The sequence below is a fragment of the Mesorhizobium sp. CA16 genome (assembly GCF_020165175.1).
Taxonomy (GTDB): Bacteria; Pseudomonadota; Alphaproteobacteria; order Rhizobiales; family Rhizobiaceae; genus Mesorhizobium.
Genome location: NZ_JAIUHP010000003.1, coordinates 1 through 107,114, shown reverse-complemented (window position 1 = coordinate 107,114; position 107,114 = coordinate 1). Strand labels below are relative to the sequence as shown.

Here is a 107,114-nt window from a genome sequence, read left to right as displayed (position 1 = left end):
GCAGCACGCTCTGGCTTTCGGCGCCGCCGCCCCAATAGGAGACGACGTTTTCCTTGAAGGCGGCGATCTTGTCATGCGCGCGCTTCAGGTCGAGCGGATAGAGCGAGGCGGGTGCCACACCGTCGGCCAGCAGTGCCGCTTCCCAGCTCGACACGCCCCATTTGTAGAGCGAGCGCTTGCCGGGGAATTTCTTGACGTCGAAGAAGTCGGCCATTCCGGTCGGCGCGTTGGAGCCGAATTTTTGTGAGTCGTAGGCGATCACATAGGAGAAGAAGTAGGTCGAGGCGGCATATTCCCAGCCGAAGCCCGGCCGCATCTTGCTCTTGTCGACGACCTTGTAGTCGATCGGCTCGAGCATGCCCTGGCCGCCGAGCGTGATGGCCGAGAACGGATCGACGTCGACCAGGTCCCAGGTCGGCGCGCCGCTCTTGTACTGCGCGGCGATAGCACCTTCGGTCGGGCCGGAGCCGTCCATCTTGACCGGGATGCCTGTTTCCTTGGTGAAGGCCTGGCCGTAAGCGGCATCGTAAGCCGTTATGGCGTCGCCGCCCCAGTTCACCAGCACCAGCCCTTTGGTCTCGGCTTGAGCGCCGGTCGAGCGCAAAAGCATCGGCGTGCCGGCGAGCACGAGGCCCGCAAGCTGCGCGAACTGCCGGCGCGATATCTCGCCGCGCTTGGTCCGCTCGGCGAGGGATTCGATCGTCTGTTTCTTGGTTTCGTTCGTCATGTCAGTTCCCCTTGTTGTCGTTGATTTTGAACCGGAAGCCGGGCGGCGAATTAAGGCCGCGGCGGCGCTCTCTATTGTCCTCCGTCCGGAAGGAGGAAACCCTTTTCCGCCGGCCAGGTCAGCCAGACGGAATTGCCTTTGCTCAGCGCCGCGGCTGCGACCTCGTTCGGCACCGATACGGTGACCTTGGCGCCCTGGCGCGTGGTGAGGTCGAGCTTGGTCGCGGCACCGAGATAAGTCGAGGCGACGGCCGTCGCCGCGATGCCGTTTTGGTTGGCGAACGCTTCCGGCGCGATCGACATGTCCTCGGGGCGGATGGCGAGGATGGCGTCGCCTTTGATCGCCTCGGCCTTGCAGCGCATGTTGACCGCGCGGTCTTCGCAGAGCCCGGTCGCGCCATTGTCGGCGGGGCGCACGCCCTTCACCGGCAGCATGTTGATCTCGCCCAGGAACTCGGCGACGAAGCGGTTGGTAGGCCGGTTATAGACCTCGTCAGGCCTGCCGACCTGCAACAGCTTGCCGTGGTTGAAGATGGCGACGCGCGACGACAGCGCCAGCGCCTCGCTCTGGTCGTGCGTAACGAAGACGAAGGTGGTGCCGGTCTCCTGGTGCAGCCGCTTCATCTCGGCCTGCATCTGGCCGCGCAGGCTCTTGTCCAGCGCCGAGAACGGCTCGTCGAGCAAGAGCACGCCCGGCTCGAACACCAGTGCGCGGGCCAGCGCCACACGCTGCTGCTGGCCGCCGGAAAGCTGCGCCGGCAGCTTCTTCTGATGGCCTTTCAGTCCGACGCGTTCGATCATCTCGCCGACACGGCTTTTGATCTCTGCGGCGGATTTCTTGCGCACCTTGAGCGGGAAGGCGATGTTCTGTTCCACGCTCATATGCGGGAACAAAGCATAGCCCTGGAACACCATGCCGGCGGCGCGTTGCTCGGCCGGCCGGTTGGTGATGTCGACACCGTCGCTGAAAAGCTTGCCTTCGCTCGGCTGCACGAAGCCGGCGAGGATCATCAGGAAGGTGGTCTTGCCGGAACCGGATGGTCCGAGCAGCGTCAGGAATTCGCCGCGGCCGATATCGAGCGTCAGATTATCCAGCGCCCGGAACGAGCCGAAGCTCTTGCCGATCCCGTTCGCCTTGATCTCTGCGGCCCGGCCGGGTTGCTGCATCCTGCCTCTATCCTCACCGTCAAGCCAAATCGTAGGCACGGCTGCGGCTCACCGCAACCGAATAGTTTTCGCCTGATCGGCAAATTTGATTCACGCGTGGTGCGGAGCGGCGACGCGGCAGCGCCGATCTCAATACTTAGCCAGGCTGCTCTCCGACAGCTTCGCCCTCAGCCAGTCGCCGAAGGCATTGAGCACCGGGTGCCCCGCCTTGGCGTGCTCGAAGACCAGAAAATAGGAGCGCGGCGACGGGACGGTCGCCTCGAACGGCTTGACCAGCCGGCCTTCGCTCAGCGCCTGGCGGCCGGTCAGCTCGTCGCCGAGCGCAATCCCCTGGCCGGCGATTGCCGCCGAAAAGACCAGATTCATATCGGAAAAGAAGATGCCGCCTTCGGTATCGGGATTTTCCACCTTGGACAGCGCCAGCCAGCGCGCCCAGTCCTCGGTGTCGGAAAGATGCAGGAGGTTGGCGCGCAGCACGTCGGCGGGTTTGGAAAAACCGCCGACCTTGTTGAGCAGTCTCGGGCTGCAAAGCGGCGTGAAGGAGACCTCGCACAGCAGTTCCACCGCCCGGTTCGGCCAGTTGCCGACGCCGAAGGCGATGAAGGCGTCGGCATCCGGATTGCTGACATCGTCGAGCCGCCGCGGCGTGAGCACCGAGAGCGTCACGTCCGGGTACATCTGCTGGAACTCGCCGATATGCGTGCACAAAAACATTGAGGCGAAGCCCGGCGGGCAGGAGATAGCGAAGGAGCCGCCGACGCCGGCGCCGCTGTTCTGAGTCCTCGCATCGCCAAGCACGGTCAGCGCCTTTCGGACGTCGGCCGCGTAGCGCTGGCCGCGCGGCGTCAGCGCCACGCCCTTGCCGATGCGCTGCAGGAGATCGAAGCCGAGGTCGCGCTCGAGCAGCCGCAACTGATGCGAGACGGCGCTGCGGGTGAGGTGGAGTTCGTCGGCGGCGCGCCAGACGCTGCCGTGACGGGCGAAGCTGTCGAGGGCGCGCAGCGCCTGCGTGGATGGTATTCGCAAGAGGCCTCAGGTGAACCGAATTTGCACGAGCCGGGAAAACATATCACTTTTTGATGCGCGGCTTCACTGCTTTCTTTTAGGCATGGACAAACCGGTGACGACCTCGGCGCAAGAAACCGCTTTAGCCTGCATCGACAGCATCCAGCCGCTGCTCTCGGCCTGGACGCGCACCATCTTCGACTTTGGCGAAACCGCCTGGCGCGAGTACCAGTCGGCGGCCTGGTATGTGGATCGGCTGAAGCGCGAAGGCTTTTCGATCGAGGAAGGCTCGGGCGGCATGCCCACTGCCTTCTGCGCCCATTGGACGAATGGCGACGGCCCCGTGATCGGCATGTATGGCGAATACGACGCCGTGCCCGGCAATTGCCAGGACGCAGCGACGGTGAAACGCGCGCGGCCGGGCCTTGGGCAGGAGGCGGGTGGCCATACCGATCCGCATTCGGGCCTCGGCATCGGCAGCCTCGGCGGGCTTTTGGCCACCAAGGCGGCGATGCTGGAACACGGCATCAAGGGCACGCTGCGCTTCACCGGCGAGCCGGCCGAGAAGGTGAGGGGGTCGAAACCGATCCATGCGGCCAAAGGCTATTATGACGGCCTTGCCGGCATGATCTCCTTCCATCCCTTCTACATGCTGCCGCTCTGCAACACCGCGCGCTGGGATACGCATTGCGGCGCCGCCTATTCGATGATCTACCGCTTCGTCTGCGACGAGCCGGAAAATTGGGTTCGCGCCAGCGACGCAGCACCCATCCCGCAAGCGCATTCGGCGGTCCGGGCGCCCGGCGCCAACGACGCGCTGATGATGATGTACATGGCGTCCAAGGCGCTGCGCGATTCCATGCTGACGCATCAGGGCGGCTGGTCGATCAGCGAGGCAATCCTGACCGCGGGGCAGGCGACCGCTGACAACCTTCCGGCCGGCCTTGCCGAGATCCAGTACATGATCCGCGTGCCGACCATTGCCATGGCCGAGCAGGTGACTGCCGTTCTCGACCGCAACGCGCAAGCCGCGGCAAATATGAGCGGCTGCCGCCATGAGCGCCGCTGGGTGTCGAAGTCGCGCCCGGGATTGGCCAATCACGCCATGGCCGGCATCACCTATCAGGCGCTTTCGACCGTGGGTGCGCCGCGCTGGAACGAAGAGGCGAGGGCGATCGCCCGCGAGGTCCAGGTCAATGCCGGCGGCGAGGCGACGGAGAACCCGTTCATCGACGAATTGGAGCGGCTGATTTCGCCGCAGGACGCCGAGGCGATCCTGCGCCGCGACCTGCCGCCATCGCAGGTGAACTCCACATCTGACGATTACACCGACATGAGCTGGCATGCGCCGACATCGCGCTTCTATGTCGCCCGTCCGGCGCTGCGCGCGGCCAAGGGCCATGCTTATCCGGCCTGGGTGATGAACGCGCTGGGCGGCATTCCGGCGACCATCGACCCGATGGTCACCTGCGCCGCGAAGACGGTTGCGCTCACCGCCCTGCGCTTGCTCGAGGACAAGACCGCGCGCGACGCCGCGATGGACGAATTCGTCAAGCGAACCGGCGGCGGCGTCGGCGGCTCGAACTGGATCGCGCCGCTCTGCGACTACGAACCGCCGATCAACTTCCGCTGGCCCGAATATGTCACCACGCCGCGCGGGCGCGACTGGTGGATCCCGGCCGCCTCCATCTCATGACACGAAACAAACCATCCCGAGGAGAACACCATGACCGTCCATGACCGCATCGTCGCCGAGCCGTTCTCGCTGCAGCGCCGCAACCCCAATGGCGGCACCAAGCCGCTGACCGCCTGGGGCTTCGCCAACGAGACTGATGTGCTGACCGACGTGCTGCTCGGCTCGCCGAACTTCCTGCGTCACCTGTCGACCAGCTCGCTGTCGCGCAAGCATCTGCGCGAGGCGCCTTGCAACATCCAGATCGCGCAGGCGCAGCACAAGGACCTTGTCGCGGCCTATGAGCATTTCGGCGTCAACATCCACTGGCACGAGCCGACGCCGGAACTGCCGATGCAGGTCTATTCGCGCGATTCCAGCGTGATGACTCCTTACGGCGCCTTCATCACCGCCATGGCCAATTGGTGGCGGCGCGGCGAGAACTATGCGGCCATCCGCACGTATGAGAAGCTCGGCATCCCGATCTACGACATGGTGACCGCCGGCACCTTCGAGGGCGGCGATTTCAACGTAATCGAGGAGGGCGTGGTGCTGATCGGCTGCGGCGGCGCCCGCACGCAGGAAGAAGGCGCGCGTCAGGTGCAGGCCTGGTTCGACAAGGAAGGCTGGGAGACGCGGCTCGCCTTCATCGACGAATATTACGTCCATATCGACCTGATGGTGGTGCCGATTGCCGAGAAGCTCACCGCCGTCTGCCTCGCCTGCACCGAGCCCGGCATTGTCGACTGGCTGAAGGGAAAGGGCCACGAGATCATCGACGTGCCCTTCCAGGACACGATGGCGCTCGGCTGCAACTTCATGTCGCTCGGCAAGGACAGGGTGATCGCGCCGACGTCGAGCAAGACGCTGATCGGCCAGCTGAAGGCGCGCGGCTTTGAGGTCGCCGCTGTCGACATGAGCGAAATCTCCAAGACCGGCGGCGGCATTCACTGCATGGCGCAGGCGCTGAAGCGCGTGCCGGCGTAACGGATTTCGAAGCTCCGAAATTCCAGAAGGGGAACGCCTACGCCCTGGCCGGTCGGGCCAGGGAGATATTTCTTTTGCAGTCCCGGCTTGTCAGGAGACTTCGTCATATCCGTTCCGATCATCCTGGCCCTACGCTAGGCTCCGGCCAGCCGAAACAGGATTGCCGCAACGATGATCGTCCAGGCCTGCATCAACGGCGCCCGAGCCGCTGGCTTCCACCCCGCATTGCCGCTCGATCCCGAGGCGATGGCGCGCGACGCCGCCGCCTCGATCGCGGCGGGCGCAGCCGAGCTGCACGTGCACGCGCGCAGCGCCGATGGTCGGGAGAGCCTGGCGCCGCAGGCGATGGACAGCACGGTCGCAGCACTCCGCCGCGCCTGTCCAGGCACGCTGATCGGCGTCTCCACCGGCGCCTGGATCGAGAAGGACGATTTGCGCACGCTGGTTGCCATTTCCGGCTGGCGCGAGCTGCCCGATTATGCCTCGGTCAATCTCAGCGAGACGGCGGCGCCCGTCGTCATGGAAAGCCTGCGCCAGCGCGGCATCGCCATCGAAGCCGGGCTCGCTTCCATTGCCGACGCCGAGCGTCTCGTCGGTCTCGACCATGGCGGGCGGGTGCTGCGCGTGTTGGTCGAGATTTCCGAGCAGGCGCTGGATGAAGCCTTTGCCGTGGCAGATGGCATCGAGACTGTGCTGGAACGCGCCGACATCCGCCGCTCCATCCTGCTGCACGGCGAGAACGCCACGGTTTGGCCATTCGTGGAAAGGGCGGCCGCGCGGAAGTTGTCGACGCGGGTCGGGCTGGAGGACGGCAAGGAATTGCCGGATGGAAGCGTGGCGGACGGCAACGCCGCGTTGGTGGCTGCGGCGGTGGCGATTTACCGCGCTCGGTGATCTTGTTCCTCGCCTCCACGAAGTGGGGGAGAGGTGGCTCGGCGAAGCCGAGACGGAGAGGGGGAGCGCCCTACGGAGACCCCCTCTCCGTCCGCTTCGCGGACACCTCTCCCCCGCCTTTGGCGGGGGCGAGGAAAGCGCTACTGCGTATCCGCGATGGCCCTCAACTCGGCGCGCTTCTCATCCGACACAACGGCAAGATCCAGCACCTTCTGCAGACCCGCCGCGTGGCGGAAGGTCGGCTCGGTCTGCGCGCCGCTCTTCACCGCCTCGACAAAGCGCTGGTAGTTGGTCGGGACGGTGCCGGCGTCGAGCTCTTCCCATTTGGCGTTCTCGACATTGTCGCCGACGCAGGCCTTGAGCATCGAGCCGTCGAGATTGTGCACCACCTCGATCCCGCCCTTGTCGCCATGGATGCGCAGGCGCAACTCGTTGATGTGGCCGGTGGCCCAGCGGCTGGCATGCACCACGCCGAAGGCGCCGTTGGCGAAGTCGAGCGTCATGGCGAAACTGTCGTTGGCGTCGAGCTGGTACTCGCCGATGCGGTTGCCTGGCGCCTTGTCGAAGGCGCGCAGCCTGCAGAAGACATGGTCGATATCGAGCGCCGCGCCATAGCTGGCGAAATCGAGGATGTGGATGCCGACATCGCCGAGCACGCCGTTCGAGCCGTGGCCGCGCGACAGCCGCCACAGCCATTTCGGATCGGTGCGCCAGTCGCCCCAGAATTTCGACACCAGCCAGCTCTGCAGGTAGGACGCCTCGACATGGCGCACCGTGCCGATCTCGCCGGCCTGCACCATCCGGCGCGCCTTCTGCAACGCGGCGACGTTGCGATAGGTGAGGTTGACCATGTTGACGATGCCGGCGGATTCTGCGGCATCGGCCATTTCGCTAGCTTTGCGGAAATTTTCCGCCAGCGGCTTCTCGCACAGTACCGGCTTGCCGGCGGCGACCAGCGCCATGGTGGTCGGATGATGGATGCGGTCGGGCGTGACATTGGCGACCGCGTCGAAATCGCCCCAGTCGAGCGCCGCCTCCAGCGAGGTGAAGCGCTTCGGGATCTTGTAGGCGTCGGCATATTCGCCGACGCGGGCCGCATCGACATCGACGGCGCCGACGATCTCGACGCCCTCGATCGCGCCGAAGCGGCGGGCATGTTCCTGCGCCATCCAGCCGGTGCCGAGTATCAAAAGCCGCATTTTTTGTCCCTTTGAGCGATTTGGTTCGATTCAATAACGGGGGGAGAATGTGACCCGGGCGCTGTTTTGGCGCAATCCCAAACGAAGCGGAGAGGCGCTTTTTAGCGGAAGCCGGCCTCGCCATGCGCATGCAGCCTGGGCCCGCGCTCCTCGATCGGCTCCAGCGCCTTTTCCACCGGCACGTTCGGCGCGTCGAGGATGGCGGGCTTCGCCCCTTGCGGGTTGTGCGCCCACTTCACCGCATTGCGCAGCACCTTCTGCACGGTGGCGTCGTGATAGGACGGATAGGTTTCGTGTCCGGGGCGGAAGTAGAAGACATTGCCGGCGCCGCGCCGGTAGGTCAGGCCCGAGCGGAACACCTCGCCGCCCTGGAACCAGGAGATGAAGACGGTTTCCAGCGGCTCGGGCACGGCGAACTGCTCGCCATACATCTCCTCGTGCTCGAGCTCGAAGAACTCGCCGACGCCTTCGGCGATGGGGTGGCTGGGGCTCGTCACCCAGAGCCGCTCGCGCTCGCCGGCCTCGCGCCATTTCAAAGTGCAGGGCGTACCCATCAGCCGTTTGAAGATTTTCGAGAAATGGCCGGAATGGAGGATAATCAGCCCCATGCCTTGGAAGACGCGCTTCGCAACGCGTTCGACCACTTCGTCGGCCACCGCGCCATGGTCCTTGTGGCCCCACCAGACCAGCACGTCGGTTTCCGCGAGGCGGGATTCCGGCAGGCCGTGCTCCGGCTGCTCCAGCGTCGCGGTCGAGGCTGATATGCCTGCGTCGGTGTTCAACGCCGTGGCAATGGTCGCGTGCATGCCTTCCGGATAGATCGAGGCCACCACCTCATTGGTCCGCTCATGGATGTTCTCGCCCCAGACGACAGCGCGAATTGTCATGGATTGCCTCGTGAGTGATTGGGAGCCGCCCCGCGCCATAGATAGCGCCTTCGCCCGGCATTGGAAGCGGTTTTCGCAATGCGGTGAATGCCGGCGGAGTCATCATCCTGTGGTCTGCGCCGCCACGCTCCTTGCTTCGCGCTGGATGATGAGTTCGCGAGGCCGATTGGCAAGCTTCCCTTCCCGTGCGCAATATTGGCCATGGGCGAAGTGCTTGTAGGCGCAGCGATCTTTGCTTGTCTGGCCGGGGCCTCGCTGGTCAGCCTGATGGTGCACGAGCGTTTCCCTGCTCACCACCTTCAGGACGACACCAGCGCAGTGGTGCGGCTTGCCGCGAACCTGTTCGTGGTGATGTCGTCGCTTATGCTCGGCCTGATGATCAATTCAGCCAAGAACACATTCGAGGCCATCAACGGCAACGTCCACACCTTCGCCACCGATCTCATCCTGCTTGATCGTACGCTTCGACGTTACGGACCGGAAGCGGACAGCGCCCGGCAATCGCTGACCGCATACGTCCAGCGCGTCGTCGACACCTCTGCCGCCGACAGCGACACGACCGTCGTCCCGAACAGGCTGGCGGAACTGCTGCTCAATCAGGTCGGCGACATTCTGGCGGGATTGACGCCGGCGGATGCCAGGCAGACCGCCGCACAACAGGCCGCGACACAGCAACTGCAGAAGCTGATCGAGCAGCGCTGGATACTGGCCGAACAGTCCGAGGGCGCCATACCCGCGCCGCTGATCGTTCTGCTCGTCGCCTGGCTGACGCTGATCTTCGCCAGCTTCGGCTTCCGGGCGCCGCGCAACGGCACCATCGTCTTCACCTGCCTCGTTTCCGGGGCGCTGGCCGCCGCGGCGATCTATCTGATCGTCGACATGGACAGCCCGTTCTCAGGCCCGATCCAGGTCTCGCCGGCGCCCCTGCAACGGGCGCTGGCTGAACTGACGACGCAATGAGTTTACCGGCCGGGCTGGCCGAGCAATTCGACCAGCAGTCTCGCCGCTGCCTTGGCGCCGTCGGTGCGGATCATGCCGGCGATAGTGCTCGCGCGGGCGCCGGCCGCCAGCGCCGTCTCCAGCGCCGCCGACAGCGACTGCGCCGTCGGCACCTGGCCGTCATGCGCGGCCCCGATGCCCAGCTCGGCCGCCCGTCTTGCCCAATAGGGCTGGTCTCCGATCTGCGGCACGATCACCTGCGGCGCTCCCGCCCGTGCGGCGGCGACGGTCGTGCCGGCGCCGCCGTGATGGATGACGGCGGCGACGCGGCCGAACAGCGCCTGCTGGTTGACCTCGCCGACGGCAAAGCAGTCGTCGCGATCGTCGACGGGGCCCAACTCTGCCCAGCCATGCGCGAGCACCGTACGGAGGCCCTTGGCGCGGATCGCCTCGATGGCGGCGGGGCCGGCTTCGCTCGCGACCGATATGGAACCGAAGCCGACATAGACCGGCCGCGGGCCGGCATCGAGGAAGGCTTTGAGCCGGTCGGGGAGGGGCCGCTCGTCCGGCAGGATGAAGGCGCCGGTCTGCACGGCGTCGATCAGGTCCGAGCCTGGCCAAGGTCCCAGCGTCGGGTCGCAGGCGAGCAGGACGGGATTGCCGTAGACATAGTCCCGGACATTTTCCATCGGGGGCAGTCCGAGCGATGCGCGATGGCCGTTGATCGCCTCGCCGAAGAGGGCGTTCTTGGTCCGGATGTCCAGCTCCCACAGCAGCCGGTTGTCGGTCACGCCGGCCGGCAGCGGATGGCCCGGATATTCATGCGGCCGGTTGTGCGGCGATGGCAGCCAGATAGGGCAGAACGTGCCCAACATGTAGCGCATGCCGCACTGCTCCGCGACCAGCCGCGCGGCGGCGCAGGACGGGAAGAGGCCGAACGCCACCACCGCATCGCAGCCTTCGGCGGCCGCGCTCAGCGCCTCATATTGCCTGGCGACGATCTCGGCCGCCTGGCCGGAAATGAGCCGGGCCCGGTCTTCGGGCGAGGCCGATCGCGACCGATTGACCATTTCCTTCGCCCATTCGCGCACCGGCGCGAAGGCCGGTGCCAGCGGCACGCCGGCGCGGGCCAGAAGGGCGGCAAACTCCTCGTCGCCCGGTGCGCTGACCCTGGCCTCGACGCCATGCGCCTGCAAAGCCGCGCCCAACGCCGCCAAAGGCTCGACGTCGCCGCGCGAGCCGTAAGTCGATAACAAGATACGCATTCCATGCTCCGTGTCGTTTTTCGGAGCAGCGTTGATACGCCATGGCCGGGGGCTTGCCGCAAGCCCGGGCTGCGCCATATCTACCTTCTGGGAAGGGTCGTTGCTGCGTCCTCGGTCGCGTCGCTATTCGAAGCGGCGACGACATACCAAGCATCCGCGCGGATCAGCGCGAAGCCCTTCGGATCGGCAAGTGGGGATCGGCCAGTGCCGGCGACAAGCTCGCCGGCCGGATAAGGTTTAACCTTGGCGGCCTTCCTGGGCGACCCGGGTGGGGGAGCTTGTGAGGCGCGGGACGACAACGAGACGCTTGATCTTGCCGTTTTTGTAGGCGGCAAGGAAGCGGTGATAGTCCTTGAAGACGACGCAGCCATTGGATTCCGCACGGCCGCCGCGCAGCATATAGGTGTGCGCAAGCAGGCCGTTGCGGCCGTATTTGTTGTTGCCGCTGGTCGGCGTGAGCCTGATTGCCTCGACCCCGTGAAAGCGCGACTCGCGCATCGACAGATTGTAGGTGTCGGGCGGCGTCGGGCCGACATTCTTGCGGTTGACGAAGCGCGGCTGGTCGACCATCGAGCCCAGCCCTGAATGCGCTTCCAGTTTCGAGCCGTCGGGCATGTAAACGGTCCTCGCCGAAATATCGTAGACGGCAACGCCATTGCCCGTCGTGGGTCCATTGAAAAGGTTGCGGAACGCGCTGCCGAGTCCGCCGCGCTCCGGCGTGTCCGGCTTGGCATAGGCGAGCATCTCGGACGCCTGCGCCTTGCGCTTGCCTGGCTTGGAGTCGGTCACGAGCGGTTTCGAGTCTGTCACGCCCGGCAGGGCCTGGTCGCCGTTCCTCGGCGAGACCGCCGTCGGCGCGCTTTGCGCGGTATCGGCAGCGGCCGGCCGCGGCTTGGCCTTGGCAACCGGCGGCTTCGGGGCTTCGGGCTTCTGCGTCCTGGCGGCGTTTTCTTCGGGTGCTTCGGTGGCGCGTTCGAGCGTGGCGCGCGGGCGAAGGCCGGGCACGGCAATGGTGTCGGGCAGATCATCCTGCGGCGGCAGCGAGGCGACCTGATACGTGCCGTCCTTGCCGTTGTCCGGTTTGGCGGCGACATCGGGCGCGTCGGCGTTTTCGAGCGCGACGGCGGTCGGAAGGTCGGCCGTGTCCTCCGGCGCTATGTTGGCAAGCGCCAGCGCCAAGTCGGAAGCGCCGGCGATTTCGGCCGGCCGCGAACCGAAGCGGGCTTCCGCCGGGGCTCCCGGCAGCGCGCCGCCGAAGCGGCTCGCCGTAGGCAGGCTGGCCAGCAGGAACGGCGCCTTCTCGGCGCGGGCAAAGGCATCGGCAAGCTTTTGCGGCGAAAGCGCGGCGCGCTTTACAACGCCGTCGAAGCGGTCGACGGCCCCGGCGGCCGAAGCCGCCACGACGTTTTCATGCGCGACGCTATCCGGCGCCGGCAGCTTGAGGCGCGCCGTCTTGCCGGCGTGGCCTTCTTTCTTCAATTTTTCAGGAGTTTGGCCGTCATGCCTGAAGCTTGTCGCGAGGCTGAAGCAGCCGGAGTCGCAGCCGCCGGTGAGCGAGCCTGCCTTGTAGCCGCCATTGACGGCAAGGTGCGGCGCCCAGGCGTTGGCGATCTGCCGGCGCTGGTCGCCAAGCGCGATGTTGCGCGGCGAAAGCAGGCCTTGCGGCAATCCGTTGGAAGCGGCGGTCAGCGAGGCGCTCACCGAATGGAGCCCCGCCAAGGTCGCGGCGGACCACAGCACGAGGGCGGCGCCGACAGCAGGCACCACGACCCAACGATGACCAGACTTTTGCGAAGTTACCCCCCCATGAGGAGCGTCACCCCGGTTCTTCAAACGCAAAAACGCCATACGACCACTCTCAATCGGCATGCCGGTTTGCGGACCTGGCACCCGTCACGATCACAGTTCGCTGGTGCCCCCTGCACCTTCACGCGTCTGTTGCCGATTGATTCAAAAGATGGACAAAGTTGGTTAACCAATCCCTCCACCAATCGCCGATTTGGCGACGGTCCATACGAAAAAAGAGCCCTCCATGATCTATGCCACGGTAAAAATGCTCTTCCTCACCCGCTTTGCTGCCCGTTTTTCCGGCCTCTGTCAAGAAAACGTGAAGGCTGGAACCGCAGCATCTCCAGCCGGCTAGAGGCCGATTGGGGTCAAAATGCGACGATCTGAAGAATTGCGGAACAAGCCAGTCGCAGAACCTTTGGACCAGGTTTTGGGGAGTGCCGGCGGCCGGCGCTGTCTCCTTGTTGCGGGGATCGCCCTAAACAGCCACCCGCTGACTGCAGCGACAAAGCCGAAACGTCAGCGCCGTTCGTCAGGGCTGTCGGCGACACCGACATGGTGGCGATAGACCATCTCCCAGCCCTTCCATCCGGTGAACAGAAGAATGAGGACCACGAGCAGGGACAGTATTAGACCGATCGGAATGACCGCAGCTTCGCCATGAACATAGCGCGAATACCAGTTGTAGAGCTCGATCAGGACGACAATCACATTGCCGCCGGCGTGAAGCCATGCATCCCGAAGATTGCGGACCTGGTCATCGCCCAGCACATCAGTCAGGCCGGCAACAGCGGCCAGGGCCGCCATGATCAGACCGGCCCCGAGAAGCCACAGCGAGCCTGTCACCCAACCGGGATTGCCCGTTCGCCAGAAGATCAGGTCGCAGACCAAGGTGGCGACGAAAAACGCGATGGGAAAGGGGATCAGCATCGGGTGGATCGGATGGCCGCCGATGCTTGCCGTGCTGCGCGGATAGTGGGTCATGGCGACGCCTCCAAGCTAGCTGGGCCGACTGACCCTGCCCAACGGAGCTGGCCAGCCGCGACAGAGAACATGAAACCCCGGCGGCGGTGGAATGTTCCATTGCGCGCCGCCGCTCGCAGCGCCGCGCCGACGCCTTTGCGCCGATGAACCGCGAAGCTCGGCTGTTTGTCGGCAGAAGCTTTTGGGTGCTCGGTTCGGTCCCCAATGTAGCCGACCGACGGTCCGGTCTTCATCAGCGAACGTCGATGACGACCATCAGACCGCCGCCGCCCTTCTCCTCGGCATTGTTATTCGTGGTGTGATGCGGGATGTGGCAGTGAATCAGCCACTTGCCCGGACGCCTCGCTGTCCAGACGACATCATATCGCTGGCCCGGGCCGACGTTGACCGTATCGGCAAGGAAACGTGCGGCGACGGGAATCGTCTCGCCGTCGCGGGCGACCACTTCGAACGGGCCGCCATGGATGTGCATCGGGTGTATGAAGCCGTTGTTGGTGCCGATGAAGCGGACCTTTAGCGTCTCGCCGACCTTCATATGGATCGTATCTGTCGACGGATAGGCTTTGCCGTTGATGGTGAAGAAGTTCGGTATGCCGCCGTCCATCGGCATCGATGGATAGGTCAGGCCTTCGCGGACCAGCCATTCCTGCAGCTCGATGATGTAATCGTGGTCGGCGGCGACCTCGTCGGCGGGATTGGCGGGATCGATGATCAGCGCGCCATAGAGGCCGAGTGCCTGGGTGCGGTCGGGCTTGGCGTGCGGATGATAGAAGTATGTGCCGTGCTGGGTGGCGGTAAACTCGTAGGAATAGGTCTGCCCGGGCTTGATCGGCGCCTGGGTGATCTCGGCTGGCCCGTCCATCTGATTGGGCAGGATCAGGCCATGCCAGTGCACCGTTGTTTCCTCCGGCAAGGCGTTGGTGACGTTGATGCGCACCCGGTCGCCCTGACGGATATGGATGCGCGGGCCCGGAATCTGACCGTTATAGGCATAGGCGTCGACCGTCACGTCCGGCAGGATGTGCCAGCGGATCACCGACGGCCTGAGATCGAACACCTTCACGCCGTTTTCCATGCGGAACGGCAGGTCTTGGTCGCCCTTCGCAGCCAGACCGTAAGACGCGCTCACCAGCCGAGGATCGGCCGCCGCCATGTCGCGCATTGTATCGGCCGGCGTGTCACGGTCCATGATCATGCCCTGAGGCATGATCACTCCGCCGACGTCGCGGGCCGAGAGCCTGAGATTCAGCCAATTCGCAGGCGCCGCCATGCCGATCGCCAGGGCCAGAGCGGAAACCGTACCGAGCGCCGCGATTTGCGGTGTGGTCGCGTCGGAGCGCATGTGATGGCCGGCGGCGCGCTGTTCGCCTGCCGGTTCGTGGCCCTGCCGGGCATGGCCGTGCCCGCTCGCTTCGGCCGGTTGCGGGCGCTCGGTCATCAGCCCGTGCTTGAGGCCGCGCGCGACCAGCCAGACATTGGCGGGATAGGCCAGCGTGAAGCCGGCGATGACGCCCAGCGACATCACGCCCCAGAACAGAAGTTCGGTGGGCTCCATGGCGCGCATGTCGCGGCCCATCATCAGGAAGCTCATGACCGGCGCCATGCCGGCCATCATGAAGTTCATGGAGATGAACTCGGGCAGGAAGCTCTTCTTCACATTTTCCCAATAGCTGCCGCCCATCATCGATTTCATGAACAGCGATTGGAAGATGAACAGGCCGAAGGCAAAGCCGGCGAGATATTCGACGATGAGGTCAAGCCACATCGGCAGGCCGAGCGTGGCGGTGACGACCGCGGCAAGGATGATCCCGGTGGCGTCGCCGGCGACACAGTGGATGGTCGAGCCGACGCCCTGCTTCCAAAGAGGCTTTGTGAAGGCCTCATGCTCGCCGGGGCGCGGTTCCTTGTCGGCCAGCACATAAAGCAGCAGGCCGAGCGGGCCCATATAGAGCGTCACCAGGATGAAGCCCCATTTCATCACCACCGGCTCGGGATTGTTGCGGTATTGGTCGAACCCGACATAGAGCGTCGAAGCGGCCGCGAGCACGAACCAGGCAACGAGGAAATAATCGATCGGTTGGATGAGCATGATGTGGCCTCTGCTCGATGAAACGGCTGGTTGCATCCCCGCGGATGAACGCGGCCGGGGGCCACTACGATCCATCTTGCGGAATTTGCAGCTCCAAGCCTTCGATCGAGCTTGACCTTCCAGCAACTGGAACCCTTAGCGTCGGCGGCGAGGCCTGCGGCGGGCTCTCAATCGAGATCGAGGAGCGAAAAATGCATCGACGCGGTTTTCTGGCGGCAAGCCTGGCGACGGTTCTGGCGAGCCCGCGCGCGCTGGCGCAGATGAAGATGGACGACATGTCGAACATGCCCGGTATGGACCATGCCGGCCATGACATGGGCGCGATGGGTCAAGGCCCCGTGGCGCTGCCCCAAAACCAGCCCTTGCGCGAATTGCCGCTGCTGGCGAATGAAGCGGCCGGGCCCGGCCTGTTTAAGGCGAGGCTGACAGCAGAGTCGGCCACGGCGCGCTTTGCCGCCGACCGGGACACGCCAATTCTTGCTTACAACGGGATCAGCCCAGGACCGCTGATCGAGACCCAGGAGGGCGACCGCGTCGAGATCACCTTCGCGAACCGGATCGAGGGCGAGCCAAGCACCATCCACTGGCATGGCATGCCGGTGCCGGCGGACCAAGATGGCAATCCGATGGACCCGGTGGCGGCGGGCGCCGACCGTGTCTACGCCTTCGAACTGCCCGAAGGCTCGGCCGGCTCCTACTGGTATCATCCGCATCCGCATGGTCGGACGGCCGAGCAGGTTTATCGCGGCCTTGCCGGTGCGTTCGTCGTCAAGGCCAAGGCCGATCCGATCCCGGCCGCCTATGGAGACACCACGCTCTTCCTAACCGACCTTCGCCTCGCCGCCGACGGTTCAATGCCCGAAAACACCATGACCGACATGATGAACGGCCGCGTCGGCGATCACGTGCTGGTCAACGGCCAGAAGAATCCGCGGCTCGCCGTGGCAATGGGCACGAAACGGCGCTTGCGGCTCTACAATGCCACCAATGCGCGCTTCCTGAGGCTTGCTTTCGTCAACGCGGCAATGACGCTGATCGGCAGCGACGGCGGCCTGCTTGAGGCGCCGGTGGCGGCCGACGAGATCCTGCTCAGCCCGGCCGAGCGCGTCGAGCTGGTCGTCGCTTTCGACAAGCCGGGGACAGCAATCCTCACCACGCTCGACTACGACCGCGGCTGGATGGGGCCGGGCCGGCCGGACGACAAGGGGCTCGCCCTGCTGACGGCCGACGTCTCGGACACGCAGGCCGAGCCGATGCCGCCGCTGCCCGAGCGGCTGCGGCCGATCGCGCGATTTGGCCAACCGACGGTTAGCCGCCGTCTCGTCTTCACCGAGACCATGGCGATGAAGCGCACCGGTATGGAGATGGGTTTTCTGATCAACGGCATGGCGTTCGACATGGGGCGCGTCGATATCGTCGCCAGAGCCGGTGACACCGAGCTCTGGGAGATCGTCAACCAGGCCGACATGGACCATCCTTTCCATCTCCACGGCACGCAGTTCCAGCTCATCGAGCGCGAGCGCGACGGCAAGGTCTCGAAGCCGCCCTATCTGGCGTGGAAGGACACGGTCAACGTGGCGCGCGGGGAGACGGTGCGGCTCGTCACGCGCCAGGAGCGGCCAGGGACGCGCATGTATCACTGCCACATCCTCGAGCATGAGCAGCTGGGTATGATGGGCGTCGTCGACGTGCAGGCATGAAGTCTGGCATCGTTTGCGCGGCGGCAATGCTGGCCCTCGCCGTGTTGCCGGTAGCCGCACCGTCGCTGGCTCGGGACCCGGACAACGCGATCGTTACGACGCGCCAGACCGCGATGAAGGAGATGGCGGCCGCAGCCAAGGCGATCGCCGAGATGTTCGACGGCAAGCGCGCCTATGGACGGGCGGCCTTCAAGGCAGCGGCGGGCACACTCAGCGCCCGCACCGGCGGTGCTCTGATTGCAGAATTCCCCCGGGGCACAGTTGGCGCGCCGTCGGCCGCCAAACCGGAGATCGACCAGGCCCGGCCGGAGTTCGAGGCGCTCGCCCGCCATATCGGCCGGCTTGCCAATGCGCTCGCCGCCAAGGCCGGGAACGCGCCCGCCGAGATTACTGCCGACATGCGAATGACGGGACCGCCCGTAGACGGCGGCAGCCTGCTTGGCAAGCGCCCGGGCCTCGCCGAGGCAGATCCGGCAAAAATGCCGGTGGAGCATCTCCTGCACCTCATTCTGCAGGACTGCACGAGCTGCCATTCGAAGTTCCGGCGGACAGTCGAATGAGGCCGGACGCGTTCAGTTGCAAGACCTGTGGCCAGGCGGCGAGGGGTTCGGCGGTAGTCGGCTTGCCCCAAAAGAAGTCACCCTTGCCGCACGCGGGGCGCCTCGGTGCGGCCCAGGACAGTCAACCCGATCTCACTGGCCCCGGAGCCGCGCGAAATCGTCGAGGATTGCTGGGCGCTCGCCCCAGCTTGGTCGGGCCTTGGTGCTCGCCAGTCATTCACTTGCTGCCTTGCTGTACTGCCCCGGGCACGATCAGAGCGCCCTGGTCAGGTCCCGAAAATTTGAAGCCGATAAAAAACAGGACGATGATGAGAACGCAGATTGCCAGCACCGTGACGAGGGTCCTTCTCGGGTTTTCGGCTGGCGGTCTGTCTTCCATGGCAATTCGCCTCGGACTCTAAACTCGGCGACAATGCCGGGGTTCCCAACGCCGCGCCGACCAACGGACTGGCCGAACCACGTCAGGACGCGGCTTTTAGCGGAATGTTCCTAACCAATACGGTGCGGGCCTGCGCTTCCGAATTCCCAGCATCATACTTGCGTCTGTGCTAATATATAACGATTACGCACTTTCGTGCGTAGCCAACATATTGGGAGGATGCGATGAAAACCATGAATCGCAGGTCTGCAATTGCTCTCAGCATGACGGCCGCCGCGGTCACGCCCTTTTTCACCCTGATGGCATCCGCAAAGACCAAGAAATACGGTCCGAAGGATGGCAAGGAGATAGCGCCCGGCATCAGAGTGGTTGAGGTAGGCACCGGCAATTCCGACATTCCCGCCTACAAGAGCATTTCAATTGTCGACGTTGTCTTCCAGCCCGGAGCGCACGCGCCCGCAATGGTGATGGACAACGACATGGTATGCACGATTACGTCGGGCGCTTTCACGATCAAGAAAAAGGACAAGGAATTCAAGCTCAAGGAAGGCGACATGTACACCTGTTCCAAGGGCAAGACCGACGAGGCGACGAATACAAGCAAGGAGGTGGGCGTGCATCGCATCGCCGTCTTGATACCTGCCTAGGAGGCCGGCATCCGGCCGGACTATCGGTTGCCACGCCAGTCCAGCCGAGGCTTGGGAAAATTCGCGCGGAAGACGATGCGCGAGGCGCGCCTTAGCCGAACCAGGGACCAACCTCGTCTTGCCGCTGAGTTGTGCGCCCAAGGTCAGTGCTTGCGAGACATTGCGGAGCGCCGCCTCCATCAAGGCGGCGCCGGCGGGGCCAAGGGCCAGCCGGGCGATGACCGCGGCGACATGGACGCATTGTGAACAATCCTCTCCAGGCCGCCGTAGCGTCTGCCGGCGGCTTGGCGCCGCCTCGCGATACTGAGAGAGGCGGCTCCGAGTCCGCCAGGGGCATCACAAAAATGACGCGCTCTCACCGCTATATGCTAGGCTGGATGCGCTAAAGCAGGGTTCATCATTATGGATGCCAGCGAATTGCAGGGCATAGGCGATACGCTGATGCGCGTCGTCACCCCCGATATGAAACCGAAAGACCTGCTCAAGGCGGTGCGAAAACTGCACCCGGACGCCAAGAAGAGGGATATTGCCCGCGCGGCCTTCCACGCCATTATCGCCAACGCCGACCAGGATCCCGGCAAGTCGCGCAACCTTCAGGCCTTCGCGCTTGCCGAGCGTACCCAGCAATCGGAATAAATTGCCGCGAATTGTAGTTTTGGGCTTGCCGGAAATTTAATAAGCAATCTCTAATTTAATGGCTCAGCCGGCAGCTGGAGCCCAATTCAAGGAAAAGTGTGTCACGGTTTTCCGTCCGGAATTACCCTAGCCCCAACCGGTAATGAGCCCATGACCAAGAACCTCGGCAATGCCAAACCCAGCGCTCCTGCCAAGGAGATGAACCCCTCGCTGTTCGGCAAGGCCGCGCCGGCATTGTTTCCGCTGCTCGTCGCGGCGCTTGGCTATCTCATCGGCCGGCATTTCTTCGGCTTTTGACGCGGCGGCGTTCGGCACACTATTCCAGTCGGTCCAAGCGCAATTGTCGTCTCGACCATCCTCCTTGCAGCTTTGGTCCTAGGGCCTAGGTCGTTCTTGTCCTTGGCCGGGCCCAAGCGCATGCTGGTGGCAGCCGGCGGCCTCGCAAACTCCGGTCAGGCCCGGCCGCCGAACCCAGTATCACCCCCCCAAAGGCTGCCGGGCCGCCGCCTGCGGCGAATTCTTCCGCGCTCGCCCACGGCCAACTGCCGCACTGCCTAAATCTGCAGTACCGCTCGGACACCTTCGAATTCCGTTACTGCATCGTCTCGCAGACCGAACGCCATGTCGAAGTCGAACTCGGCTGCACCTAGGCGCAAGGGCATGCCTTCGCCCGCCATGCTCGCTTTTATTCGTGAAACGTCGCAAATATGTCGAATAACGGCGGGTGCTCTTGCACTAAAGAATAATAAGCCACGCTTTTCGGCAATTCCAGGCGCGCTAGATTGTATTGTGGACAGGAGATAGGCAGTTCTTCGAATGAAGAGCAGGAGCTGTATATGGTAACAAGCGAGCCAGACAGTGTCCGCGTAAAAACCGTTAATGGCCAATGGATCGTGCGCGTCGTCGACGGCGGCAGGCTGAAGCAGCAAGTGTTCGACATTCACGCGCAGGCCGAGATCTTCGCCGAGGAGGAGCGGCTGCGACTGGGGCTGCCGGGCGAGCCGCCTGCCGAAGAGCCGGTCGGACCGCTCCCACACGGGCGGGCTCGTTGACGGGCGAGGGGTAGCCGGACCACGCCAATCGCTGAGGTCGGAACAGACCTATCCCTGGTGCTCGGCTCTGAGCCTCTCTTTCATCCGTTCAAGCGCCGGCGGACCGCCGGCCGCCAGATCGTTGGCGACCCGGGCCAACTTATCGTCGGCCTTGCGGTATTTGCTGCCCCAGGCGCCGAGCGTTGCCAGAACCGGCAAAAGGTCGATGCCGGCCTCGGTCAGCCGGTAGATCGCCTTCAGACCGTGGCTCGGGTCGTCGCTGCGGGTGAGGATGCCTTCGTCGACCAGCGTCTGCAGCCGCTCGGCCAGCGTGCGCGACGAGATGCCTTCGTCGGATTGCAGGAACTCGCGAAAGTGCCTTTTCCCGGCGAAGGCCAGGTCGCGAATGATGAGCAGCGTCCAGCGGTCGCCGAGCAGTTCGAGCGAGAGGCTGATCGGGCAGCCGGATCGTTCCTTGGTCGACATCAGTATGGTTCCATTTTTAAATCACTTTACTATTGACATCGTTCTTGCCTTGCGTCAAATGGTTCCAGAAGTAAATCATTTGACGAGAGGAGATCGATATGAACCGGCAAGTCAATCGTACGATGGTGGTCGTCGGCGCAACCAGCGAAGTGGGCGCCGAGGTCTCGGCCAGACTGACCGGCGCAGGGCACAAGGTGCGCGGCATCGCCCGTAGCCTCGGCGTCGCACTCGACGATCAGGCGGCGCTCGACGCTGCCTTCTCGGGTGCCGACAGCGCTTACGTGATGATCCCCTTCGATGTCACCGCGCCCGATCTGCATCACTTTGAGGACGAGGTCGGCGCACGGCTGGCATCCTCCATCGCGAAGGCGGGCCTGCGCCGGATCGTGCTGCTCAGCGGCCTCAATGCCCATCTCAGAATGGGTACCTCGCTTGGCGCCGCGCTGATGGAAAAGCGGCTTGCCGCGCTGGGCCTGGAGGAACTCGTCTATCTGCGCGCCTCCTTCTTCATGGAGAATTTCATCAAGGGCATGGGCTTCGTCGAGCAGGCGGCGTCCGGCGTCTTCGCCTCGCCCTTCCGCGGCGACCTGCCTATGCCGCTGATTGCCGCCAAGGACGTTGGCGAACGCGCCGCCGCTCTATTGAATGCCGAACACTTTCCGATCCAGCGTGTTGTCGAATTGCACGGCGGCGGCTCCTACACGTTCGAACAGGCCACCGAGATCCTGGGCAGGGCGATCGGCAAGGAGGTCGCCTACCATGAAGTGCCGTTCGCCGATGCGCGGGCCGGTATGGTCGCCAATGGCATATCGGCGAGTTTTGCCGATGCGCTGGGCGAGACGGCGGCAAGCTTCAACAGAGGCGAGCGCTGGGCGCTGGAAGCACCCTCAGCCGAAAATGCCACCCCGACCAGCTTCGAAGCCTGGGCGCAGGCTTTCGCCCGCTCGCCCGCCGCGGCGCGAGTCGTCACAGGCAGCAATTCCTGACCAGGGAGACCGGACATGAGAAAGCTCATCCTGCAGATGCAGATATCGGTCGACGGTTTTGTCGGCGCCGACGAGGACCGTCGCTGGCAACTCTGGGAGTGGGGCGACGACAGCGCCTGGGACGAGGAGCTTAAACGGGACTTCAACGCCGTTTTCACGACCATCGATACCATCCTGTTGAGCCGCAAGATGGCTGAGGAAGGCTATCTGACCCATTGGGGCAACGCGGCGAGGAAATATCCGAAGGACCGCTTCTTTGCCTTCGCCCAGCGCATCGTCGAGGCCGAAAAGGTGGTGGCGAGCGATAAGCTCGGGGCCTCGCGCTGGGAACGAACGCGGGTCGTAAGCGGCGACTTGCTGCGTGAGGTCAACGCGCTGAAGCAAGGCGAGGGCGGCGACATCGCCGTGTTCGGCGGCGCCGGCTTCGCCTCGGCGCTGATCGCCGCCGGCCTTGTCGACGAGTTCCAGCTCTTCATCAATCCGGCCGTTCTGGGCAGCGGCCGCCGCATCTTCGACAAGGGCGGCTTTGGCAGGCTGAGGCTCCTCGGCTCCAGGCCCTATGCCAGCGGCATGGTGGTGAGCCGCTACGCGCCGGCGAGGTGAGAAGGCAATCGATGGGAGATCGCTCTGCCTGAATCAATCTGGCAGCGGCTTCCTAACTACCTGTCTGGCCTGCCTTTCTCGGATGGCTTGGCAACCGCCCCCGCTGACCAGCCGCAGCTGCACGCCTGGCGTGATGGACCGCTGCCAAGCGGCGCGGCCGTTACCCACGGCGGCAAACCAGCGGGCTTCGCACGATGTCAGGCCGATAAGCACCCGGCCGGCATATTCGGCCGGCGCGCCATTGGCCGCATCGAGCACCGTCCAGCTGCTGCCAGGCGGCTCCTGCACCGGGACGAACCTCATCGGAGACTCCATCTGTGAAGAGATGGGCAATATAGCAGGCGCGACTTGGCGTTCCTATGACGTGGTTCACATTGGCACACATTTACGGTGGATAGCGCCGCTGCGGCTGCAAGCCACCAATCTCCTTGGCTGCTTGCCCTACTGCCCCGCTTGGTCGGCGTCGGTCAGCGTGCCGAGGAAGGCGACGATGTCGTCGATCTCGGCATCGGTCAGCGCCGGCTTGTCGCCGGGCTTTTTGCCGTTGAAGGGCGGGTCCGTGTTGAGGTTTCCCCAGTAAGCCTTTGGCAGATCGTCGAATTTGTCGACCGTTCCGTCCGCCTTCTTCGGATACCAGCGCCCAGGATCCGTATCGCGGCTGGCGTAGAAGGCGACCGCGTCGCGCAGCGTGTGGAAATAGCCGTTGTGGAAGAAGCTTTTCCGCAAGGCAACGTTGCGCAGCGTCGGTGTCTTGAACAGGCCGCAATATTCGACGCGGTCCTTGAGATCGGTGCGCAGCGGACCGCACAGGCCGAGATCGACATAATTGGGATCGGCATTGGCGGGGATCGCCGGGTTGCGCGGCACGGCAATCGCGATCAGGCCGTAATCGGTGAATTGCGGCGGCTCGCCGTCATTGGCCGGTTCGCTGAGATGACAGCTCGCGCAATTGCCCTTCGCTGCGTCCTCGAACAGCATGCGACCGCGCAATTCCTGCGCGGAAAGCTGCGCCTTGCCGGCGAGGAAGGCGTCGTAGCGGCTGGAATAGGGATAGAAATCGGCGCTGCTCTGCTCGAAGGTGCCGAGCGCTTCCACAGCGGCGTCGAAGGCGTCTTGCGGATGGTCGAAGACATCGGCGCCGAAGGCCGCCTTGAAGGCGCCGGCATAAGGCGCGTTGCGCAGGCTGGCGACCACCTGGGCCGCGTCCTTATTGCCCATCTCGAAGGACGACAGCAGCGGGATTCTTGCCTGGTCCTTGCCGTGGTCGGCGCGGCCGTCCCAGGTCAGCCCCCCGGTCGGGCCACTGTCGACGCTTTCGTCGCCTTCGTCCTCGGAGTCGTAGAAGTGCTCGGTGAAGGCGGGCGCCGCCTGCAGGTAGCGCAGTGACGGCACGGCGCGAACGCCGGGCTGGTCAAGATTGGCTCCGCCCATTTCGACCGGTGCCGCCGAGGCCGGCCCGAAAGCGTGGTTGGGATCATGGCAGGAGGAGCAGGCCTGCTTGCCCGAGGCCGAGAGCGACGGATCAAAGAACATCTGTCGCCCCAGCGCCGTCAGCGCCTCTGCGCGGGCGAAGGCTTCCTGCCGCGTCATCGGGCCGGGATGGACACCGGATGGCTCCTCGGTGTTGGCGGGCGCGGTGGAGGCGACGATCGTGGCCGCTGCAATGGCGATCGCGTGATTTTTCCGACGTCCCATCGTCTTCGGCGATATCCCTGATTTCTTCGCCCGGTTTCTTTGGCGGCGTAAGGATCGAGTGCAACGGATTGATGACCGGTCTTCTCGCTCACGAAACCGTGTTCGGCCGGGGCCGAACTGTCACAAAGGTGACAAGGCGTCGAAGTAGCTGGGCATTGATGCAGTTGCGTTCCTGCATTGCCGTCCTCCAGCCATTCCCAAGCCACGAGGCATTTTCCAATGATCCGGTCCTTTCTCTCCCTTTGCCTCGCCTCCACGGCGCTGGCATCGCTCTCTGCTGCTGCCCAAGCGGCGCCTGCCGGTTACGACAAGATCGACACCGTCGTCGTCATCTACGCCGAGAACCGCAGCTTCGATAATCTCTATGGCGGCTTCCCCGGCGCCAACGGCTTGGCCAACGTTTCGCCTGAACAGGCGCGCCAGCTCGACCGCGACGGCAAGCCGCTTTCCGAACTGCCGCCGGCCTGGGGCGGACTGACCGGCAAGGGCGTCACGCCGGCGGTGACGGAGGCGCAGAGCGCGCATCTGCGCAACGCGACATTCGCCATCGACGATCCCAAGGGCTTCAACGAGAATACCGGCGTCATCACCCATGATCTGTGGCATCGTTTCTATCAGGAGCAGATGCAGATCGACGGCGGCCGGAACGACAAGTTCGTTGCCTGGGCCGATTCCGGCGCGCTGGTGATGGGCCATTATGACGGCTCGATCCTGCCGATGTGGGCGATCGCCAAAAAATACGTGCTGGCGGACAATTTCTTCCAGGGCGCCTTCGGCGGCTCCTTCCTCAACCATTTCATGCTGGCCTGCGCCTGCGTGCCTTACTATCCAAATGCCGACACCAGCCCAGTGAAGGCCCAGATTGCCGTCGTCGAGCCGGATGGCGTGACGCTGAAACCGGCCGACAATTCGCCGCCCTCGGCGCTGGGCGGCGTGCCGAAATTCACCAATGACGGCGCCATCACGCCCGACTTCTACGCCGTCAACACCATGCAGCCGCCTTACCAGCCAAGCGCCAACAAGCCGGCCGAGGGTGGCGACAAGGCGCTGGCCGATCCGGCGCAGCCGACCACGCTGCCGCCGCAGCACGAGATCACCATCGGCGATCTGCTGTCGCTCAAGGGCATTTCCTGGGCGTGGTATTCGGGTGCCTGGCAGGCGGCGCTCGACGGCAAGAACGCGACGCCCGTGCCGAACTTCCAGTTCCACCACCAGCCCTTCAACTATTTCGCGGCTTATGCGCCGGGCACGGCCGCGCGGGCCGAGCACCTCAAGGACGGCGGGCTCGGCGGCACTGAGTTCATCAAGGCGATCGATGACGGCAAGCTGCCGGCGGTCTCTTTCTACAAGCCGCAGGGCAACCTCAACGAACATGCCGGCTATGCCGACGTGACCTCCGGCGACCAGCACCTGGCCGACCTCGTCGCGCATCTGGAGAAGAGCCCGCAATGGGCGCATATGCTGGTGGTCGTCACCTATGACGAGAATGGCGGCTTCTGGGATCATGTCGCGCCGCCCAAGGCCGATCGCTGGGGCCCGGGCAACCGCATCCCGGCCTTCATCATCTCGCCCTATGCGAAGATGGGGATGGTCGATCACACGCAGTACGACACGACCTCGATCCTGCGTTTCATCACCGCCCGCTACGACCTGCCTGTGCTGCCCGGCATCGTCGCCCGCGACAAGGCGCTGCGCAACCACGACCAGCCGCCGATGGGCGATCTGACGGCAGCGCTCGATCTGACGAAGTAACCTCTCAGAACCCGGGTTCCTCGCCCCCGCCAGAGGCGGGGAAGAGGTGTCCGCAAAAGTGGACGGCGAGGGGGCTTCGCAGGGCGCTCCCCTCTCCGTCTCGGCTTCGCCGAGCCACCTCTTCCCCATTTCATGGGGCGAGGAAACGCCAATCGCCCAAGGCCTGCCTCGGCGATTGCCTCAGTGAATTCCCGTCCGCTATCAATGGCCTCCAAACCGGAGGGACACGATGGCAGACTTGAAGATCAGAACCCGCAATGCCGGCGCGCTCGCCGTCCTGCCGCCGGGCGGGCTGCCGGTGATCACGACGCCGACCGGTGGCACGGTCGATGTGGTCACGCAGGTCAGCGCGCCCGGCTTCAGCCCGCTCGACCTGCTCCATGCCTCTTTGGCCGCCTGCATGGTGCTCAGCGCCCGCATCGCCGCCACCCGCCTCGGCGTCGCCGACCGGCTCGGCGAGGTGAGGGCGGATGTCAGCGGCGAGAAGGCGACGGACGAGCCCTCACGGGTCGAGACATTCATCGTCAAACTGGGGATCGCCGGCGACCTCGATGACGCGACGAAAGAGCGAATCCTGGCGGACGCGGAAAACATCTGCACCGTCTCCAACACGCTGCGCGGCGCGCCGGCGCTTCGTTCCACGCTGGGGTGAGCGCAATGGCGTATCTTTCGCCGATCGACTACGCGACCGCCTCGGACGACATCCGCGCCGAGCACGACCGCGAGCTCGCGCTGCGCGGCCGCATGACCAACACGAAGCGCATCCTGCTCCACTCGCCGGCCGCCCACCGCATCTACGCCGAATGGTTCACGCTGCGCGACCTTCTCAAGCCCACACTCGACGACCGCGCCATCTGGCTGTTGTCGAAAGCGATGGCCGAGACCATGCGCGCCGAGATTCCCGTGACGTTCTTTCGCCGCGCATTGATCGAGAACGGGCTCGACCCCGAAGCGATCGAACCGACCGCCGACGAGACGCTGCTGATCTCCTTCGGCATGGCAATCGCCGCCGATGCCAATGCCGTCCCGGCAGAAACCTGGGCCGCACTCAAGGCGCGCTACGACGAGACGCTGCTCGTCAACCTCACCGCCTTCGCCGGCATCATGGTGGCGACCTGCGTGTTCACCAATGCGGTGAAGGTGGAACTGGATCCAGAGCTGGAGATGTATCGGAGGCAGTGAGGCGCGACTTCTCCTTCTCCCACAAGGGAGAAGGGAAAGCCGGCGCCCACCCCCGCAGGAATCGGGTGGCCGATGCTCATCCTTCGCTCCACTTTGACATCAAGCGAAGGAGCCAACCCATGACCATCCATTCCCTCAACACCAAACGCGCCAGCCGCTCCGCCGAATCCCGCGTCGCAGCACAAGATTGGCGCGCGCTGGTCTCTGACCTCAATGCCCATGGCTGCGCCGTCCTGCCCGGCATGCTGTCGGCGGAAGAATGCGCCGATATCGCCGCGCTCTACCCGCATGAAGAGCATTTCCGCAGCCATGTCGTGATGGCGCGCCACGGCTTCGGCAAGGGCGAATATCGGTATTTCAAATATCCGCTGCCGGACCTGATCGAGGGCCTGCGCACCGCGCTCTACCCGCGCCTCGCCCCCGTTGCCAATGACTGGAACGAGAAGATGGGCGTTGCCCAGCGCTATCCGGCCGAGCACGCCGCCTTCCTGAAACGCTGCCACGACGAGGGCCAGGTGAAGCCGACGCCGCTTCTGCTGCAATACGGCCTCGGCGACTTCAACTGCCTGCACCAGGACCTCTACGGCGAGCTTGCCTTTCCGCTGCAGGTGGCGATCCTGCTGTCCGAGCCCGGCGAGGATTTCACCGGCGGCGAATTCGTGCTCACCGAGCAGCGCCCGCGCATGCAAAGCCGCGCCGAGGTGGTGCCGCTCAAGCGCGGCGCTGCGGTAATCTTCGCCGTGCACAACCGGCCGGTGGAGGGCACGCGAGGTTACTATCGCGTCAACCTGCGCCACGGCGTTAGCCGCCTGCGCTCGGGCAGGCGACATACGCTCGGCATCATCTTCCATGACGCGAGGTGACACTCCCCGAGGCGGCTTTTTTCTACGCTCCCGGCCGCCGATAACGGATCGATTTCGCCCTGCCCAGCGCGTCCATCGTCTCCTCGACGCTGAGGAGGACGGTGGTCTCGCAGGAGCTGAGCGCCCCTCCGGCACCGATGGCGAGCACGACGGACGCCATCGAAACATTGTCCGGCGCCTCCCACAGGTTCCAGCCGTCGTGCTCGCCGAACGCGTACCAGAACCCGTGCAGCTTTCCGCCCACCGATTCTATGTATGAGCTGGCTGCCTTGCGGCGATCTTCGGGGTTTTCGATCATTCGCGCCCATGTCTCGGGCGTGTAGCTGAAGCGCGTCAGGTACATGGCCATGGTTGATCTCCCTTGCCAGAGCCCATCAAGTGGTTGGCTCCAGCACTAAGCGCTCGATCTGTCGGCGACGCGAATCAATTTTACCTCGGCTGGTTCTGCCTCAAAGGGAATAGGCCGAGCGCGGCATGCGGCGCTTCTGCCTCTTTCCCTCGTGCCCGCATTCGCGTAATGCCCCGGGCAAATCCCCGCCACGTCAGCGAAGTTTCCCGGACTGTCCCATGATCCGTCTCGAAAATATCGGCAAGCAGAACGGCCGACAGATCGTCTTCATCGAAGCTTCGGCCGCCTTGCAGAAGGGCGAGAAGATCGGGCTTGTCGGCCCGAACGGCGCCGGCAAGACGACCCTGTTCCGCATGATCATTGGCCAGGAGCAGCCCGATGAAGGTCAGGTCTCGGTCGATCGCGGCGTCACCATCGGCTATTTCAGCCAGGATGTCGGCGATATGGGCGGCTTGAGCGCCGTCGCCGAGGTCATGGAGGGCGCCGGACCGGTTAGCGCGGTCGCTGCCGAGATGCGCGAGCTTGAGCACGCCATGGGCGATCCCGACCGCGCCGACGACATGGATCAGATCATCGAGCGCTACGGCGAGTTGCAGCACCGCTTCGAGGAGCTTGACGGCTATGCGCTCGACGGCCGCGCGCGCGAGGTGCTGGACGGCCTCGGCTTCAGTCAGGAGATGATGGACGGCGACGTCTCAAAACTCTCCGGCGGCTGGAAGATGCGCGTGGCACTCGCCCGCATCCTGTTGATGCGGCCCGACGTCATGCTGCTCGACGAGCCGTCGAACCATCTCGACCTCGAAAGCCTGATCTGGCTGGAGAAATTCCTCAAGGATTATGACGGCGCGCTGCTGATGACCTCGCACGACCGCGAGTTCATGAACCGTATCGTCACCAAGATCATCGAGATCGACGCCGGTGCGCTCACCTCCTATTCCGGCAATTACGAATTCTACCAGGAGCAGCGCGCGCTGGCCGACAAGCAACTGCAGGCGCAGTTCGAGCGCCAGCAGGCGATGCTGGCCAAGGAGATTGCCTTCATCGAACGTTTCAAGGCGCGTGCTTCCCATGCGGCCCAGGTGCAGAGCCGGGTGAAGAAGCTCGACAAGATCGACCGTGTCGAACCGCCGAAGCGCCGCCAGACGGTGACATTCGAATTCCAGCCGGCGCCGCGCTGCGGCGAGGACGTGGCGACGCTGAAGGGCATCCACAAGGCCTATGGCAGCCGCAATATCTATTCGGGCCTCGACTTCCAGATCCGCCGCCGCGAGCGCTGGTGCGTGATGGGCGTCAACGGCGCCGGCAAGTCGACGCTTCTGAAGCTGGTCGCCGGCGCCTCCCAGCCGGACGAGGGCTCCGTCGCGCGCGGCCCGAGCGTCAAGATGGGCTATTTCGCCCAGCACGCCATGGAACTGCTCGATGGCGAGCGCACCGTCTTCCAGACGCTGGAGGACTCGTTTCCGCAGGCCGGCCAGGCGCCGCTCAGGGCTTTGGCCGGCTGCTTCGGTTTTTCCGGCGACGAGATCGAAAAGAAGTGCCGCGTGCTTTCCGGAGGCGAGAAGGCCCGGCTGGTGATGGCGCTGATGCTGTTCGATCCGCCAAACCTGCTGGTGCTCGACGAGCCGACCAACCACCTCGACATAACCACCAAGCAGATGCTGATCGAGGCGCTGTCGCAATATGAAGGCACGATGCTGTTCGTCTCGCACGACCGCCATTTCCTGGCGGCGCTGTCGAACCGCGTGCTCGAGCTGACGCCCGACGGCGTCCACACCTATGGCGGCGGCTACACCGAATATGTCGCCCGCACCGGCCAGGAAGCGCCGGGATTGAGGGGGTAGGGCGAGACCCTACGCAATTGGCGGCGGCGCATTCCCCCTGTCGGGCGAGCGTCGGCGCTTACCCCCTCGTCAGCCCGCGATCGATCAGCCGCGCAAGCCGCGCCGAGAACGCCTTGGCGTCGGCCGGCTTGTCGCCGTCGAGCACACGTGCCTCGTCGTAAAGCAGATGCGCGGCGTCTTCCTTGAACGCCTTCTCGTCGTCGCCGAGCTTTGCCAGCGCCGCCACGCGCTCGTGGCGCGGGTTGATCTCGAGAATTGGCTTGGCCGCCTTGTCGAGCCGGCCGGCGGCGTTGAGCAGGCGCTCGAACTGGCGGTCCGGGCCATGCTCCGGCGCGACAAGGCACACGGCGCTTTCGGTCAGCCGGTCCGAGGACTTCACGTCCGAAACCTCCTCGCCAAGCGTCGTTTTCACGAAAGCCAGGAAGGCGGCGATATCCGACGATGTCTCCGCGTCGGGCTTCGTCGCATCTTCGGGCAGCGCAATATCGGCGAGCTCGGCCGCGCCCTGCGTCACCGACTTGAACGGCTTGCCGTCGAATTCCGGCGCCATCGTCACCCAGAAGCTGTCGACGGGATCGGTGAGGAGCAGCACCTCGATGCCGCGTGCGCGAAAACCTTCGAGCTGCGGCGAGGCTTCGAGCCGGGCGCGATCGTCACCGGCCATGAAGAAGATCGCTTTCTGTCCTTCCTTCATCGCTGCGACATAGTCGGCAAGGCTGCGCCAGCCTTCGCCTGAGGTCGTCGAACGGAAGCGGGCAAGCTTCAGCAGCTGCTCCCGTCGCTCGTAATCCTCATAGAGACCTTCCTTGAGGACGACGCCGAAATTTTCCCAGATTTTGGCGTAGGCTTCGGCATCGTTTTCGGCCGTCTTGGCGAGGTCGCCGAGAACGCGGTTGGTCACGCCCTTGCGGATCGCTGCGAGCAACGGGCTTTGCTGGATCATCTCGCGCGAGACATTGAGCGGCAGGTCGGCGGAATCGACCAGGCCGCGCACGAAGCGCAGGTAGCGCGGCAGCAGATCGGCTTCGTCGGTGATGAAGACGCGCCGCACATAGAGCTTCATGCGGCCCTTGCGGTCCTGGTCGAACAGGTCGAACGGCCGCGAGCCCGGCACGAAGGCGAGTACGCTGTATTCCTGCCGGCCCTCGGCGCGGAAATGGATGGTCGAGGCTGGCTCGTCATACTGGCCGGCGATGCTGCGGTAGAAGTCGGTATATTCCTCCGGCTTGATCTCGCTCTTTTGCCGCACCCAAAGCGCCGTGCCGTCGGCGATGTCGCGCGGTTCGGCGCCGGGCTTTTCGACAAATGTGATTGGCACCGGCACATGCCCGGACTGCGACTTCGCCAAGCCCTCGAGCCGATAGGGCGTGGTGTAGGACGAGGCGTCCTCCATCAGATGCAGCACCACGCGCGTGCCGCGCTTGGGTGCTGCCTCGAGCGGCGCCGGCGCGATCTCGTAGGTGCCCTTGCCGTCGGACGACCAGCGGAAGGCCTCGTCGCTGCCGGCCTGGCGGCTGATGACGTCGACCCGGTCTGCGACCATGAAGGCCGAATAAAACCCGACGCCGAACTGGCCGATGAGCTGCGTGTCTTCCGCCGCCTTGCCGGCTTCGACGCGCTCCATGAAGGCGCGGGTGCCGGAGCGCGCGATCGTGCCCAGCGCCTCCGCCATCTCGTCGCGGCTCATGCCGATGCCGTTGTCCTCGACCGAAAGCTCCTTGTTGTCCGGATTGGCGGCAATCGTGATGCGTGGCTTGGCATCGGCGCCCAGAAGCTCTGGCCGGCTCACCGCCTCGAAGCGCAGCCTCTCGCAGGCATCCGCCGCGTTGGAGATCAGCTCGCGCAGGAAAACGTCTCGGTCCGAATAGACCGAGTGCACCATCATATGCAGCAGCCGCGAGACGTCCGCCTCGAATGTCCTGGTTTCCTTCGCCTTGGTGTCCGTCGTCATTCAAAATTCCTGGGTTCGGTTATTTTGTCCGTCGCGCCAGCACGCGCCGGTTTCAAATCTTCAGCCATTGTTGCTTGTGGACGCGCGCCCTGCCAGCGCTGCGGGCGCCAGCGAAACCATGTCCGGCGCCAGGATATCGTGGCGGCGGGCGAAGGCAACAAGGGTTGTCCGCACCATTTCCGCGTCGATCTCGCCGGCAATGCCGGCTCTGCAGGCGTTGAGCGCCATCGCATATGCGCTGCTCCTGCTCGCAGCCGGCCAATCCTGCAGCAGGGCATAGGCTTCCATCATGGTCTCGAGCCGGACCGGCAACCCCATTCCGACAAGGATGGTGACAGGGTCTTCAAAGCGGTCGTGGCTCATGGTCAGAACCCTCATTCGGGTGGGTGCTCATGGCGCCCGGGCGAAGGCCGGTCGTCCCGGCCAGCACATGTCGACGCGGGTAGGGCGGTTGCAGGACGATGCCGTGCGGCCGCGGCTGGCCTATGCCGTTGAACGCCTGCACAACCACCGGGCCCGCCGGCGTGTGCGTCGCTGAATTCTGCCGGTTAAGGCGCGGCGGGGGCAGCGCCTTGTGTGCCTTGGCGAGGGCCTCGATCCAGGCGGCGACCGCCAGCGGCACCGGCGCGCGCCCCTCGAGCCAGCGTGTCACGTCGTTTCTGGGCCAGCCAAGTTCCTCGGCGACGTCGGCAGCTTCCCATCGCAAGATTCTCAGGCATTCGCGCAATCGTCCTGCAATCATGGCAATCCTCGTCCGTTCGCAGTCACATGGGCCCCGCCTTGGAGGCGGGGCCCGATTTTGCTAGCCGCCCCCGGATGTTTCGGTGGCCGACACGTGCTGTGCGGCAAGAAACATCAGCGTTGAGGCGACGGTCCGCCGGTTCCACCCGGCGGATTCGGCCGTGTCGAGCAAGCCTGCCAGCAGCGGCTTCAATGCGCTTCGGCATTCGGCTTCATAAGCGAGGAATTCGCTTGCCGGGCGCGTCGGCGCCGGAACCGAGCCATTGCCGCTCATCATATCCATAATGGCCTCCCATCGTGCATTTCGAAACGCCCGCTCCCGTTGCCGGAAGCGGGCTCCCGTCGGCGTCTCAGAAGTCCATGCCGGCGCCAGCCGGCATGGCCGGAGCGGCCTCCTTCTTCGGCTTCTCGGCCACCATGGCCTCGGTGGTGACGAGCAGTCCGGCAACCGAGGCCGCATCCTGCAGCGCGGTGCGCACGACCTTGGCGGGATCGATGACGCCCTGTTTGTAGAGGTCGCCATATTCGCCGGTCTGGGCGTTCCAGCCATAGGCGAATTCGGTCTTCTCGCGCAGCTTGCCGACGATGATCGAACCTTCCGACCCGCTGTTCTCGGCGATCTGGCGCGCCGGAGCCTCGATCGCGCGCCGCACGATATCGACGCCGTATCTCTGGTCCGGGTTGTCGACGGCGACTGTGTCGAGCGCCTTGGCCGCCCTGAGCAGGGCAACGCCGCCGCCGGGCAGGATACCTTCCTCGACCGCCGCGCGCGTGGCGTGCAGCGCGTCGTCGACGCGGTCCTTCTTCTCCTTGACCTCCACTTCCGTCGCGCCGCCGACGCGGATCACGGCAACGCCGCCGGCGAGCTTGGCCAGCCGCTCCTGCAGCTTCTCGCGATCATAGTCGGAGGTGGTCTCCTCGATCTGCGCCTTGATTTGCGTGATGCGGCCCTGGATCTCCTCCTTCTTGCCGGCACCATCGACGATGGTGGTGTTCTCCTTCTCGATCGCGACCTTCTTGGCGCGGCCGAGCATCTCCAGCGTGACGTTCTCCAGCTTGATGCCGAGATCCTCGCTAATGGCCGTGCCGCCGGTCAGGATGGCGATGTCCTCCAGCATGGCCTTGCGGCGGTCACCGAAGCCCGGAGCCTTGACGGCGGCGACCTTAAGCCCGCCGCGCAGCTTGTTGACGACGAGCGTGGCCAGAGCCTCGCCCTCGACATCCTCGGCGATGATCAGGAGCGGCTTGCCGGACTGGACCACGGCTTCGAGCACGGGAAGCAGGGCCTGAAGATTGCTGAGCTTCTTCTCGTGGATCAGCACATAGGGCTCTTCGAGCTCGACGCGCATCTTGTCCTGATTGGTGATGAAATAGGGCGAGAGATAGCCGCGATCGAACTGCATGCCTTCCACGACTTCCAGCTCGGTCTCGGCCGTCTTGGCTTCCTCGACGGTGATGACGCCTTCGTTGCCGACTTTTTCCATAGCCTCGGCCAGGAAGCGGCCGATCTCGGCATCGCCATTGGCCGAGATGGTGCCGACCTGTGCGATCTCGTCGTTGCTGGTGATCTTGCGGGCGTTGACCTTGAGTTCGGCGACGACAGCATCCACCGCCTTGTCGATACCGCGTTTCAGATCCATCGGGTTCATGCCCGAGGCAACGGCCTTAGCCCCTTCGCGAACGATCGCCTGGGCAAGCACGGTGGCAGTGGTGGTGCCGTCGCCGGCGATGTCGCTGGTCTTCGAAGCGACTTCGCGGACCATCTGGGCGCCCATGTTCTCGAACTTGTCCTCGAGCTCGATCTCCTTGGCGACGGTGACGCCGTCCTTGGTGATGCGCGGCGCGCCGAACGACTTGTCGATGACGACGTTGCGACCCTTCGGACCGAGCGTCACCTTCACCGCGTCGGCGAGGATGTTGACGCCGCGCAGCATGCGCTCGCGGGCGTCGGAATGGAATTTGACTTCCTTGGCAGCCATTGGATCACTCCTTGTTTAGGCAGCTTTCATTGACTGGGTTGCGGTTCTATCGAAGCCCCGGTCAGGCGGCTTTCTTCAGCGTCGCGGCCTGCTCGATCACGCCCATCACATCGCTTTCCTTCATGATGAGCAGATCCTCGCCGTTGAGCTTGATCTCGGTGCCGGACCACTTGCCGAACAAAATGCGGTCGCCGACCTTCACGTCGAGGGGCACGAGCTTGCCGCTCTCGTCGCGGGCCCCCGGGCCGACGGCGATGACTTCGCCTTCCTGCGGCTTTTCCTTGGCAGTGTCGGGGATGATGATACCGCCGGCCGTCTTCTCTTCGGCCTCGATGCGGCGCACGAGCACGCGGTCATGCAATGGACGGAACGTCATATCGTTCTCCTTCAGGACAAACAGATTGCGAGCAGTTCCTCCGCTCCGGACCGGCAGGACCGGAGCGGGGCTCGCGCGACCCTTTCGGCATCGCGCGCATGTCGAGCTAATTTTGCCTTCATCTACTTTCAAGGGGGTACCGCAAATTTTTTGGCACTCTCGACCGTTGAGTGCTAGCGCGCTGAAAACATGCGGTAAATTGGCCCGCTCCGATAACGAAGAGGCTTGAATTCGCGATTGAGTTGAACAAGATTATCGGTGCCCGGCAGCGCCGGGACCGCTGAGAAATTGGAACCCGAAGCAAGGAGTTTTTGGAGACGGAGGACAGAAATGGACCGACAGACGCTTTCGCCGATCATTCCTTCCCTAGCTCCCGAACTATCAGACCTTTCGCTCGACCGGCTGCTGTCGCCGGCCAGGCATTTTCAGCACCCGCGGGATGTGCTGGAGGACGGCTCGCTCGATATATGGGAAAAGCGGGCGATCCTTTCGTCCTGGGCGTCCGATGCTTGCGCCGTAGAATCGATGCCGGCGCTGCGCCAGCCGCCGGGCACCGAGCGGCCGGTCTCCTTCGACGACATCATGGATGCGCTGCGCCGGCTTGATGCGCTGGCTCCGCCGCCCAGCGGCCCTGCCGATGACGACCACCGGCAGGTGGTCGACCGGCTGAGCGCGTGAAGGCCCGAAGGCGATGGCGGTCAGCAGGGAATTCCGCTTGCAGATGAATGGCTATGGCTTGGCCACTGCCGAGATCCATTATCATCTGCCCGACCATCCCAGCCTGCTCCAGCTTTACGTCTGGCAGGACTATGATCTTGCCCCGGATTTCCCGGCGCTGAGGGGCTTTCTGGGCTTTTGGCAGCGCGAGCTGGCTGGCGCCTTGCATTCTGTCCGTGTCGCTCACCATCGACTCATCAGGGCGTCGGAATGGCGGGCCGTCGACGGGATCATCGCGATCCATTGAAGATCAGCTCCCCGAGGCGGTCGTGGTTGTGCGGCCGCCTCCAACTCATGATTTGCCTGCCTGCATGCAGACGAAGGGACTGACTTTCACGACCTGAAGGCTGCTTCGAAGCGGGCCTTGACGTGCCCGTGTTGAATTCCCAGATCGATTACGCCGGTGCTTGAGAGAGACCGGCAAGGTCAAGGGGCGCCGCTTCCTTGGCGCCCCTCGTATCTATGTTGCTCAATGGAGGATGTAGCTATGAGAACCACGTTTGACTTCAGTCCCCTGTTCCGGTCGAGCATCGGCTTCGATCGAATGCTGAACGCGCTCGAGACGGCGAGCCGGATCGAGACCGTCGACAATTGGCCACCCTACGACATCGCCAAGACTTCGGAAGACGACTACCGCATCAGTATGGCGGTGGCTGGGTTCTCGCAGGACGAACTGGCCATTACCCAGGAGCAGAACATGCTCATGGTCTCTGGCCAGAAAGCCGGCGAGGACAAGGGTGAGTACCTGCATCGTGGCATCGCCGGCCGTGCATTCCAGCGCCGCTTCGAGCTTGCCGACCACGTCAAGGTCGTTGGCGCCAGCTTGGTCAATGGGCTGCTGACGATCGATCTGAAGCGCGAAATTCCAGAAGAGATGAAACCGCGGCGGATCGAGATCGCGGCCGACAAGGCAACGCTCAAAGGCACGACAAAGAAGATCGAAGGCGAGAAGCACGCCGCCTGAGGGCTTCTGTGAGCGCATCCGCGCTACGCGCCGGGCACTGCGCGGCGCGTAGGAGCTTTTCGAGCCGATGAACAGAAAGGAGCAAACCATGAGTGTCCGTGATCTGATCCCCTGGGGCCGGAGCAACGGCAACCAGCTTCCAAGCATATTCCGCGACGGTGAGCGCGATCCGTTCCTGTCGCTGCATCGCGAGGTGAACCGCCTGTTTGACGACGTTTTCCGCGGCTTCGACAGTCGGTTGCCGTCACTTGGCGGTGTCTCCGCCCTCGGCGCCGGTTGGCCGAGCGTCGAGATCTCCAACGGCGAGAAGGAGATCAAGGTGATGGCCGAGGTGCCTGGCCTCGAACAGAAAGACATCGAGGTCCTGCTCGACGACGGCGTGCTGACGCTGAGAGGCGAGAAGCGCTCCGAGACGGAGGACAAGGATAGGCAGTTCTCCGAGCGCTATTACGGCCGCTTCGAGCGCCGCATCCCGGTCGGCTACGAGGTCAAGGAAGACGAGGTGGATGCCCGCTTCAAGAACGGCGTGCTGACCGTCACCTTGCCGAAGAGCGAGAAGGCGCAGTCGCAGGTCAAGCGCATCGACATCAAGAGTTGATGCACCGACGCGGGAGGTCGGCCCATCCGCCTCCCGCGTCGACTCCCATAGAGCCACGGCAACCGGATGCTCGCGCAAGCAACTCCACTCGATCGATCATGGGCGGCCGAGGAAGAGAAAATTTATACGGCGGGAGCTTCTTTTTTCCGTCCAGAAGTCTTCGCATCGCTCATCTGAATGATGACAAGCAGCTCGCTGTCTTTCCCTTCTGCTGCGCATGCTTTCAGCACCTATCCGGAGAGAAAGCTAACATATGTTAGGAACGGGAGAGGGGCTCACCTAGCGCGGATCCGCATCAGATTGGGACCGGCGATAACCTTAATTTTGGTTTCCTTTGCACAGGCTTCCCGAACGGAAGGTAACGCGATAGATTAGTAATTCGTTAAGTACGCCCGGGGGCGAGCGTAAAAGATGTGTCGTCGAGCGTAAGGGATGTGCCGTGATGAATTTCAAGTCTCTGATCAAGCGGGCCGAGGACGTCGATAAGGAATTTCAGGAACTCCAATCGGATCTGGCGGAGGCGTTCGAGGACGTTCTCAAAGATGACGAACAGCCGCCGTCGGAAGACGACGCCGTCGCCGGTCGGGAACTGGTTGCAAGCGACGAGAATCCGCCGGCCGAAGAGCCGTCCGACGCAACGGCATCGCGGCTGACACCGCATACCCAGACGCGGCTGGCCGCCCTGGAGGCCGTCACCGGGCTTTTCCGGGACGGGCAGGGCCATCTGCAGGAGATCGAGGCAAAGCTGGCGGAGATCGCCACTGCGCATCATATGACGCGCGAAGTCCTCAACGTCTTCCATCGCGACGTGTTGCGCTCCAACGAGCTGGAGCTGGCAAACCTCGCTCTCACCGCCGAACACAAGACATTGTCGGAACAATTGCTTGACGCCGCCCGCCGGCAGCGCGAACGCGACGGCGCGGCCGAAGCGTGGCAGCAGCGCGAGGCGAGCCTCGTCCAGGACCGGGAGCAGCTGCGCTCGGCGCTTGCGGCGGTGCGCCTGGAGCTGGTGGAGATGGGCAATGAGACCGCCAGGCGCGAGACGGAGTTCGGCGAGATCGTCAAAGCCCTGACGGCCAAGACCGTCGAAGTCGACAGGCGCGGCGCCGAGAACAAGCTGCTGCGCGAAAAGCAGGTCGGCCTTTCGGTCGATCTGGAGCAGGCGCAAAAGCGCGAGGCGGAGGCCCGGCACAAGTTCGACGAGTTCGCGGCAACCCACGCCAGCGAAACCGCCCATATCGCCGAGCTGATGGCTCAAATCGGCAACCACGAAAAGGAAGAAACCCGGCTGCAGAAAGCGCTCGAGGCAGCGCAGGCCAGGCTTGCCGAAACAATCGAGGCGGCGCGGATCGCCGAGAGCGACAGCACCGCCGAATTGGCACGCAGCCACGCGGAAATGCGCGGTTTGCGTGCCGAGATCCAGGAACTGCAGTCGCGTCTGGACAAGGTCTCGACCGACAATGGCGAAGCCACGGACGAGATCACCAGGCTAAAGGCGCAGCTGAACGACGCCGTCACCGAACGCCAGATTGCGGAGAAAAGGCTCGCCGTTCTCAAGGACGAGAGCGAAGCCGACAAGAAGAACCTGTCCGAGGTCAGCACCAATTTCTCACGGCTTTCGCTGCAGCAGGCGTCGGAGCAGATCCAGCTCGATATCCAGAAGCAGGAATGCGAGGATTTGCGCGCCGAAGTCGAAGCGCTCAACGCCCGCATCCGGGAATTGCTGCCTTATGAGCGCCTGCATCGGGTGACCGACGCAAGGTCGCGCATGGATGCCGCGCCTCAAACCAACGGGATCATCGCGGAAGCGGCGCGCCCCGTCGCGCGGCGCGTTTCTCGGCGCAACATGCGGGCGAACGGAGGCTGAGGGTTTCGAGCGGCTCGGCTTCGACAGCGCCGGCCCGCTCTATCTCTATGGTTTGAAACCGCTCCACTTCGAGAGCCGCTGCGCTTTCCTGGAATTGCCCTGGCGGACTATTTCCCAGCCATGTCGTCGGCAAGGTCCTGCGCCTGCTTGAACAGCGCCGGGAAGGACGGGTCGCCAGGCAGGCGCTGGGCCATGCAGGCGCGGTAGTCGGCGTCGCCCTTTTCCCAGGCGGCGTTGGCGGGATCGGAGACCTGCGGATCGTCCTGGTCCGAACCCTGGTCGGCCTGCTGGGCTTTCTGCGCGGCGGCGTCGGCGGCTGCCCAGATTGAATCGCAGGCCGCGATCTTCGGCACGGCGGGCGAGGCGGGTGCCTCGGCAATCAGCACGCGGTCGCCTTTGACGACCGCCACGACGACGTGCTGATCGTAGATCGGTCCGACATCCTGGGTCCAGCCGCCGAGCCGCGCGACCACCGCATCGGCGCCGTCGGGCTCCTTCAACGAAAAGTCGAGCGTGCCCGAGAATGCCGCGTCGCTGCCGATGGCCTGGGTGTAGAAACTGTCGAGCTTCAACGCCGCGCCGATGTCGGCGGGCAGCTTGAAATCCGCTTCCGCTTCGGACGATTTGGACTTGAGCCAGCGCTCGGTCAACCCGCGCGTCGAGGCGACGATGCTTGGGCCGTCGTCGCTCTGCGCATATCGCAGCCCGTCCAGCATGCCGTAGCCGATATCGGAAGCGTTGAGGCTTTGAACATTGATGGTACCGGTCGCCGGAAAGCCTTTGACGGAGAGCGGACCGAGGATGGCGGCGAGGCGCTGCTGGAGGTCGGCCAGCGCCTTCTCGTTCTGGGCATCGATAGTTTCGATCGCCGTATTGGCGCTTTCCTGCGCGGTGATATCGGCGATCGCCTTGTCGCGCGCGGCGATATAATCATCTTCCGGCGAAGCGGCATATGCCGCGTTGCCCGCCAGCGCAATGAGAAGCGTCAAGACCAACCGCATGCTGCAACCCCAAATCAGCGATCAAAGCCCTTGGGAGCCATCGCCCGACTTGGCGGCTTTTGCGTGGCGGAAATCATGGAGAGCCAAATCTTTATTCCGGCTTGCGTTTCTCCACCTCGGCCTTCCTCAGCAAGAACCGCTGGATCTTGCCGCTCGGTGTCTTCGGCAGTTCGCTGACGAACTCGACCTCGCGCGGATAGGAATGCGCAGACAGCCGCTTCTTCACATGCTGGGCGAGTTCCTCGGCTAGCGCCTCGCTGCCCTTGAAGGCGGGCGCCAGCACTACGAACGCCTTGACGATCTCCGTGCGCTGCGGATCGGGCACGCCGACGACGGCCGCCTCGTTGACCGCCGGATGCTCGATCAGCGCGCTTTCGACATCGAACGGTCCGATGCGGTAGCCGGACGAGGTGATGACATCGTCGGCCCGCCCGATGAAGGAGACGGAGCCGTCCGTCTCATATTCCACCGTGTCGCCGGTGCGGTAGTAGCCGCCCGCGATCGCCGGCGTTTCCGCCTGGTGGTAGCCGTCGAACCAGCGCAGCGGCGAGTTGGCGATATCGACCGCCAGCACGCCGGGTTGGTTGGGGCCGAGTTCGTTGCCTGCCTCGTCCAGCACCACCATGCGGTAGCCGGGCATGGCAAAGCCGGCCGAGCCGGCGCGAACCGTATGCGCCAGACCATGATGGTTGTTGACCATCATGCCGTTCTCGGTCTGGCCGTAATGATCGTGGATCGGCGCTGCAAGATGCGCGTCGAACCAGCGGATCACCTCCGGATTGAGCGGCTCGCCGGCGCTGCTCACCACGCGCAGCCTGCCCTTGACGCGGGCCGCGGCCTCGGGCCCTTCCGCCATTAGCAGGCGATAGGCTGTCGGCGAGCCGGCCAGGCTGGTGACGCCCAGACGCTCGATGATGTCGTAGGTCGATTTGGCGTTGAACGCGCCTTCGTAGAAGGTGGTGGCGATGCCGAGCTGCAAAGGCCCGGTGATGGCGTAGTAGAGCCCATAGGCCCAGCCGGGATCGGCGATGTTCCAGAAGATGTCGTCGGGCCGAAGCCCGATCGCGTCACGCATATAGGCGCCGAAGGCAAGCAGCGCGTTGAGCGGCACCGGCACGCCCTTTGGGTGCCCGGTCGTGCCGGAGGTCGACATCATCATGAACAGGTCGGTGCCCTTGCGCATGACCGGCTCGCTATCGAGGAAGGCAGCCGCGAGCGCCGCGCGGAAATCGACGTCGCCTGCTGCAAGGGCGTCGCCGGGCCCAACGATGGTGGCGATGCGCGGACGGTTTTCCACCTCGTCGAGCTTGGCGCGGTTTGCGGGGTTGGTCACCACCAGCTTCGCCTTGCTGTAGTTCAGGCGATGCTCGACAGCCTTCGGCCCGAAAGCGGTGAACAGCGGCTGATAGACCGCGCCGACGCGCCATGTGCCGAGGATCAGCGCCACCAGTTCAGGGATGCGCGGCAGCATGCCGGCGACGACGTCGCCAGGGCGCACGCCGAGACTTTTGAGCAGGGTGCCGACGCAGCCCGCCATGTCGGCCAGATCGTCGAAGGAGTATTCACGCAATTCACCGGCAGCCGAGATCGCGCGCAGCGCCAGCCTGTTGTCGCCGGTATAGCGGCCGCAGCATTCGACATAGGCGTTGATGCCGGTCGCCGGATCGCCGTGGAGGCGCGCGATCTCGTCCTCGATGCGGAATTGCGCAACGGCATCCTCATAGCGCGGCAGCGCCGCTGGCGTGTCGGTCATGGCAATCCTCCCTCGGCGGCGGATGATCTCCCCATGATCGCCGCCGGAGGAGATTGCATGAAAGGAGGGCGCTGGTCGATTGCGGCAGCGTCTTTCTCCCCGTTTTACGGGGAGCTCCTTATCCACGCTTCCGATAAAGGCTCAGCGTTATCTCCTTGCCCACGCCCACGGGCGTCAGCATGAAATAATCATAGACCATGATTTCGCCGCTCGGACCGACCATCCGCTTCGACCAGATCGGCGCTTCCTCGACCCGCATCTCGGCCCATTGGCGCGCGAAGTCGGGGCTCAGCGCCTTGAGTGGATCGAGCACGGCGCGGATGTCGGCAGCAGACGCGTATTCGACGGTCGCGGCGCGGAATTGCGCGATCGCCGAGCGAGCTACCACTTCCCAGTCGGCGAACAGGCCGCGCCAGGCGGGATCGAGGAAGAACCGCGCCAGCAGGTTGCGCCTTGCGGGATCCTCCTGATCGAAGCCGCCGAACAAATCCGCCGCCTCGTCGTTCCAGGCAATGAAGTCCCAGGCGCGGTTGAGCGCATAGGCCGGGTTGGGCGAGAGCGTGGCGAGCAATCCGACAATGCGCGGATCGGGCGAGGGGCCTTCGAGCGGCGTCGCCTCAGGCCGCCATTCCGGCTTTGCGAGCTTGAACAGGTGCTGGTGTTCCACAGGCACGAGGTCCAGCACGTCGGCGAGCGCATTGAGCACCTGCGCGGAAGGATTGGCCTCGCGGCCCTGTTCTAGCCACGTATACCAGGTGGCGCTGATCCCTGCGAGCAGCGCGACTTCCTCACGCAGCAGCCCGCTTGCGCGCCGTCGCGTGCCGGTGCGGATGCCATGCCGTGACGGCTCGACGCGTTCGCGCATGGCGCGCAGGAAGCGGCCGAGTTCCTTACGCCTGTCCATCTCGGTGGTCTGTTCCAGCATGCTCGTGCCTCGAAGGGGGTGGCGACGCTACTAGCAGCGCCGCTCATCTTGTACCACCTTGCTACCAGTATAATAAGGCAGCGCATCGACAATCACGCCGCGTCGGAACGCGGCGCCAGACAAAGGATTCCGCAAATGAATGCGCTGAAAAACATCAGGAATATCGACTACACCGTCCTCTTCGCCCGCGACATGAAGGAGATGCGGCGTTTCTATGAGGACGTGATGGGCTTTCGCGTCCATTCCAGCCTGGGCGAGAGCTGGATCGCCTACCAGGTCGGCTCGTGCCTGCTGGCGCTCACTGAGCGCGGCGTGATGTTCAACGACTTGCCGACCCCGGCGGGCGCGCTCTCCATGCAGCTCGCCTTCCGGGTGACGCCCAGCCAGGTTGACCAATGCGCCGAGACGTTGCGTGAGAAGGCCGTGGCGATCGAAAGTGGGCCGACCGACCGGCCCTGGGGTCACCGCACGCTGTTCTTTCGCGATCCCGACGGCAATGTGCTAGAGATCTACGCCGATATCTAGCCTTGCGGCAGTTGAATGCCTTGCGTCAAGCGGCTCGTCGACTTCTACGAGACAGTCACGGGCATCAAGCTCACGGTCTACACCGAGGATTTCGCCGAGCTGCTTGCTTCACGCCGGTGACGGCGGAGGCGATTGCGAAGCTCAAGCGGTGAGAGTTCCAAGTTCCCAACACGGCGTAAGGCGGTATGCGGTTGACCACATCGACCATCCGGCCGATAGGGACGGCGAACCAGAGAACCGCAATGACCACTAATCTCAAACAGCCGGCCGCGCCCGACGCCGCCTGGCAGGACGACATCCGCGCCGGCGTGCGCCAAGTCCGCGACCTTGCATCACTGCCACTCTCGCCCGCCGAGCGCGAAGCCGCGCAGCAAGCCGCCGCCGCGCACAAGGTGCGCGTGCCCAAACCCTATCTCGATCTGATCGACTGGAGCGACCCCAACGATCCGATCCGCGCCCAGGCGATCCCGTCGCCGGGCGAGCTCGTCGCCACCGAAGGCGAGCTCGACGACCCGATCGGCGATCATGCCTTCAGCCCGGTGCCGCGCCTGACGCACCGCCACGCCGACCGCGTGCTTTTGTTCCCGACCTATCAATGCGCGGTCTATTGCCGCTTCTGCTTCCGCAAGGAATCGCTGACCTCGATCGGCCGCGGCTACACAAGCGAAGCGCTGGAGCCGGCATTGGCCTACATCGCCGGGCACCCGGAAATCCGCGAGGCGATCCTGACCGGTGGCGATCCGCTGTCGCTGCCGGACAAGGCGCTGGCCGAGATCCGCGCCCGGCTGGAGGCGATCCCGCATCTCAGGCTTCTGCGCATCCACACCCGCGTGCCCGTGGCGCTGCCGTCGCGCATAACCTCCGGCTTGGTCGAGGCGCTGCAGGGCCGGCTGATGGTGACGGTTGTCACGCACTTCAACCATCCGCGCGAGCTCACCGCCGAAGCCGAGGCGGCCTGCCGCACGATGCGCCAGGCAGGTTTCGTGCTGCTCAACCAAAGCGTTCTCCTCAAAGGCGTCAACGACAAGGTCGAGGTGCTGGAGGAGCTCTGCCGCGAGCTGATGTACCGTCTCGGCGTAAAACCCTATTACCTGCACCACGGCGACCTCGCGCGCGGCATGGCGCATCGCCGCACGACGATTGCCCACGGCCAGGCGCTGGTCGCGGAACTGCGCCGGCGCTTGTCCGGAATCTGCAATCCGACCTATGTCATCGATCTGCCGGATGGCGGCGGCAAGGTGCCGCTGGCGGCGAGCCATATCGAGGGGCGGGACGGCGAAACGTGGCGCATTCGCGGCCAGGACGGGAAGGCGAGGAGCTACAGCGAGGTGGTGGCGGACTGCTGAGTGCCCGCATGCCGCTCGGGCGCGGCCCGGCCGCCTCGTTGGGGCATTCTGCCGGGCCTGACCGGCCGCCGCCGGCTGCGAGTCCGAGGCGTGGGACTGCCATGTGAACGACCTGCTTTTACTCCTCTGTTTGCACGATGCGGCGTCGTAGCAAAGGCGCGACACTGTCATCGATCCGTTTGGATCATCGTAAAGTCCCTTAGCTGCCTAGTCCCCAGCTGGGTTCACCTAGCGATCCTCTCGAAGCCCCGCGTGCTCCTCCCCGGAGCACGCGGGGCCTTCGTTTGTTACCGCCGGGTCGCAACATCGCCCTCTTGCTGTGGGAACCGGATTCCGCGCCTCGCATTCTATCAGCGGGGACTAAAGGAGTTCGGCATGAAGGCTTTGTTGGGAATTGTCGGCGGCTTCGTGCTGACCCTTGCCGTGTTCGCCAGCGGGCTCGCCTTCGCCACCTGGCTGCTCGCCGCCAAGCCAGTGCGCCAGGCGACCCCGGCGATCGGCGTTTCCGAGCTCTGGACCAAGGACGCTCAGCCGGTCGATCCGCAAAAGCAGAATCTTCAGCGCATTCCCGCCCAGCAGGCTGCCGTCGCGCCCGCCCCAGGGGGCGAGCCGGCCAAGACCGACAGCGCAGTGCAGACGGCGACGCTCGCGGCGTCGACCGCACCCGCGCAGCCGCAGCAGTTGCAGCCCACGACCGCTCAGCCGAACCAGCCCGCGGCCGAGCCTGACGCGACCCAGCCTTCCCAGCCGGCTCCGGCCGATCGGCAGGCCGAGCAGCAATTGCCCGTGGCCCATCTGCAATGGTGCTCGGCCCGCTATCGCAGCTACCGTCCGGCGGAAAACAGCTACCGCGCCTACAGCGGCGAGCTGCGCCCTTGCATCTCACCCTATTACGACCCGATGGGCGACCGCACCGCCTCGACCGGCTCAAACGATCGGCAAGGCCAGGGTGGTCAAGCGGTAGCGGATGATCGGCAACCCGCCGCGGCCGATGATCAGACGAGCGACGACCAGGCCGAGATGGAAGGTTACGCCCCGTCGGGCGACGGCTACGTCACCACCTATGGCGGCCCGCCGGAAGAGATCTCGCCCGAGGCCGGGGCCGTGCGGGCACAGGGCCGGCAGATCTCGGCCGCCCATATCGACGATTGCTTCAGCCGCTACCGCTCCTACGATCCGCAGGACAACACCTACCAGCCCTTCGACGGCGGCCCGCGCCGCCAGTGCGAGTAGTGTTTCTGGCCCGCGACAGCGAAGAGGTGATCGCGAAGCGACCGGAGAGGGGCTGCGACACAGGCAGGTTCGCTCTAGCGCCCCCGCCAAACTCAGCCCACGACCTTCCCCGGATTCATCACATTGCCCGGATCGATCAACTCTTTGATCGCCTTCGCCAAATCCCGCTTAACCGGATTAGCATGCCGCTCATAGGCCTCGCGTTTCTCCAGCCCCACCCCATGCTCAGCTGAGAACGAACCGCCGGCCTCGCGCAGCCCCTCATAGAGCACGTCCTCGATCGCCTCATGCCGCTCATGTGGAACCGGCCCTTCGCAATTGAGGGAGATGTGCAGATTGCCGTCGGCGAGATGGCCGTAGACATAGGGCGCATATGAGGCGTCGAGCTTCTTCAGCCCCGCCTCGATGCGCGCCACATAGGCGTCCAGCGCGCCGGCCGGCACGGAGACGTCGAACGAGGGCGCCATAGGGTGCGCGCGCTCGATCTCAACAGTCTCCTCGCGCAGCCGCCACATCGCTGCGGCTTGGCCCTCGGAGCTCGCGACCAGCCCGTCGACGATGCCGACCTCTTCCCAGATCGCCGCCAGCCCGCCCTCGAGCGCGCTTCTCGCCGCCTCGATCGAGTCGGCGCCTAGGCCCAGCACCAGCAGACAGGGCGCATCGAGCGGCAGGCTGCCCGAGGCATAGTTCAGCGACCGCTGCATGAGGGACGCAAAATTACGCCACAGGATCTCGGCGGCGGTGAGCCTCGCGCTGGTCGAGGTCAAAAAATGCCGCACGATGTGCTGGGCGCTGGCCGCATTCGGCACGCCGACAAGCGCGGTGGCACTCGCCCCGGCCACCGGATCGAGCCGCAGCGCCACGCGGGTGACGATGCCGAGCGTGCCTTCCGCGCCGATGAAGAGATGCTTCAGATCGTAGCCTGCGCTGGTTTTCAGCACCCGGGTGAGATCGCAAAACAACCGCCCGTCCGGCAGCACGGCCTCCAAGCCAAGCACGCGGTGGCGCATTGTGCCGTTGCGAAAGGCCATGATGCCGCCGGCGTTGGTGGAAACCATGCCGCCGATCGTGGCGCTGCCGCGCGCGGCAAGGTCGATGCCCGGGTCGAGCCCATGCTGGGCTGCCGCCTCCTGCAGCGCGCCCAGCGTCACGCCCGCCTGCACGATCGCCACGCGCGTGAACGGATCGATGTCCTCTATTCTGTTAAGCCCGCCAAGGTCGCAGATCACCTGCCCTTGGGAAGTGGCTGCTCCGCCCGCCAGCCCGGTGCGCCCGCCCTGCGCGACAAGACTGATGCCACGCTCCGAACAGAATTTCACCAGCGCCGCGACCTCTTCGACATCGCGCGGACGCACCAGAGCCGAGGCGCCGAAATTGCGGGTGTCGAAGCCAGGATCGCGCGAGGCGAGCTCGGCGGCGTCCCAGATGGTGGCGTTGGGGAGGGCGGCGCGGAGAGAGGGGAGGAGGGCCATGAAATGGATCCGGCGTCGGACGTGAAGCTCGTCCTATAGAGGAACCGCAGCCCGGGAGTCACGCCGGCACGCCCATCGAATCGCCCGGGTCCACAACCATACCGGCTCGGTTCAGGAACATTCCGCGTTTGGCGGAGTTGACAGGACGGCCCGCTCGTTTGAGGCCACACCGGTTCATGGCGGGCTTCGGGAGGAAGCTATGATCCATGCCACCCCTTCACTTCATGTTTCTCGCCGCGGCGCATTGCAAATTGGTCTTGGAGCGACGCTCGCTTCAGCGACCGGCGTCGCCCCCGTTTCGCCTGCTTTCGCACAAGATGACATAAAGGACGAAGACATTTTCCGGTTCGCGCTGAACCTGGAATATATGGAGGCCGAATACTACCTCCGGGGCACCACAGGAAAAGGCATCGACGATTCAGATGCCGGTTCCAAGCCCGGCGACGTCGTCGGCGGCAAGAAGGTTCCCTTCGAAACACCCGCACTGGCTGAATTTTTGCGGGAAGTCGCGGAAAATGAACTTGCCCATGTCAGGTTCTACCGCAAGACCCTGGCGTCGAATGCGGTGGACCGGCCGGCGATCGATTTTGATGCCGGCTTTGCCGCGGTCGCCAAGGCGGCCGGGCTCGGTGCCGACTTCGACCCCTTCGGCAACCAGATGAACTTCGTGCTTGGCGGCATGCTGTTCGAGGATGTCGGCGTCACCGCCTACGCCGGTGCGGCAACCGTCCTGAAGAACAAGGAATTCCTGGCAGCCGCGGCTGGAATTCTCGCGGTCGAGGCCTACCACATGGGGATGGCGCGGTCGTCGCTCTATCGCATGGGCGAGAAGGCCTGGAAGGCGGCGAATGCGATTTCCGACGCACGCGACAAGATCGACGGGCCCGATGACAAGGACCAGGGCATTCGCGTCGACGGCAAGGCCAACTTCGTTCCTTCGACGCCCGATGCGATTGCCTTCACAAGGACGCCGCAGGAGGTGCTGCGCATTGTTTATCTGACCGACCAATCGGGTGTCAGCAAGGGCGGCTTTTACCCGAACGGGATGAACGGAACGCTCAAGAGCACCTAGCCGCGAGGATGGAGCCGGTCACGATGACCTACAACCCGCGCTGCGCAGCATTGGTCGCTGGCCATCCGATATCGTCTCGACGGGGCGCGCGATGAACGTCAGCAGCGAAGCGACCAGATCGTTTTGGATGCTCGACGCCAGCTTGCCCGGCGCTCCCCGCCTCGAGCAAGACGAGCATTGCGACGTGGCCGTCGTTGGAGCCGGCATCGCCGGGATTTCGATTGCCTATGAACTGGCGCTGGCAGGGCGCAAGGTGGTGCTCGTGGATCGCGGCCCGTTGCTCGGAGGCATGACATCGCGCACGACCGCCCATCTGGCGCCGATCTGCGACGATGGCTTGAGCGCGCTGATCGATATGCGCGGCGAGGCGCTGGCGCGCGGATTTCAGGAGAGCCAGCAAGCCGCCGTCGACCGCATCGAACGGCACGTTGCCAGCCTGGAGATCGACTGCGATTTCCGACGGCTGGACGGCTTCCTTTTCCCGGCCGCATGGATGGACGAGAAGCAGGCCGCCAGAGAATGCAATAAGGAGTATGCGGCTGCGGCAAAGATCGGCGCTGAGGCTGAGCATGGCAAAGGCGTGCCGCTCAAGGGTCATGAATCGGCGCCCATCCTGCGCTACCCCGGACAGGCCACCTTCCACCCGCTGAAATATTTGCGCGCCCTGCTGGGTGATTTCGAGAAGCGAGGCGGCAAGGCATTCGCCGACAGTGCCGTGGTCGAGATCGAGGAGGGGGAGCAGGTTCGCCTGAAATGCGACGGCGGCTCCACCGTCACGGCTTCGAACGCGGTGTTTGCCACCAATTCCCCGATCAACACATGGGTCAAGATCCATAGCAAGATGGCGCCTTACCGCACCTATGCCATGGCTTTCGACATCGCCAGGGGAACGCTCCCGGATGCCCTCTACTGGGACATGGACGATCCCTATTATTACGTCCGCCTCAATCCAGGCCCCGGCAAGACGGACTGTCTCATCGCCGGCGGCCGCGATCACAAATCGGGCGAAGCGGATGACGGCGAGGCACGCTTTGCCGCGCTTGAAGCATGGATCAGGGCATTGGTACCCGATCTTGGTGGAGAAAGAGCGCGGTGGTCCGGTCAGGTTCTCGAAACGATCGATTATTGCGGCTTCATCGGCCGAAGCCCCGGCAACGGCAACGTCTTCATGGCCACCGGCGATTCCGGCCAGGGCATGACGCATGGTGCATTGGCCGGACTGCTGATCCGCGATCTGATCGTGGCCGGATCGAACCCATGGGAAGCCGTCTATGCTCCCGACCGGAAGCCGCCCGCCGCGCTCGCGCACTACGTCAATGAGAACCTTACAACAGTGAAGAACCTCGCCGGCTACTTGCTGCCCGGTGAGGTCAAGTCGGCCGGCGACCTCAAGCCTGGCGAAGGCGGCATCCTGCAGGACGGCTTGAGCAAGTTCGCCGTGTGCCGCGACCGCGACGGCAAGCTGCACCGGCATTCGGCCAGTTGCACCCATCTCGGCTGCATCGTGCACTGGAATTCGACCGAGCAATGCTGGGATTGCCCCTGCCACGGCTCGCAGTTCGCGCCGGACGGGACGGTGCTCAACGGCCCGGCCATCCGCGGCTTGGCCCGGTCGGAGGGTCGCGGCTCTCGCGCGGAGCCCAAGGTGGCGTCCGGAGAATGACCTATGGCGGTTCACCGTTTAACGCAAACGCCTCGGAGGAAGCGGTGCCCGGACGACCATATAGCCGCTATGTGCCCGGATTTTCGGTGGCTTTTTTCTGGCCAAGCGTGTCGTCGTGTAGACGGCTTTGGTTGTGGCCGATAGGAGTGAAAAAATAATTCCGGGGAAGCTCAAAACTGTTTGGATGAAATAATCCGAAGTTTTCAGGCGAGCGCCTAGAAATCGATTTACCGCTGTTTCAGGCTCGGATCCGAGATTTCTATTTACCCGGGAAAAAAATAATGGACGTGTAAGTCTTGCTTTGAGCGCAATTGAGGCGCATACAAATAGTGTTGATTTGGTTGAGTTTGGCTTTCGCCCCGTCGGAGCCGCGCCAATCCTTTCCGAATTTTCGACAGCGAAGCGTTGCGCCGGTCCGGCGCGGCAGCTTGCTCGTTTGAACCCTGGAACGACGCAGGGCGCTGACCACGGATGTACTGGCAGCACCGCAAATCGTTCCAGCGGTTCGACTGAATAACGCGGAAGTCCATCCTAGCATGTTTTCACGGGAAAGCTGCAATCGTGGCCATTCGCATCGCGTCCACCGTCGTCGTCTGCTTCGGCTCTCCTTGGTGCTGCCGCGCTTCAGACGCGCCGCGACCGCAGAGTATCTACCGATCTCGACGAGGAGGCCCGGAAGGGTCTTTCCCGCGACGCAACGCGGCCTCTTTCATTCACCTGCCGGCGATCCTCCGCACAATGGGGTTCGCACGGTAAAAGCATCGATCAACCGGCCTCTCTCGAGGCGGCGCTCGAAGACGACCGGAGACCATCATGACAAGCCTTATGCAGCGCAACACACGGCCGATACGGCACGGCGCCCCGCCGCGCTTGTTCGACATCGGACAAGCGGTCCGTCTGAAGGGAGATTTCCGGACATTGACCGCGGAAGTCTACCACGTCACCGGCACGCTGCCGCCAAAAGAAAACTCGCCGCAATACCGCATCCGCAGCGACACCGAACCGCATGAGCGCGTGGTGACCGAGGATAGGCTGGAATCGGCCGGAACCCCGGCCTCGGATCCCGGCCTGATGCTGATCGAAAGGACGTTCGGACATGGCCAAGGGACGGCAACGCTCCAATCGCGAGATGAGGACGCCGAAGCAGGGAAGAATTCCGACCAGGCCTGAGAGCCCGTTCAATCAAGGCGCCGGCCTCGGCGCGAAGGGCTCGATGCCATCGCGCGGCGGGTCTCGATGAAGGTCGTGATCGAATTCTATCGCACGCGCGTCAGCGATGACGCGCATGCCGTCATCGGCCGCGAGACGGTGCTGGCAACGGGTCTTGACGATGCAATCGAGATCGCACGGCTTCTGGCGAGGACGCTGAACATGCCGCAGTGGCCGGATGCGGTCACGATCTCCGAAGCTGACGGCGCGGCGCTTTATTCGGAGATTATCGCCGCGCAGGAAGGCGAGGAAAGACAGGTATGAACAGGTCCATGGCCAACGGCGAGACCGAGGCGGGCCACAAGGCGGTATCCGGCTGTTCGCCAAACAACAGAGGCTTGTCGGGTCACGCCTTCAGGGATCATCAATACGGCCGCCGCGTCGAAGCGGATCATTCCTGGACCGTCTACCATGTCTTCACCGGGATTCCGGCGCATGTCGACGGCGCTCCGATGGTCGGGCTGACGCGTGCGCATGCGACGACGAGCATGCTGGATCTCAACCGTCGCAATGTCGAGGCTCGAAAGGAATGGAATAGAACCCGGCCAACTGAACACGCTGAAACACGGGTGGGCAACCCATGACGCTCGCCTTTCCAAATCCCAGCCGGAGTTTCGATCAAACGCGCCGCGCCGTCTGCTTCATGGGCCATGACGGTATGTTCCAGGTCCGCTTCTTCGTCGAGGTCGAGGCCCTGGGGACATTTGGCGATGCTGGGGGCAAGGAAACGGCCGAGATGGCATACCTTTCGGCGTTCGACGCCTTGCGCAGTTCCATCCAGGATGCCGCCAGCAAAGCATATGCGCGCGAGCGCCGAAACTCCTACACGCTCACGGCTTCCGGCTTCCGATAGGCAGGAAGCCAATGTCGCAGGGAAAACCCGCAGCCGCGAATAGCCTTAGCCTGGCTGCTACAAGAAAGGATAATGCCGATGCGTTCCATGAAAACCCCCGAGGCGCCGCCCGCCGCGATCAAGTCGATCGTCAGTCCCTCAAGCATCATGTCCGCGCGGCTGACGGTCAGGAAGGACGAGGCAGCAAGGCGCAAGCTCGCCGACACTGACGGCACCTTGCGGCGGGCACGTCAGATCGCAGAACGCAATCGCCTGATTTGACATGATGGCCGCCTGACAAGTGCCTCTTGCTTGGGCCTTATGTCTCGCGAACTGTCTTTCCCGCTCCTGGGCATGTCCAAATCCCAAGGCGCAAATTGCCTAAACCGGAAAAAACACCATGGCGATGAAACCCAACTACCGATACGAGCGCAGCAAACGCGATCAGGCGAAGGCGGCAAAGAAAGAGGCGAAGCTCGCGGCCAAGGTGGCGAAAGAGAAAGTGGTGGATCCGGAAGACGAGCGGGAGGGGAGCACTGATAACGGATAATGTCGCGTTAGGCAGGCCGGCCTTGGAACCGCAATGACACAACGAGAGTCCGATCACTTCGAAATCGATGTAGAGTGCCCGCGGTGCCATCACCAGGCGAAAACGCGTGTGGGCTGGATACGCGCTCACACCCAGATGGAGTGTGAAAATTGCGGCGAGATCATCGACATCGAAAGCAAGAATTTCAGACCGCGCGAGCAGCCTTAAGGCGTCACAAGAATAGCCGCCTCGCGGGCGGCTGCTATGAACGCCTTGCGCGCGAATGAAGCCGGTCGGCGCCCGCTGTTTACATCAGTGCAGGCCTGAATGGCTGCACGGTGCTTCTCGCTTCGCTTGCCGCGCCATCTTCGAAGCAGGAAGTCCAGACAGGCGGCGGCATCGCCGATTGCCTCCCGTCCGCCGGCCGGATCAACGATGATCGTCACCGACTGGTCGAATTTTTCATTTGCCATCACTGCGCTTAGGCCGGGGCGCGCAACATAGCAAGCACTGTTTGTAGTGGGACTTTCGGGTGGGCGAACGGGAAGTAGCTTGAATGACGCGATGTTAGGCGACCGGCTGGGAAACCAGCCGCAAGCAAGGCTCCGTACGCATGGTGCAAGATCAAGGAGAGGCTCCTGGACAGCCCGACCCTACTCAGCAAGAGATCAAGCCGGACTGTCCTCGCCGCACCAGCGAGATCGTATCGTGCGCCTTTGTTTCCTGTCTGGCCAGCCAAACCGCTGCAAATGAGAGCCGTTGAGCTGCCGACCGCGACTTGTGCAGAGGTTCGATCGCCGATCGGCAATTCGCTTCTCAACTGCTGCTCGCCCAGATCGAGCAGCCGACCTTCTGCCCCGTGGCCGTATCCCGCACCGTCTTCGCATACACCCGCCGCAGGCCGGTCCGGTTGGATGCGACATCCTTGCTTGCGAGGTAGGTCGGGTCGCCGACTTCCCAGTGGTAGCGCGTGTTGGCAGGCGCCTGCTTCCAGGTGAATTTCGAGCGGTAGGCCACCTGGCCTGGCGTGGCGTTGTCGAACCGGCAGTCGATGGTCGCCGGCATCATTCCCTTGACGCTCATCGCGCTGACGACCTTGTCCGCATCTGACGTCGTCAGCCATTGGTCTGTGCTGCTCGTCTGGTATGCGTCTATTCCGCTCGGCTGGTGCGTCATGCATCCTGCAAGCACCATCAGGACTGCCATTGCGGCACCTGTCTTGCCTGCTCGCTTGCTGTCTAGCCGGTCAATGCCCATGCCCGTCTCCTCCCTGAAGAGAGTGGAAAGTTCCGGGCAAGAAGATGGTCCGCGCGCGTCGCTTCGTATATTAGGCGCTTCACACGCCTGGCTCGTCGGAGCCTCGATCTTCGGCGAATTGCGGGGCGGCGGCTGGCCTTGTGACCGCCCGGCCACTGCAGTTAGCCGCGTCAGCTATTAACGGCTCCAATCCCCAAAATTAACCTTTTGTTAACCATTAGCCCGGCACCCTTTAACCATTGAGTAAGGATTCGCCGGACGTGACCTTCGCCGCCCCTTTGCACAACAAATCGATCCGCTTTCGCGCCCGTTCTTTCGTCGCTTTCACGCTGACGCCAGAAGCGCCGATCGCCGACTGGCTGGAGGGGTTGGATCACTGGATCGCCAATTCGCCGGGCTATTTCAACGGGCGCCCGGTGGTGCTGGATTTGAACACCTTGCAACCGGGGCCGGAGGAGATCGCAGCACTTGTCGGCGTGCTCGGCTCGCGCGGCATCCGCGTCTATGCCATCGAGCTCGAAGGCGCCGAGCTCGGGTCTGAATTGCCGCCGCTCTTGGCCGGCGCCAAGGAGGCGACCGCCGAGGGCCTGCTTGGCCGGGCCGCGCGCAAGGCGCGGGCGGAAGAGCTGGAAATGGCCGTCGCCGGGGAGCGGGCCGAGGTGACCCGAGAAACGATCCAGGCGGCGGCGCCTGCCGAGGTTCTGCAGGCGACCGGCGATGAGCCGGTGGATCCCGAACTGGCAAGGCTGGAAGCGGTCAGGATCGAGCCGGCCCAGACCGAACCGGAAAAGCCAGGGCAGGGCGCCGTGCCGGCACCTGCCGCCGGCACGCTGATGATCAAGGCGCCGATCCGCTCCGGGCAGTCGGTCTTCCATCCGCACGGCGACGTGATCGTGCTGGGCTCGGTCGCGTCCGGCTCGGAAATTGTCGCTGGCGGCTCGATCCATGTCTATGGCACGCTGCGCGGCCGGGCGATCGCCGGCTCGGAAGGCAATATTTCGGCGCGCATTTTCTGCCGCAAGAACGAGGCCGAGCTGCTCGCCGTCGACGGCTGGTACACCACGGCCGAGGAGATGGAAGGCACCTCGCGCGGCAAGGCCGTGCAGGCCTTCCTCGACAATGATGCGTTGTGCGTGGTGCCGCTCGGCTGAGTTCTTGGCCGCAAGCTTCGGACCGGTTTCGCGTGCGAAGATTATCAGTGCATGTCGCCCCAAGTGCAGCGGTTTTGGGAGAACGACATGCACCAAAAGCGAATGATCCCGCCGTGCCTGGCACGGCCAGAGAATAAAAACCGCCAATGGAGGCTGGATATATGGGCAAGGTAGTCGTGGTCACATCGGGCAAGGGGGGCGTCGGCAAGACAACCTCGACGGCCGCGCTCGGCGCCGCCGTGGCCAGGACAGGCAAGAAGGTGGCGCTGGTCGATTTCGATGTCGGCCTGAGAAACCTCGACCTCATCATGGGCGCCGAGCGCCGCGTGGTGTTCGACCTCGTCAACGTTATCCAGGGGACGGCGAAGCTTTCGCAGGCGCTGATCCGCGACAAGCGGCTGGAGACTCTCTACCTGCTGCCCGCCTCGCAGACGCGCGACAAGGACGCGCTGACCGAAGAGGGTGTGGCGGAAGTCATCGCCCGGCTGCGATCGGTATTCGACTATGTCTTCTGCGACAGCCCGGCCGGCATCGAGCGCGGCGCCCAGCTCGCCATGCGCTTCGCCGACGAGGCGGTCATCGTCACCAATCCGGAAGTCTCGTCGGTGCGCGACTCCGACCGCATCATCGGCCTGCTCGACGCTCGCACCATGAAGGCCGAGCAGGGCGAGCTGGTGCAAAAACACGTGCTGGTCACGCGCTATGACGCGGCGCGCGCCGCGCGCGGCGAGATGCTGTCGATCGACGACGTGCTGGAGATCCTCTCGACGCCGCTACTCGGCATCATCCCGGAAAGCCAGGATGTGCTGCGGGCCTCTAATCTCGGTTCGCCCGTCACGCTCTCGGAACCGCTCAATGGTGCCGCAAAGGCTTACCTCGAAGCGGCAAGACGCCTGGAAGGCGAGGACCTGCCGGTGGTCGTCCCCTTCGAACGTAAGGGCTTCCTCGACCGGCTTCTCGGAAGGAGGGCCGCATGAGCATCCTCGATCTCTTCAAGCGGCGCACCAGCGCGCCGGTGGCGCGCGAGCGGCTGCAGCTGCTGCTCGCCTATGAGCGCCAGAGCCGCGGCCAGCCGGATCTCGTCTCCATCCTGCGCGAGGAGATCATGGCGGTCATCGCCAAGCATGTGCAGATCGACCAGGACTACCTCCAGGTCTCGATGGACCGCGGCGCGACCATGTCGACGCTGGAGATCGACATCCAGATCCCCAACAAGAGCGCCGCGCCGCTCGCCATGGCGGGATAACGCCGGCGCATTTCTCTCCCTCGCCAAAGGCGGGGGAGAGGTGGCCGTGCTGCGGCCGGAGTGCGGGCCTGCGCCAACGCTTCGTCGTCCTCGGCTTGACCCCAAAATCCACGCCGTTACCTTCGACTTGGAGGCGGCGGTACTGAATTCCGTAAGCGTTGCAATACGTTAGCGCTATGGTATGGACCCTGCGCGCGTCGCTTCGCTCCTTGCTCCGCGCCAGGATGACGAAGGCGTAAACCTCACTCTCTTGTCCCACCACCCGCCCCGTACTGCCTCACGACAGCGTGGTGCCCGCGCCCTATCTCCATTCCCGAACCAGGGATGGAGCCAGGATTGACCTCGACGCAGACCGCGAAGCCGGAAACCCATGTCGGCGCAATGCCCGTTCTGGGGCTGCTCGGCGCCATCCTGTCCGTTCAGGTCGGCGCCGCCTTTGCCAAGGGGCTGTTCCCGGTGCTGGGCTCGGAAGGCACGACCATGCTGAGGCTCGCCATCGGCGCGCTGATGCTGGCTGCGGTGCTGAGGCCCTGGAAGGTGCTGCCCTCGCGGAAAACCCTGCCTTGGCTCGCCGCCTACGGCATCACGGTCTGTGCCATGAACATGCTGTTCTACGCAGCGCTCCAGCGCATTCCGCTCGGCATCTGCGTGGCGCTCGAATTCACCGGGCCGCTGTTCGTCGCTATGCTCGGCTCCCGGCGCCTGCTCGACCTCGTCTGGGTGGCGCTGGCGATAACCGGCATCGTGCTGCTCTCGCCTTTTGCGGATGCCAGAAGCGGGCTCGATCCGCTGGGGGTGGTGCTGGCGCTCGCAGCGGGCGCCTGCTGGGGGCTCTACATCATCTTCGCGCAGAAGGCCGGCGCCGAGCTCGGCGTGCGCACCTCCGCCTATGGCATGGCGATCGCCGCTGTGCTGGCGCTGCCTTTCGGCTTCAGCGCAGCTCAACCCTATCTCGCCGACCCGCACATCATGGCGGGCGCGGCCGTGGTCGGCCTGTTCTCCAGCGCGCTGCCCTTCTATCTGGAAATGCTGGTGCTGGCGCGCATGCCGGCCAAGGTCTACGGCATGCTGGTTTGCCTGGAGCCAGCGGGCGGCGCGCTGACCGGCTTCCTGTTTCTGCATGAGAAGCTCAACCTTTTGCAATGCGCGGGCGTCGCCGCCGTCATTGCCGCCGCCTTCGGCACCGCGGTCGCGGCGCGGCGGCCGGTATCTTTGCCGGCCTGAATCCATCTTTCGGACCGGGGCAATCCCGGAAAATGCGCGAGACGGCAGGCTCGGCGCCTCGCAGCGGTAATCCATCCTGAGCTGCTTCGAAACAAGGACGTGCGATGGTTTGCCGTTTCCGTGAAACGGTGAACCGCTTCGGCACCCGCAGCTCGTTAAGGGGTTGGTTGGCTTTGGAAAAACACCCCCGTGGCGGCAACATCCGACCGCATCCGGTGGTTGAAATAAGACCTAAGTCCTATAACAAAATTGCAATAGGTCCGAATGGACAAGACATGGGTCGTGGGCCACTTCCTTATGCACTGCTGATTGGGGATGCTTATGCTGCGATATTGCCGGTGGGGTAGTTCGGCCGACGGGCTGAAGGGCTGGCATGGGGAGAACCGAATGCGCACATCGCGCGGGGGCTGCAGGCTAGTCTTGCCAGCGCTGGCTGCGTTGGCGCTTGTCGTCGCGCCTGTCAGTCTCTCCGTCGATGGTCTCGTCGTGACCAAGGCCTATGCCGACAAAGGCGGCGGTGGTCATGGCGGCAGCGGTGGTGGAAACGGAAGCGGCGGCGGCAACAGCGGGAACGGTGGCGGAAATAGCGGCGGCAACAGTGGAAACGGCAATAGCGGCGGCAACAACGGAAACAGCAATAGCGGCAGCAACAACGGCAAGAGCAATAACGGCGCGAGCAGCAGCGCGGCAGGCACCGCGGATGTCGATAGTCATGTGAACGCCGTTACCGGCGACAAGGTCGAGGCCACTAGCAGCAGCATCCAGGTCACGCACCGCAATGGAATGAAGGAGACGATCGAGAACGGCCGGTTCAGGATGGAAGACAAGTACGGACGCACCATCGTCGACCGCAGGGCTACCATGGCCGATCTCAATCGCCTGAAGAACTTGTGAGACAGAGTTTGTGGGAGTGAGGTTTTATCCGGATTAGATCTTAAGGGACCGAAGGTCAGCGCTGCAAAATCAGGTTGCCACCTTTTGCTTCGTCTCTGCGGTCCTGATCGTCTTGCGATGGAACTTGGCTACTCACCTTGCCCCCGCCTTCGTGCGGGGGTAATTTTTTTGCGCCGGGAAAGCCTGTCCGTTGCGACATTGGTCAGCTATGGCGCCCGAAATGGTCCGACGGGTGGGGGCAAGGGTCGTGGGCCGCTTTCGTCGCCCCGCCGGAATGTGAATTCTCGCCGGATCAACACACCGGTTCCGCCTCGTCTGTGCCGTGAGCGGAGCTTCCGCCATGCCGAAGTGGGACCGGAACGAAGAGAAGATATGCGAAACCGCCCCTTCAGCAGGCTCGCCTGGCTCGCGCTGCGTGTGTTTAGCGCGCTGGCGCTGATCTTTGCGCCCTGGCACATCACCTTTGACGGCGCGCCGAGGATTGCCGCAGCCACCGCCGCCGGCAACGGCAATGGCGGTAACGGGGGGAACGGCGGTGGTGGAGGCGGCGGCAGCGGTAATTCGGGATCGGCCGGCGGCTCGAATTCCGGCAATAGTGGCAACAACGGCAACAGCAATGGCCAGGGCGACAACGGCAATAGCAACGCCGGCGCGAGCAATCCCAATGCCGGGCCGGGCAACAACAGCGGCAAGGGCAACACCAATCCCGGCGGCAAGAATAGCTACACCAATGCCGCAACCGGCGACACGCTTTCGATCGACGGCGATAAGGTCACCGTCATTCATCGCAACGGTATGAAGGAGCAGGTCCAGAACGGCCGTTTCGAGATGACGGATGCGCAAGGCCGCACCATCATCGAACGGCAAGCGACGGAGGAGGACCTGTCGCGCCTGCTGAACTTGTGAGCGTTGAGAATTGAAGAACTGGGGAATTGAAGAACTGAAGAGCCCTCTCTTCTTCAATTCCTCAATTCTTCAATTCTTCAATTCCCCAGTGCCTTAGTGCCTTTCCCTCGCCTCATGCATCAGCAGCGCCGCCTCGGTGCGGTTGCGCACGTTGAGCTTGGCGAGCACCCTGGTCATGTGATGCTTGACCGTCTTCTCCTGCAGCGACAGCCGGGCGGCCACCTCCTTGTTGCTCAATCCTTCGGCGACCAGTTTCAGGATCTCGGCCTCGCGGCCGGTGAGCTGACTGAGCGGATCGGGCTTGCTGCCGGTGGGCTGCAAAAGGTCGGAGAGCAGCCTGGCCGAAAGGCTCGGCGATACGTAGCTCTGGCCGTTGGCGACATCGCGCAGGATCTCGGCCAGCGCCTTGGAGCCCACGCCTTTCAGTACATAGCCGCGCGCGCCGGCCTTCAGCGCCTGGGCGACATCGGCATTGGTCTCCGATACCGTGAGCATGACGATCTTCTGTTCGGGCATCGCTGAAAGGATACTGGCGAGCGCGTTGAGACCGCCGCCCGGCATGCTGATGTCGAGCAGGAGAATATCGGGCGCGCTGGCGCGCGCCAGCCTTTCGGCGTCCTCGGCGCTGGCGCCTTCGCCGACAAGCTCGAAGCCGCCGATTTCGCCGAGGCTGCGCGCCACGCCCTCGCGAAACAGGGGGTGGTCGTCCACTATTGCGATGCGGATGGATGTGCTCACGGTTGCTCCTCGACAGACAAGGCAATCACCAGTCTTGTTCCTTCCGGGCCGGACAGCGTCTCGAACTGCCCGCCTATGCTTTCGATGCGTTCCCTGAGGCCCGCAAGCCCAAGGCCCTCGCTTCGGGCCGGGTCGAAGCCGGGACCCGAATCCATCACCTCGACCAAAAGCTTGCCGCCTTTCGTCGTGGCTCTGACCTGCTGGCCCTTGCCCTTGCCATGCCGGAAGGCGTTGTTCAGGCCTTCCTGCACGAAGCGATAGACGCTTATCTTTTCCGAGGTGCCGAGTTCCGGCAAGCGCTCAGGCAGGGTTAGCAACACCTTGGTGCTGGTGCGGCGCTCATGCTCGGCTACCGCCAGCCGCAAAATGTCTGCGATGGCCTGCGCCTCGATCTGCGGCAGCACCAGCCCGTTGCAGATGCCGCGTATCTCGCGCATCGCTTCGCCGAGCGTCTTGTGTATGCCGGCGATCTCGGCTTCGCGCAGCTGGCTGGACGTGGCCGGGTCGACCAGCGCCGGGCTGTCCATCCTCAGCGCGGCAAGCGCCACCAGTTGCGCCGGTCCGTCATGCAGGTCGGCGCCGATGCGCCTCAGATACCGCTCGTTGATCGCTGTGGCGCGGCGCGAGGCGCGTTGAACGCGCTGGCGCAGCGACGAGTTCTGCGCCAGGGCCGTCTGCAATTCGGAAACCTTGGCCTCGAGCGCAGCCTGCTGCGTGACGATGGTGCGGCTGCCGCGGAAAACGATGCCGGAGAGCAGGGCAAGCGCCGCGGCGGTGGCGGCCGCCACCACCAGCCATGTCCACAGCAGAGCTGAGTGGAGCGATTCCTCGAAGTCGCCGGATAATTCGTAGAATTCGCTGACCGCCACGACCTCGCCGGACCACGGCTCGCGCACCGGGTTGTAGATTTCGAGGAGCGGAACGCCCATCGACCGCTCCTTGTCGTCTTCCTCGTCCTCGAGCCTGTTGTATTTGACCATGACGTTGCCGGCGAAAGCGGCGATGAGGTTGGCGTTGGGCCTGATCTGCTTGCCGATCAGGCTGGCATCCTTGGAGTAGAGGATCGTTCCGTCGCGCCGCCACAGCTTGAACGAGACCAGCCTTTTCCCGAGCGCGCCCTGGCCCAGCGTCTCGTCCAGCGCGCGCTTGACGGTGTCGTCGAGTTCCTGGCTCTTGCGCATATCGGGCAGCAAGGGTGCGATCACGCTGTCGACATAGAGCGCGGTGGTGGCGGCGGAATTGTGCAGGACCCCGTCACGGATCTGCGATGTCACCCACAGCCCGACCACGAGCATCACCGCCAGAAGGCCGATACCGCCCGCGATCACGAACTGCCAGGCCAGAGAGAGCCCGCTCCAGATTCGTGCAGGTCGTGTTAAATACCTCCCAACCATCGGCACCATTCACCCACCCGTCCGCGACAGTATAGGTGAGGGGAGGCAATTGCGACACCGACCTTGGTCCGTGCCCGTGAGGAAGGTTAATGGCAGAGCAGGTTTGGGCGCACGCCGACGGGCGGGCTTTGATTCGCAAGCAAGGAGGCTGCTTGCTCCGCCGGGCGGCAAAGCCAGCGACACTCCTGTTGACGGAGGAGACGCGGGCCGGCTGCCACCTGAAATTACGGGTTCTTTTGCAATGCCGACACAACCACCAATCAAGCCCCGGCTCCGGACCAACGGCATATGCCCCGCGGGATATAGCGCCACACCGCTGATGCCTTGGCCTGGCGCGGTCTCTTCATCGATCGTTGTGGATGTAGACATATAGCGGCGACCTCTCGCGGGCGGCCCGGCTTGCAACCCGTCCATATCGGCGGGCGGGCCGCTCTTTCCCGACATGAACTGCGGACGTCGCGGCAAAAATTTGCCCCCAAAAGAAGTCAGGATCAAGCTGTTGATGGGTCGAACAACCGCCGCATATACAATGGGCTTCATCACGCTGTTGGCAACGCAGTATGGACGTCGGCAAAAAAAAGCAAAAAACAAACCAGCGGTTGTCGATTTTTGAGCTCGAGGCACTGCGGGAAGCTTTCAGGCAGTCCGTTCGCGAGAATGACGTCGCGGAAGCGGAATGGGCGCAACACGCCGAGCTTTTCGTCAAAAGAGCGCTCCAAGAAGACGGCCGTCTTACACGAGTTTGAGCGCTCGGGCGCCTGAAGCAATTCCAGGAAGGTCTGAGCGGTTTTCAGCCTTGGAATTGCGGCACCGCGGCTTCCAACCGGTCGGACCATTGCGCCGGCGCGTAGGACCTCAGCAACAATTGCGGGCGCAGCGGGAAACCGACACTCTATCCCTGCGCCGGCTCCCCCCAAGGAAACCCAAAGGTCGGCGCTTCAGCCCGGCTTGCCAGTCAAAGAGCCGTACTCTTTTACCGCCAAGGCAAGCCGGGCTACCCCAACCGCCGGTCCGGCACTTTCCGCTCGTTTGTCGCATCGGTAGCAGCGTTGCGCGGTGCCGCCAGCCTGGCCCCACGGGTCATTGCAATGCGCAGAGGGTCATCCGCTTTCGCGGAACGAAAAGGGGAGTCGGCGCGTTTTCCGCCGCGATGTCGAGGACTCCTCACCATCACAAGGCCGAAAGCCCTTTTCAGGCTTCCGAGGCGGAGCGCCTGGCGCGTGCGCAAAAGAATGCCAGGCTGAAGGATCTTCGCACCCACGCTTCATGGCTCGTGCTCGATCCGCAGGCTCACTTCCAGGAGGTGATCGACTGTTCGGCATTGCTCGGCGACCTGCCGATCCGAAAGGTCGCCGGCGACGGTTAGGAATTCCGTGCCTTTCAGGCTTCAGGCGGGCTGTAGCCGGGCGGCGTCCTGTCGGGATATCTCGACCAGTCGCGCGATCGCCAATGGCGCCATCAGCGCAAAGAACGCCGTGACATCGAGGAGGATCGACCGCGCCAGATCGAACCCGCTGTGGTCGTAGCAAACTGCGAATTGCATCACGCCTGACCCTTTTTGACCCTGCACACTGCGCATGAGGTTTCGCGCGCGCCAAAAGCATGACCCTGATTTACAACAAATACAAGATGTCGCTAATCTAAAGATGGCCGCGCCAGGCCAATGCAATCGACCCGTCTGGTCGGGCCCCGAAGCATTCAGGCTGGCTTTGGCCAGAACAGCCAAGTGAGCGCCAGCGCCGCCAGCACCCAGAGCGCGATCATGAAGGCGAGCCCGGCCTTGCTCACCGGCTTCTCGCGTCTCACCGCTTCTTCGCGGAATTCCTGCATCAGATCGGCCGGGACCAGCTTGACCGCGAGCATGATGCCGACAGGCACGATCACCAAGTCGTCCAGGTAGCCGATGATGGGGATGAAGTCCGGGATAAGGTCGACGGGGCTCAGCGCATAGGCCGCAACCGCACCCGCTGTGGCTTTTGCATACCAGGGGACACGCGGATCGCGGGCCGCAATCCACAGCGCCATCACATCGCGCTTGATCCCTCGCGCCCATTGCTTTGCCGAGTCGAAAGCCGACATGCGCCTATTCTATAGCTGTGCGGGTCTTGAGGCCATTCAGCGATGGCCGGCTCGGCCCCTCAGGCGCAATCCTTCAGTTCGACAACCTCGACGCCGAGGCGGAAGGCCTGGCCATCGGCATAGGAGCGCGCATATTGCTCGGCTTCGAATGGAAAGATGAGCGTTGTGCCGTAGGCGGTGACGCGCACCGTCCACTTCTGGCCCCTGACGAGTTCAACGCCGTGAAGCTTCGCCGTAACCATCTCACCCTCCTCAGATCCGGCACTTCAGCGACATCGGCATAACGTCGCGAAAGTCATTTGAATACAAATAATCCGACTCAATCGTGTCGTTACAGTGTCGCTTCCGACATTGGGTCGTTTGCGTCCGTGAAATGGTTCACCGACAGCAGCGCTTTTTTTGCCGGCGGGCCGTGACTGGGCGGCAAGGCCCTGCTCGGAACCGCGAGGGCCCCAGGCGGATTAGAGTCCTGGTTCACAAGGAGACCGCCATGATCCGCAAGCTGAAATCCGGTGAATACCGGCTCTATTCGCGCAAAGTCGATCCCAGAACCGGCAAGCGCCGCAACCTGGGCACCTTCAAGTCCCGCGAAGCGGCAGAAAAGCACGAACGCGAGGTGCAGTATTTCAAGCGTCACTAAGGCAGTCCACCGCTTCACGGCGAGGAGGATCGCGCCTCTGCTACCGGTTTACCCGTGTGGTCTCGGCGGGGTGCGCGGGCGAGGGTGGCCGGGCACGTTCGAGCCGATATGGTCGAGGTCGCAACGCCTCGTCACCATTTCGACCGAGTTGGTGTCGACCGTCACGCGTCCCAGAACCTGCACGGTCGTGCGTCCGAGATCCTCGTCGACATGCACGACGTCGCCTTCGAGTCTGAGCTTGTCGCCTGGCTTGGCATTGGGCTCGGCCATCGAATAATTATGACCATCGCCGTCGAGCTTCAGCATCACGCGGTCCTTGATGCGCTCGATCACGGTGGCGATGACAGCCACCCGGTCGCCTATCTCCACTGCGGGCCGTGTCATTGCGGCCTCCTTTCGCGCGGTCTCTGGCCGCCGGAGCCGCCTGGCCCCACGATAGGTGGCGGCAGCCGCTAAAATAAACGGCAAACCAAGCATTTGGTTGCCCCGGGGGGCTGCCGCTCGCCGCAGCCGGTTGATCACATGAAATCGGGATTTCGCGGCAGAGACTGCCCCGCGGGCCGAGGACCTGCTGCGTCGGCGAGCATCTGCCAGCGGGCACGCTCGGCCGGGCGGCGAGTCCAGCCCTGCCGCGGGCTAGCCTCGAGAGTTCGAGGCGTATTGTCTGTTGGAAATATCCTACCCAGGGGGATAGGATGTTTGCCATGACGATACACAGCTCCCATCCCGATATCATCGCCCGACTCAAGCGAGCGCATGGCCATCTCGCTGCCGTGCTCACCATGTTCGAGCAGGGCCGGTCCTGCCTTGATCTCGCGCAACAGCTCCATGCCGTCGAAAGCGCGGTCGGCAATGCCAAGCGCGAGCTGATCCACGACCATATGGAGCATTGCCTTGTCGAAGGCGGCGAACCGACCAGGGACACGCTCAAAGAGCTGAAGCAGCTCACCAAATATCTGTGAGGCGGCGATGTGGGAAAAAGCGCTCGACTGGTTCGGCTTCGGTGCGCACGGACATCATGGCGGCCACGGCCACGACCATCATGGGCCGCATGGCCATACTCATGGCGTGATCGACGCGACTATCGCCACCACAGACCGCGGCATCTGGGCGATCAAGTGGTCGTTCGTGATTCTCGCGGTCACGGCCGCGCTGCAGATCGTCGTCGTGATGCTCTCGGGCAGCGTGGCCCTGCTTGCCGACACCATTCACAACGTCGCCGACGCGACCACCGCCATCCCGCTTTGGATCGCTTTTGTGCTCGTGCGCCGCAAACCGACCAGGACCTTCACCTACGGCCTCGGCCGGGTCGAGGATCTCGCTGGCATCATCATCGTGCTCATCATCCTGGCCAGCGCGCTGGTGGCCGGATACGAGGCGATCAATCGCCTGTTCAGCCCGCAGCCGGTGCATTTCCTTGGCTGGTTGGCCGTCGCCGGCATCATCGGTTTCCTCGGCAATGAAGCGGTGGCGGTTTTTCGCATCCGCGTCGGTCGCCAGATCAACAGCGCGGCGCTGGTTGCCGACGGCTATCACGCCCGCACCGACGGCCTCACCAGTCTTGCCGTCGTTGCCGGCGCGGCCGGCGTCTGGCTCGGTCTTCCGCTCGCCGATCCAATCATCGGCCTGCTCATCACCGTCGCCATCTTCGGTATCGTCTGGCAATCGGCGCGCTCGGTGCTGACCCGCATGCTGGACGGCGTCGAGCCCGGCCTCGTTGACCAGATTCACCATGCTGCCGACCATGTCGCCGGGATCGAGAAGGTAGCCGACGTCAAGGCCCGTTGGCTCGGCCACAAGCTGCATGTCGATGTTACGATCGCCGTCAATGACGGCCTGCTGCTTGCCGCCGCGAACAACATCGCCGCATCGCTCAAGGCCGAGCTCTTCGCGCACATCCCGGCGCTCGACGTCGCCACGGTGCACTTTGCCGAGTTGGAGACGGAGGCCGGCCACCATCATGCGCCGGATCCGTTCCTTGTCGACGGCAAGCTAGCCAGCGGGCTGCTCGAAATCGTCGACACGCCGCAGGGCGAGCGCATGCGGCTGCGCCTGTCGCGTCACGCCGAGGGCCTGCGGGCGAACGTCGCTATTGAAAGGGCGGACGGTGCGGTCGAAAGCCTGCCGCTGTCTCCGGTCGGCGGCGACCATCATTATCTGCAGAGCCTGGTCGCGCCGACCGAACCGCATGAATTCAGCGCCAGGCTGCAACTGGCGGCCGGTCCCGACACCGAGGATTTGCCCTTCGCCATGGCCGAACCGCAAGGTCACCATCACGAGCGCGCGCATGGATGATAGGGTGACGGCGCAGGCTTCGGAAAGGGCATGGCTGGTGGTGGGGATTCGATAAGCCGGATAAGAGACGATCATTGCCCGAGCTCAACGCGATCGGCCAGGCGACGCCGAAGGGAAAGCGGATGGCTGCTATTGTACTCTTTCACTCGGCGCTGGGCCTTCGGGCGGTGGAGCATCAAGCTGCTGAGCGCATGCGAAACACGGGGTACGATGTTGTGACGCCGGACCTCTACGCAGGGCTGACTGCGACATCGGTCGACGACGGGCTTGACTTGATGAGCCATGTTGGGTGGGAAACCATCTGCGACCGCGCCAGGGTGGCGCTCCTCCAGACTTCTCCAGACGCGGTGCTCGCTGGCCATTCCATGGGAGCTGGCGTGATCAGTGCCGTTTGGTCAGAACGAGTCGCTGCCGCCGGCATTGTGCTGCTGCATGGCCTTGCTGATATTCCCAGCAATGTTCGCCGACACGTCCCGGTCGCGGTCCACGTCGCCGACCCAGATGCATTTGCTCAGCCAGAACAAGTTGCCGACTGGTCGGCGTCGGCGAAGCGCTGCCACGTCAGGGCAGAAATTTTCACCTATCCGGGGATCGGCCATTTCTACACCGATCAAGCGCTGCCGGATTACGATGCGTCCGCAGCCGAGCTGACATGGTTGCGCGTTCAGGCTTTCCTGAAAACGATCGCACGCAAGACCGGGAGCGGTTCGGTGATTCCGTGAAACGCTGAACCGTTCTAAGCAGCGCCGGCTCGCGGAGCGGGTGAACGGAAAATCGACCATGCGGCGGCGCCGAACGCCGCCACCATGGCGAGGATCACCGCAAGGCTCGGCAAGTGGAAGAAGATGTCGCGCCATCTGGGCTCGACGACCGCGCCGGTGCTGAAGGCCTCGCCGCTATACTGGCACAGGATCCACGACGCGCCGCTACGCACCATCTCGGCATCGATGTCCGAGATCAGCGCCTTCGCCTCGCGCCCGGCCGCGGGCATCATCGCCATATGGGCGAGCAGCGCCTTGGCGGTGGCGAGATAGGCGTGGCTGCATTCGTTGAACGGGCTTTCCTCGTCGCCGAGGCTGCCCGGCATCAGGCCCCAGAGGCAATAGGTGAATTGCAGATTGCCGTGATTGTAGAGGCGGCGGAAGGTCGGGTCGGTCGCGGTCTGGCGCTGGGCGAGGTCGAGGATCTCGCCGCGATAGCGCGCGATGACGGCCATCTGGCCGTGGGTCAGGCTGGGGATCTGGATGCCGGGAGGAGGCGGGGCCGAGGATCCGCCATGCGCTTGCGCGGATGTGGCGGCCAGAAATGCGAGCAGCGCCGCAACCGAGCAATTCCAGGAAAAGTGTGCGGCGGTTTTCCGTCCGGAATTGCGAGAAAACGAAAGGCCAAAGTGGCTCTGCGGTCGTACAGACCGTTGAGCCGCTTTGGCCGCCAGGGCGCAGAACCGTGGCGGCCAACGCATCGGATTTCAGGCGTAGCGGCGTGCCGGGCTGCGCTGGTCGCGCACCGCGACCACGCGTTCGGCAACCGCGCCGAAGCCGAGCCCGACGACGGTCCACAGCACCAGCTGGATGCCGAGCGAGGCGACGCGGAATTGCCACAGCACCGTCGCCGAGAAGTTCTCCGGCACCTCGTTGATGTCGGGCAGCGCCGCCTTCACCAAAGCGAAGACGACGAGGAAGGCGAGGCCCGCGACGATCGAGGCGTTCCAGGCGCCGAGCCGCTTCCACAGCCGCTGCGCCAGGCCGACCGCCGCCACCATCGCCGCGATCGAGACGACAATCATGATGAAGAACAACTCGGTGCGGTAGCCGATGGTCTCGGCGTTGCCGACCGCGGGCGGGTTGGCCGGATATTTGAGGCCGGGCACCACGATCACGGCCAGGAAGCCGAGCAACGCCAGCAGCGCCGAGGTGCCGCGCGGTCCGAGCGAGCCTAGCCGGCCATAGGCGTAGGCGAAGACCAGCGAGAACAGCCCGCCAAGCGCGGCGCCATAGATCAGCACGCCGGTCGCCAGGCCGATGCCGGCCTGCGTGGCGCGGCTGACCATCTCGGGCTCCGGCGCCTCGCCGGCGGCCTGGGCCTGCTGTTCCTCGAAGGCGATCGCCTTGTCGACCTGCGGCTCGCCATAGACGCGGGCGAAGGCGAACGCCAAAATCCCGGCGACCAGCCCGACAACCATGCCGCGCAGCAAAAGTTTTCCAACCATGTCACCAATCCCTCCAAGCAATTCCAGGAAAAGTGCGTAGCGGTTTTCCGTCCGGAATTGCGTTAAGCCAACCAAGCAATTCCAGGAAAAGTGCGCAGCGGTTTTCCGTCCGGAATTGCGTTGGATCAGAATCGAAAGCGGGTTCAGCGATGCCGAACCGCTTTAGTGGCAGGGGAAGCCGAGCAGGTGGCGGCCGTCATGCACGAATTCGTGCACATAGGTGCCGCGGATCAGCGAGGTGGCGCCTTCTTCCGCGCCGACGAAATAGATCGCCAGCATCAAAAGCAGCCCGCCGAGGATGGCCCAGGGCAGAAGCTCGCGGACCGGAATCGCAACCGGGCCGTAGCTGGGGGCGAAGGTGGTGTCGGACATATTGACCTCCCTTGGGATACTGCGTCCCGTTGATCGAGTGCTGCGGAATAAGGCCTGACTTTCGGCTGGTGCCGATCACAGTGGCGCGACCGTGCCGGACTCGCACCGGCTTCCAATCCCGTATAGCATTAAGACACTTGTCAGTACTTCGTTCGCCTGTCAACGACATGTAATGGCGGCACGGCTTCGTGAGGCCTGTTTTTCGCTGTGCCACGGAGTTTTTCATGCTTGTCCGCCTGACGATGATCGCAAGCGGAGCGACGCCCGGGATGCGCAAGGGCCGCTTTCCGAATGATGAGCCGCCGGAGCCGCGCGCCCTCGATCGCGCCGGCGCGCTGGCCGCTTCGCTGCGTCGCGCCGACCGTATCTGGACAAGCCCGGCGCTGGCCGCGCGGCGGACGGCGGAGGCGCTCGGCCTTGACGCGACGGTCGAGCCGCTGCTTGCCGAGCAGGATTTCGCGCGCTGGGCCGGCAAAGGTTTCGAAGAGGTGCAGGCCGAGGATCCCGAAGGTATGGCGGCCTGGTTCGCCGGTACAGACGCGGCGCCCCATGGCGGTGAATCGCTCGCCGACGTCGCCCGGCGGGGTGCTGCGCTGATGGAGCGGCTGGCCGGCGAAAGCGGTCACACCGTCGCGGTGACGCATGCCATGCCGATCCGCGCCGCCATGGCGCATGTGCTCGGCGCGCCGCTTTCCTCGGTCTGGAAGATCGACATCGAGCCGCTGTCGCTCACCGAGTTCCGCAGCGACGGCCGCCGCTGGGTGCTGCGCGCGAGCGGCGTGGTCGCCGGCCGAACAGTCGGGGACTATTAGCCCCCGCGCGCGAACGGCACGATACGCAGCCAGCAGACGGTCAGGGAAACGGTCGACGCGACGGTGAGGCGGCGCCGATCCGGAGGCTAAAAGTCCGGTTTAACATCGGGTAATTTTATATCGGACTGATAGAACCAGCGTCTCGTCCACTCAAAGGGCCCCTCACAAATTGCCTTTAGCGGTCTATAATTCGGTGATTCAACCCAAATGTTACAGCGATACCACTGCCCGTCGCTTTTGAGCGTCTTGTCAAATTGAAAAACAATTGTCTGGACTCTGCCTGTCGTGGCGTTGTAGAGGCGATGACAATTACTGTTAATCAGTGACCCATCTTCGTTTTTCGGCACGGCTTGCTTCGGGGGGATCCTCTTTGCGATCCACCGTCCGTAGGGTTTGTCTCGTGAATACTCCATGTCGGCGGTGTAGATCAGTTCCCGATGAACAAACTGGGCATGGTCACCAAATCTATGGAACCGGGATGTCATCTGAATAAGCGGAAGCTTAATGATCCGCTCATTCGCTTCCTGGAGGGGCGTGCATTCAGCATTCTGTTCTTCTGGACGTAAATTAGACCCTTGGGAGGCCACACATGTCACGGGAGGGCAGATCAGGCAGGCGGAAAGAACGGCAACACCAAAGATTCTGCTCATCACGTTCTACCGGTAGAGGTGTGGGTATCTGGCCTTCTCAGCCTGGCAATTGCTCCCTCTCTGAGCCGCTATAGCAAATGCTCTTTCATAGGTACGTATAGCCTTCTTGAACTTAGAGGACTTGGGCGTCAGGTGTTTGTCTATCCCATCGTACAAGAGGACAGGAACAGCTATCATAGCTTTTCCATCTTCATTTAGCCTCAGCGCCGGGCATTTTTTCATTACACCGACGAGGTTGCCGGCGATTGTAGCGGCCAAATTTAACTTGGTGTCGGGCAGTCCTGCCAGATACTCGATATTTGAGTTCGCGGCCCAAGCAGCCGAACACGCGAACGAAATTTCTACGAATGTCGCGAAAGCGAACCTAAGTTTCATTATCTCCACCCCCAGCTTTAATGAGCGAAGCACGTTTGAGCTCGTATTATTAGCCGAAGACAAGCCATCGGGTTCCATATCCACAAGCGGGTTAGATTTTCGCGTCGCGCCCCCGATCATTGCCCCAATCGATAGATTGGAGCAGCTATGCTGCGCTGGTGCGCTCGTTCAACTCCGTCATGGTAACAACGAGCGCATCCAACAAGGCAACCGACGCTGCTTCGGGAAAGCTACAACAGCCGTCAGGCCCGACTGGCCTGGTCGTTTCAGCAATCGCTAACGGAACGGAAACGCCTCGCTGCTATCGTGCTGCCCCATGGCAAGGAGGACCTTGCCTGAGGAGCCCGCCGGATATGGCCAATTTTCCCGAGATCGAACGCCGTCTTCATGCGCGCGAATTCGTGCTCAAGGAAGCCACGATCATCGCCGCCGGCGTCAGGATCGGCTGCTCGGTCAGAAATCAGCACGAGCAGGGCGCGGAATTGCGCGTCGGTGCCAATGTGGAGATTCCGGACCGCTTTCTGCTCGAGGTCCCGGCCGACGATACGGCCTATCGCGCTTTGGTGCGGTGGCGGCGCAACGACCGCGTCGGCGTGGCGCTCTACAGCAACGCGCCGAAGGACTGATGCTCAAAGGTAGCGGCGCACGCTCGCCCTGTAGGCGCGGTAGGGTTCGCCGAACTTGCGTTCCAGATAGGCCTCCTCACGCAGCACCACGCCGTAATGCAGGATGGGCAAGCTCGCGATGGTCGCGATGACGGCCCACCAGCTGTCAAAGAGCAGCCCGATTCCGAGAAGTAGTCCCATCAAGCCGACATAGAGCGGGTTGCGGGTGAAGCCGAACGGGCCGCCGGTGATGATCGCGGTGGTCGGCAGCGTCGGGTTCACATTGGTGCCGCCGCGCAACATGGTCGAGCGTCCCCAAGCGATGATCGCAACCGCCAGTACTGCCAGCACTACGCCGAGCACGATGGTCAGCGGGCGGCCGCCGATCGCCAGCGGCCAGACATAGCGCAGCGCCAGCATCGCGATCAGCGCCACGAGAAAGAGCAGCGGCGGAAACACCGCCACGCCCGGATTGTCCGCTTTGTCATCCATAGCCATTTTCATCGACCGGGCGCCATTGCCGCCACTATGCACGGACGCGCATCGTCCAGCAATTCGTGACTTGATCCTGCCTAGGCGATGTGCAGCCCGGCATATCGGGAACACAACCGTGGCGCGCGCGTTCACTATCGCCGATCGACAGGGATTGCGCGGATGAGCAAGACAGCCGTTTGGGTGGCGCTGATCGCCATCGTTCTCGTGGGCCTCTATTTGTTGCAGGCCAATGGCATGATCCGGTTCTGATCAGGGCGGCGCGTCACCATTAGCGGGCTCAACAGCAGCGACTCCCTCCGCACCCGCTCGCTGCCTTCTGTTCTTCCAGCCAGCGGTCGCGCGGCTTGCAGCTTGACGGCCGTGGCGACAGCTCGACCTCAACCGTCCCGCCAACAAGGCTCGGCTGGGCTGCCCGGTGCAATTCCATCGGGCGAACGCCGTCGCTGACCTCGAAGGTCAGCTTCGCCGCCTGATCGAGAGAGACATGGTCCGAAACCTTGCGGATGATCGCGGCGAATTTGCCGGCTGGCATATGGACCGGTCCGCCTTCGTCCACGTCCCACAGCTGGACGAATATCTCCGACCATGATTCCGGATTTGCTTCGCAATCCAGCGCCGCGAACTGTCCAGCCTTCACCTCGGTGACATGGTAGCCAGGCTTTACCGGCCGCCCGCCGTAGCGGAAAACCAACGGCTTGTCCTTGTAATCGGCCAGCGCCGCCAGCAGATCGCCGATGGTCAGGTCGGAGGGGTCTATAGGAGCGATGTTTTTCCGATTGTCAGAAGAGAGCATGTCGGCTATTCCTCATTTCAATATTTCAAGGATTATTGAAACGTGGATGAACGTCAAGCCCTGACCGCCTTTGGCGCGCTGTCGCAGGAAACACGGCTGCGCCTGCTGCGGCTGCTGGTCGTTGCCGGCCCGGAAGGCATTGCCGCCGGCTCGCTCGCCGAGCAGGTCGAGGTCTCGCCGTCCAATGTCAGCTTCCACCTCAAGGAACTTGAGCGCGCCGGTCTCGTGACCGCGCGGCGTGATGCCCGCTCGATCGTCTACAGCGCCGAGTTCGACGCGCTGTCCGGATTGATCCGCTTCCTGATGGAGGACTGCTGCTCGGGCCGGCCGGAAATCTGCGCGCCGGCGCTTGCGGCATCTTGCTGCCAGCCGGGCGAGGAGAGCCGGCAATGACCGTCACGCCCGCTACCCAACTCCCCATTGTCCAATCCAGGGTCGACCGATGAACACTTTCGATCTGCCGCGCCGGTTCGCGGCTGAAGCCCTCGGCACCGGTCTGCTGGTGGCGACCGTCGTTGGCTCCGGCATCATGGCCGAGACGCTGACGCATGACACCGCGCTGGCGCTGCTTGGCAACACGCTAGCAACCGGCGCCATGCTGGTGGTGTTGGTCACCGTGCTCGGGCCGATCTCCGGCGCGCATCTCAATCCGGCCGTTTCGCTGGTGTTTTGTCTCAACCGGTCGCTGCCTGCTCGCGATCTCCCTGCCTATCTGTTCGCGCAGGTCGTCGGCGGAATTGCCGGCACGATCGCCGCGCATCTCATGTTCGCTTTGCCGGTACTGGAGGTCGCGACGAAACTGCGTGCCGGGCCGGCGCAATGGTTCTCGGAAGTGGTCGCGACATTCGGCCTTGTCGCCGTCATTCTCGCTGGCCTCCGCTTCGAGCGGCGGGCCGTGCCGTGGCTGGTCGGGCTCTATATCACAGCGGCCTATTGGTTCACGGCATCCACTTCCTTCGCTAATCCTGCCGTCGCCGTGGCGCGCTCACTCACCAACACTTTTTCCGGCATCAGGCCGCTCGATCTGCCCGGCTTCGTCGTCGCCGAATTGCTCGGTGCCCTGATCGCGCTCGCGTTGATGGGCTGGCTGCTGCGGCCCGCGGCCACTCCACAACCCTTGAAAGCAGAGCCATGACGGTCACGATCTATCACAACCCCGACTGCGGCACCTCCCGCAACACGCTCGCCATGATCCGCGCCAGCGGCGAAGACCCTGTCGTGATCGAATACCTCAAGACGCCGCCGGGCCGCGAAAGGCTGCTCGAACTGATCGCCGCGATGGGGATTTCTGCGCGCGAGTTGTTGCGGGAGAAGGGCACGCCTTACGCCGAACTCGGCCTCGCCGATCCAAAATGGAGCGACGATGAGCTGATCGATTTCATGCTCGCCCATCCGATCCTCATCAACCGGCCGATCGTCGAGACGCCGAAAGGGACAAAACTGTGCCGGCCGTCGGAAGCTGTGCTGCCGCTGCTCGACAATCCGGTGCGGGAGTTCGTCAAGGAGGATGGCGAGAAGGTCGCCTATCCGCCAGGGCAAGCCTGATTGGAAGCCACCGCGCCCATCGCACACAACCGCCGCGTCCTCGTTACGGCTCTTGGCATCACGCAGATTCTCGCCTGGGGATCATCCTACTACCTGCCCGCGGTGCTTGCCGCGCCGATTGCTAGAGATACCGGTTGGTCGTTCGCCTCGGTCGTTGCCGGGCTATCCTGCGGGCTCCTGCTTGCCGGGCTGGTGTCCCCCGTCACCGGGCGGCTGATCCAGCGCCACGGTGGGCGGCCGGTGCTTGCCGCCAGCTCGTTGCTGCTGGCTGCTGCGCATTCGCTGTTGGCGACGGCGACCGACTATCCTCTTTATCTGGCTGCATGGCTGCTCATGGGCTTGGGCATGTCGAGCGGCCTCTACGATGCCGGCTTCGCCACACTCGGCCGCCTCTATGGACAGAGCGCGCGCGGCGCCATCACCAACCTGACGTTTTTCGGCGGCTTTGCCAGCACCATTTGCTGGCCGATCAGCGCCTTCCTTGTCGAGCATGGCGGCTGGCGCACCGCCTGCCTTGCCTATGCCGCGATCCATTTGGCAATCTGCTTGCCGCTCCATCTGTGGATAATACCGTCGCCTCCGGCCGCCGCGCCTGTGCCGGTCAAAGACAGGTCGAAAGAGGCATCGGCCACCGGCAGAGCGCGGGCGCGCTTCATTCTGCTGGCCTCCATTCAGACCTTGGCCGCACTGGTCGCGTCCATGCTCTCCGTCCATCTGCTGACGCTGCTGCAATTGCGCGGCGCGAGCCTGGCAGCCGCCGTCGGACTTGGCGCGCTGGTCGGCCCTTCACAAGTCGGCGCTAGGGTGGCGGAGCTGCTGATCGGCCGCAACCGGCACCATCCGATCTGGACGATGCTGACATCCGTAACGCTGCTTGCCGCCGGAATCTGGCTGCTGCTGACGAGCCAGACTTTTGTTGCTCTCGCCTTGATCCTTTATGGCGCGGGTAACGGCATCCATACGATCGCGCGCGGCGCGCTGCCGCTGGTGCTGTTCGACCCGCAGCAATACGCGGTGCTGATGGGCAAGCTCGCGACGCCCAGCCTCATCGTCCAGGCGGCGGCTCCGTCCGTTGGAGCGGTGCTTCTTGGCACGGGCGGCGCCAATCTTGTCCTGGCCACGCTGGCGCTCGCGGCAACGCTCAACGCGGGGCTGTGTATTTGCCTGCTTGCGAGCATGCGCCGCTGATCCTTGAAGCGGTTCATCGACCCCACGAAATCGCCGACCTGTCCCGGGCTTTCTCGCCGCTCCAGAGGGAACCCGCTACACATTTTTGACGCGACGGCAATTCGCGTGACGCTCGTCAGGCGACAAACGAATACCGCGCCGCGCAAAAAAACCCGACCCGGCAATTGCCGGGCCGGATTCTCTGGATTGATTCACAGTCGCGAAGCGTCCCTGTTCAGTCGCGATGCCCCGGCATTGCTTTCAGCTGGTCCTTCGTCCAACTCGTGACGGCATGCACGTCGCCGTCCTCGTCGCGCATGAAATCGAGCTGGCTGGCAGTGACAGCCACCGGCTTGGCGCCGATGCCGAGAAAGCCGCCGACATCGATGACGACCTGGCTGCCGTGCAGGTGGTCGACCGAGCCGATCTTCTCGTCATCCGGGCCGTAGATGGTGGCGCCTTCGAGGATGTCGGGCGTCAGCTCGGCACTGGTCAGTCTTACGTGGCTGGTGTGGTCCATGGCGCATCTCCTGTGGTTGTACAGGGATGAACCTCTGATCGGGGCGAGGGTTCCGCCGACGGAGCGAAAAGCGAGCGCTGCTCAGCGAAGCGCTGCCCAGCCCGTCACGAGGACGAGGACAAGCGTGACCAGCGCTCCGGAGACATAAAGGATCGTCCTGACGCTGCCGCCCTTGGCGGCGTTGCCGCCGCGCAGGTAGATGATCATGTGGACGAAACGTATCGCCAAGTGAACCCAGACGAGCACGGCGAGCGTCACCGGCTCGACGCCAACCATCATCGCCAGCAACACGGGCACGACGAAGGGCCCGAGCGCCTCGACCGAGTTCATGTGGACGCGATCGATGCGGTAAAGACAGTTGTCGTCGTCCGCCGGGATCACCGGCCCTGAAAGCTTGCCTGCAAAACCCTTGGACGAGCCTGAGTAGATCGCCAGCGCGACCGAGAGGAGGCAGAGCGCAAGCACGCCGAGGGTGCTCAACCAATAGGCTTCCATTGCTTCCAGTGCTCCTCCGATCGCCACCGTGGGGGCCATGCCCCAAGGAGGTGCTGTCAGGCTGCCCGGGAAAAAAGCGCCTGGAACCGCTGCAGGTAGAGCGGCCAACCCTGATCGCCGTCGACCCCGCTGCGTACGCCTTCCCAGCCTTGGCCATGCCGTTCGATATGGCGGTGCTCGATCTCGACCCGGGTCCGGTTTTCCGCCTCGGCCGTGAAGCGGACCTCCCACTCGCTCGTCCTGGCGAGGTCGGTTTCGATCTGCCAGCGCGGGCTGATGTCCCAGCTCAGAAGCAGCCGGTCGGGCGGATCGTAGGCCAGCACGCGGGCGAAGCGGCACTCTGAGCCGTCGACCCCGCGGTCGTAGACGTGGCCGCCGACGCGCGGCTCGAAGATCGTTTCCGCGATCGGCACGGCAAGCAGATTGTGCTCGCGCGGCTTGAAGCTGCCGAAATCCTCGGTGAACACCTTGAAGGCGCGCGCGATCGGCGCCTCGACGACGACGGAATGCCTTACGGGAGCAGGTGCCGGTTGCTTGATCATGTCTCGTCCTTTGTCGGTCGCTCGACGGCCAGCTTGTAGGCCGCGAGCGTCTTCACCCAGAACTGGTCGATCTCCGCGCGAAACGCCGCGAGCCCATCCGGATCGATCCGGTAAATGCGCTCCTTGCCGGAGCGCGTATCAGCCACCAGCCCAGCATCCTTGAGCACCTTCAGATGCTGCGAGACGGCCGGCCGCGTCACGGGCAGCGCATTGGCGAGCCCGCTGACCGAACTGGGTCGGTCGACCAGCAGTTCGAAGATCGTGCGTCGTGTCGGATCGCCGAGCGCAGTCCAGTATTTCGCGTTAGTAGCCACTAACGCGAAATTAGGGCGAGGCGCTTGCCCTGTCAACCCGGGTGGAGAGTGCCACCTGTGGCCGGTCCGATTGGCTGGCCAACCGCCTCTTGGTGCAAGATTTTCCGTTCATTTCCGTGAATCAGCGCAACGCCGGGATTGGTGGAGGCCGCCCCAACCTCGTCATTCTATGGCGGAGCAAGGAGCGAAGCGACGCGGCGCAGACCATAGAAACCCATTCCGTGACTTGGAAGCGACGCCACGGTGCAGAATTTTGCTCTGTTGCATTCCTGGGTGAAGGCAACGGCTGGATTCCAGGGTCTTCGCGACGGAGCTTCGCTCCTGCTCTGCCCTGAAAACGATCGCGATGGGCGTTTCGGCCAATCTCCAACGCGTGCCACCTGCCAACACAAACAGAGCCGACCGGTCAAAATCTCAGCAGTGCCTCTAATCGACACCGCGCTTGCGTGCTTGCAGATCGCGCGCCGCTTGCTCGATCGCAGCGCGGTCGTTGCCCAGCCTGTCGAGCAGTTCCTGCGCCTCGTCGCCCGAAATGCCGGTGCGCATGGCAAGCGCCTCCACCGTCAGCACATCCGCGCTGTCGATCTCGCGCGTTTCGGGCAGCGCATCGTCTGCCGTCATCGGCAGGGCGGCCTCGCGGTCGATCTCCAACTCCGCCTGATGCCAGTGCCGTTCATGATTGCCAAGGATGCCGCCCTCGCGCTGAAAGATCTCATAGGCACGCTGCCTGATCTTTTCGGTCCGATCGTCGTCCATCGCCGTTCCTCCTTGCGTGTCACAAGAACGCAGGACAGGGCGGAACGATCCGCGTCGTTCACGAAGTGATCGGGTGCTGTGCTGCCGGTCAACATGCCGGGCGTGGCGACAATCGCGCAGGTGGTTCCCCCACTCCGTCTCGGCGCTGCGCGCCGAGCCACCTCTCCCCCCTCCGGAGGGAGAGGAAACGCCAATCGCCGGAGGCGAGCAATGGCAATCGCCAAGTAGAGAGGAAATAGCAATGCCGAGGTCGCGACGTTGCCGGTCAGCATTTCCTCTCCCTCCGGAGGGGGGAGAGGTGGCTCGGCGAAGCCGAGACGGAGTGGGGGACGGCGCTGAAAATCATCGGCCACGTCCGCGGCCATTCCGATCCGAATAGTAAGCCTGGCTGCCCGCCGCTTGCCCCTTACGGCCCGTATATCGCCACCGCTTTGCCGAACATGCCAGGCTCCGGCTTTACGCCGAGCCCCGGCCGTTGCGGCACGGCGATGTGCCCTTGCTTGATGACGACCGGCTGCTTCTGGTCGAAATGGCCCTTGATGTATTCCTGGGCGATCCAGGCGCCCTCCATGCGGCGCGGCTCGACGGTGGCGGCCAGATGCACGCAGGCCGCCGCGATGATGTCGCCGCCCCAGGCGTCGTCGCAACTGTGCGGCAGCGAGCGGATGGCGCAGAGATCGCGCACGGTCGTCATCTTCGTCAATCCGCCCAGACGTGTCACCTTGAAGCCGAAGCCGTCGGCGATGCCCAGCGAGATTGCCCGCAGCACCGCGTTCTGATCCTCGGTGCTTTCGTCGAGATAGACAGGATGCGTCATGCGGCCTTTCAGCGTCGCGATCTCGTCCATCGTGTTGCAGGGCTGCTCGAAGACGAAGGGAATTTGCTGGCAGAGCCGGTCAAGATGGATCGCTGCGGCCACCGTCAGGCCCCGGTTGCCGTCGACCGCGATGCGCGTTTTGTAACCGACCGCTTCCCAGACCTTGTGGATGACGGCGACGTCTTCCTCCAGGTTGCGGCCTCCGATCTTCACCTGTAGGCGCGGATAGCCGGCCTTCACCTTGTCGGCGGCGATCCTCGCCGTCTCGTCCGGGGCGCCCACGATCAGCGAATAATAGGCCGGCACGCGGTCGGTCAGCGCGCCGCCCAGCAGCGTCGAGACCGGCACGCCGAGTTTTTGGCCGAGCAGGTCGAGGAACGCCATGTCGAAGGCGGCCTTGGCATAACCGTGGCCATTGAGCCGCTCGTCCATCTGCTTGGCCAGAAGCCGGATCGAGGCGATCTCCGAACCGATCAGCCCCGGCGCGATTTCGGCGATCGCCGCGCGGGCGCCCAGCGCATGATGCGGCTGGTAGACCGGGCCGATCGGGCAGGTCTCGCCCCAGCCGGCAAAACCGTCATCGGTAACGATCTCGACAAGCGTCGAATCCAGCGCCTCCACATCGGCGCTGGCCATCCGGTAGACGCCGCCTTTGACCGGCAATTGCGCCGAATAGACGTTGATCCGATCGATACGCATACGGGCTTCCCTCCGAAGGACACGTCGGCAACGGGGCCTTTGCAGGCCCCGCCTACTACATCCGCGCCCTGGCCGAGGTCGGATCGTAAGGCGAATCCGCGATCACCTCGGCGACCTTCCAGTCGCCCAGGATCGCGACGTCGAGCTTGGTGCCGGGTTTCGAAAACGGTTCAGGCAGCAGCGCTAGCGCCACGTCATGTCCGAGCGCGTAGCCGTAGCCGCCCGACGTGATGCGCCCGACCAGCGCGCCGTCGCTGTAGAGCCCTTCATTGGCAAGCGTGCTGGCGCCGTCGGTTTCGATCCTGAGCGTCACGGATCGCCGCTGGTCGTTGCGCTCCTTGTATTTCAGAACCGCGTCGCGCCCGACGAAGTCGCCCTTGTCGAGCCGGATGAAGCGCTCCAGCCCGCTCTCCAGCGCGTTGAGCTCCGGGTTCATGTCGCGATACATGGCGCGATAGGATTTCTCGAGCCTGAGCGACTCCAGCGCGTGCAGCCCGACCAGCCGCATGCCGTGCTTCTCGCCTTCCTTGAGGATCGCGTCGAGCAATCGCCGCTGGTAGGGCAGGGGATGATAGAGTTCCCAACCGAGCTCGCCTTCATAGTTCACCCGCAGCAGCCGCACGTCGCTTGCCAAGGCGACGCTGCCGGTCTTGACGCCGAACCAGGGAAAACTTTCGTTGGAAAGGTCGATCTCCGTGAGGGGCTGCAGCACGGCCCGCGCGTTCGGCCCGACGACGGTAAAGCAGCCGCGGTCGTTGGTGACGTTCTTCAAGGATACGCTGCCGTCGGCGGGAAGTAGTCTGGAAAGGTCGTCGAAGTTCCAGCGTTCGGCACGCGGCGTCGAGATCAGGTAGAACAGGTCCTCGCCAAGCCGCGCCACCATATATTCCGCCTGCACGCCACCGCTGGTGGTGAGGTGATGCGCCAGCGTCACCTTGCCGACGGACGGCAGGCGGTTGGCGATGATCCGGTCCAGCCAGGCGGCCGCGCTAGGACCTGACACCTCGAACTTGGTCATCGGCGTCATCTCGACCAGGCCGACGGCGTTGCGTACCGCCTGTACTTCCTCGCCGACGAGGTTTCCCTTGGGCGTCCAGCGCCAGCTATATTGGTCCTTGGCCTCGACGCCGTCGCGCGCGAACCAGTTGGGCATCTCCCAGCCATTGAGCACGCCCCAGACCGCTCCCAGTTCCGTCAGCCTGTCATAGGAAGGCGCGGTCTTCTGCGGCCGCGCGGCGGGCATGTCCTGGCCCGGATACTTCTGTTCGGCATGCGTGCCCCACGCTTCGCGCACCTTCTCGCGCGTCCATTCCTTGTTGGCGTAGTCGCCGAAGCGGCGCGGGTCGAGATCGGATGTGTCGATACTGTTGCCGCCTTCGACGATCCGCTCCGACAAGTAGTAGCCGATCGCTCCGCCCCACAGGATGCCGCCCGGCACGCCTTCGGCCAGCCAGACATTGGGCAGGCCCCAAGCCTGCCCCATCAAGGGCAGCTCGTCCGCCGTCATCTGGAACGGGCCACGCACATTGGCCTTGATGCCGACGCGCCCGAGCGCAGGCACCAGCTGCAGCGCCTGCTCCCAGTTCCACGACACCGCCTCGAAATCCTCTTCCAGCAGATCGGCGCCGAACCAGTCGGGAACGCCGTCCTCGGCGAAGAGCTTGAGGTGTTCGGTGCGCTCATAGGGCCCGAACATCAGCCCGTCGCCTTCCTCGCGCAGATAGCCCTCGAAACCCTCGTCGCGCAGGATCGGCATTTCGGGCCGGCCGGCGCGCTTGCGCTCCACCACCTCTGCCACCGCCTCGGTGATCCAGTACTGGTGCAGGATGGGGATCGCCGGGATCTCCAAGCCGAGCAGCGCGCCGGTCTGGCGCGCGTAATTGCCGGTAGCGCAAATCACATGCTCGCAGGTGATGTCGCCCTTGTTGGTCTCGACCAGCCATTCGCCGGAAGCGGTCCGCTTGAAGCCGGTAACCTCGGTGTTGAGATAGACCTTGGCGCCGAGATCCCGCCCGCCCTTGGCCATGGCATGCGTCACATCGGCCGGCGCGATATGCCCGTCATCGGGATGGTGGAGCGCGCCCAGCATGTCCTTGTTGTCGAGCAGCGGCCAGAGCTTGTGCGCCTCATCGGGGGTGAGCAATTGCGCCCGCATGCCCTGCACCTCGGCCACGCTCATATAGCTCTTGAACTCGTCGAGTCGGTCTCTCGAATTGGCGATGCGCAACTGTCCGCATTTGTGCCATCCGACCGGCTGCCCGGTCTCCGCTTCGAGACCCTCATAGATTTCGATCGTCTTTTTGATCATCCGCCCAACATTGATGTTGCGGGAATAGGACGGAATCAGCCCCGCCGCATGCCAGGTCGAGCCGGCGGTGAGCTGCGTGCGCTCGAGCAGCGCGACATCGGTCCAGCCGCGCTTGGCCAGGCCATAAAGAATACCCGCGCCGACGCATCCGCCGCCGACGATCACCACCCGCGCATGTGCTTGCATCGAACCACCATTCTCCAAAGCGCGCCGTCGAAGCTACAGGCGAGGCAAGGCGGTGTAACGTTCTGAAAAACTGAGGATGACGATAAATTGGGCTTATGCAGCGATCCGCGATTGGCGGATCGCGACCCGCCGGCATCTCACTGCACTTGCCCGTCCTGCGCCGTCTCGTCCTTGAAGTCGACTTTGGTGCCCGGCTTGACCATGGCGGCGAGATCCTCGGCGTCCCAGTTGGTCAGCCGGATGCAGCCATGCGAGTAGGTGGTGCCGATCTTGCCCGGATCAGGCGTGCCGTGGATGCCGTAGCTCTCGATCGAGAGATCGATCCACACCGATCCGACCGGATTGTTCGGCCCCTTGGCGATGGTGAAGGGCCGCTTGCTCTTCACCCCCTTGAAGGCGAATTTCGGGTTGTAGCGATAGGTCGGATTGTGCACCACGCGCTTGACCTCGGCCGTGCCGCTCGGCGCCGGCTTTTCCTCGCTGCCGATCGAGGCAGGATAGACCGCGAGCGCTTTGCCCGAAGCATCGAGCGCGCGCACCTGGCGGGCGCCCTTGTCGACCTCGACGCTGGCGACGGCCGCGGGAGGATCGCCACGGCCGACATCGGGCACCACCAACGTGGTGTCGGCCTTCCTGAAACCGGCTTTGGGATTGAGCAGCCTCAGCAACTGTTCGCTGACATGGAAGCGCTCCGCCAGTTTTTCCCGCGCATTGCGATAGCCGAGCCGCTTCAGACGCGCCATCCGCTCCATGCGGGCGGGAATGCGCCTGGTGAACGGCCCGCGCACATCCTTGGCCGTGACCTCGTAGTTTGTCAGCACCGGCCCGGCGAAAGTCGCCGCGAGCTTGTCCCAAGTCTCGCGGGTGAGCTTGCCGTCGGAGGGCAGTCCGTTGGCCGCCTGGAAAGCTGCGACGCCCTTGGAGAAATTGTCGGAAAGGCGGCCGTCGATCAGGCCGGGGGAGAAGCGGGCGCGATCGAGAAGGATCTGCGCTCTGAGCACCATCGGATCGACGCCCTTCGGCGCGCCCTCGCTGAATTGCGCCTGGTTGACAGCGGCGAGGTCGAGCTTGGCTGCCAGCGTCCCGCCGCACGCGAGCACCAGCGCCAATCCAGCGATAACAAGCAGCCTGATCATCGACGTCACTCCAGGATCGCGGCAAGAGCCTGTCTCTATGACGCGGCACGGCCGATGTGGTTCCTGTCGCGAGGAGCCGCACGAAGATCATCACGAGTGTGCGCTTTCTCCCATATATGTTTGAATTTTAAGCTGGAAACCAGTTCCCATGAATGCAGAGAACTGGCATTATGGTCTCAGGGCCTGCGCATTTTCTTATTCCATGGCCCCTTGTCCTGGTAACCGGCGGCTCCCCAACACCCCCCCCCGCCCATGCCGTCGGTTGCCCTGTTGCGCGCTTTTCTGAGCCCGGACGGCTGCGTCAGCTGCGGCTAATCATCGGCTGGAATTAAGCTTCTGGATACGTCCCTTATCCAGCCGGAACACGCCGTCGGTACCGCCTTGCTGCTCGAAGTCGGTTTGAAGCTCGTCCCACGTGCCGAGATATGCGCCGCACTCGGCGCAATGGATCGGTGTCGCTGGCTGGGCATCGGCCGGGATCTGCAGACGAATGGTGCCGCAAAACGGGCATTCCAGTTTGTGGTCCAGATATTCGCCAGCCATTTTGCGGAGCATCGCGCAACAAGCACGTCTTCGCAAGCAGGGAATTTCCGGCGAGCTTTGCTTCAGCCGGGTCGATCTTCGAAGCAGCCGGTCGCGAAATGCCGCCGCCAGATCCGGCAGGCATCCGCCGCATTCAGCCGGTCACACGCGACTTGAGGTGGACGTCTGAACACGCGCCCTTATGATGCGTGCTTCTCGCAGAAGCGACGGTCGGTCGCGCCCAACGGCCTTTATCAGCCTTCTGGCTTGAGCCTCCGAGATGCCGGTTTTCTCTTTCAGCAGAATGACGAGCTGCTTGTCGTCAATTCGACCGTGGGAACTTCCTTCACCGGGTTCAGTCATATCAAAGATCCTCCTTCCAACCGAACTGGGAAGACCGTTGAAAGTTTCAATGCGGCGTTGCTTGCCTAGCCGCTCTGTGGCGGCATTATCCGCCCAGCAGTCTTCGCAAGGCGAATCGAGTTGGCGGAAAGCCGTCCGGCTTTTGGCTGTCGAGCCCGGAGCTCGCCCGTTAAAGCGGCTCGATCTCCGAAAACAGCCAATCGCGAAACGCCTTCACCTTGCGCTGGCGGATCGCCTCCGGCGGGTAGACCAGATAGAAGCTGGAGACCGCCTTCAGCGCATGGTCGAAGGGCCGCACCAGCCTGCCGGTGGCGAGGTCGGCCGAGACGAGCATGGTCCGGCCGAGCACCACGCCTTCGCCCTGCACGGCCGACTCCACCGCGAAAGTGGCTGAATCGAAAGTGAGCCCGCTATTCGGGTCGACATCTTCGACGCCGGCGCTTGCCAGCCACGCGGCCCAGTCGATGCGGTAGCCGTCGCGGATCAGCGTGTGGTGCTTGAGGTCCTGCGGCTGCTTGAGCGGATGCGGCCCTTCCAGAAGCTTCGGGCTGCAGACCGGAAAGACTTCCTCGCCGGTGAGAAATTCCGACGTCAGCCCGTGATAGTGGCCGGCGCCGTAGCGGATGGCGACGTCGATGCCGTCGCCGCGGAAATTGGTCAGTCGCCCGGTGGTCGAGACGCGTACGTCGATATCGCCATGCGCGCGATGAAAGCGGTAGAGCCTCGGCACCAGCCATTTTCCGGCGAAGCCGTCCGAGGTGCTGACGTTGAGCGTCGAGCCGGAATGGCGCGAGGTCGCGGTTTGCGTCGCCAGCGCGAGCTGGTCGAGCGCCTCGCGCACGGCAACCGCATAGGGCTCGCCGACAGGAGTGAGCCGCACCGAGCGTGTCGCCCGCTCGAAAAGCTGCACACCAAGCTGATCCTCGAGATGCTTCACCGCGCGGCTGATCGCGCCATGGGTGAGGTTGAGCTCGTCGGCGGCCCGCGAAAAATTCAAATGCCGTGCAGCGGCCTCGAAGGCCGGCAAGGCGTTGAGCGGCGGCAGTCTGCGGGCCATGACGGACAAAGCCACTTGTGAGTTATGGTAACAAATACTTGCCAAATTTTGGTTTGTCCATCGAGCCTCTTCCAATCAAAAATCCTCACAGAATTTGTGATCAATACTCACTTAAGATCAAACCTGCGAGGACATCATGGCCACCGTTCATCCCTTCCTCTGGTTCAACCTCGATGCCGAAGCCGCGCGAGATTTCTATCTCTCGGTTTTCAAGAACAGTCGCGCGCTGCGGACCATCGAGTTCACCGACAAGCCGCATGCGATCTTCGATTTCGAGCTCGAAGGCCAGCGCTTTACCGCGCTCAACGCCGGCGGCGTGCCGCCCTTCAACGAGCGGATTTCGCTCTACATCGAAACCAAGGACCAGGCCGAAACCGATTATTTTTGGAACGCGCTGACCGCCGGCGGCGGCTCGGAGCAGCCCTGCGGCTGGCTGAAGGACAAGTTCGGCGTCTATTGGCAGGTCATTCCCGAACCGGCGCTGCGCCTGATGAACGACCCCGACCGCGCCAAGGCCGACCGGGCGCGTCAGGCGATGTATTCGATGAAGAAGATCATCCTCGCCGATATCGAAGCGGCCCACGCCGGCCGCGCCTGATTTTGAACCCATCGCGGAAAGACGGAGAAGACCCATGACCAGTCTCCCCATGACATCGCTCAACGGAAAGAAGATCATTGTCGTCGGCGGCAGCTCCGGCATCGGCTTCGGCGTCGCGGCAGCGGCGCTTGAAAGCGGCGCGGAGGTGGTGATCGCCGGCCGTTCGGCCGAAAAGCTGAAGGCCGCCGAAAAGCGGCTCGGCGGGGCAGGGCGCGTGACAGGCATCGCCGCCGACATGGCCAATGAGGCCGAGGTGTCCGGCTTGTTCGAGCAAGCCGGCGCTTTCGATCATTTGGTGGCGACGGCCGGCACGCCGCCGCCCAATTATCCGATCGGCGGGACCGATATGGATTTCGTGCGCCAATTTGTCGACGGCAAGCTGATCGGCGCAGTGATGCTGGCCAAGCACGCCGTGCGCACGCTGAACAAGGCTGGCTCGATGATCTTCACCTCCGGCATCAACAAGGACCGTCCGCCGGTCCCCGGCGGCTCGGTCGTCGCGGCGGTCGCCGGCTCCTTCACCTATTTTGCCCGGGCGCTGGCGCTGGAACTTGCGCCAACCCGCGTCAACATCGTCTCGCCCGGTTGGGTGGATACCGAAATGTGGGACGAGATCGTCGGCGCCGCCAAATCAGGCTATTTCGAGCAGATGGGTGCCCGACTGCCGGTCGGAAAGATCGCCAGTCCCGCCGATATCGCGCCGGCCTATCTCTACCTGATGCAGAACGAGTTCATGACCGGCGAGACCGTCCACATCGACGGCGGGCAAAGGCTGGTGTGAGCGGCAGAGCCGGACCTTGGTTTGAAGGTTCCGGCTTCACCTATTGCCGTCTGCAAGGCTGGGCGCCGCCTTCCAGACCTTCGCCGAGCAATGGCGTTTTCGGCGGAACGCTAATATAGATGATGCTCGAATGAGCAGCGCCTCCGCACCGTCGAGGAACGCCATGCGAAGGGTCATCGTCACAGCCATGTGGATTGTCGCCGCGACATGCGCCGATGCTCATGACTGGTACGAAAACAAGGTCGACCCGGTAACCAACTTCAAATGCTGCGGCGGCACGGATTGCCGCCCCATCCCCGAGTCTGCCGTGCAATCCGGGGCCGACGGCGGCTATGTCTATCTTCCCGATGGCTTCAACATCCCGCCAGACCGCGTGCAGGAATCGCCGGACGGCCGATACCATATCTGCGAGAACCATTACGTCATAACCAACCAGCCCTATCTGCGCTGTTTCTTCGCGCCGCGGCTCAAGGTCTCTCGGCTGCTCCCGCGCTAGTCACGGCCTTCGATATCTGCATGGCACCTGACACTGGTCATCGCCACCCTTTGAGCTTTCACTTTCGTGCGAAGCTGAAGGTGAAATGGCTGCCGCGGTGATAGACGGCGGCATGGACGACCGGGGTTCCGCTCCCATCGAAACAGGTTTCCGTAATGAGCAGGGCTGGCCCGAAGTCGCGCAAGTCGTTGCGCTGCACGATTTCGTCGGGCAGCGTTACGGCTGCAACGGAGGCGGCCGACATACGCGGCTGATGGCGGTGCTTTTCCAGCAGGGCGAGCAGCGAGCCGCTCCATTCGATGTCGAAAAGGCGCCCCGGCAAAAGGCTGCGCGGTACGTAGTCGAGTGAATAGATGAGGGGCAGATCGTTGTGCAGCCGCAGCCGTTCAAGCCGGATGACGCGCTCTCCGTCCGCTAACCGCAATTGCTGCTGGATCAATGGATCGGGCGTTTCCTCGGCGATGGAAAGAACCTTGTTGACGGTGTTGTAGCCATAGTGGCGCGACATGTCGGTCACGCTTTCGAACACCGTGATTGGACGGTCGACCTGGACGGCGGAGTTCGCGGTCACGAAGCGGCCGAGACCATGAGTGACGGAGATGATGCCGTCCTGTTCGAGAAGCTTCAGCGCTTCGCGCAGGGCAGGGCGCGAGATGCGGAAGCGCTGCGTCAGCTGGGATTCCGTTGGCAGCCGGTCGCCGGGCTTGAGCCCTTCGGTCCTGATGAGGTCGGCCATGCGGTCGCGCAGCTGAACCGCCAATGTGCGCGCATCCCGAAGCGGCTCGTCCACGTCCCTCTTCCCCATTGTGCCAACTCTCCCTTTGTTGTCGGACAATCGCGCCCGGGTCAAGCGGAGGCATGCCGTGGCGACCGCACGTCGTGTAGGCAACGCAGGCGAGCCTATCCGCAAGATTTCTCTTGAAATGTGCTCCCGCAGATGTCAGTTGTCTTACAACTTAACTGATCGAGGGAACGATGCTCAATTTCGATGAAGCCCGGTTTGTGCGCATCCAATCGGGGGCGGTGGCCTTGCGCGAGCGCATTGAAGCCGTTGTGGCGCAGTGCCTCGCCGCCGAGGCGCAAAACATCTTCTTTCTCGGCACCGGCGGTGCAGCGATCCTGATGCATCCGGCGGCGCAACTGCTGCAGCGCCGATCTGGCTTTCCGGCCTTCGTCGACATCACCGCCGAACTGCAGCTGGTCCAATCCGTGCACCTGACCGACAAATCGATCGTCGTGTTGCCCTCGCTCTCCGGCACCACGAAGGAGAGCGTGGCATTGCTGTCCCGGATCAAGGACGTCGGGGCGACGGTGATCACACTGGTCGGACATGGGGAGACGCCGCTCGGCAAGGGCGGGGACCATGTCTTCGTCAACTTCGCCGAGGACGACACGTCCTGCGAGTCCTTCTATCTCCAGTCGCTCTTCATCGCGCTTGCAGTGCTGAAGCATCGCGGCGAGCTCGCCGAATCCGAACGGATTTTCGCCGAACTGGAGCAGTTGCCGCGACTATTGTTGGAGGTGAAGCGGAGCTATGAACAGGAAGCCGCCGGCTTCGCGCAAAAACTGGCCGCCTCCGACTATCACATCATAACCGGCGCCGGGAATGTCTGGCCGCAGGCCTGGTATTACGGCATGTGCATCCTGGAGGAGATGCAGTGGATCCGGACCCGCCCCGTGCATGCCTCCGACTTTTTCCACGGCACGCTGGAGCTGGTAGACAAGGACGTCAGCGTCGTGCTCTTCAAGGGCGAGGACAGCGCCCGGCCGCTGGCCGATCGCGTCGAGAAATTCGCGCCTGCCTATACGGACAAGTTGACGGTGCTCGACACGGCCGATTTTGAACTGCCCGGCATTTCGCCGGATGTGCGCGCGCTGGTTTCGCCGATCGTGCTCGCGACAGCGCTCGAACGGGTCAGCGCGCATCTCGAGGTGATCCGTAACCACCCGCTGACGACGCGCCGCTACTATAAGCGCGTTGCCTATTGAGCCTAGCCCTCGGCGTCAGCTTGATCGTGCAGCGCAGGATATGAGCAGCCTTCGATTTGCCGCCGTCGGCGACAACTGCATCGATCGCCTCGGAGCGCCGATCGGCCGCTCGCTGGTCGGCGGCAACGCACTCAACGTTGCCGTCCAGCTCGCGCGGCTTGGCCATAACAGCTTCTATTTCGGCGCGGTCGGCCGCGACGCCGAGGGCGAACGCACCCGCGCTGAGCTCGAAGCCAATCGGGTGGCGGTCAAGCACCTGCGCGTAGACCAGCGCAACACCGCCTGGACCGACATCAAAGTCTTGCCGTCCGGCGAGCGTTTGATTGCCGCCGAGGATTTCGGCGCCTGCGCCGGCTATGCGCCGGACGAGGCCGAACTGGCGATCCTGGGGACGATGGATCACGTCCATATCGGCTGGCTGGACGATGGCGGCGCCTTGCGCAGGCGCCTGTCGCGGGCCGGCGTCAGCGTCTCGCAGGACATCTCGGTCAACGCCGATCCCGCCGATCTCGGTGTGGAGCGTTTGAGCATAGTTTTCTGCTCGACCGGCCAAAATCGCGACGCGGCCGAAGCGATGGCCGCGGATCTCCTGTCGCGCGGCGCAGGCTGCGCCGTCGTCATGCGCGGTGCCGAGGGGTCGATGGCGCTGACGGCCCGCGAGCGCGCCGAGACCGGCATCCGCCCGGTCGAGGTCGTCGACACGACCGGCGCCGGCGACAGTTTCATCGCCGGTTTCCTGCATGCCTGGCTGGCGAGGAAGCCGCTGGTGCAATGCCTCGAAAACGGCCGCGATCATGCCGCTCTGGCCTGCTGCCATCTCGGCGGCTTTCCCCAGGAGGGGATGCCCCATTGAAGCTCAGCGTTTGAGCGAGCGCCCGAACCGTTCCTCGATGCGGGACTGCAGGAATTCAAGCCCGATGGACAACAGCCAATAGATCATCGAGGCGGTGATCAGCATCTCGATATGCCGGAACTCGGTCTGGCCCTGCGTGCGCGCCAGATACATGATCTCCCAGACCCCGACCACCGAGACCAGGGAGGAATCCTTCAGCATCGCGATGAACTGATTGCCCGTCGGCGGCACGATGACGCGCATCGCCTGCGGCAGGATCACCAGGAACATCGTCTGGTTGGGGCTGAGGCCAAGTGCGGTGGCGCCTTCCGTCTGGCCGCGCGGGATGCTTTCGATGCCGGCACGGAAAATCTCGGTCATATAGGCGCCGTAGCAAAGCGACAGCGCCATGATCCCGGCAGGCACGGCCCCGATCACATAACCGACCTGCGGCAGGCCGAGATAGATGATGTAGATCTGCATCAGCAGCGGCAGCCCGCGGAACAGCGAAGTGTAGAACGTTGCCAGGCCATAGACGATGCCGTTCTTGGAGAGCTTGGCTATGGCGCCGATGAAGGCGATGACTGTCGCGATGGCGATCGAAATGGCGGAGATGTAGAGCGTGGTCACCACGCCCTGCGAGATGAGGAAACCGATCTTCCGGGCGATGAAAGAAAAGGACAGATCAAAGGAATAGAAGAACAGCATCAGCAGCACGAACAGCTCGATCCATACCGCCACGATCTGCTGCTTGCGCCCGAGTTGCTGCAGCGCCTTCCAGTTGGCGGCCACGATCAGCGCGATCAGCACCGCTGAGACGGCTCGCGCCACCACGGGATTGGCCGCAAGCCATTCGATCGAGCTCGGGATCAGCTTGCCGATCCAGTCTGCCTTGATGCCGAGACCGTAGAGGCCCGCGGCGAAAGCGGCGAGCGCCAGGCACAGGCCGATGCGGCGCGCGGCGTCCGGATAGTTGAGCAGCAGTCTGCCGATCACCTGTCGATCTCCCTTCTGGTTAGCGGGCTCGTTCGCGCCACCAATCTTGCGCCTGCAGCTTCCAATAGGCGAGTTGCGCCGCGGCAAGCCCTACCGGCCCGCCCGCCCAGGCCAGTCCGAACGGCGCGAACAGAAGGTGGCGGTCCGATTGGCCGAGTACCGCCTCGGCGACCACCTTGCCGGCTATGGCCGTCGTGTTGATGCCGTGCCCGCCAAACGCGGTGAGATACCAGGCGCCTGGCTGCAGTTGCCCGATCTGGGGCATCAGGTGGCGGGCGTAGGCCATCAGCCCCGACCAGGCGAGTTCGGTCTTGAGCGCAGCGAGCTGGGGGTAGGTTCCAACCATCTCCCGGCGCAATTCCCTGGCCAGCGCCGCCGGCGAAGCGGCCCGCGTGGTGATGCGCCCGCCCCAGAGCAGCCGCTTTCCATCCTCCACCACACGGTAGTAGTCGCCGGCCCGGCGGTTGTCGCCGACGGCATCCGTCGTCGCGATGGCGCCGGCGATGAGATCGGGGGCTTCCTCGCTCAGCATCACATAGGTCGCGATCGGCAACATGGCCCGCTTCAGCCGGCCGACCAGCGGTCCTGTATAGCCGCCGGTGGCAAACACCGCTTGCCGCGCGCGTACTTCGCCGCTTGCGGTGCGTAGCGTCTTGTGCGGGCCATCGAGTTTAGCCTCGATCGCGCTGGAGCCCTCGTAAATCCTGCCGCCCAGCCGCTCGATCTCCGCCCCGATGGCGCGCAGATAGTTCAGCGGATGCATGTGGAAGGCGTTGCCATCGCGCAGGCCTTGGTAGTAGCGCTCGGAACGCAGCACAGCGCGCACCTGGTCGCGCTCGAGATATTCGAGCGGATACTCAAAATCCCGCGCCAGTTTCTCTGCATGAGCCTTCAGTTCGGCGCCGCCGTCGTGGCGCAGCACGCCCATGATTCCGGGGCGAGGCTTCGCTGCCGTGATGTCGAGATCCTTGATCGTCTGCCGCACGAAATCGACGCCTTCGATCGACAGCCGATGCAGCTCTCGTGCCGCCGCCGCGCCGGCCATCGCGGCGATCTTGTCGCTGCCGGTCGCGAAGCCGGGGCTGACGAAGCCGCCGTTGCGGCCCGAGGCGCCGAAGCCGATGCTCTCGGCTTCGAGCAGCACGACCTGTTGCCCGGCGCGCGCCAGCTGCAGCGCCGTCGTCAGACCGGCCAGTCCGCCGCCGACAATGACCGTGTCGCATTCGGCCGGACCCGCGAGCGGTGGTCTGACCTTCTCGTCGGCAAGTGTGCGTCGATAGTAGGTGTCGGGATAGGTCATGATGGGTTCTGATGGAGCAGGCGGCCTTGAGGGGCCGCCCGCGATGAGCGTCAATCGGCGCTGTAGTTCTTGCCGTACCACTTGGTGGTCAGCGTGGCGAGCGTGCCGTCTTTCTTCATCTGGTCGATGATGCCGCCGATCTTGGTGGTCCACTCGGCATCGCCTTTGTCGGCGATCACCACCAGCGGCTCGCGGAAGGCGTAGTCGCCCTCGAGAATGCGCAGCGGGTAACCGTTCTTGATGGCGTTTTGAGCGGTCTGCTCGGGCGCGATGACCGCGTCGAGCCGCACGCCGTCCCCCAGTCTCAAATCGTCGAAGGGCAGCATGGAATCCGCGAAAGTCCGGATCTCGCCAGGCTGGAGCTTGTATTCGACAGGCGGAAGGCCGGGAGCGTCGATCTCCAATTGGCGGCGGATGAAATCTTCCGACGTGGTGGCGGTCTCGACGCCGATCACCTTGCCGTTCAGATCGTCCACGGATTTCGCCTTGCTGTCCTTGTGGACCACATAGACATAAGGGCTGTAGTAATAGATGCCGGCGAAATCGATCACCCTCGCCCGGGCCTTGGTCGGCGTCACCGAGCCGACGCCGAGATCATAGCGGCCCTGCCAGTGGCCGCCGGTCATGGTCGCCCAATCGGGCGTCTCGAAGCTGACCTCGACGCCGAGCCGTTTGGCGATCTCTTTCGAGACGTCGATATCGAAACCGACCAACTGGTTGCTCTCGTCGAGAAAGCTCTGCGGTGGCCAACCGCTGTTGGTCGCGACCACCATGGCCTTCTTGGTTGTGACGCGATCCAGGGTTTCTCCCGCCCGCGCTGCCGACGCAAATGCGAGCGCGCCGGCAGCCAGCGCGAAACAAGCGATAAATCTCCTCACGAAACCTCCCTCTCGTATGTAAGATGTCTGACAACGCAACTTGTCCGTAAGGGGGAGGGTGAGTCAAGCGTCTTTATCGGCGCATCGTCGAGTTTGGCCTGCGATAAGCGTTCCCGGGGTTGGCCGGATCGGCATTGGTCGAATTTCCTGGACTTTTATGCGATCGGCCGCGGCAGCCGGCCATTGTGCGAATTCGCGGATCAGTCGGGCCGCCACCAGTTCTCGAGGCTCGCTGCTGATTACCGGCCCGTTGGGCGCGCCCAAATCCATGCTGAAGACGTTGCTCATTTCATGGCAGGCGCGGGCGCTCGCCAATACGTCGGCGCAGGCTGCTGCTTCTCGGACAGTTGCTTCCGATCTGTCGCAGCACAAAAGGTCGCTTCTCGACTACGCTTAGGTCTGGTGATCGACACCCGCCGGACGCTAGGCTTGCGCGTATCCGAAATAGCCCATGATTTCCCGCGCTTCGCCGGCATCGAAACGGCAAGCCACTTCCATAGGCAGGCTGGATCGCCAGCTGCCCCGATAGTCGGTGATCGGCTGGTTCACCTGGGCGTGCCGGCGAGCGGAATGCGGCGTGCGCACCGCCTTTTCGCGCCCCCATATGACGGGCTGCTGGTGATAGTTCAGAATGCCTGGATCGAAGGCCACGCCGATGAAGCGGCATAGCCGTTCGATGGAAAGCGCAGGCGATTCGACGAAGTCCTCATAACGCCACAGGATGCTTTCGCCCTTTTCGATACGCTCCATCGAGGCCTTGCTGTCGGCGATCCATCTTTGGAAAGCCTTGTCGAAATCGCCCTCGTAACGCTGCCCGAGCGAGGCCACGATGTCCCTGCCGTCGCGCGTGACGACGATGAAGCGCGCGCCCGGGATCGTCTCGATGATCTGCCTCGTATAGTGGATATGGTTCGGGGTCTTTTCGACCCAGACGCTGCGGCGTGAAATGGCTGCCTGCAGCAAAACCGCTTAGCTTGGTCCATCGCGCCCCATCGCTTGAGACAAACGCGCTTGTCTCGCGGCGGATAGAGAAAATTTCCGGATGCGCAGCCAGTATCCGGGCGAGCAAAGTTGACCCCGTATGCCCGCATCCGCAAATGAATATTGAAACCTTGGGCTTCGGAAGAAGCCGCACCACGCCTCTATTCACGATTTCGTTTCCCCCGGAGATTCTAAACAACCTTTTTCTTCCGGGGATTGCAATAGGGAATGCTTATATGCGGTCAGTGACGAACAGCTAATTGCTGCCGGCGTTTTGACCTGGAGGCAGGGCGGCTGGAGTGAAAGGCTCCGTTGTCAGGCCGGCAGCCCGAGCTGCTTTCGCAGGCTCTTGTCGAATGCCGATGCGGGGACGAAACGGCGCAGGAAACTGACTTGGCGCGCTGTCTTTCCCGCCGCATAGCGCCGCTTCGGAGCGGGATCGATCGCAGCCGCCACAACGGTGTTGGCCACCACTTCGGGTGTATCGCCTTTTTCCATCGCCTTACGCACGGCTGTGGTCATGCCGGCGCGCGCGGCATCATAGACATCGAGCACCTGGTCCGGCCTGGCCAGATTGTCTTCGAACAAAGTCCGGGTATAGGCCGGCTCGACCAATGCGACGCGAATTCCAAACGGCCGCACTTCGTGATCAAGCGATTCGGAATAGCCTTCAACGGCATGTTTGGTCGACGAATAAAGCGCGAAATAGGGGGCGGGGATGAACCCCTGCACTGAGCTCAAGTTGACGATCCTGCCCTTTCCTTGACGTCGCATGACCGGCAGCACCGCGTTGATCATCCGGATGACACCGAAGACGTTCACGTCGAACAGAGCCTGGGCCTGTGCAGTCGAGGATTCCTCCGCGCCGCCGAGCAGGCCGATGCCGGCATTGTTGACCAGCACGTCGATGCGCCCGGCATCGGCCAGCACCTCATCGACCAGCTTCGCAACGGACGCGTCATCGGTCACGTCGCAGGTCAGCATGGTAATACCGTCGGTTTTCTTGGAGACCGCGCGACGGCTGGTTCCGAACACGCGAAAGCCGGCGCTCTGCAGGGCCTTGGCCGTTGCGTGCCCGATTCCGCTGGATGCCCCTGTGACAATGGCGACGCCAGGATTGGTCCTGTTCATGGAGATCACTTTCTTTGGGTTGGACTGGAAAAGCAGGAAACGCTGGAGCAAAGAGCGTCAATCACGAGCGGCTCGACCGTTTACGCCGTGCCCGTCCCAGCGCCGGAACAGCACGCTGGCATTGACGCCGCCGAAGCCGAAGCCGTTGGCGATCGCGTAGTCCATCTCCATCGGCCGGGCCCGGTTTGCGACGAAGTCTATTCCGTCGCCGGCCGGATCGGGGACGCTCAAATTGAGGGTCGGCGGCGCCACCTGGTCCCTCAGCGCCAGGATGGTGAAGATCGCGCCAATTCCGCCGGCGGCTCCGAGCAGGTGTCCGGTCGCCGACTTCGTTCCGCTGACGGCTATGGAGAAATCCGTGCCGAAGACGGTTTTGATCGCTTCGATTTCTCCCAGATCGCCCACCGGCGTGGAGGTCGCGTGCGCGTTGAGATGGCGGACCTCGCGCGGTGAAATGCCGGCCTGGGCAATCGCGATCTCCATCGCGCGGCGCGCGCCATCCCCATCCTCAGGACCGGACGTGACGTGATGGGCATCCGCCGTCGTGCCGTAGCCGACGACCTCGGCGAGCGGTTTCGCGCCGCGCGCCAGCGCATGGCCCAATTCCTCGATGACTAGGATGCCGGCGCCTTCGCCCATGACGAAACCATCCCGCGTCATGTCGAACGGACGCGAGGCCTGATCGGGACGGTGATTGAAGGAGGTTGAAAGCGAGCGCGCCGCGGCGAAGCCGCCCAGGCTGACGACGTTCATGCACGCTTCCGTGCCGCCGCACACGGCGATGTCGGCTTCATCGGCGCGGATGATGCGCGCCGCATCGCCGATCGCCTGGATGCCGGCGGCGCATGCCGTTACCGGCGCGCCGATGTGGCCCTTGAAGCCGTAACGGATCGTGATGTGGCCGGCGGCGAGGTTCACCAGGAAAGACGGCACTGTGAACGGCGAAAGACGCCGAACGCCGCGCTGGTCGACGGTCCGCACCGCCTCGGTTATGGCGGGGAACCCTCCGATACCTGAAGCAATGATCGTCGCGGTGCGAAGCCGATCCTTTTCCGACTCCGGCTTCCATCCCGCCTGGGCAAGCGCCTCTTCCGCCGCCGCCAGCGCGAATAGGATGAAGCGATCGATCTTGCGCTGATCCTTTGGCGCCAGGAAGGCATTCGCATCGAGACCGGCTTCGGGATCCTCCTCCAGGGAAAGAACCGTTCCGCCGATCTTTGTCGGCAGGGTTTCCACCATGTCCTCAGGAAGCCTTCGAATGCCCGAGCGGCCGGCCAGGAGACGTGACCACGACGCCTCGATATTTGCGGCAAGGGGCGTGACCGCGCCCATCCCCGTGACAACAATCCGTCGCATCTATTCTCCTATCGATCTGAGTGGCCAGCCCGCGCCGGTCAGACGCTGACGGTGTCGCGAACCTGTTCGGCCGCTGCATCCAGAAAGGCTTGGGCGAGATCGGGATCATTGACGACGCGCGAGAGAACCACCGCACCGACCATCGTCGAGAGGACGGCCATGGCTTTTTCACCGGTTTCCTCGTTCTCAGTCCTGGCAATCATCCTGCCGAGCACTTCAAGATATGCTTTGATGCCGACTTCGAATGACGCTTTTACCTCGGTCCCCTGTCTGGCCACATCCGACCCGAGCGCCGCAACCGGGCAGCCGTCCATCCTTTCCTCGCGATGGCCCATGCTGAGATAGAACTCGATCACCGCCCCAAGCGGATCGCTGGGATTCGCTGCGGTCGCCGCCGTCCATCTGTCGGCAGCGCTCTCCATCGCGCGCCTGGAAGCTTGCGCCGCAAGGTCCTCCTTTGATGCGAACTGCTTATAGAAAGCGCCTTGGGTCAGCCCGGCGCCCTTCATCAAATCCTTAAGGCCGATACCGTCAAAGCCGTGCTCTCGAAAAAGCCGGCTTGCGACATCGATCACGGTTTGCCGGTTCTGCTCAGCCTGAATGCGGCTCACGCGCATCGTCGACCTCCATATTTTAGATTACGTACGACATCTATAATTCAGTTAGAAGCCGAACGCAATCTATCAATCGGTGGCGCCCCACGCGGCGGTTTGCTACGGACTGAATGTGCCTGCGGCAGGCCTAGATCAGTTTCGATGCCGAAGCGCTGCGACGATCACCGCCATTCGTCTCGGCGTTGCCGGCGGCGCCGGCGGTAAAGGCAAGCGCCGATGCAAAAAGGCCGATTGCCGAAAGACGAAATGCCGCCATTGTGACCTCCTCAGACCGGCCGGAGCAAAACCCGCGGGAAACCGTTAGGTCCCATTAAGACCATGCAGGAAACCGCAAGGATGGCACAATCTGTCGACAAACAGGAACCGCTCGCCTTCCGCTTCGCCGATGATGGGCTGGTGCCCAATCATCCGCGCTGGCCCATGCTCTTCTATCCCGGCGCCGTGCAGCTGCCGGACGAAAGCGATCCGGCTGCCGTTTTTGAGGATATTTTCGGCGCCAATGGCTGGGGCGACAGCTGGCGCAACGGCATCTACGGCTTCGTCCACTATCACTCGCGCATTCACGAGGTGCTGGGCATCGCGCGCGGCACCGCCGAGGTCCGCTTCGGCGGCGATAAGGGCAAGGTGCTGGAGGTGAAGGCGGGCGACGTGGCGGTCCTGCCGGCCGGCACCGGCCATCAGCGCCTGTCCGGCTCGGCCGATCTTCTGGTGGTCGGCGCCTATCCGACCTTCGGCACCTATGATTTGTGCCGGAGCCCGGAGCAGCACGCCGAGGCGCTGCGCAGCATCCCGACGGTCGGCCGGCCCGACAAGGATCCGCTCTTCGGCGGCGACGGGCCGCTGCTGAAAGCCTGGAGCGAAGGCTGAAATGGCAAGCATCGTCGCCATCGAACATGTGACGCTGGACGGTGTCTTCCAGGCGCCGGGGCGCGCCGACGAAGACACACGCAATGGTTTTGCGCACGGCGGTTGGGGCAATCCAGGCAGCGACTCGAAGATGCAGGAGGTCATCGGACGCGCCATGGCCGGCGGCTGGTCGTTGCTCGCCGGCCGCACGACTTATGAGGATCTTCACGAAGCCTGGGCTGTTCGTCAGCCGGCCAGTCCGATGACCAGGGCGCTGACCGGCGCACGGAAGTTCGTCGCCTCGCATGACGCCGGCTATGAGCCGCGCTGGGAGAATTCGGCGCTGCTTGCCGGCGATGCCGGGGAGACGGTGCGCGCGCTGAAGCAAGGTCACGACGAGGCGCTGATTGTGTTCGGCAGCGGCAAGCTGCTGCGCGCGCTGATGCGGCACGGGCTTGTCGATGAGCTGGTGCTGATGGTCCACCCTCTGGTGCTGGGCACAGGCTCGCGCCTTTTCGAGCCAGGGCAGGCGCCCTCGATGCTGAAGCTGTCCAACCAGGTGTCGACCGCGACGGGGGTGGCGATCCTCACTTATGCATTCGATGGCAAGGCCGCGGCGGAGCGGCCAGAGTAACCGGAACCCGCGGTCCTTCCTCTATGGATAATGCGTTTTCTTCGGAGCGTAGCTTGCCGGATCGAAATCGAGTTCCTTCGGCAGCGGCTGGCTCGAGCATTGCAGGTGCATCTGGCGGGCAAGAAGCCGTCGCTGCTGGTGCTCATGCTCCTTGACCGCCGCCACCATCCCCATGCTGTAAGGGCCAAGAAGCACGCCGAACCCCCAGCCGGGATGGTCCTTCTCGCGCTGGGCGTAGTCCGATGCCGCGGCGCGGGCTTGCTGGCATTCCGGCGATGCCCATTTCGGATCCTGCTGCGACAGCGAAGCGCCATTATCGGCGGCAGAGGACACGCATCCCGCCGCTGCCGCGCAGAGCGCAACGACCACCGCAATTCTCATCGTTTGAGTCCCTGCTAATTCAAGGCGGAGAGAACACAGAACGCTCCTTCGCACAAGCGAGATAGCGGTGAAAAGCAACGGGCAGGGCGGGACAGCCGCCATCGTCGTCCTTCGGCGCTCCCGAGATTTTTTCAACGTCCCGTTCCGTTTCCGCCCACCATTTCGTCCTTGGTTCCGTCCCAACAAAAAAGGAAAACCGCAATGGCTGGAATGGTCGTCATCTACAAGCAGCCGGCTGACGCGGAGGCGTTCGACAAGCATTATTTCGAGACGCACATACCGCTGGCCAAGAAGATCCCGGGTCTGAGGAAATACGAGGTCAGCCAGGGGCCGATCACGGTGGTGGCCGGACCGTCCGATGTCTACCTGATCGGGACGCTTTATTTTGACGATCTCGAAGCGATGAAGAGGGCTTTCGCAAGCCCGGAGGGAAAGGCGGCCGGCGCGGACCGCCGGCTTTACGCGCCCGATGAATCGGGCATCCAGATGTTCCTCTTCGACAGCAGGGAAGTTTGAGCCCGCGGCAGAGAGGACGATCGGCCGCCGAGAATCGCGGCCGCATCGCTGCTCACGTCGACTTTTTCCGCTCGATGTCGATGCGTTTTTGCTCCGCCGCGGCGATCGCGGTTTCCATCACGGCATCCAGATCGGCCATCGCTTCCAGATGGCCGTGATCGACGATCGACTTGCGCAGCATGCGCATGGCCAGCAACGCGTCGTCCAATGCCTGTTCGACATTTTTGACCATGGCCGGGTCAGCCTTTGCGCCGGCTGCGCTTGTTCGGCGCCGGATCGTCGGCGGCCGGCCTGTCCGGACGATTTGCCAAGGCCTTGCGCGCCAGCGCCTCGGCCGCCGACCGGTCCGGATTGCCGGCCGGTATCGTGACCGCGCCGGGCATCGCAGCACCCGGCTGTTCGCCCAAGCCGTTGTCCTCGCGCTCGATTTCCTCGCAAGCCTGATGCCAGTGCTCCTCGTCCTGGCCATTCGCTTCGCCGCTGCGCTGCCAGATCTCATAGGCGCGGCGCTCGATGCGTTCGTATTTGTCGGTCGCCATTGTCCGATCCTCCGTCATCTGTCTTCAAACGCGCGCTGGCCGCGAATGATCCGTGACGGGGACAGGGAATGGATAAGCTTGCGGTTCAGAACCTGCGGCTGAGATAGGCCGATCCGCCGAGGCCAAAGCGCCACTCGGCTTCCACGCCCTTGGTGAGGCCGATCCGGCGACCGGCGAGGATTGCGGCCGGGTCGGCCTCGGAACGGGCGAACTCGAACGGCGGCGCGGTAAGCGAGAGCCCGTTATGCGAACCGTCGATGTCCAGCGCCTGGCAGAGCTTGCCGGGGCCGGAGCAGAGCAGCCGGTCGTCATCCGTTCCGCGCCGCTCGCGCATCGCGGCGATGCCGGATTGCGGCTGGATCGCCCGGATCAGCACGGCGCTGCCCGGCAGGCACACCGCGTTCAGGCACCAATGCAGCCCATAGGAACGATAGACATAGGCGTCGCCGGGCACGCCATACATCGGTGCGTTGCGCGGCGTGCGGCCGCGAAAGCTGTGCGATGCGGGGTCGTCGGGCCGGTAAGCCTCGGTCTCGACGATGATCCCGCCGACGCCGGCGAGCCCAAGCCTGGCGCCGATCAGGGCGCGCGCGACGATAACCGCGTCGCGGGCGAAGAAATCGGGCCCGACACTAGGCGGCATGGCGATCGGCGTCGTTCGGACAGCTCATCATCGCCGTCCGCTCAGCCCAAAAGATTGCGCGCCGCGCGCATGAAGATCCGCGAGCCGATCGGGATAAGATCATCCGGGAAATCATAGTCGGGGTTGTGCAGGGAAGGGTGCCTTTCGCCGGCGCCGAGGAAGAACATCGCCGACCTCGCATTGTGGCCGAAAATACCGAAATCCTCCGAGGCGCGCATCGGCAGCGCCTCTTCGCTGCGTGCAATGCCTTCCTCGTCGAGCGCGCGCTTGAGATGCTCCACCGCGTCCGGCGCATTGACGCTGGCGACGAAGATCTCGTGATAGTCGAAACGCACGGCAAGGCCGTGCTTCGCGGCGATCTTTGCCGCGAGCGCCTCCGCCGCGGCGACCTGCTCGGCCATGCGCTCGTCGCGGCGGGTGCGCAGCGTCGCCCACACTTCGGCATAGCCGGGCGCAATGCCGAACACGGCTTCGCCCATCGCGCAATGGGTGACGGTCACCATGCCGAAATCCTCGTCAGTGAAGGTCCCGCGCCCGAGCGCGGGCAGCGCCGGCATCAGCTCGCTCACCGCCGGCATCGGCGAGATGCCAGTTTCCGGCATCGAGGAATGCGCGGTCTTGCCCTCGAGCATGAAGCGCATGCCGCGCGAGGCGCAGTTGACGGTGCCGGCCTTCAGCCGCACCTCGCCGAACGGCACGCCGGGCAGGTTGTGCAGCGAAAACGCAAAATCTGGCTGGATCTCGCCAAAGCGCGGATCGGCGACGACCCCGGCCGCGCCGTTGCCGGTTTCCTCGGCCGGCTGGAACATCAAGACGACGCGGCCGCGCGCCGGTCTTTCGCGTCCGAATTGGCGACCGAGCGCGGCCAGGATCGCGGTGTGCCCGTCATGGCCGCACATATGCGACTTGCCCGGCACCTCGGAGGCATGGGCGACGCCCGAAAGCTCCGCGATCGGCAGCGCGTCGAGCTCCGAGCGGAACAGCACCGTCGGTCCGACCTGTCCGCTGTCATAGACCGCCGCGACGCCGTGGCCGCCGAGTCCGGTCAGCACCTTGTCCGGCCCGGTATCGGCGAGGAAACTCACCACCTCCTTCGCGGTCCTTTCCTCCTCATTCGAGATTTCCGGCTGCCGGTGCAGCTTGCGCCGCCATTCGGTGAGCTCGACGATGTCTCGATTGGTCAGGGTCATGGGTGGGGCTCCGATGGGTTTTTCAGGTCACACAAACACGATATGTTTTTTCTCGCGCCGTGCCATGCCGATCAATTCGGATAGGCCATCGGCCTCCGCGAAATCAATGCCGCTATCTCCCCCGCCTTCACCTGCGGCAGGTCGCGGCTGATCGGACGAAGGCGACGCTCGTCCTGTCCACCCGCAACGCTCCGCAAAAGTTCAGAACCGTTGCCCGATGGTCCCGTCTTGATAGGGAGCCGTCGCGCGGCTTTATTTAGCTCCCGGCATCGGCCAGACTCAATCAAGAAATGCCACGTAAACCGCTGAAATCCTTAACACGATTTTCATTCCGCTCGCCTACCCATTAGAGACATGAAAAGGCATGACGAGCGGCTGGTGTCGGGTCCCTCTTCCGAGGGAAGGAGCGAAGCCGTGGAAGCCGGCATCCTGCGCGACCAGCTTGCGGATCTGAGCAAGGGCGTCTTCATCTCGATGCCGATCGGCACGGTGCTCTCGGCCTTGATCCTGGCGGTGCAGCTCTTGTCGGGCGGCGGCCTTGCCGCGGTGCTGTGGTTCGTGGCGATCGCCTTGATCAACGGCGCGCGCGTGGCGCTTGCCGTCACCCAATCGGAAACCGCCGGCGACAACCCGAGGGCGGTGGGCGCCCGGCTTTCGCTTTATGGCCTGATGGCGCTTGCCTCGGGCGTCGCCTGGTCTTTTCTGGCGCTGCTGAGCGACGGATACACGACCAGCCAGGCGCCGCTCTATCTGATCGTGCTCGCCGGCACTTCGGCCGGTTCGGTCACCTACGGCACCTCCTACGCGCCGGCTTCGATCAATTTCATTATCCTGCCGCTCCTCACCGCCGCCGGCTGCGTGCTTGCAAAGGGCGGCGTTGAAAATTACGTGCTCGCCTTCACCGTGCTGCTTTTCCTTGGCGGCATGGTCAGGAGCGCGCTGCTCGGGCAATTCCGCTTCCGCGAGACGAGCCGGCTCAAATACGAAGCGCGCGAGTTCGCCGCCGAGATGGAGCGCAACTCCAGGCGCGACCCGCTGACGAATCTGCTCAACCGCTATGGGCTGGAGCAGGCGATTGCCAAGCTCGGGCTCTCCGACGGCCCGTTCGTGGCCATGCTGATCGACCTCGATGGCTTCAAATCCGTCAACGACACCTATGGCCACAACATCGGCGACGACCTTTTGGTCAGGGTGGCGCGCCGGATCGAGGACCACGCTCCGCAAGGTGCCACGATCGCGCGCATCGGCGGCGACGAGTTCGTGCTGCTTTTCTCCGCCGGCAGGTCGCAGCAAGCGGCCGGCGAGCTTGCATCCGCCATCATCACAGCCATCGCCAATCCGGATCCGGAGTTGAATTCGGTGCGCGTCGGCGCCTCGATCGGCATCTACCAATCGGAAAAGCCGCGACTGACCGAGATGCTGCTCAAGGCGGATTTCGCGCTCTATGCCGCCAAGCGCGGCGGTAGGAACGAATATTGTCTCTTCGACGCCGGGCTGGACGCCGCGCTGGAACGCAAGAATTGCATCGAGCGCGACCTGCGCGGCGCCATCGAAACCGGCACGCTCTGCTCCTGGTTCCAGCCTTTGGTGCGGCTCGATACCAACGCGGTGGTCGGTTTCGAGGCGCTGCTGCGCTGGCACCATGATGTCCATGGCGCCATCTCGCCACCCGAGATCGTCACTGCCGCGCGCGAAACCGGGCTGCTTTCGCTTCTGACCGAGACGGTATTCTTCAATTGCTGCGCCATCATCGCAGAGCTCGTGAAGCATGGGCGCCGCGATGTTCGCGTCGCGATGAACCTCTCGCCGCGCGAGCTCGAGGCCGGCAATGTCGACGACATGATCCTCGACGGCCTGAAGGCCAAGGACGTGCCTGCCGCGATGCTCGAGATCGAGATCACCGAGGAGGCGCCGGTCGACCGCGACCGGGTCGACGAAAAGGTCGGGCGCCTGGCGGATGCGGGCATATCGATCGTGCTCGACGATTTCGGCACTGGCTTCTCGACCCTGGTTTCACTCAAGGACAGCCGCATCCGCAAGATCAAGATCGACAAGGATTTCGTGCGCGACCTGGCGAAATCCCTCGAGGACCAGGCCGTGGTCGAGGCGGTGATCGGCCTCGGCCGGACGCTGGGCATCGAGGTGATGGCCGAGGGGGTCGAGACCGACGCCGACCGTATGATCCTGCGCTCGCTGGGCTGCGTGATTGGGCAAGGCTATCTTTTCTCGGCCGCGCTCCCCCTGGGCGATGCGCTCGCCTTCGACGCGACCGGTAGTTCCGCCACCGAGGCCCTTTTCGAGCCACGGCGCACGCCCAAGAGCGGCAGCGCCGCCTGATTGGCCACCGCCAAGGGCAATTCATTGACTTGGCGGGCAACCGGCGTCGGAAGGACAGGGTAGCCGCGGCCCGCGTGAAACCTTTTGATTTTTGGGCCGTTGTGGCGCGATGTCCCCGGCCAAGCACAAACCGAAACCGGCCGACAGCGCCACGCAGCGCGGTGCAAGCAAGCCGCGTTCGGCGCCGCCGCGCCAGGACAAGCCGCGCCAGTCGGAACCGCGTGGCGCCGCTAAGTCGCGCGCCGAGAGGGCGCGGGAGGACACACCGCACGAAGACCGGCTGAAAGGCGACAAGGCACAGCAACGCAAGCCGCAGGCCGGCGAGGCCGAAGAAAAGGCATCCGCCGACGCCGCGCCGGAAGCCATCGGCCATGCCGGGTCGCCGCCGCCCGAGGCGATCGAGCCGGATCCCGAGCTTTCGCCCGAGGAGGCCGTGCGGGCGCGCAAGAGATATCTGCTGCGGCGCTTCTGGATCAGCGGGCGCGGCTATTGGGGTTTGCGCGGCGACAGGCTTGCCTGGCCGCTGACGATCGGGCTGCTCACGCTGATCTGCGTCAATGTCGGCTTCCAATACGGCATCAACCGCTGGAACCGCGCGATCTTCGACGCCATCGAGCTGCGCGACGCGCACACCGTCTACTGGTTGAGCGCCGTCTTCCTGCCGCTGGTCGCCGGCAGCATCAGCCTGGTGGTCGCGCAAGTGTACCTGCGCATGACCATGCAGCGCCGCTGGCGCTCCTGGCTGACCACGGCCGTCATCCAGCGCTGGCTGGCCAGCGGCCGCTACTACCAGCTCAACCTCGTCAAGGGCGACCATGCCAACCCGGAGGCCCGCCTGACCGAGGATCTGCGCATCGCCACCGAATCGCCGGTCGACTTCATCGCCGGCGTGCTCAACGCCTTCCTGTCGGCCTCGACCTTCATCGTGGTGCTGTGGACGATCGGCGGCGCGCTGAGCTTTTCGCTGGGCGGTTCCACCATCACCGTGCCCGGCTTCCTCGTCGTCACCGCGGTCATCTACGCGGCGATCACCTCGACCTCGATGTTCGCCATCGGCCGCCGTTTCGTCCAGCTTTCCGAGGACAAGAACCAGGCCGAGGCCGAGTTCCGCTACGTGCTGACGCGCGTGCGCGAGAATGGCGAAAGCATCGCGCTGCTGGGCGGCGAGGAGGAGGAGAATGCCGGCATCGACCGCACCTTCGCCGGCGTGCTCGGCCGCTGGGCGCGGCTCACCGGCCAGCACATGCGCACGGCACTGGTCTCGCAAGGCTCCAGCCTGTTCGCGCCGGTGGTGCCGGTGCTTCTGTGCGCGCCGAAATTCCTCGACGGCTCGATGACGCTGGGCCAGGTGATGCAGGCGGCCTCCGCCTTCGCCATCGTGCAGGGCGCCTTCGGCTGGCTGGTCGACAATTATCCGCGCCTGGCCGACTGGAACGCCTCGGCCCACCGCATCGCCTCGCTGATGATGTCGCTGGACGGGCTGGAGCGCGCCGAGGAGAACGACAAGCTGGGCCGCATCCAGCGCGGCGAGACCGCAGACGGCGCGATGCTCAGCCTCAACAATGTTTCCGTGACGCTCGATGACGGCACCGCCGTGGTCAAGGAAACCGAGGTGGAGATCGCGCCTGGCGAGCGCGTGCTGGTCTCGGGCGAATCCGGTTCGGGCAAGTCGACGCTGGTGCGCGCCATCGCCGGCCTCTGGCCCTGGGGCAGCGGCAGCGTCGATTTCCACCCGGGCAAGCGCCTCTTCATGCTGCCGCAGCGCCCCTACATCCCGTCCGGCACGCTGCGCCGCGCCACCGCCTATCCCGCCCCCGCCGAGAACTGGAAGACGAAAGAGATCAATGCGGCCCTCGACAAGGTGGGCCTCGGTTATCTGAAGAGCCGGCTGGAGGAAGAGGCGCCTTGGGACCAGACGCTGTCGGGCGGCGAGAAGCAGCGTCTCGCCTTTGCCCGCCTGTTGCTGCACGCGCCGGACATCGTGGTGCTCGACGAGGCGACCTCGGCGTTGGACGAGAAGAGCCAGGACAAGATGATGCGGACGGTGATCAAGGTGCTGCCCCAGGTCACCATCATCAGCGTCGCCCACCGCGCCGAGCTGGAAGCCTTCCACACGCGAAAGATCACGCTGGAGAGGCGCGAGGGCGGGGCGCGGCTGGTGAGCGATGTCGAGCTCGCGCCGAAGAAGCGCGCGCCGGGCCTGCTGCAGCGCGCGCTGTGGGGCAGCGGCGGCGATAAGGGGTAGGGCACTCTGACGTCGTGAGTAATCGCCGGCGGCGCTCCCCCAATCGCCAAGCGCGCGGCCTTCGCAAGCCAGGGTTCCTCGCCCCACAAAGTGGGCTACGCTATGCACACATCTTCTGTGACTGCGTGACTGATCAGGCCGAGGCTTGATTGCCAGGTGGTTCCCCCAATCCGTCGCTGCTTCGCAGCGCCACCTTTCCCCCCT

General features: G+C 63.9%; 123 protein-coding genes, 1 pseudogene and 1 riboswitch (1 of these 125 running past the window's edge). Of the genes and pseudogenes, 61 read left to right on the top strand and 63 right to left on the bottom strand.

Annotated elements, in window-relative coordinates:
* From LB525_RS06370 to LB525_RS06360, 3 genes are all read right to left on the bottom strand, one after another.
* On the bottom strand, nt 1-727 hold the 5' portion of the coding sequence (locus LB525_RS06370) for an ABC transporter substrate-binding protein (protein ID WP_224524851.1). It extends 389 nt beyond the left edge of the window; only the first 727 of its 1,116 coding nucleotides appear in the window; it begins with the start codon at nt 725-727; its stop codon lies beyond the left edge, outside the window.
* A gap of 71 nt (nt 728-798) precedes the next feature.
* A complete protein-coding gene (locus tag LB525_RS06365; protein ID WP_224524848.1) occupies nt 799-1,893 on the bottom strand; it encodes an ABC transporter ATP-binding protein in 1,095 nt (364 codons plus the stop codon).
* Nucleotides 1,894-2,022: 129 nt separating this feature from the next.
* Nucleotides 2,023-2,919, bottom strand: coding sequence for a LysR substrate-binding domain-containing protein (locus tag LB525_RS06360; protein WP_095767109.1), 897 nt, complete (start codon nt 2,917-2,919; stop codon nt 2,023-2,025).
* An 82-nt stretch (nt 2,920-3,001) separates the two neighbouring features.
* Between LB525_RS06360 and LB525_RS06355 the strand changes: the two genes are divergently transcribed.
* From LB525_RS06355 to LB525_RS06345, 3 genes are all read left to right on the top strand, one after another.
* The gene (locus LB525_RS06355; protein ID WP_224544003.1) at nt 3,002-4,594 is read left to right on the top strand and encodes an amidohydrolase; all 1,593 of its coding nucleotides are present in this window, start codon (nt 3,002-3,004) and stop codon (nt 4,592-4,594) included.
* A 30-nt stretch (nt 4,595-4,624) separates the two neighbouring features.
* Nucleotides 4,625-5,557 (top strand): dimethylarginine dimethylaminohydrolase family protein, encoded by a 933-nt coding sequence (locus LB525_RS06350; protein WP_224544002.1) that lies wholly within the window; start codon nt 4,625-4,627, stop codon nt 5,555-5,557.
* Nucleotides 5,558-5,728: 171 nt separating this feature from the next.
* Nucleotides 5,729-6,451 (top strand): 3-keto-5-aminohexanoate cleavage protein, encoded by a 723-nt coding sequence (locus LB525_RS06345; RefSeq protein WP_224544001.1) that lies wholly within the window; start codon nt 5,729-5,731, stop codon nt 6,449-6,451.
* Nucleotides 6,452-6,591: 140 nt separating this feature from the next.
* Here LB525_RS06345 and LB525_RS06340 read toward each other — a convergent pair whose 3' ends face one another.
* Nucleotides 6,592-7,650 (bottom strand): Gfo/Idh/MocA family protein, encoded by a 1,059-nt coding sequence (locus LB525_RS06340; RefSeq protein ID WP_224544000.1) that lies wholly within the window; start codon nt 7,648-7,650, stop codon nt 6,592-6,594.
* Between the two features lie 101 nt (nt 7,651-7,751).
* On the bottom strand, nt 7,752-8,537 hold the full coding sequence (locus LB525_RS06335) for a ThuA domain-containing protein (RefSeq protein ID WP_224543999.1): 786 nt from the start codon (nt 8,535-8,537) through the stop codon (nt 7,752-7,754).
* Between the two features lie 201 nt (nt 8,538-8,738).
* Between LB525_RS06335 and LB525_RS06330 the strand changes: the two genes are divergently transcribed.
* Entirely contained in the window at nt 8,739-9,497 is a 759-nt protein-coding gene (locus tag LB525_RS06330) for a DUF4239 domain-containing protein (protein ID WP_224543998.1), read from the top strand.
* Nucleotides 9,498-9,499: 2 nt separating this feature from the next.
* Here LB525_RS06330 and LB525_RS06325 read toward each other — a convergent pair whose 3' ends face one another.
* The 4 genes from LB525_RS06325 to LB525_RS06310 form a co-directional block, all read right to left on the bottom strand.
* Nucleotides 9,500-10,741 carry a glycosyltransferase gene (locus LB525_RS06325; RefSeq protein ID WP_224543997.1) on the bottom strand — a complete coding sequence of 414 codons (1,242 nt, stop codon included), beginning with the start codon at nt 10,739-10,741 and terminating at the stop codon, nt 9,500-9,502.
* A 237-nt stretch (nt 10,742-10,978) separates the two neighbouring features.
* Nucleotides 10,979-12,505, bottom strand: coding sequence for a tlde1 domain-containing protein (locus tag LB525_RS06320; protein WP_224543996.1), 1,527 nt, complete (start codon nt 12,503-12,505; stop codon nt 10,979-10,981).
* Nucleotides 12,506-13,048: 543 nt separating this feature from the next.
* Complete coding sequence (locus tag LB525_RS06315; RefSeq protein ID WP_224543995.1) at nt 13,049-13,513, bottom strand: DUF2231 domain-containing protein; 465 nt, start codon at nt 13,511-13,513, stop codon at nt 13,049-13,051.
* 232 nt (nt 13,514-13,745) lie between these two features.
* Nucleotides 13,746-15,602 carry a DUF4396 domain-containing protein gene (locus tag LB525_RS06310; protein WP_224543994.1) on the bottom strand — a complete coding sequence of 619 codons (1,857 nt, stop codon included), beginning with the start codon at nt 15,600-15,602 and terminating at the stop codon, nt 13,746-13,748.
* Nucleotides 15,603-15,793: 191 nt separating this feature from the next.
* Here LB525_RS06310 and LB525_RS06305 point away from each other — a divergent pair, with 191 nt between their 5' ends.
* Both LB525_RS06305 and LB525_RS06300 read left to right on the top strand, forming a co-directional pair.
* On the top strand, nt 15,794-17,302 hold the full coding sequence (locus LB525_RS06305) for a multicopper oxidase family protein (RefSeq protein ID WP_224543993.1): 1,509 nt from the start codon (nt 15,794-15,796) through the stop codon (nt 17,300-17,302).
* A gap of 26 nt (nt 17,303-17,328) precedes the next feature.
* On the top strand, nt 17,329-17,862 hold the full coding sequence (locus LB525_RS06300; RefSeq protein WP_224543992.1) for a cytochrome c: 534 nt from the start codon (nt 17,329-17,331) through the stop codon (nt 17,860-17,862).
* 217 nt (nt 17,863-18,079) lie between these two features.
* On the opposite strand, the gene LB525_RS06295 is transcribed toward LB525_RS06300, so the two are convergent.
* Nucleotides 18,080-18,241, bottom strand: coding sequence for a hypothetical protein (locus tag LB525_RS06295; RefSeq protein ID WP_224524829.1), 162 nt, complete (start codon nt 18,239-18,241; stop codon nt 18,080-18,082).
* A gap of 224 nt (nt 18,242-18,465) precedes the next feature.
* Here LB525_RS06295 and LB525_RS06290 point away from each other — a divergent pair, with 224 nt between their 5' ends.
* From LB525_RS06290 to LB525_RS06275, 4 genes are all read left to right on the top strand, one after another.
* Nucleotides 18,466-18,888, top strand: coding sequence for a hypothetical protein (locus LB525_RS06290; protein WP_224543991.1), 423 nt, complete (start codon nt 18,466-18,468; stop codon nt 18,886-18,888).
* Nucleotides 18,889-19,290: 402 nt separating this feature from the next.
* The gene (locus LB525_RS06285; RefSeq protein ID WP_224543990.1) at nt 19,291-19,524 is read left to right on the top strand and encodes a hypothetical protein; all 234 of its coding nucleotides are present in this window, start codon (nt 19,291-19,293) and stop codon (nt 19,522-19,524) included.
* 150 nt (nt 19,525-19,674) lie between these two features.
* Nucleotides 19,675-19,821, top strand: coding sequence for a hypothetical protein (locus LB525_RS06280; RefSeq protein ID WP_095767122.1), 147 nt, complete (start codon nt 19,675-19,677; stop codon nt 19,819-19,821).
* Nucleotides 19,822-20,360: 539 nt separating this feature from the next.
* On the top strand, nt 20,361-20,576 hold the full coding sequence (locus LB525_RS06275; RefSeq protein ID WP_141245335.1) for a hypothetical protein: 216 nt from the start codon (nt 20,361-20,363) through the stop codon (nt 20,574-20,576).
* 48 nt (nt 20,577-20,624) lie between these two features.
* Here the strand turns inward: LB525_RS06275 and LB525_RS06270 are convergent, their stop codons facing one another.
* Nucleotides 20,625-21,041 (bottom strand): winged helix-turn-helix transcriptional regulator, encoded by a 417-nt coding sequence (locus LB525_RS06270; RefSeq protein ID WP_095767125.1) that lies wholly within the window; start codon nt 21,039-21,041, stop codon nt 20,625-20,627.
* A gap of 98 nt (nt 21,042-21,139) precedes the next feature.
* Here LB525_RS06270 and LB525_RS06265 point away from each other — a divergent pair, with 98 nt between their 5' ends.
* Together LB525_RS06265 and LB525_RS06260 are read left to right on the top strand one after the other, a co-directional pair.
* Nucleotides 21,140-22,027 carry an NmrA family NAD(P)-binding protein gene (locus tag LB525_RS06265; RefSeq protein ID WP_224543989.1) on the top strand — a complete coding sequence of 296 codons (888 nt, stop codon included), beginning with the start codon at nt 21,140-21,142 and terminating at the stop codon, nt 22,025-22,027.
* Between the two features lie 15 nt (nt 22,028-22,042).
* The gene (locus LB525_RS06260) at nt 22,043-22,630 is read left to right on the top strand and encodes a dihydrofolate reductase family protein (RefSeq protein ID WP_224543988.1); all 588 of its coding nucleotides are present in this window, start codon (nt 22,043-22,045) and stop codon (nt 22,628-22,630) included.
* 33 nt (nt 22,631-22,663) lie between these two features.
* On the opposite strand, the gene LB525_RS06255 is transcribed toward LB525_RS06260, so the two are convergent.
* Entirely contained in the window at nt 22,664-22,933 is a 270-nt protein-coding gene (locus LB525_RS06255) for a hypothetical protein (protein WP_224543987.1), read from the bottom strand.
* Between the two features lie 138 nt (nt 22,934-23,071).
* The gene (locus LB525_RS06250; protein ID WP_224543986.1) at nt 23,072-24,325 is read right to left on the bottom strand and encodes a cytochrome-c peroxidase; all 1,254 of its coding nucleotides are present in this window, start codon (nt 24,323-24,325) and stop codon (nt 23,072-23,074) included.
* Between the two features lie 219 nt (nt 24,326-24,544).
* Between LB525_RS06250 and LB525_RS06245 the strand changes: the two genes are divergently transcribed.
* From LB525_RS06245 to LB525_RS06230, 4 genes are all read left to right on the top strand, one after another.
* Complete coding sequence (locus LB525_RS06245) at nt 24,545-26,077, top strand: acid phosphatase (RefSeq protein ID WP_224543985.1); 1,533 nt, start codon at nt 24,545-24,547, stop codon at nt 26,075-26,077.
* Between the two features lie 229 nt (nt 26,078-26,306).
* Nucleotides 26,307-26,729 (top strand): OsmC family protein, encoded by a 423-nt coding sequence (locus tag LB525_RS06240; RefSeq protein WP_224543984.1) that lies wholly within the window; start codon nt 26,307-26,309, stop codon nt 26,727-26,729.
* A 5-nt stretch (nt 26,730-26,734) separates the two neighbouring features.
* The gene (locus LB525_RS06235; protein ID WP_224543983.1) at nt 26,735-27,259 is read left to right on the top strand and encodes a hypothetical protein; all 525 of its coding nucleotides are present in this window, start codon (nt 26,735-26,737) and stop codon (nt 27,257-27,259) included.
* A gap of 119 nt (nt 27,260-27,378) precedes the next feature.
* Nucleotides 27,379-28,122, top strand: a complete 744-nt coding sequence (locus LB525_RS06230; RefSeq protein ID WP_224543982.1) for a 2OG-Fe(II) oxygenase — start codon at nt 27,379-27,381, stop codon at nt 28,120-28,122.
* A 22-nt stretch (nt 28,123-28,144) separates the two neighbouring features.
* Here LB525_RS06230 and LB525_RS06225 read toward each other — a convergent pair whose 3' ends face one another.
* Nucleotides 28,145-28,471, bottom strand: a complete 327-nt coding sequence (locus LB525_RS06225) for a GYD domain-containing protein (RefSeq protein ID WP_176477003.1) — start codon at nt 28,469-28,471, stop codon at nt 28,145-28,147.
* 218 nt (nt 28,472-28,689) lie between these two features.
* Between LB525_RS06225 and LB525_RS06220 the strand changes: the two genes are divergently transcribed.
* The gene (locus LB525_RS06220) at nt 28,690-30,312 is read left to right on the top strand and encodes an ABC-F family ATP-binding cassette domain-containing protein (protein WP_224543981.1); all 1,623 of its coding nucleotides are present in this window, start codon (nt 28,690-28,692) and stop codon (nt 30,310-30,312) included.
* 58 nt (nt 30,313-30,370) lie between these two features.
* Here the strand turns inward: LB525_RS06220 and htpG are convergent, their stop codons facing one another.
* The 6 genes from htpG to groES all read right to left on the bottom strand — a co-directional run bounded on the left by htpG (nt 30,371) and on the right by groES (nt 35,359).
* Complete coding sequence (gene htpG / locus LB525_RS06215; RefSeq protein WP_224543980.1) at nt 30,371-32,263, bottom strand: molecular chaperone HtpG; 1,893 nt, start codon at nt 32,261-32,263, stop codon at nt 30,371-30,373.
* A 60-nt stretch (nt 32,264-32,323) separates the two neighbouring features.
* A complete protein-coding gene (locus LB525_RS06210; protein ID WP_224543979.1) occupies nt 32,324-32,626 on the bottom strand; it encodes a DUF982 domain-containing protein in 303 nt (100 codons plus the stop codon).
* Nucleotides 32,607-33,005, bottom strand: a complete 399-nt coding sequence (locus LB525_RS06205) for a helix-turn-helix domain-containing protein (RefSeq protein WP_140846984.1) — start codon at nt 33,003-33,005, stop codon at nt 32,607-32,609. Before LB525_RS06205 ends, LB525_RS06210 begins: the two co-directional genes overlap by 20 nt.
* Nucleotides 33,006-33,065: 60 nt before the next feature.
* A complete protein-coding gene (locus LB525_RS06200) occupies nt 33,066-33,281 on the bottom strand; it encodes a hypothetical protein (RefSeq protein ID WP_224524799.1) in 216 nt (71 codons plus the stop codon).
* Nucleotides 33,282-33,354: 73 nt separating this feature from the next.
* Nucleotides 33,355-34,983 (bottom strand): chaperonin GroEL, encoded by a 1,629-nt coding sequence (gene groL / locus LB525_RS06195; protein ID WP_140846978.1) that lies wholly within the window; start codon nt 34,981-34,983, stop codon nt 33,355-33,357.
* A gap of 61 nt (nt 34,984-35,044) precedes the next feature.
* The gene (groES, locus tag LB525_RS06190) at nt 35,045-35,359 is read right to left on the bottom strand and encodes a co-chaperone GroES (protein ID WP_040988406.1); all 315 of its coding nucleotides are present in this window, start codon (nt 35,357-35,359) and stop codon (nt 35,045-35,047) included.
* Nucleotides 35,360-35,689: 330 nt separating this feature from the next.
* On the opposite strand from groES, the gene LB525_RS06185 reads away from it, so the two are divergent.
* The 5 genes from LB525_RS06185 (at nt 35,690) to LB525_RS06165 (ending at nt 39,505) form a co-directional block, all read left to right on the top strand.
* Nucleotides 35,690-36,037: a hypothetical protein gene (locus LB525_RS06185; RefSeq protein WP_224524793.1), complete on the top strand. Its 348-nt coding sequence runs from the start codon at nt 35,690-35,692 to the stop codon at nt 36,035-36,037.
* Nucleotides 36,038-36,050: 13 nt separating this feature from the next.
* The gene (locus LB525_RS06180) at nt 36,051-36,323 is read left to right on the top strand and encodes an usg protein (protein ID WP_224543978.1); all 273 of its coding nucleotides are present in this window, start codon (nt 36,051-36,053) and stop codon (nt 36,321-36,323) included.
* Nucleotides 36,324-36,563: 240 nt separating this feature from the next.
* Nucleotides 36,564-37,040, top strand: coding sequence for an Hsp20 family protein (locus LB525_RS06175; protein WP_224524790.1), 477 nt, complete (start codon nt 36,564-36,566; stop codon nt 37,038-37,040).
* Between the two features lie 88 nt (nt 37,041-37,128).
* On the top strand, nt 37,129-37,638 hold the full coding sequence (locus LB525_RS06170) for an Hsp20/alpha crystallin family protein (RefSeq protein ID WP_224513219.1): 510 nt from the start codon (nt 37,129-37,131) through the stop codon (nt 37,636-37,638).
* Between the two features lie 442 nt (nt 37,639-38,080).
* Entirely contained in the window at nt 38,081-39,505 is a 1,425-nt protein-coding gene (locus LB525_RS06165; protein WP_224543977.1) for a hypothetical protein, read from the top strand.
* 107 nt (nt 39,506-39,612) lie between these two features.
* Here LB525_RS06165 and LB525_RS06160 read toward each other — a convergent pair whose 3' ends face one another.
* From LB525_RS06160 to LB525_RS06150, 3 genes are all read right to left on the bottom strand, one after another.
* A complete protein-coding gene (locus LB525_RS06160; protein ID WP_224543976.1) occupies nt 39,613-40,506 on the bottom strand; it encodes a hypothetical protein in 894 nt (297 codons plus the stop codon).
* 91 nt (nt 40,507-40,597) lie between these two features.
* Nucleotides 40,598-42,259: an acyl-CoA synthetase gene (locus tag LB525_RS06155; protein WP_224543975.1), complete on the bottom strand. Its 1,662-nt coding sequence runs from the start codon at nt 42,257-42,259 to the stop codon at nt 40,598-40,600.
* Nucleotides 42,260-42,377: 118 nt separating this feature from the next.
* Complete coding sequence (locus LB525_RS06150) at nt 42,378-43,184, bottom strand: helix-turn-helix transcriptional regulator (RefSeq protein WP_224543974.1); 807 nt, start codon at nt 43,182-43,184, stop codon at nt 42,378-42,380.
* Between the two features lie 135 nt (nt 43,185-43,319).
* Here LB525_RS06150 and LB525_RS06145 point away from each other — a divergent pair, with 135 nt between their 5' ends.
* The 3 genes from LB525_RS06145 (at nt 43,320) to LB525_RS06135 (ending at nt 46,288) form a co-directional block, all read left to right on the top strand.
* A complete protein-coding gene (locus LB525_RS06145) occupies nt 43,320-43,709 on the top strand; it encodes a VOC family protein (RefSeq protein WP_224543973.1) in 390 nt (129 codons plus the stop codon).
* Nucleotides 43,710-43,951: 242 nt separating this feature from the next.
* Entirely contained in the window at nt 43,952-45,055 is a 1,104-nt protein-coding gene (locus LB525_RS06140; RefSeq protein WP_224543972.1) for a KamA family radical SAM protein, read from the top strand.
* Nucleotides 45,056-45,430: 375 nt separating this feature from the next.
* Nucleotides 45,431-46,288, top strand: coding sequence for a BA14K family protein (locus LB525_RS06135; protein ID WP_224543971.1), 858 nt, complete (start codon nt 45,431-45,433; stop codon nt 46,286-46,288).
* A gap of 92 nt (nt 46,289-46,380) precedes the next feature.
* Here the strand turns inward: LB525_RS06135 and LB525_RS06130 are convergent, their stop codons facing one another.
* Nucleotides 46,381-47,760, bottom strand: coding sequence for an FAD-binding oxidoreductase (locus LB525_RS06130; RefSeq protein WP_224543970.1), 1,380 nt, complete (start codon nt 47,758-47,760; stop codon nt 46,381-46,383).
* 199 nt (nt 47,761-47,959) lie between these two features.
* On the opposite strand from LB525_RS06130, the gene LB525_RS06125 reads away from it, so the two are divergent.
* From LB525_RS06125 to LB525_RS06090, 8 genes are all read left to right on the top strand, one after another.
* Nucleotides 47,960-48,832, top strand: coding sequence for a ferritin-like domain-containing protein (locus LB525_RS06125; RefSeq protein WP_224513233.1), 873 nt, complete (start codon nt 47,960-47,962; stop codon nt 48,830-48,832).
* A 91-nt stretch (nt 48,833-48,923) separates the two neighbouring features.
* Nucleotides 48,924-50,495 carry an FAD-dependent oxidoreductase gene (locus tag LB525_RS06120; RefSeq protein WP_224543969.1) on the top strand — a complete coding sequence of 524 codons (1,572 nt, stop codon included), beginning with the start codon at nt 48,924-48,926 and terminating at the stop codon, nt 50,493-50,495.
* Between the two features lie 813 nt (nt 50,496-51,308).
* Nucleotides 51,309-51,665: a hypothetical protein gene (locus LB525_RS06115; protein WP_224543968.1), complete on the top strand. Its 357-nt coding sequence runs from the start codon at nt 51,309-51,311 to the stop codon at nt 51,663-51,665.
* Nucleotides 51,666-51,731: 66 nt separating this feature from the next.
* The gene (locus tag LB525_RS06110) at nt 51,732-51,968 is read left to right on the top strand and encodes a hypothetical protein (RefSeq protein ID WP_224543967.1); all 237 of its coding nucleotides are present in this window, start codon (nt 51,732-51,734) and stop codon (nt 51,966-51,968) included.
* Nucleotides 51,969-51,976: 8 nt separating this feature from the next.
* A complete protein-coding gene (locus tag LB525_RS06105) occupies nt 51,977-52,288 on the top strand; it encodes a hypothetical protein (RefSeq protein ID WP_224543966.1) in 312 nt (103 codons plus the stop codon).
* Nucleotides 52,285-52,557 carry a DUF1488 domain-containing protein gene (locus LB525_RS06100; protein WP_224543965.1) on the top strand — a complete coding sequence of 91 codons (273 nt, stop codon included), beginning with the start codon at nt 52,285-52,287 and terminating at the stop codon, nt 52,555-52,557. Before LB525_RS06105 ends, LB525_RS06100 begins: the two co-directional genes overlap by 4 nt.
* Before the next feature lie 78 nt (nt 52,558-52,635).
* Nucleotides 52,636-52,818 carry a hypothetical protein gene (locus tag LB525_RS06095; RefSeq protein ID WP_224543964.1) on the top strand — a complete coding sequence of 61 codons (183 nt, stop codon included), beginning with the start codon at nt 52,636-52,638 and terminating at the stop codon, nt 52,816-52,818.
* A 118-nt stretch (nt 52,819-52,936) separates the two neighbouring features.
* Nucleotides 52,937-53,086 (top strand): hypothetical protein, encoded by a 150-nt coding sequence (locus LB525_RS06090; protein WP_095770103.1) that lies wholly within the window; start codon nt 52,937-52,939, stop codon nt 53,084-53,086.
* A gap of 203 nt (nt 53,087-53,289) precedes the next feature.
* Here the strand turns inward: LB525_RS06090 and LB525_RS06085 are convergent, their stop codons facing one another.
* Nucleotides 53,290-53,538 carry a DUF982 domain-containing protein gene (locus LB525_RS06085; RefSeq protein WP_224543963.1) on the bottom strand — a complete coding sequence of 83 codons (249 nt, stop codon included), beginning with the start codon at nt 53,536-53,538 and terminating at the stop codon, nt 53,290-53,292.
* Nucleotides 53,539-53,881: 343 nt separating this feature from the next.
* Complete coding sequence (locus tag LB525_RS06080; protein ID WP_224543962.1) at nt 53,882-54,322, bottom strand: hypothetical protein; 441 nt, start codon at nt 54,320-54,322, stop codon at nt 53,882-53,884.
* A 260-nt stretch (nt 54,323-54,582) separates the two neighbouring features.
* Between LB525_RS06080 and minC the strand changes: the two genes are divergently transcribed.
* The 6 genes from minC (at nt 54,583) to LB525_RS06050 (ending at nt 59,743) form a co-directional block, all read left to right on the top strand.
* Complete coding sequence (gene minC / locus LB525_RS06075; RefSeq protein WP_224524750.1) at nt 54,583-55,473, top strand: septum site-determining protein MinC; 891 nt, start codon at nt 54,583-54,585, stop codon at nt 55,471-55,473.
* Between the two features lie 161 nt (nt 55,474-55,634).
* Complete coding sequence (minD, locus tag LB525_RS06070) at nt 55,635-56,450, top strand: septum site-determining protein MinD (protein WP_095770099.1); 816 nt, start codon at nt 55,635-55,637, stop codon at nt 56,448-56,450.
* The gene (minE, locus tag LB525_RS06065) at nt 56,447-56,719 is read left to right on the top strand and encodes a cell division topological specificity factor MinE (RefSeq protein WP_042638296.1); all 273 of its coding nucleotides are present in this window, start codon (nt 56,447-56,449) and stop codon (nt 56,717-56,719) included. The genes minD and minE overlap by 4 nt, the downstream gene beginning before the upstream one ends.
* Before the next feature lie 336 nt (nt 56,720-57,055).
* Complete coding sequence (locus LB525_RS06060) at nt 57,056-57,943, top strand: EamA family transporter (protein WP_224543961.1); 888 nt, start codon at nt 57,056-57,058, stop codon at nt 57,941-57,943.
* 387 nt (nt 57,944-58,330) lie between these two features.
* Complete coding sequence (locus LB525_RS06055) at nt 58,331-58,837, top strand: hypothetical protein (protein WP_095770097.1); 507 nt, start codon at nt 58,331-58,333, stop codon at nt 58,835-58,837.
* Nucleotides 58,838-58,954: 117 nt separating this feature from the next.
* Nucleotides 58,955-59,743 (top strand): hypothetical protein, encoded by a 789-nt coding sequence (locus LB525_RS06050; protein WP_224543960.1) that lies wholly within the window; start codon nt 58,955-58,957, stop codon nt 59,741-59,743.
* A gap of 93 nt (nt 59,744-59,836) precedes the next feature.
* On the opposite strand, the gene LB525_RS06045 is transcribed toward LB525_RS06050, so the two are convergent.
* Both LB525_RS06045 and LB525_RS06040 read right to left on the bottom strand, forming a co-directional pair.
* Nucleotides 59,837-60,481, bottom strand: coding sequence for a response regulator (locus LB525_RS06045; protein WP_224524745.1), 645 nt, complete (start codon nt 60,479-60,481; stop codon nt 59,837-59,839).
* Nucleotides 60,478-61,875 (bottom strand): sensor histidine kinase, encoded by a 1,398-nt coding sequence (locus tag LB525_RS06040; protein ID WP_095770111.1) that lies wholly within the window; start codon nt 61,873-61,875, stop codon nt 60,478-60,480. The genes LB525_RS06045 and LB525_RS06040 overlap by 4 nt, the downstream gene beginning before the upstream one ends.
* A gap of 560 nt (nt 61,876-62,435) precedes the next feature.
* Here LB525_RS06040 and LB525_RS06035 point away from each other — a divergent pair.
* Nucleotides 62,436-62,621 (top strand): hypothetical protein, encoded by a 186-nt coding sequence (locus LB525_RS06035; protein ID WP_224543959.1) that lies wholly within the window; start codon nt 62,436-62,438, stop codon nt 62,619-62,621.
* Nucleotides 62,622-63,025: 404 nt separating this feature from the next.
* The gene (locus LB525_RS06030; RefSeq protein ID WP_224543958.1) at nt 63,026-63,241 is read left to right on the top strand and encodes a hypothetical protein; all 216 of its coding nucleotides are present in this window, start codon (nt 63,026-63,028) and stop codon (nt 63,239-63,241) included.
* Between the two features lie 21 nt (nt 63,242-63,262).
* Here the strand turns inward: LB525_RS06030 and LB525_RS06025 are convergent, their stop codons facing one another.
* From LB525_RS06025 to LB525_RS06015, 3 genes are all read right to left on the bottom strand, one after another.
* Nucleotides 63,263-63,418 carry a hypothetical protein gene (locus LB525_RS06025; protein ID WP_224543957.1) on the bottom strand — a complete coding sequence of 52 codons (156 nt, stop codon included), beginning with the start codon at nt 63,416-63,418 and terminating at the stop codon, nt 63,263-63,265.
* A 155-nt stretch (nt 63,419-63,573) separates the two neighbouring features.
* Nucleotides 63,574-63,954: a YkvA family protein gene (locus tag LB525_RS06020; protein WP_224543956.1), complete on the bottom strand. Its 381-nt coding sequence runs from the start codon at nt 63,952-63,954 to the stop codon at nt 63,574-63,576.
* 59 nt (nt 63,955-64,013) lie between these two features.
* Nucleotides 64,014-64,196, bottom strand: coding sequence for a hypothetical protein (locus LB525_RS06015; RefSeq protein ID WP_036258067.1), 183 nt, complete (start codon nt 64,194-64,196; stop codon nt 64,014-64,016).
* A gap of 248 nt (nt 64,197-64,444) precedes the next feature.
* Between LB525_RS06015 and LB525_RS06010 the strand changes: the two genes are divergently transcribed.
* A complete protein-coding gene (locus tag LB525_RS06010; protein WP_095770090.1) occupies nt 64,445-64,594 on the top strand; it encodes a hypothetical protein in 150 nt (49 codons plus the stop codon).
* Between the two features lie 48 nt (nt 64,595-64,642).
* Here the strand turns inward: LB525_RS06010 and LB525_RS06005 are convergent, their stop codons facing one another.
* Nucleotides 64,643-64,978 carry a hypothetical protein gene (locus LB525_RS06005; RefSeq protein ID WP_140846805.1) on the bottom strand — a complete coding sequence of 112 codons (336 nt, stop codon included), beginning with the start codon at nt 64,976-64,978 and terminating at the stop codon, nt 64,643-64,645.
* A gap of 311 nt (nt 64,979-65,289) precedes the next feature.
* On the opposite strand from LB525_RS06005, the gene LB525_RS06000 reads away from it, so the two are divergent.
* The 3 genes from LB525_RS06000 (at nt 65,290) to LB525_RS05990 (ending at nt 67,611) form a co-directional block, all read left to right on the top strand.
* Nucleotides 65,290-65,556, top strand: a complete 267-nt coding sequence (locus LB525_RS06000; RefSeq protein WP_318012314.1) for a metal-sensing transcriptional repressor — start codon at nt 65,290-65,292, stop codon at nt 65,554-65,556.
* Between the two features lie 7 nt (nt 65,557-65,563).
* The gene (locus LB525_RS05995) at nt 65,564-66,889 is read left to right on the top strand and encodes a cation diffusion facilitator family transporter (RefSeq protein WP_224543955.1); all 1,326 of its coding nucleotides are present in this window, start codon (nt 65,564-65,566) and stop codon (nt 66,887-66,889) included.
* 74 nt (nt 66,890-66,963) lie between these two features.
* Nucleotides 66,964-67,611: a dienelactone hydrolase family protein gene (locus tag LB525_RS05990; protein WP_224543954.1), complete on the top strand. Its 648-nt coding sequence runs from the start codon at nt 66,964-66,966 to the stop codon at nt 67,609-67,611.
* A 14-nt stretch (nt 67,612-67,625) separates the two neighbouring features.
* Here LB525_RS05990 and LB525_RS05985 read toward each other — a convergent pair whose 3' ends face one another.
* The 3 genes from LB525_RS05985 to LB525_RS05975 all read right to left on the bottom strand — a co-directional run bounded on the left by LB525_RS05985 (nt 67,626) and on the right by LB525_RS05975 (nt 69,470).
* A complete protein-coding gene (locus tag LB525_RS05985; RefSeq protein WP_224543952.1) occupies nt 67,626-68,105 on the bottom strand; it encodes a hypothetical protein in 480 nt (159 codons plus the stop codon).
* 252 nt (nt 68,106-68,357) lie between these two features.
* On the bottom strand, nt 68,358-69,098 hold the full coding sequence (locus LB525_RS05980; RefSeq protein WP_224543950.1) for a CbtA family protein: 741 nt from the start codon (nt 69,096-69,098) through the stop codon (nt 68,358-68,360).
* A 162-nt stretch (nt 69,099-69,260) separates the two neighbouring features.
* Nucleotides 69,261-69,470 (bottom strand): CbtB domain-containing protein, encoded by a 210-nt coding sequence (locus tag LB525_RS05975; protein WP_095770085.1) that lies wholly within the window; start codon nt 69,468-69,470, stop codon nt 69,261-69,263.
* Nucleotides 69,462-69,611: riboswitch (adenosylcobalamin (AdoCbl) riboswitch) on the bottom strand. It overlaps the preceding gene by 9 nt.
* Nucleotides 69,612-69,694: 83 nt before the next feature.
* Here LB525_RS05975 and LB525_RS05970 point away from each other — a divergent pair.
* On the top strand, nt 69,695-70,282 hold the full coding sequence (locus tag LB525_RS05970; RefSeq protein WP_224543948.1) for a histidine phosphatase family protein: 588 nt from the start codon (nt 69,695-69,697) through the stop codon (nt 70,280-70,282).
* Between the two features lie 656 nt (nt 70,283-70,938).
* Here LB525_RS05970 and LB525_RS05965 read toward each other — a convergent pair.
* Nucleotides 70,939-71,307, bottom strand: a complete 369-nt coding sequence (locus LB525_RS05965; protein ID WP_224543946.1) for a hypothetical protein — start codon at nt 71,305-71,307, stop codon at nt 70,939-70,941.
* Between the two features lie 353 nt (nt 71,308-71,660).
* Here LB525_RS05965 and LB525_RS05960 point away from each other — a divergent pair, with 353 nt between their 5' ends.
* A complete protein-coding gene (locus LB525_RS05960) occupies nt 71,661-71,933 on the top strand; it encodes a PilZ domain-containing protein (protein ID WP_140846743.1) in 273 nt (90 codons plus the stop codon).
* A 3-nt stretch (nt 71,934-71,936) separates the two neighbouring features.
* Here the strand turns inward: LB525_RS05960 and LB525_RS05955 are convergent, their stop codons facing one another.
* On the bottom strand, nt 71,937-72,404 hold the full coding sequence (locus LB525_RS05955) for a methyltransferase family protein (RefSeq protein WP_224543944.1): 468 nt from the start codon (nt 72,402-72,404) through the stop codon (nt 71,937-71,939).
* A 280-nt stretch (nt 72,405-72,684) separates the two neighbouring features.
* Nucleotides 72,685-73,200: a DUF6428 family protein gene (locus LB525_RS05950; protein WP_224543942.1), complete on the bottom strand. Its 516-nt coding sequence runs from the start codon at nt 73,198-73,200 to the stop codon at nt 72,685-72,687.
* Between the two features lie 42 nt (nt 73,201-73,242).
* Here LB525_RS05950 and LB525_RS05945 point away from each other — a divergent pair, with 42 nt between their 5' ends.
* From LB525_RS05945 to LB525_RS05930, 4 genes are read left to right on the top strand one after another with little or no spacing between them, the layout of a single operon-like run.
* Entirely contained in the window at nt 73,243-73,593 is a 351-nt protein-coding gene (locus LB525_RS05945) for an ArsR/SmtB family transcription factor (protein ID WP_095770080.1), read from the top strand.
* A 49-nt stretch (nt 73,594-73,642) separates the two neighbouring features.
* Complete coding sequence (locus LB525_RS05940) at nt 73,643-74,335, top strand: aquaporin (protein WP_224543940.1); 693 nt, start codon at nt 73,643-73,645, stop codon at nt 74,333-74,335.
* A complete protein-coding gene (gene arsC / locus LB525_RS05935) occupies nt 74,332-74,745 on the top strand; it encodes an arsenate reductase (glutaredoxin) (protein WP_140544977.1) in 414 nt (137 codons plus the stop codon). The genes LB525_RS05940 and arsC overlap by 4 nt, the downstream gene beginning before the upstream one ends.
* Nucleotides 74,746-75,933, top strand: coding sequence for an MFS transporter (locus LB525_RS05930; protein WP_224543938.1), 1,188 nt, complete (start codon nt 74,746-74,748; stop codon nt 75,931-75,933). It abuts the gene before it with no gap.
* A 214-nt stretch (nt 75,934-76,147) separates the two neighbouring features.
* Here the strand turns inward: LB525_RS05930 and LB525_RS05925 are convergent, their stop codons facing one another.
* From LB525_RS05925 to LB525_RS05880, 10 genes are all read right to left on the bottom strand, one after another.
* Nucleotides 76,148-76,432, bottom strand: a complete 285-nt coding sequence (locus LB525_RS05925) for a PRC-barrel domain containing protein (protein ID WP_224543937.1) — start codon at nt 76,430-76,432, stop codon at nt 76,148-76,150.
* A gap of 81 nt (nt 76,433-76,513) precedes the next feature.
* Nucleotides 76,514-76,912: an MAPEG family protein gene (locus tag LB525_RS05920; RefSeq protein ID WP_224543935.1), complete on the bottom strand. Its 399-nt coding sequence runs from the start codon at nt 76,910-76,912 to the stop codon at nt 76,514-76,516.
* A gap of 71 nt (nt 76,913-76,983) precedes the next feature.
* Nucleotides 76,984-77,469, bottom strand: a complete 486-nt coding sequence (locus LB525_RS05915; RefSeq protein ID WP_140847962.1) for an SRPBCC family protein — start codon at nt 77,467-77,469, stop codon at nt 76,984-76,986.
* Nucleotides 77,466-77,783 (bottom strand): ArsR/SmtB family transcription factor, encoded by a 318-nt coding sequence (locus LB525_RS05910; protein ID WP_224543934.1) that lies wholly within the window; start codon nt 77,781-77,783, stop codon nt 77,466-77,468. Before LB525_RS05910 ends, LB525_RS05915 begins: the two co-directional genes overlap by 4 nt.
* Nucleotides 77,784-78,209: 426 nt before the next feature.
* Nucleotides 78,210-78,539 (bottom strand): DUF2934 domain-containing protein, encoded by a 330-nt coding sequence (locus LB525_RS05905; RefSeq protein WP_224524699.1) that lies wholly within the window; start codon nt 78,537-78,539, stop codon nt 78,210-78,212.
* A 406-nt stretch (nt 78,540-78,945) separates the two neighbouring features.
* Nucleotides 78,946-80,055: a mandelate racemase/muconate lactonizing enzyme family protein gene (locus LB525_RS05900; RefSeq protein WP_224543933.1), complete on the bottom strand. Its 1,110-nt coding sequence runs from the start codon at nt 80,053-80,055 to the stop codon at nt 78,946-78,948.
* 55 nt (nt 80,056-80,110) lie between these two features.
* On the bottom strand, nt 80,111-82,549 hold the full coding sequence (locus LB525_RS05895; RefSeq protein WP_224543932.1) for an FAD-dependent oxidoreductase: 2,439 nt from the start codon (nt 82,547-82,549) through the stop codon (nt 80,111-80,113).
* Nucleotides 82,550-82,686: 137 nt separating this feature from the next.
* On the bottom strand, nt 82,687-83,685 hold the full coding sequence (locus LB525_RS05890; RefSeq protein WP_224543931.1) for a L,D-transpeptidase: 999 nt from the start codon (nt 83,683-83,685) through the stop codon (nt 82,687-82,689).
* Nucleotides 83,686-84,000: 315 nt separating this feature from the next.
* Nucleotides 84,001-84,228: a hypothetical protein gene (locus tag LB525_RS05885; protein ID WP_095768463.1), complete on the bottom strand. Its 228-nt coding sequence runs from the start codon at nt 84,226-84,228 to the stop codon at nt 84,001-84,003.
* Nucleotides 84,229-84,739: 511 nt separating this feature from the next.
* The gene (locus LB525_RS05880) at nt 84,740-85,627 is read right to left on the bottom strand and encodes a transcriptional regulator GcvA (protein WP_140847704.1); all 888 of its coding nucleotides are present in this window, start codon (nt 85,625-85,627) and stop codon (nt 84,740-84,742) included.
* A gap of 136 nt (nt 85,628-85,763) precedes the next feature.
* On the opposite strand from LB525_RS05880, the gene LB525_RS05875 reads away from it, so the two are divergent.
* The 3 genes from LB525_RS05875 to LB525_RS05865 all read left to right on the top strand — a co-directional run bounded on the left by LB525_RS05875 (nt 85,764) and on the right by LB525_RS05865 (nt 87,502).
* Nucleotides 85,764-86,225 (top strand): VOC family protein, encoded by a 462-nt coding sequence (locus LB525_RS05875; RefSeq protein ID WP_224543930.1) that lies wholly within the window; start codon nt 85,764-85,766, stop codon nt 86,223-86,225.
* A 34-nt stretch (nt 86,226-86,259) separates the two neighbouring features.
* Nucleotides 86,260-87,006, top strand: a complete 747-nt coding sequence (locus LB525_RS05870) for an SDR family oxidoreductase (RefSeq protein WP_224543929.1) — start codon at nt 86,260-86,262, stop codon at nt 87,004-87,006.
* 163 nt (nt 87,007-87,169) lie between these two features.
* The gene (locus tag LB525_RS05865; protein WP_224543928.1) at nt 87,170-87,502 is read left to right on the top strand and encodes a hypothetical protein; all 333 of its coding nucleotides are present in this window, start codon (nt 87,170-87,172) and stop codon (nt 87,500-87,502) included.
* A gap of 58 nt (nt 87,503-87,560) precedes the next feature.
* Here LB525_RS05865 and LB525_RS05860 read toward each other — a convergent pair whose 3' ends face one another.
* Nucleotides 87,561-88,292, bottom strand: coding sequence for a GntR family transcriptional regulator (locus LB525_RS05860; protein ID WP_224524681.1), 732 nt, complete (start codon nt 88,290-88,292; stop codon nt 87,561-87,563).
* Nucleotides 88,293-88,477: 185 nt separating this feature from the next.
* Between LB525_RS05860 and LB525_RS05855 the strand changes: the two genes are divergently transcribed.
* A complete protein-coding gene (locus LB525_RS05855; protein ID WP_224543925.1) occupies nt 88,478-89,491 on the top strand; it encodes an SIS domain-containing protein in 1,014 nt (337 codons plus the stop codon).
* Nucleotides 89,492-89,531: 40 nt separating this feature from the next.
* Nucleotides 89,532-90,344 (top strand): PfkB family carbohydrate kinase, encoded by an 813-nt coding sequence (locus LB525_RS05850; RefSeq protein WP_224543924.1) that lies wholly within the window; start codon nt 89,532-89,534, stop codon nt 90,342-90,344.
* 3 nt (nt 90,345-90,347) lie between these two features.
* Here the strand turns inward: LB525_RS05850 and LB525_RS05845 are convergent, their stop codons facing one another.
* From LB525_RS05845 to LB525_RS28500, 9 genes and pseudogenes are all read right to left on the bottom strand, one after another.
* Nucleotides 90,348-91,319 (bottom strand): amino acid ABC transporter permease, encoded by a 972-nt coding sequence (locus tag LB525_RS05845; protein ID WP_224543923.1) that lies wholly within the window; start codon nt 91,317-91,319, stop codon nt 90,348-90,350.
* A gap of 19 nt (nt 91,320-91,338) precedes the next feature.
* Nucleotides 91,339-92,619 carry an NAD(P)/FAD-dependent oxidoreductase gene (locus LB525_RS05840; protein ID WP_224543922.1) on the bottom strand — a complete coding sequence of 427 codons (1,281 nt, stop codon included), beginning with the start codon at nt 92,617-92,619 and terminating at the stop codon, nt 91,339-91,341.
* Nucleotides 92,620-92,669: 50 nt separating this feature from the next.
* Nucleotides 92,670-93,497, bottom strand: a complete 828-nt coding sequence (locus LB525_RS05835; protein WP_224543921.1) for a transporter substrate-binding domain-containing protein — start codon at nt 93,495-93,497, stop codon at nt 92,670-92,672.
* Between the two features lie 423 nt (nt 93,498-93,920).
* On the bottom strand, nt 93,921-94,460 hold the full coding sequence (locus tag LB525_RS05830) for a sulfotransferase (protein WP_224543920.1): 540 nt from the start codon (nt 94,458-94,460) through the stop codon (nt 93,921-93,923).
* Between the two features lie 52 nt (nt 94,461-94,512).
* A pseudogene (locus LB525_RS28670) lies at nt 94,513-94,632 on the bottom strand (sulfotransferase); the annotation flags it as partial.
* A 161-nt stretch (nt 94,633-94,793) separates the two neighbouring features.
* A complete protein-coding gene (locus tag LB525_RS05820) occupies nt 94,794-95,609 on the bottom strand; it encodes an oxidoreductase (protein ID WP_224543919.1) in 816 nt (271 codons plus the stop codon).
* A gap of 57 nt (nt 95,610-95,666) precedes the next feature.
* The gene (fabF, locus tag LB525_RS05815) at nt 95,667-96,965 is read right to left on the bottom strand and encodes a beta-ketoacyl-ACP synthase II (RefSeq protein ID WP_224543917.1); all 1,299 of its coding nucleotides are present in this window, start codon (nt 96,963-96,965) and stop codon (nt 95,667-95,669) included.
* 38 nt (nt 96,966-97,003) lie between these two features.
* Nucleotides 97,004-97,582: a TetR/AcrR family transcriptional regulator gene (locus tag LB525_RS05810; protein ID WP_224543914.1), complete on the bottom strand. Its 579-nt coding sequence runs from the start codon at nt 97,580-97,582 to the stop codon at nt 97,004-97,006.
* Nucleotides 97,583-97,706: 124 nt separating this feature from the next.
* Entirely contained in the window at nt 97,707-97,835 is a 129-nt protein-coding gene (locus LB525_RS28500; RefSeq protein WP_263492714.1) for a hypothetical protein, read from the bottom strand.
* 80 nt (nt 97,836-97,915) lie between these two features.
* Between LB525_RS28500 and LB525_RS05805 the strand changes: the two genes are divergently transcribed.
* Both LB525_RS05805 and LB525_RS05800 read left to right on the top strand, forming a co-directional pair.
* On the top strand, nt 97,916-98,446 hold the full coding sequence (locus tag LB525_RS05805) for a cupin (protein WP_224543912.1): 531 nt from the start codon (nt 97,916-97,918) through the stop codon (nt 98,444-98,446).
* A 1-nt stretch (nt 98,447) separates the two neighbouring features.
* The gene (locus LB525_RS05800) at nt 98,448-99,059 is read left to right on the top strand and encodes a dihydrofolate reductase family protein (protein WP_224543910.1); all 612 of its coding nucleotides are present in this window, start codon (nt 98,448-98,450) and stop codon (nt 99,057-99,059) included.
* Nucleotides 99,060-99,080: 21 nt separating this feature from the next.
* Here the strand turns inward: LB525_RS05800 and LB525_RS05795 are convergent, their stop codons facing one another.
* Nucleotides 99,081-99,440 carry a hypothetical protein gene (locus LB525_RS05795; RefSeq protein WP_224543908.1) on the bottom strand — a complete coding sequence of 120 codons (360 nt, stop codon included), beginning with the start codon at nt 99,438-99,440 and terminating at the stop codon, nt 99,081-99,083.
* Nucleotides 99,441-99,641: 201 nt separating this feature from the next.
* Between LB525_RS05795 and LB525_RS05790 the strand changes: the two genes are divergently transcribed.
* Entirely contained in the window at nt 99,642-99,956 is a 315-nt protein-coding gene (locus LB525_RS05790; RefSeq protein WP_140847663.1) for an EthD family reductase, read from the top strand.
* Nucleotides 99,957-100,008: 52 nt separating this feature from the next.
* On the opposite strand, the gene LB525_RS05785 is transcribed toward LB525_RS05790, so the two are convergent.
* From LB525_RS05785 to LB525_RS05770, 4 genes are all read right to left on the bottom strand, one after another.
* Nucleotides 100,009-100,188, bottom strand: coding sequence for a hypothetical protein (locus LB525_RS05785; RefSeq protein ID WP_140847661.1), 180 nt, complete (start codon nt 100,186-100,188; stop codon nt 100,009-100,011).
* Between the two features lie 7 nt (nt 100,189-100,195).
* On the bottom strand, nt 100,196-100,495 hold the full coding sequence (locus tag LB525_RS05780; RefSeq protein ID WP_224543906.1) for a DUF2934 domain-containing protein: 300 nt from the start codon (nt 100,493-100,495) through the stop codon (nt 100,196-100,198).
* A gap of 85 nt (nt 100,496-100,580) precedes the next feature.
* Nucleotides 100,581-101,138, bottom strand: a complete 558-nt coding sequence (locus LB525_RS05775) for a DNA-3-methyladenine glycosylase (RefSeq protein WP_095768239.1) — start codon at nt 101,136-101,138, stop codon at nt 100,581-100,583.
* A 41-nt stretch (nt 101,139-101,179) separates the two neighbouring features.
* Entirely contained in the window at nt 101,180-102,328 is a 1,149-nt protein-coding gene (locus LB525_RS05770) for an amidohydrolase (RefSeq protein ID WP_224543904.1), read from the bottom strand.
* Nucleotides 102,329-102,682: 354 nt separating this feature from the next.
* Between LB525_RS05770 and LB525_RS05765 the strand changes: the two genes are divergently transcribed.
* Together LB525_RS05765 and LB525_RS05760 are read left to right on the top strand one after the other, a co-directional pair.
* Nucleotides 102,683-104,665, top strand: a complete 1,983-nt coding sequence (locus LB525_RS05765; RefSeq protein ID WP_224543903.1) for a putative bifunctional diguanylate cyclase/phosphodiesterase — start codon at nt 102,683-102,685, stop codon at nt 104,663-104,665.
* A gap of 109 nt (nt 104,666-104,774) precedes the next feature.
* Entirely contained in the window at nt 104,775-106,910 is a 2,136-nt protein-coding gene (locus tag LB525_RS05760) for an ABC transporter ATP-binding protein/permease (protein WP_224543901.1), read from the top strand.
* Nucleotides 106,911-107,114: the final 204 nt, after the last annotated feature.

What these genes read in the sequence shown, in the direction of transcription:
- LB525_RS06365 (WP_224524848.1), bottom strand. Translation starts at nt 1,893, where the DNA reads ATGCAGCAACCCGGCCGGGCCGCAGAGATCAAGGCGAACGGGATCGGC.
- LB525_RS06355 (WP_224544003.1), top strand. Translation starts at nt 3,002, where the DNA reads ATGGACAAACCGGTGACGACCTCGGCGCAAGAAACCGCTTTAGCCTGC.
- LB525_RS06350 (WP_224544002.1), top strand. Translation starts at nt 4,625, where the DNA reads ATGACCGTCCATGACCGCATCGTCGCCGAGCCGTTCTCGCTGCAGCGC.
- LB525_RS06345 (WP_224544001.1), top strand. Translation starts at nt 5,729, where the DNA reads ATGATCGTCCAGGCCTGCATCAACGGCGCCCGAGCCGCTGGCTTCCAC.
- LB525_RS06340 (WP_224544000.1), bottom strand. Translation starts at nt 7,650, where the DNA reads ATGCGGCTTTTGATACTCGGCACCGGCTGGATGGCGCAGGAACATGCC.
- LB525_RS06335 (WP_224543999.1), bottom strand. Translation starts at nt 8,537, where the DNA reads ATGACAATTCGCGCTGTCGTCTGGGGCGAGAACATCCATGAGCGGACC.
- LB525_RS06330 (WP_224543998.1), top strand. Translation starts at nt 8,739, where the DNA reads ATGGGCGAAGTGCTTGTAGGCGCAGCGATCTTTGCTTGTCTGGCCGGG.
- LB525_RS06325 (WP_224543997.1), bottom strand. Translation starts at nt 10,741, where the DNA reads ATGCGTATCTTGTTATCGACTTACGGCTCGCGCGGCGACGTCGAGCCT.
- LB525_RS06315 (WP_224543995.1), bottom strand. Translation starts at nt 13,513, where the DNA reads ATGACCCACTATCCGCGCAGCACGGCAAGCATCGGCGGCCATCCGATC.
- LB525_RS06310 (WP_224543994.1), bottom strand. Translation starts at nt 15,602, where the DNA reads ATGCTCATCCAACCGATCGATTATTTCCTCGTTGCCTGGTTCGTGCTC.
- LB525_RS06305 (WP_224543993.1), top strand. Translation starts at nt 15,794, where the DNA reads ATGCATCGACGCGGTTTTCTGGCGGCAAGCCTGGCGACGGTTCTGGCG.
- LB525_RS06300 (WP_224543992.1), top strand. Translation starts at nt 17,329, where the DNA reads ATGCTGGCCCTCGCCGTGTTGCCGGTAGCCGCACCGTCGCTGGCTCGG.
- LB525_RS06295 (WP_224524829.1), bottom strand. Translation starts at nt 18,241, where the DNA reads ATGGAAGACAGACCGCCAGCCGAAAACCCGAGAAGGACCCTCGTCACG.
- LB525_RS06290 (WP_224543991.1), top strand. Translation starts at nt 18,466, where the DNA reads ATGAAAACCATGAATCGCAGGTCTGCAATTGCTCTCAGCATGACGGCC.
- LB525_RS06285 (WP_224543990.1), top strand. Translation starts at nt 19,291, where the DNA reads ATGGATGCCAGCGAATTGCAGGGCATAGGCGATACGCTGATGCGCGTC.
- LB525_RS06280 (WP_095767122.1), top strand. Translation starts at nt 19,675, where the DNA reads ATGACCAAGAACCTCGGCAATGCCAAACCCAGCGCTCCTGCCAAGGAG.
- LB525_RS06275 (WP_141245335.1), top strand. Translation starts at nt 20,361, where the DNA reads ATGGTAACAAGCGAGCCAGACAGTGTCCGCGTAAAAACCGTTAATGGC.
- LB525_RS06270 (WP_095767125.1), bottom strand. Translation starts at nt 21,041, where the DNA reads ATGTCGACCAAGGAACGATCCGGCTGCCCGATCAGCCTCTCGCTCGAA.
- LB525_RS06265 (WP_224543989.1), top strand. Translation starts at nt 21,140, where the DNA reads ATGAACCGGCAAGTCAATCGTACGATGGTGGTCGTCGGCGCAACCAGC.
- LB525_RS06260 (WP_224543988.1), top strand. Translation starts at nt 22,043, where the DNA reads ATGAGAAAGCTCATCCTGCAGATGCAGATATCGGTCGACGGTTTTGTC.
- LB525_RS06255 (WP_224543987.1), bottom strand. Translation starts at nt 22,933, where the DNA reads ATGAGGTTCGTCCCGGTGCAGGAGCCGCCTGGCAGCAGCTGGACGGTG.
- LB525_RS06250 (WP_224543986.1), bottom strand. Translation starts at nt 24,325, where the DNA reads ATGGGACGTCGGAAAAATCACGCGATCGCCATTGCAGCGGCCACGATC.
- LB525_RS06245 (WP_224543985.1), top strand. Translation starts at nt 24,545, where the DNA reads ATGATCCGGTCCTTTCTCTCCCTTTGCCTCGCCTCCACGGCGCTGGCA.
- LB525_RS06240 (WP_224543984.1), top strand. Translation starts at nt 26,307, where the DNA reads ATGGCAGACTTGAAGATCAGAACCCGCAATGCCGGCGCGCTCGCCGTC.
- LB525_RS06235 (WP_224543983.1), top strand. Translation starts at nt 26,735, where the DNA reads ATGGCGTATCTTTCGCCGATCGACTACGCGACCGCCTCGGACGACATC.
- LB525_RS06230 (WP_224543982.1), top strand. Translation starts at nt 27,379, where the DNA reads ATGACCATCCATTCCCTCAACACCAAACGCGCCAGCCGCTCCGCCGAA.
- LB525_RS06225 (WP_176477003.1), bottom strand. Translation starts at nt 28,471, where the DNA reads ATGGCCATGTACCTGACGCGCTTCAGCTACACGCCCGAGACATGGGCG.
- LB525_RS06220 (WP_224543981.1), top strand. Translation starts at nt 28,690, where the DNA reads ATGATCCGTCTCGAAAATATCGGCAAGCAGAACGGCCGACAGATCGTC.
- htpG (WP_224543980.1), bottom strand. Translation starts at nt 32,263, where the DNA reads ATGACGACGGACACCAAGGCGAAGGAAACCAGGACATTCGAGGCGGAC.
- LB525_RS06210 (WP_224543979.1), bottom strand. Translation starts at nt 32,626, where the DNA reads ATGAGCCACGACCGCTTTGAAGACCCTGTCACCATCCTTGTCGGAATG.
- LB525_RS06205 (WP_140846984.1), bottom strand. Translation starts at nt 33,005, where the DNA reads ATGATTGCAGGACGATTGCGCGAATGCCTGAGAATCTTGCGATGGGAA.
- LB525_RS06200 (WP_224524799.1), bottom strand. Translation starts at nt 33,281, where the DNA reads ATGATGAGCGGCAATGGCTCGGTTCCGGCGCCGACGCGCCCGGCAAGC.
- groL (WP_140846978.1), bottom strand. Translation starts at nt 34,983, where the DNA reads ATGGCTGCCAAGGAAGTCAAATTCCATTCCGACGCCCGCGAGCGCATG.
- groES (WP_040988406.1), bottom strand. Translation starts at nt 35,359, where the DNA reads ATGACGTTCCGTCCATTGCATGACCGCGTGCTCGTGCGCCGCATCGAG.
- LB525_RS06185 (WP_224524793.1), top strand. Translation starts at nt 35,690, where the DNA reads ATGGACCGACAGACGCTTTCGCCGATCATTCCTTCCCTAGCTCCCGAA.
- LB525_RS06180 (WP_224543978.1), top strand. Translation starts at nt 36,051, where the DNA reads ATGGCGGTCAGCAGGGAATTCCGCTTGCAGATGAATGGCTATGGCTTG.
- LB525_RS06175 (WP_224524790.1), top strand. Translation starts at nt 36,564, where the DNA reads ATGAGAACCACGTTTGACTTCAGTCCCCTGTTCCGGTCGAGCATCGGC.
- LB525_RS06170 (WP_224513219.1), top strand. Translation starts at nt 37,129, where the DNA reads ATGAGTGTCCGTGATCTGATCCCCTGGGGCCGGAGCAACGGCAACCAG.
- LB525_RS06165 (WP_224543977.1), top strand. Translation starts at nt 38,081, where the DNA reads ATGAATTTCAAGTCTCTGATCAAGCGGGCCGAGGACGTCGATAAGGAA.
- LB525_RS06160 (WP_224543976.1), bottom strand. Translation starts at nt 40,506, where the DNA reads ATGCGGTTGGTCTTGACGCTTCTCATTGCGCTGGCGGGCAACGCGGCA.
- LB525_RS06155 (WP_224543975.1), bottom strand. Translation starts at nt 42,259, where the DNA reads ATGACCGACACGCCAGCGGCGCTGCCGCGCTATGAGGATGCCGTTGCG.
- LB525_RS06150 (WP_224543974.1), bottom strand. Translation starts at nt 43,184, where the DNA reads ATGCTGGAACAGACCACCGAGATGGACAGGCGTAAGGAACTCGGCCGC.
- LB525_RS06145 (WP_224543973.1), top strand. Translation starts at nt 43,320, where the DNA reads ATGAATGCGCTGAAAAACATCAGGAATATCGACTACACCGTCCTCTTC.
- LB525_RS06140 (WP_224543972.1), top strand. Translation starts at nt 43,952, where the DNA reads ATGACCACTAATCTCAAACAGCCGGCCGCGCCCGACGCCGCCTGGCAG.
- LB525_RS06135 (WP_224543971.1), top strand. Translation starts at nt 45,431, where the DNA reads ATGAAGGCTTTGTTGGGAATTGTCGGCGGCTTCGTGCTGACCCTTGCC.
- LB525_RS06130 (WP_224543970.1), bottom strand. Translation starts at nt 47,760, where the DNA reads ATGGCCCTCCTCCCCTCTCTCCGCGCCGCCCTCCCCAACGCCACCATC.
- LB525_RS06125 (WP_224513233.1), top strand. Translation starts at nt 47,960, where the DNA reads ATGATCCATGCCACCCCTTCACTTCATGTTTCTCGCCGCGGCGCATTG.
- LB525_RS06120 (WP_224543969.1), top strand. Translation starts at nt 48,924, where the DNA reads ATGAACGTCAGCAGCGAAGCGACCAGATCGTTTTGGATGCTCGACGCC.
- LB525_RS06115 (WP_224543968.1), top strand. Translation starts at nt 51,309, where the DNA reads ATGACAAGCCTTATGCAGCGCAACACACGGCCGATACGGCACGGCGCC.
- LB525_RS06110 (WP_224543967.1), top strand. Translation starts at nt 51,732, where the DNA reads ATGAAGGTCGTGATCGAATTCTATCGCACGCGCGTCAGCGATGACGCG.
- LB525_RS06105 (WP_224543966.1), top strand. Translation starts at nt 51,977, where the DNA reads ATGGCCAACGGCGAGACCGAGGCGGGCCACAAGGCGGTATCCGGCTGT.
- LB525_RS06100 (WP_224543965.1), top strand. Translation starts at nt 52,285, where the DNA reads ATGACGCTCGCCTTTCCAAATCCCAGCCGGAGTTTCGATCAAACGCGC.
- LB525_RS06095 (WP_224543964.1), top strand. Translation starts at nt 52,636, where the DNA reads ATGCGTTCCATGAAAACCCCCGAGGCGCCGCCCGCCGCGATCAAGTCG.
- LB525_RS06090 (WP_095770103.1), top strand. Translation starts at nt 52,937, where the DNA reads ATGGCGATGAAACCCAACTACCGATACGAGCGCAGCAAACGCGATCAG.
- LB525_RS06085 (WP_224543963.1), bottom strand. Translation starts at nt 53,538, where the DNA reads ATGGCAAATGAAAAATTCGACCAGTCGGTGACGATCATCGTTGATCCG.
- LB525_RS06080 (WP_224543962.1), bottom strand. Translation starts at nt 54,322, where the DNA reads ATGGGCATTGACCGGCTAGACAGCAAGCGAGCAGGCAAGACAGGTGCC.
- minD (WP_095770099.1), top strand. Translation starts at nt 55,635, where the DNA reads ATGGGCAAGGTAGTCGTGGTCACATCGGGCAAGGGGGGCGTCGGCAAG.
- minE (WP_042638296.1), top strand. Translation starts at nt 56,447, where the DNA reads ATGAGCATCCTCGATCTCTTCAAGCGGCGCACCAGCGCGCCGGTGGCG.
- LB525_RS06055 (WP_095770097.1), top strand. Translation starts at nt 58,331, where the DNA reads ATGCGCACATCGCGCGGGGGCTGCAGGCTAGTCTTGCCAGCGCTGGCT.
- LB525_RS06050 (WP_224543960.1), top strand. Translation starts at nt 58,955, where the DNA reads ATGGAACTTGGCTACTCACCTTGCCCCCGCCTTCGTGCGGGGGTAATT.
- LB525_RS06040 (WP_095770111.1), bottom strand. Translation starts at nt 61,875, where the DNA reads ATGGTTGGGAGGTATTTAACACGACCTGCACGAATCTGGAGCGGGCTC.
- LB525_RS06035 (WP_224543959.1), top strand. Translation starts at nt 62,436, where the DNA reads ATGGACGTCGGCAAAAAAAAGCAAAAAACAAACCAGCGGTTGTCGATT.
- LB525_RS06030 (WP_224543958.1), top strand. Translation starts at nt 63,026, where the DNA reads ATGTCGAGGACTCCTCACCATCACAAGGCCGAAAGCCCTTTTCAGGCT.
- LB525_RS06025 (WP_224543957.1), bottom strand. Translation starts at nt 63,418, where the DNA reads ATGCAATTCGCAGTTTGCTACGACCACAGCGGGTTCGATCTGGCGCGG.
- LB525_RS06020 (WP_224543956.1), bottom strand. Translation starts at nt 63,954, where the DNA reads ATGTCGGCTTTCGACTCGGCAAAGCAATGGGCGCGAGGGATCAAGCGC.
- LB525_RS06015 (WP_036258067.1), bottom strand. Translation starts at nt 64,196, where the DNA reads ATGGTTACGGCGAAGCTTCACGGCGTTGAACTCGTCAGGGGCCAGAAG.
- LB525_RS06010 (WP_095770090.1), top strand. Translation starts at nt 64,445, where the DNA reads ATGATCCGCAAGCTGAAATCCGGTGAATACCGGCTCTATTCGCGCAAA.
- LB525_RS06005 (WP_140846805.1), bottom strand. Translation starts at nt 64,978, where the DNA reads ATGACACGGCCCGCAGTGGAGATAGGCGACCGGGTGGCTGTCATCGCC.
- LB525_RS06000 (WP_318012314.1), top strand. Translation starts at nt 65,290, where the DNA reads ATGTTTGCCATGACGATACACAGCTCCCATCCCGATATCATCGCCCGA.
- LB525_RS05995 (WP_224543955.1), top strand. Translation starts at nt 65,564, where the DNA reads ATGTGGGAAAAAGCGCTCGACTGGTTCGGCTTCGGTGCGCACGGACAT.
- LB525_RS05985 (WP_224543952.1), bottom strand. Translation starts at nt 68,105, where the DNA reads ATGGCCGTCATCGCGCGCTATCGCGGCGAGATCCTCGACCTCGCCCAG.
- LB525_RS05980 (WP_224543950.1), bottom strand. Translation starts at nt 69,098, where the DNA reads ATGGTTGGAAAACTTTTGCTGCGCGGCATGGTTGTCGGGCTGGTCGCC.
- LB525_RS05975 (WP_095770085.1), bottom strand. Translation starts at nt 69,470, where the DNA reads ATGTCCGACACCACCTTCGCCCCCAGCTACGGCCCGGTTGCGATTCCG.
- LB525_RS05970 (WP_224543948.1), top strand. Translation starts at nt 69,695, where the DNA reads ATGCTTGTCCGCCTGACGATGATCGCAAGCGGAGCGACGCCCGGGATG.
- LB525_RS05965 (WP_224543946.1), bottom strand. Translation starts at nt 71,307, where the DNA reads ATGAAACTTAGGTTCGCTTTCGCGACATTCGTAGAAATTTCGTTCGCG.
- LB525_RS05960 (WP_140846743.1), top strand. Translation starts at nt 71,661, where the DNA reads ATGGCCAATTTTCCCGAGATCGAACGCCGTCTTCATGCGCGCGAATTC.
- LB525_RS05955 (WP_224543944.1), bottom strand. Translation starts at nt 72,404, where the DNA reads ATGGATGACAAAGCGGACAATCCGGGCGTGGCGGTGTTTCCGCCGCTG.
- LB525_RS05950 (WP_224543942.1), bottom strand. Translation starts at nt 73,200, where the DNA reads ATGCTCTCTTCTGACAATCGGAAAAACATCGCTCCTATAGACCCCTCC.
- LB525_RS05940 (WP_224543940.1), top strand. Translation starts at nt 73,643, where the DNA reads ATGAACACTTTCGATCTGCCGCGCCGGTTCGCGGCTGAAGCCCTCGGC.
- arsC (WP_140544977.1), top strand. Translation starts at nt 74,332, where the DNA reads ATGACGGTCACGATCTATCACAACCCCGACTGCGGCACCTCCCGCAAC.
- LB525_RS05925 (WP_224543937.1), bottom strand. Translation starts at nt 76,432, where the DNA reads ATGGACCACACCAGCCACGTAAGACTGACCAGTGCCGAGCTGACGCCC.
- LB525_RS05915 (WP_140847962.1), bottom strand. Translation starts at nt 77,469, where the DNA reads ATGATCAAGCAACCGGCACCTGCTCCCGTAAGGCATTCCGTCGTCGTC.
- LB525_RS05905 (WP_224524699.1), bottom strand. Translation starts at nt 78,539, where the DNA reads ATGGACGACGATCGGACCGAAAAGATCAGGCAGCGTGCCTATGAGATC.
- LB525_RS05900 (WP_224543933.1), bottom strand. Translation starts at nt 80,055, where the DNA reads ATGCGTATCGATCGGATCAACGTCTATTCGGCGCAATTGCCGGTCAAA.
- LB525_RS05895 (WP_224543932.1), bottom strand. Translation starts at nt 82,549, where the DNA reads ATGCAAGCACATGCGCGGGTGGTGATCGTCGGCGGCGGATGCGTCGGC.
- LB525_RS05890 (WP_224543931.1), bottom strand. Translation starts at nt 83,685, where the DNA reads ATGATCAGGCTGCTTGTTATCGCTGGATTGGCGCTGGTGCTCGCGTGC.
- LB525_RS05885 (WP_095768463.1), bottom strand. Translation starts at nt 84,228, where the DNA reads ATGGCTGGCGAATATCTGGACCACAAACTGGAATGCCCGTTTTGCGGC.
- LB525_RS05880 (WP_140847704.1), bottom strand. Translation starts at nt 85,627, where the DNA reads ATGGCCCGCAGACTGCCGCCGCTCAACGCCTTGCCGGCCTTCGAGGCC.
- LB525_RS05875 (WP_224543930.1), top strand. Translation starts at nt 85,764, where the DNA reads ATGGCCACCGTTCATCCCTTCCTCTGGTTCAACCTCGATGCCGAAGCC.
- LB525_RS05870 (WP_224543929.1), top strand. Translation starts at nt 86,260, where the DNA reads ATGACCAGTCTCCCCATGACATCGCTCAACGGAAAGAAGATCATTGTC.
- LB525_RS05865 (WP_224543928.1), top strand. Translation starts at nt 87,170, where the DNA reads ATGCGAAGGGTCATCGTCACAGCCATGTGGATTGTCGCCGCGACATGC.
- LB525_RS05855 (WP_224543925.1), top strand. Translation starts at nt 88,478, where the DNA reads ATGCTCAATTTCGATGAAGCCCGGTTTGTGCGCATCCAATCGGGGGCG.
- LB525_RS05850 (WP_224543924.1), top strand. Translation starts at nt 89,532, where the DNA reads ATGAGCAGCCTTCGATTTGCCGCCGTCGGCGACAACTGCATCGATCGC.
- LB525_RS05840 (WP_224543922.1), bottom strand. Translation starts at nt 92,619, where the DNA reads ATGACCTATCCCGACACCTACTATCGACGCACACTTGCCGACGAGAAG.
- LB525_RS05820 (WP_224543919.1), bottom strand. Translation starts at nt 95,609, where the DNA reads ATGAACAGGACCAATCCTGGCGTCGCCATTGTCACAGGGGCATCCAGC.
- fabF (WP_224543917.1), bottom strand. Translation starts at nt 96,965, where the DNA reads ATGCGACGGATTGTTGTCACGGGGATGGGCGCGGTCACGCCCCTTGCC.
- LB525_RS05810 (WP_224543914.1), bottom strand. Translation starts at nt 97,582, where the DNA reads ATGCGCGTGAGCCGCATTCAGGCTGAGCAGAACCGGCAAACCGTGATC.
- LB525_RS28500 (WP_263492714.1), bottom strand. Translation starts at nt 97,835, where the DNA reads ATGGCGGCATTTCGTCTTTCGGCAATCGGCCTTTTTGCATCGGCGCTT.
- LB525_RS05805 (WP_224543912.1), top strand. Translation starts at nt 97,916, where the DNA reads ATGGCACAATCTGTCGACAAACAGGAACCGCTCGCCTTCCGCTTCGCC.
- LB525_RS05800 (WP_224543910.1), top strand. Translation starts at nt 98,448, where the DNA reads ATGGCAAGCATCGTCGCCATCGAACATGTGACGCTGGACGGTGTCTTC.
- LB525_RS05795 (WP_224543908.1), bottom strand. Translation starts at nt 99,440, where the DNA reads ATGAGAATTGCGGTGGTCGTTGCGCTCTGCGCGGCAGCGGCGGGATGC.
- LB525_RS05790 (WP_140847663.1), top strand. Translation starts at nt 99,642, where the DNA reads ATGGCTGGAATGGTCGTCATCTACAAGCAGCCGGCTGACGCGGAGGCG.
- LB525_RS05785 (WP_140847661.1), bottom strand. Translation starts at nt 100,188, where the DNA reads ATGGTCAAAAATGTCGAACAGGCATTGGACGACGCGTTGCTGGCCATG.
- LB525_RS05780 (WP_224543906.1), bottom strand. Translation starts at nt 100,495, where the DNA reads ATGGCGACCGACAAATACGAACGCATCGAGCGCCGCGCCTATGAGATC.
- LB525_RS05775 (WP_095768239.1), bottom strand. Translation starts at nt 101,138, where the DNA reads ATGCCGCCTAGTGTCGGGCCCGATTTCTTCGCCCGCGACGCGGTTATC.
- LB525_RS05770 (WP_224543904.1), bottom strand. Translation starts at nt 102,328, where the DNA reads ATGACCCTGACCAATCGAGACATCGTCGAGCTCACCGAATGGCGGCGC.
- LB525_RS05765 (WP_224543903.1), top strand. Translation starts at nt 102,683, where the DNA reads ATGAAAAGGCATGACGAGCGGCTGGTGTCGGGTCCCTCTTCCGAGGGA.
- LB525_RS05760 (WP_224543901.1), top strand. Translation starts at nt 104,775, where the DNA reads ATGTCCCCGGCCAAGCACAAACCGAAACCGGCCGACAGCGCCACGCAG.